Here is a 115,343-nt window from a genome sequence, read left to right as displayed (position 1 = left end):
CATTGGCTAATACGTCATCTGCCCCACTCGCTCGCTCCACAGCAACATTGCTTGGAAATATGGCTGGCTCAATTAAGACTAATTGCTTCAACGCCATAGTTTTCATAGATCGAGCGCTAGCACCAATATTCCCGGGATGACTTGTTTGGCAAAGAATGATAGAAATAGGTTGGTTCACTTTGTTAATCTGCTTTATAAAAACACTTATCATAGCAAGGTAGTCAGTGTTTGAGTATAATGCCGCCAAACTAAGATTAAGGCCCCAATCATGCATCCAATTGTAAATATTGCCATTAAGGCAGCCCGTTCAGCGGGTAAAATGATCTTACGAGCACAAGATACAGCTGAAAGCTTAACTGTGATTGAAAAAGGTCATCACGATTATGCTTCACAAGTCGACAAGGCAGCTGAAGAAATTATCATCGATACCATTAAACGTGCTTATCCCCAACATACTATTTTGGGCGAAGAGTATGGTCTTATTGAAGGCAGTGATGAAGAAACACAATGGATCATCGATCCTTTAGATGGCACGACCAATTTTTTGCATGGATTCCCGCAATTTTGCGTTTCTATCGGCGTCAAACAACTCGATAAAATTCAACATGGGGTTGTTTACGATCCTATTCGCGATGAGCTTTTTAGCGCGACACGTGGCCAAGGCGTACAAATGAATGGTCGTCGATTACGTGTCAGCAATTTGGAGAAAATTGATTCAGCTCTGGTCGGTACGGGTTTTCCTTTTCGCGAATTCAGTAATCTTGATCAATATCTGACTTTCTTTAAAGCATTAATTCCTCATTGTGCAGGTATCCGCCGCGCAGGCGCAGCAGCACTTGATCTGGCTTATGTTGCAGCAGGACGCCTCGATGGTTTTTGGGAATTTGGTTTAAAACCATGGGATGTTGCAGCAGGATCACTTTTTATTCAAGAAGCTGGCGGTTGGGTTACCACCATTGAAGGTAATCCTGAATTTCTCAATGCGAAGAGTATTTTGGCTGCTCCACCTAAAATTCATCAACAAATGCTCGAACTTTACCGCCAACATTTTAATCCCTAATCAGCAAAACTACGCATCTGGACAAATAGATGCGTAGCCTACCAACTTATGGTTAGAATTCTTGCAATTAATATTGTTTGCAGAGTATTCTCATGCGTTTTGAATGTCATACTCTGTTTTTTCAAATAGTAAAGTAAAAATTGATAACGGTATGACAGCGATTTCTTAGGCTGGTTTAATAGAAAATTAAGTACGTTTGAGTAAAACTTGCTTTCAGTTTTCTTTATTCGATCAATTTGATCCAGAATATTTTGAAGCCCACTTACCTATCATGGTTCGAATCTATTTTACGCTAAGCGAGTGATAATTATTTATGCTTACATGCAACCAAAAACATGATTGGACAAAAATTCTATCTGAGGAACCTTTATATAAGGAAATACATGAAAATAGTGAAACCTATGATTCACAGACAATAGATAGATTAAAAAAAGAACTTTCAACTGCGCAAAAAAAAATCAAAAGAGATAATGATAGTTTAAAATTTTCAATCATCGCGGGGAAGAATAAAGGTCTATTTTCTCTTTATCACGGCACAATTGATCAAGGTAATTATGGTCGCGTCAAACTTGCTAGAGATTTAGAAAATAATGAATTATATTTAATGAAACATCAATTTCGTGGCAAATTAACTAAATTCAAAGCGGAATGTAAATTCTCAAAATGGGCTGGGATACTAGAGGATAGGCAATATATTGATCCTAAACATAACTATCTTTTCATTAAAATTGTTGAAGGTGTGACATTAGCTCGCTTCAAAGAGTTGGCACTAATCCATCCTTTGACTTCTATGGAAGAAATCAAATTGGCTCTAAGTTTTTTAAAAGCCCTTGAACATTTATTTGGAAGCAACATAAAACACAATGATCTGCATCATAGAAATATCATGATTGATCCAACACAAATGAAGGTTACTTTTATTGATTATGGAGAAGCTGAGGAGCTAGGTGAAGAGTCTGCAGCGAGAAATGAAGATATAGTAGAAGCCTGTAAAGCAATTACAAGTTTGTTTTCGGAATCTCCATTACATAAAATATTCAAAAAATTGAAACATGATTGCAAATTAGAAGATGCTATTGATGCTATCAAAGACTTAAGAAAGGATTTAACACGAAGAGCTTCAATTGATCATCCTTAATAAAATACATGTTCTCTAGAACCATTGTATTTTGATAATATTTATTATAAATGGCATGAACACCAAGAAATTTGCTCTTGGCATTCGTTGCCGTAAACAAGTCCACCACTAAGAAGCAAGCTGAACAGCAAATCTCGACATTCTCTAATAAACTAGTGATCCTGACAAATAGATGCGTAGCTTACCAACTCATGTTAGAATTCTTGCAATTTATACTATTGGCAGAGTATTACCATGAGTCTCCAAGGCACTTCCGATTTTATTTCCCAATTACTCCAAGGCAATGAAGAACAACGCTCGCAACTTCTAGGACAAACGAATCAATTAAGTGCATTTGTAAAGCTTCTTCAAGAATTAACGACCGGCCAATACTCACTAAGCCATGAAGAAGCTCAAATAGAGCTTGAACAATTTCCTGGTATTCACGAATTACTCAGCCATCCACAGAATCTTAAGCAAGTTGCCTTGGGATTTAGTCAGTTAAATATGTATTTCTATCAAGCAAATGATTCTAAAATCAGTAAAGAAGAGATACATTACAATATCGATCTTTTAAGAATCTGCAATGTCATTCTCTGTTTCTTAAATAGTAAAGTAAAAATAGATGACGATATTGCAGCCATTCTTAAACTTGGTTTAATAGAAAATTATGTACGTTTGGGAAAAACTTGTTTCCAGTTTTCTTCAATTGAGTTAGATCCAGAATACTTTGAAGCACATCTTGCTTTTAATGATGCGAAGCTATATTACGATCAAGCACTGAGTATCTATCAGGAATGCAACCCCGTTTTTACAGATTTTTATAGCAAATCTTCTACTGATCCATTGATGAGTAAAGCACAGGTGCATTTTAGAAAATATGCATTACGCTTTATCCAAAGTAAAATGCAAGCAAATGAAGGTTCATGTCTCATCGCTAATAGAAAGCGCGAATTCGAAGAATTTCAAGTACATTTTAAAGAATTACATCAAACCATCAATTTTGCTATAGCAAAAATGTCTTTCTATACAACACCTGAGAAAAGTGCCAAAGAACTTACTACTCAATTCATGACACCCTTTTTACATTTATCTCAAATTTCTGCCGCAGGACAAAAACGTCCTGACAATTCCGTTGAAATCTTTGTTAAATCACTTTATCAAACAATTGTTCAATATAACGCAACTTTTGGCATCGCTGATTGCAAGCCCATAGAGCCTAAAGCCCTTTCCGTTGATTTTTTAATTGAAAGAGCTCAAAGATTTATTTCACAAACAGAAAATATAGCGCCTCAACATTTTACTATTTTATTCTCTGATGATATACAGCACGCCATTACGGCTTATCATCAGGAAGATTCACAACTTCAGTTAGGCATGGTCACCATGATGCGATATTGGTTTCGTTACATTCTGGATTGTCGAGGGGTATCACAAACTGCTTATGATACATTGGCATTGGAATCACTCTATCAAATCCGCATGAGTCTTTTTAATGTTTTAGAAAAAAAATACGCTGCAAGCTATATTGAAACCGCAACAATGAATCTTGAAAATTATCAAAATGCTTGCACCATCGCGAAAAGTTCAACAGAAGATATTGTCAAATGGATTGAAGGTCCTCAAAAACCTAAAAAGAAAAAGGTTGCCAAAAAAATGGCCGCAACTACCACACCAAACCATCATCAGCGTCAAGATAATTCACAAGCCACAACTTCTTCGCAAGCAACAGTAACGATTGACAAAGCTTCTGAGAGTGACAATTGTTCACAAACCAAACCAGTATTGCCCGTTAAAAAAACAAAAGAAATCACAAAGGTTGTTACAAATGATAGCAAAGTGCAAATCAGTACCCCTGAATTAAAAAAGACCAAGGCTGTCACTCAACCAAGTAAAAGTGAAAATAAATCACACAACGGCCCTATCAAACCTACAAAAAAAGAGAGAACTGCTACAACCGTTAAAAGCGCAAGTAAACCTCAACCCAAACCTTTACCCCCAAAAACGACCGATAAACCCGTTGTTAAAAGTAAAGGGCAATCTAATTCATTACCTACTACCCAAAAAGCTCAACCACTTAATACTAAAGAAAACAAAGTATTGACAGCAACTGTTTCATCTTCATCACCCGTAAAAAGTCAAACTGCTGAGCTACCTAAAAAAGTGACTATTCTCATCAATACCGCTCGCGAAAAACCACCGACTAGCTACGCCGCAGCTGTTACTTCCTCTGAATCAAGTACCAAAGTTTCACCATCCCCTAGTACTACTGGCTTTTCTTCTTCGCCAAAAACCGTGACTGTATCAGCAGAAATACCGAAAAAAGTTACTGTTCTCAAAAATCCTGCACGTGAAAAGATATCGTCCAACTCTGCTTATGTTGCTTCTTCGTCAAAACCCGTGACTGTACCTGTCACTTTAGATACTTCTAACGATATCAAAGCGCTAACTTGCGCTATAGATTCGTTAACCATACATAAAGAACTCGAACCACTTATTGATAGTCGGATAGGATATTACTTAAAAAGTATCCCGCCCAAAGTGGGGCACGCTATGTCTCTGATAAAAGCCAAAAATAAAAATGTTTTCATTTATGGTGGTTATATTAGAGATACGCTGAATGGCAAACGCTGGCATGATGTAGATTTAGTCTCTGACTGCGATGAGCAAACCTTGCTCACACTTTTTCCATGGGCAACAAAAAATCCTTTGATTACAGACTATCCTGTTTATACGATTGGTCATAAAACGACTATTACTTTAGTCAAGCAATGCGATTTGAAAATTTTTTCAAAAAGTCGCTTCCTCGCCACAGACGCATTATTTGCCGATATTACCGGACAAATATGGGATCCAATGAATGTTTTTCATTTATTACATGCACCTATATTAATGGCAATGCCAGGCATTAATATAATAGAATCGTTCAAGGAAGATCCCAGTCGATTATTAAAAACCATACGTACATCGACTCATTTACAACGCAATTGGGAACGAAAGATTTATGATGCTATCACCACGACATCATCACAATTAAAAAAATTGCCTTTTAGCAAATTCTTATTTCAATTTTCTGAACTCTTTCTAAGAGACAGTGCAGTTTTGCATTTATATATCTGTTATCATACTGGGATAATTCCTGAAATTGCTTTACCGCTGGGTTCAGACTGGCAAAAATATTTTAGCGATCAATCATTCTCATTTAACTTTATGAAGCTATGTTTGGCGCAAATTGATCATTATCCGCTCAAAAAAATCTCTCATCAAAACCGTCTGTATTTATTAGCTATTTTTTTACTGCCTGCTTTAGAAAAGAATCGTTTGTTGGAATATGCTGGAGATTGGGTTTATACCAATCAAGCGATTGATGAATCAGTCACTACCTTGCTGGAACAATATTTTTCTCTCTATGAAGGCGAAATGGATGCCGATGCACAAAGGGCAAATTTTCATCAATTAAAATCCATTTTGACGCAAGGACTCTGGCCATGTTTCTTAGCAAATCGAATGAGAACGCTAGAAAGTTTACAAGCTTTTTATTATCAGCCTCCTCCTAATGCTTTTTATGCCCCAATTCAAACTCCCTCTTCGTATGCAGTGCACGATGGATATGCTACCTATGCACCTTATTATGCAATACAAGCTACTCCTTCTTTAATTCCTAATACACAACCTTGTTATGAACCACCTGTGTATGGTTGTACGCCTAAATAAATAAAGCGAGACACTATTTTAGTGTCTCATCTTTTTGCAGGATGTTTGCAGGACACTCAAAACTTTACCTTACGAATTGCATAATGCCGCAGGAGACCATAATGCCGCAGGAGACAGCCAAATTCCTCAGTTCGCTCATCATTCAACTTTGATGACCCAACTTTAATATGATTTTTAAATAAAAATAGCTTTTATGTGGTTAATAAACAGATAATTTCATCTTTTAATAATAAAAGACAAAATGAAATCTATTTTATTAAGATTTACTTGATAATTTACGATGCTATTATGCTGTCGCTAAATAAACCGACTGCGATAACCTAATACCTTTTGTCGTGGTTGAAGGGTAATGATGACAATATTTGACTAATGCATTCATCTTACCTATAGCGTAAGAAAATCCATTTTGTAAATGATTAAGCATATTGAGCCAAGTTTGAGGATTGAGATATAATCGAGTGAGAATGGGGGCAATTTTTTCTGGAACGGCACCACGTTTGCCTTCTCTTATTACACGAGATGTTGTATCAATCAATTCAAGATAATCACTTAAATGAAAGTCAATTTTTGCTTTACTACTTTTCCCTCCATTGGCAAAGGCCATTAAATCAGCAGGCTGTTTTGTTTCATCACACTGTTTTTCAAGAGATTTATCAAATTCCTTATTTTCCAACTCCATTGACAGCTTTTTTATTCGCTCTTGAATCGAAGTGAAATCTGACGTTTCTGGGGTCTGCGCTATTTTTGCTCTGACAGGATTTAAATCAACATAGACCATAGCACTTAAAACAGCACCTTCATCTAATAAAGCTTGTGATTTAAAGCGGCCTTCCCAAAAACGTCCTTTTTTAGCATCTTCTTTATTAGCATGGCGTGCGATGGGCTCATTCAAGCATCTCATAAACCAGCTGATATCTCCTAATCTTTGTCGCCACAACGCTAATTTATGTTCTGCTTCTTTTGCGGAATACATACTTAGTAATTGTGCATCTTGACGATAAATTTGTGACCAGCGAGCATGAACTTCATCGTCACCCCAGTGATTTATAGCTGAGCTATCGACATATAACACGAGATGGTAATGATTACTCATCACTGCATAAGCACAAATCTTAATCGCAAAAACGCTAGCTAAATATTTTATTCTAGACACTATCCATGATTTGCGATGTGAATAATCACGACCTGTTTCAAAATCTAATCCGCATAGAAAAGAACGCCGGACACAACGAGCCATACAATGATAGTAAGATGTTGAGCTCAAATCGATTTGAGATGAACGTGCTCTCGTCATTTACAACCTCAATTACTGCGATATGCATAATATACAGATTAAATGCACACTTTTCAAATCAATTTTTGGATGTCCTTTGATCTACTCTTTAAGTTATATTGTGAAAAGAATTTACTGCATAAATATCCCCGAAGAAAATTAATACAGTCATATAGGTGATCTATGTCTGAACAAACAATCGTTCGCGCCATTAAGAAAGTATGGAAAAGCCAACCTACCATTGAAGGGGCAGGAGTACATCTGAAACGCGTCTTTGGCTTTCAAGAATTACCATTATTAGATCCCTTTTTATTACTGGATGATTTTCGCTCAGAAAACCCTCGTGATTATAAAGCAGGCTTTCCTTGGCATCCCCACCGCGGAATCGAAACTATTACTTATGTTTTAGATGGAGATGTAGAACATGGAGATAGTTTAGGAAATCGTGGAATGATTAGCGCAGGTGATATTCAATGGATGACAGCAGGTAGCGGCATCATCCATCAAGAAATGCCACAAGGCAATCGCAAAGGTGAAATGCTTGGCTTTCAACTTTGGGCAAACTTACCTGCAAAATCAAAAATGATGGCGCCTCGATATCAAGAAATAAAACGTAACGATATTCCAGTACTCACAACCCCTGATGGAATTAAAATTCGTATCGTGTGTGGCACAGTGGATAGTATTTCAGGACCTGTCAAAGATGTGATGTCTGAACCAGAATTCTTAGATGTGGAAATTCCAGCTGGGAAAGCTTTTACCCATTCTATTGATGCTTCTCATACTGTTTTTGCTTATGTGATTGATGGACGTGGCTATTTTGATCCAAAACGATCACCATTTTCGCATGAAGCTTATGGCGATAATTACTTTGATATGGAGCCTCCTTGCGCTTGTGAAAATGGCACTCTTGTTTTGTATGGTCCTGGAGCCAAAGTAAATATAATAACTGATACCGAATCAGTTCGATTTTTACTCATTTCAGGTAAACCACTTCAGGAGCCTATCGCTTGGTATGGTCCTATCGTGATGAATTCACAAGAAGAACTCAAAAATGCCTTTCAAGAGCTTCAAGCAGGTACTTTTATCAAAGGTGAATAACTATATTTATTTGAGTGTCCTTTTATTTCAAAAGGACACTCATTTTTAGCAAGCCCAGCAGAAGATAATTAGAATATAGCTGGTGTCAGGATATCTTTAAGATTCTGGATGTCCTTAATACAGTTTTGGCTGTCCTTTTGAGTGTCCTTCATTCTTTTGGATGTCCTTCATTTTATTTTTTTGAGTTAGCACCTTTTATAACCTTTTGTTATAAAAGGTGTGCCCTCTTGATTGCTACATTTTGCTTCTCAATTTCTCAACTTCCTTTTTTCTCAAATCTAACGCAACATCGTAGCCACCATTTTTCTTGTAAACATGATGGTTAGAACCGACCGCACTGTTGATTTTCTTACAAGCTGCGATTGCTTGAGCACTGTTACTAAAGACTAAATGACAATAATTTTTACCATTTTGAACTTTAAAACTATCCGTTTTAAGAAAATCTACTAATTTATCAGTATAGGTTTTGCTTGGATTTTGAATAGGTTGATGAATTTTTGCATTGTGTTGTTTTAATTTTGCATCCGCAGCAGCTAAATATTCAAACCCTAGGAAATTAAGATTATTTTCTTTACAAGTAGCCGCCATCTGTTCAACATTATACTTTTTATCGTCAAACAAAACGACTTGAGAAGGTTTTAAGTTTTTAGCGTTTAATAATTGTAATAGCGCTTGTCCTTTATGGCCATTACTTGTATACAGGATGCCATTTTCATACAGACATCGTGGGTCCTTCTGAAGAGGAGAGCGGTCACCATTGCTTTCTACAGGATTAAACTCAATAAGTTCATCTTTTATTGGGGACCCTTTTAAATTAACACCAGCACTATTTAATAAAAGCTCACCGATTCTTTGATTGCCTTTAAATATAGGTGGCCGTGCCGTTACCGCAATAACGGTAACCCCTCTTTTTCTGAGTGCATTAATGACTTGCAAAATTTCTTTTTCTACAATTTTTTTATTGGGGCCTGCAGTAGTAATCGTATCATCAATATCAAAGCAAACCATTGACCCTGGCTTCAGGGATGACAACTGTGACAATGATTCTCTAATCGAGTTGATTGTTCGTAATTGATTGTTAATTACAACATTTACATTTGCTGGGATAACATTTGGCTGAGGATTATTATTCACCTGATTAGGCAAAGGATTTTTTAAAATTTGTTCTTTTTGAATTTTTAATAAATCTTGTACTGAATTTCTCGCTAAACAGCTATGGGTATGGTTACGCAAAGGAAGTGGAGCTTTATTAGTCCCCTTGCGGCCAACTGTTACTAAACCTGCGGGAAATTGTGCTGGGTTATTCAAATATTGTAAAAGATCATCAACTTTAACGCGCCTTACTGCTTGAACTTCTCTTTCACAACGTTTTAATTTTGGATTGCCACCATTTCGCTTTTTTCCGCCAATATAACGCTTTTCTTTAAAATCTTGTGCAAAATGATCATTATTGGGATCAAAAGTTTCATCTGAGTTTATAATATAAAATCTCGAAGATTTTGCATCGATATATTTTGTTTTATTTACATTTTCTAAATGTTTTTGATCAATGGGATGTGCTAATTTAGAATTTCCTAAAATATCAAGACTTTCTTCCCTTAATTCTCTTAGATAGCCATCATGAATGGATTGGTCGGTCGAGTCTATTAAGCCACCAAAAGTTGAAAGCACTTCTTTTCCTCCATGTATTTCAACGCCAAAATAGGCCCAAACATCGCCATTTTTGTCACGTACTAAAGGTAAACCATGGGCCGCTCTAATGTTAGAATTAATCATCTCATCTATTCCTTTCACATTTATTAAAATTTATGAAATGCATTTTAGTAAATGTAAGGAAAATCGATAATGTAACAAAATTACAGGTTTTGCTTATCCATTGTCATTCATCAACCATATGCCCTCTTTTATCTGACATATGTTTTAACAAGCTCTGAATTTCTTGAAATTCTCTTAAGAAAGACTTCATTAATACAATGTGTGGAAGGTGATGCAAAAGTGAAATGTATCATTTTGAAGACTTTAAAATGATACAAGCGAGTGATTCGAAGATGAGAAGAATTTAACTATGATTTCTTATGCTCTTTTTTATAAACTACCGCAGCTTGAATAAATGCTTTCCATAATTTTTCCTCTTGCGGTGTTAGAACATACTCAGGATGCCAAATAACACCAATAAAAAAGCTTTTATTCTGCGCTTCTATGGCTTCTATGACACCATCAGGAGCTCTTGCAGTCACCACATATCTTGAGGCTAACTCATTAATCCCTGAACGATGATTGCTGTTAACACCAAATTGCTTGCTTTGTACCACTTTATAAAGCAAAGAATTGGGTTCAACTTTAATCGTATGTTGGATTTTTTCACGATTATCATGACGATGTTCCATTTTCGTCTGGCCGGATGCTTTCAAATTATGCAGCGTACCGCCTAATGCCACATTCATATTCTGCATCCCCGCGCAAATCCCAAGCACCGGCATATCACGACGATAAGCTTCTTGAATCAGTTTAAATTCAATGGCTTCTCGAGGATAGCGTTTAGGATCTACTGTCGCGTTTTGATTTTTTTTATGAGCCGACGGAGGTGAATCTAAATCCCCTCCCGGTAAAACAATAGCATCTAGTCTATTAAGGTAATCATCTGCAACTGTCACATCGTGACCGATAAAAACAGGAACGCCTCCCATTTTTGCAATCACCGCACTGTAATTTTTACGCATGGCATACCAGGGGTATTGCGAATATCCCCCTTTGCCGCCATCATTTAAGAGGATCCCGATTAAAGGTTTTTCAGAAGCATCTTGGGCGTAGGCTGTTTGGCCTACCGTTATCAACACACAACTAATAACAATAGACCAAATCAAACGAAACATAGCTACCTCTTAAGGCATATCATCAACAATTTTCTTGCTAGACGATGCCAAATCAGCACGGCTCAATCCCATTGTTAATGCTAAAGCACCTGCCACAAATATCGAGGAATAAGTTCCCACAATAATACCGATGATTAAGGCTAACGAGAAACCGCGTAATGATTCACCACCCAAGAAATATAAAGCAACCACCACAATCAAGGTTAAGGTGGATGTCATAATCGTTCGGGATAAGGTTTGGTTAATCGAAAGATTCATAATCTCAGTGGGGGTTCCTTTGCGAACCTTGCGGAAATTCTCTCGAACCCTATCATAAATAACAATCGTGTCATTCAGTGAGTAACCGATGACTGCCAAAATGGCCGCTAGTACCGCCAAGTCAAAATCAATTTGAAAATAGGAAAAGATCCCTAAAATTAAAATAGGATCGTGCATTAATGCAACAGCCGCACTGATACCAAAACGATATTCAAAACGCACTGCGATATATAACATCATCGCAAATAGCGAAACGACAACCGCTAACGTACCTTGTTCAGCTAAGTTTTCACCGACTTCAGAACCAACAAACTCAACACGTCGCAGCTCTACTTTATCTTGATGGGCTTTTAAAGCCTCAAGCACTAATTTCCCTAATTGCTGCTCTGAAACATCTTTACGATTAGATATTTTGACTAAAATATCGCGAGCACTACCATATTGCGTCACTTTAGCGCCATGAAGTCCTGCTTTTTCAAGCTGCTCTCGCACATCTTCAAAATTTACAGGATTCTCATAACGTAACTCAAGTTGTGTTCCCCCGGTAAAATCCAAACCGAAGTTCAAACCTTTCACGAATAACAACCCAAGGGAAACGACCATCACAATGCTTGATAAAAGCGCTGTCCATTTACGAATGCCCATAAAGTCGAAATTGGTTTCGCGATGAAAAAATTCCATGCTAAATCCCTATTGGCAAATGTTTAACTGAACGACGACCATAAGCTAAATTCACCATCGCTCTGGTACAGGTCACTGCTGTGATCATTGAAGTCACAATACCGATACTAGTGGTTACAGCAAAACCTTTAATTGGCCCCGTTCCAATACAAAATAGGATGATCACCACGATTAAGGTTGTTAAGTTAGAATCGATAATGGTTGCTAAGGCGCGATCAAAGCCGCTATGAATGGCAGCTTGAACCGACATGCCATGCCGCAATTCTTCACGAATTCTTTCAAAAATAAGCACATTCGCATCAACTGCCATACCGACGGTTAACACGATACCTGCCATACCAGGTAATGTGAGCGTAGCTCCCATTACCGATAAGATAGCAACCAGCAACACTACGTTAATGAGCAATGCTAAATTCGCGATAATCCCGAAAATGCTGTAATAAAGCATCATGCCGATGACAACTAAACCCAGTCCTACTTCGATAGACAAGATCCCTAAACGAATATTCTCTTGACCCAGACTTGGACCGACGGTTCGTTCTTCAACAATTTGGATGCTAGCAGGCAGTGCACCAGCTCGTAATAACAACGATAAATCCTGCGCTTCAGGTAGCGTAAAACCCGTTATTTGGAATTGACTGCCTAAAGCACTTTGAATTGTTGCAATACTAATCAATGTTTCCAGTGTTTTATTTTTCTTAACCATCTGGCCATCGACATTTTCTTGCTCGGTTTTCGTTTCAATGTAAACAACCGCTAACAAATTACCCACGTTTTCAATGGTTGTCTTTCTAAAGAGGGGGAGTCCTGCGCCACCAACCCGTACAAGAACGGCAGGCCTTCCTGAACGATCATCGGCGCCAACGGAAGCACCCGTTATTGAATCACCCGTTAGAATAACGCGTTTTTTCAACAGTTGAGGATGACCATTTCTATCGTAATACCACTTCGTACCAGGAGGTGCTTGTCGCCCAGGAACCGCTTTTGCACTTTCTTCTTTTGCATGCAAATGAAATTCTAATGTGGCGGTTTTACCTAAGATATCTTTTGCACGAGCTGTATCTTGAATACCAGGTAGCTCAACAACAATATGATTTGCACCTTGACGCTGTACAACCGCTTCCGCAACGCCTAATTCGTTGACACGATTTCGTAGCGTTGATAGCGTTTGCTCAAGCGTATAGTTGCGAATATTTTGCAGTTCGGCGGGTTTTAACTGACAAGTAATCTGCATTTTGCCATCTTGGGTTTGTGGCAAGAAATCAAAATCTCCGAATCTTTTTTGTAGATGCGTTAACGCTTTGTTTAGCATTTCACGATCATCAAAATACAAATTAATGGCTTCTTTGCCTGATGGTGCTATTTGTCGATAACGAATTTTCTCGTCACGAAGATCGGTGCGTATATCACCAATAAAACCTTCCATTCGCCTGGTAATGGCTGAATCCACATCCACTTCCATCAAGAAGTGAACACCACCTCGCAAATCTAAACCCAGTTTCATAGGCTTAGCACCCAATGCTTCCAACCAAGCTGGTGTTTTCGGAGCAAGATTTAAGGCAACAATATAATTGTCACCTAATTCGTCATAGATAATATCTTTTGCCTTGATCTGTTGCGGTGTGTCCTTAAATCGAATCAATAAACTTTCATTTTCTTGCTTAATTGATTTGAACGGGATCTCAGCTTCAGCCAATGCTTTCTCAATTTGTTCTTTAGTGGCTTTTGTGATGGTACGACCCGTACTTGGTAATACCTGTACCGCCGGATCTTCACCGAAAAGATTAGGCGCAGAATAAATGAGTCCAACTGTCAATATGGCTAACAACAGCCAATATTTCCAAGCAGGATATTTATTAAGCATAATAGTGTCCTCTTTCCTTAGATACTCTTGATCGTTCCTTTGGGTAATGACGCTGATACGGCTTGCTTTTGTACTTTCATTTCAACGCCATCAGCAATTGCAATCACTAAAAATTGCTCCGTAATGCGTGTTACTTTACCCAGAATACCACCGTTTACGATGACTTCATCATCTTTTGCAATATTTGATACCAAAGCCTGATGTTCTTTAGCTCGCTTACTTTGTGGACGGATCAGCATAAAATAAAATATGAGTAAGAATCCACCTAACATTAAGATGTTACCCATCACACCAGGGCCTTGGGCACTTGCAGCTGCATCGGCATAACAAAGAGATGAGGTTGAGACTAATAATAAAGTTAATAGCGCGTTACGCATGGATTCACCCAAAATAATTAATAAGACTAACAAAAATTTCTTGGAAATAAGAAACTTATCTGGTTTTGCAATCTACCGTTTTAGACGCAATGACGCAACTCGCCTCCGCTAAAGCTACGGCGGAGCAGGCTCGCCTCTATGCTAAAGCTCCCGTCTTCGCTAAAGCTTCGCCGGGCAAGACGTAGGACAGCCATACAAACAAGACAAATGACAGTCATGGCAAAAGCGCCTCGCCGGGCAAGATGCAGGATAGCCATACAAACAAGACACAGGACAGCCATGCAAAAGCGCTTTGTTATCCGAGATTCCTTTGCTATAATCGCGTCTCTTTTGGGCCGGAGTGGTGGAACTGGTAGACGCGCCAGACTCAAAATCTGGTGATGGCAACATCGTGAGAGTTCAAGTCTCTCCTCCGGCACCAACTCAATCTCATAGTCGCAAGCTACCTCTTTTTTGTTCTGGAGCAGCATTCGCCCAAGAAACAAAATAGTCGGTATCTTTAGCAATCGCCTTAAATACCCCTTTGTTAAAATCTCCCCAACCAATATCGTATTTTTTGATCATTTGCTTAATTAAGTTACTCAATGATCCGCTAATATCGGCAGGATTAAAAGTAGCTACCTCATCTTCATGTTTTGTTTGACGATTTTTCCATAAACGTGTTAATTGCTTTGCTTGTATATTCAAACAAAAAGCAACGAATAATTTACGACCATCGCTAAGCGAAGGTTTACTATAAAAAAATCGATGGCTACGGCTTATGGCTAATTGGGACAAAATGTTTTGAAACTCAGTCAAAGGATGTTTTTTTAAGATCCTCTCTGGCTCAAGCAAACACTCTTTTACCCCCCATTCCTCCATTTTTTGTGACATCATTTCATGAAAGTTGTCAGGGAGATTATGCTTTTTAACAAAGTAGGTATAAAGCGTGCGTTCAAATGAGTGAATATAATTGAGCAAAGCATCATTGACTGCCATTGCACGTAATGTTTGTAAAACCTGGGTAGCTGGTTTGCGACGATATAAACTCCATTTATCGACAAGTTGCATACACTGCTCACGTTGACTTTCAGAACCCGCAGTAGAAAGTATCTTATCTGCAAAATCTAGCGAATGTTCAATAATAGGACCATTCAGGCCTTTCATGATGGTACGATGTTGATGTCTTGCGACTTCTCTTAATAATTCGTCAAGTTGTTCCTTGTGCTTCTTGTCACCAAACGTTCTTATAAATAAAGATAATTTGATTAGTTGTTGCTCTTTATCGATAAGGCTAGGCTGGTTATTCTTGGTGGCTATTAATTCAGCCATTGAGTTTTTGCTTGTTCGGCTAGAGACTTCAAATTTCTCTAATAGGGGATAAAGATTTTTATTAATCTCTGATAAACAGGAGGCACACCACCTATTAACAACCTCTTTTATTTCAGATCCTTGCGAAGAAGATGCTTGCACGAGCCCCGTCAGTAGCTTTGCATGATTAAACCAATCTACTCTGGCATATTGCGCTTGATGAGGGTCTGACTTCATCATCAGCCATTCAATTTTATTTTTTATGCTGACAAGCATTCGTTGCTTTGTCGTAGAAGATAAATATTGTACAAAAGCACTTTGATAGGATATCTGTGCCTCTTTAAATAGCGGGAAATAAGTCAATTCCTCATGGGCATTTAAAGCCAAAATTAACCGATCAGCCATCTCTTGTGCCATTCTAGGATAATCTTGGCGCGTAGCCTGATATTTCATTAACCGATTGAAATCGGTTCTTTGCAAAGCCCTCGAGCTATATTCACCTTTTAGAATCTGATAACAAGCAGTGAGTGCTTTAAATAATGCGTCGTCAGCAGGCAAATAATCTTTTAACGTATTTATCTTCACTTTCAAATATTCTTTAGCATTCTTATTTAGTATTTTGCTATACATTTGCAAATCATCTATATCAAAAGCAATCAAGTGCAACCTATCAAAACTCATATTAGATACAAATGTTCTCAGCTTTGTCATGCAAAGTGGTGTCTGTTCAGATATTTCTTCAATTTCATATTTAAAAGGGTGCGGCAGATTGGATTTCGCTATCATCTCAGTTAATAAGTCTTGCTGCCTTTTTAGTTCAGACAAGTCACTTTTAGCTAACTTATCATCAATCAGTCGTTGATTAATAAATAATTCACTATAAGACTCTTTAACTATGGCTAATATCTGATTAAATAATTGTTGCTGATACACAGCAATTTGTTGATGCAAACGCCCATGCTCTGTTGTTGCTAATGCTTGCATCCCAAGCAATTCTGCATAAAAATTCTCTAACTGAGTCAGACCATCAATAAAAAGATTATTTTTAAAGCAATGGATAAGACGCTGTGCTCTTTGAAACAAATCACATTTTTTGCGAAATAATGGCCAGTCATCTTGTAAGTTAAATGCAGGATCACGGTAGTAAGCATTAATTAGCTGAATCATTTCATCGCTTAAGTTTTCTGAAAAAAGATCAAGACGGTTCATTATAAGTTCCCTCACCTTGAACATATTTTCTTCTCCATAAAATTCAGTTAAGCTCATCTCGTCATTAGGAATTTGTTTATTATCACAGTGATATTTGCCATCAAGCGTTGAGCGCTCAATAAATGAAATACCGGAAAATCTTTGAGGCTTACTGATAAATTCAGCCAGCCATTTCAAACGAATATTATGCCGCAATGATTTATTTTCTTCTGGTAAATAGAATTCAACAAAATATTGCGCATGCCCCTCCCATCTTTTATTTTGCTCTAATATAGACAAATGTTCTGTTAACATTTCTCCAAGCAATCGCTTACCATTAGGTAAAGTAAACATTTTCAAAGGTAAATCAGCTGCCCCCAGTTCTTGCGCCATTTTGGAAATATAGGCTTCAGTTAGGCTAGAATTGTTTAATTGCAATAAATGCTTAATTCTTAATAAACGATATGCTTCTTTATTTTCCAGAGTTCCTATTTTTTCAACGATATTGAAAAAATCAGGCGAACACAGTTGTTCCCAATTCGACTCTTGAACAAGTTCGGTCATTTTTTGTGCAAGCCAACGATAGATTTTATATGAAAAACGTGGATTCTGTAAAAGCTCACCATAAAATTCGCTTTCTTCTAATATTTGCTTAAATTGATTATCCGATAAATGTTTATAAAAACATTTACCAAAATAAGCTGCAGTCAATTTTGGAATATTAAACTGCAATATCCAATCACCGAGATGATCTTGAGCAATAGCTTTTTCATTAACAATTTTCACCAATTTATCAACAAGAACAGGATATTGTTTAATCTTCGCAATAAATTTTTCTTCTGCTTCATTATTGATGATGTCAGCATTCAAATTTTCTTGCTCAACCATCCAAGAAAAACGTTTCTCGCAATATTGAATAATAAACGTATCATCAGGAAATTCGCCCAAGTTAAACAGCAAATCAGCATAATGCAGATTGTCACCCAAGTACTTATTGACATAATGTCGAGCTTGCTTTTTTAATAACCCTATTCTTCCAGAATCATCTTTTTCTTGCTGTAAATCTTTTATATAACGATTATAGTTTTGCAATTTGAATTGCGTCGAACCAATTTCTTGGACAGCGTGAGTTGTTAGATCTTTTTCTTGATGTCTTGCAACAGAAAGTAAGTTATTCAAAAATATAAATTTCTCATCCATATTATTACCACGATGGGCTTGCCATGTTCTTGCAGCATTACTAGCAAAACGCTCAAGAAAATGAAAACAATCATCATTACCATTATCTCCTGTAACAAAAACATACTCTCGTGCTATCTTTTGCATTAATTGATTGAAGGCGACTTGAGAACTCTGTTCTGGCAGCAAACACTTTATTTGCTCAAAGAAAACATGGTCTTCATCAGCATTTTTAGGCAACTGCTCTTTTGTAATAATCCCTACAATTAACTTGGTTGCACGTTGCTGTTCAGCGTTCCAATATTTTTCAGTAAATCGCAAAAATGAGGTGACATGATCTTCATTGATGCTTCTAAATAATTCACCGTTATTCGCAGGCAATAAGAAACGAAAACGACTGACAAGATGCATTGGGGAAGATATCTTCTGTAAACGCTGCAAATCAGATTGACTACCATAACGATTAATAAACTGTTCAATATTATTCATTAGATTAGCCGGCATTAAAAAAGATTTGTGTTCAATGCTATCTAAAAGCAATGCTTCAAAATCCTCCATCATGTACTCTGCAATTTTAGTCGCCTTCTCGTTAATCGCCCGCTGTGCTCGATTTAATTCGTTTAACCAGTCGTCTTTAAATGCCATATTTTTATTGAACTTTAAAAATGGCACCCATCCTAAAAATCGCCATAATATTGAAGAGCCCATTAAATGTTGAACGCGTCTTTTCTCATTTTCAATATATTCTGTAATTTCAAGCGCATCTAAAAAGGCAGCCGATTGTCCAATATGTAACAAATTAAGCGCTTTATTTTGCGCTCTGCCTTCACTAATCGATTTTTCAAAATTAGCAACATGTCGATAAGTTTCATTGATAAGCGTAACTGTTTCGCAAGAATCTCCTAGCCATCGATTTCTCATCCAACCTGCCAAACCATTGAGTGATTGACTCGTGCGAAAAAACCAATACCTTAGCCAGTTTCCAGGAATGTAAGAATTATTTTCTGGTATATAAGATAACAAAATGCTTGGGATAATAGCGCCAGATTTTACCGTCACAGGAATAATGTTTCGTTTATCACTATCGGTAACCCATTTAGAATTAAACCAAATTTCCTTTTCTTTAGCATAGGTTGAACGCAATAGTAGTTGGTGCAGCTCTTGAAAACATTTAAAACTACTACCCAGCCCAAGTGACTCAACTGATACTGAGACAATATCAGCAAGACTCTCTAAAGTTGCTTTATCATCAAATTGAAATACAGATTGCGCAATCTCTCTCTTTAAAACAAATAAAGCATCATCAAGTCTTAAATTTCCATATTGTGCAGCTCCTCTAATGCGCCAAATAGCGGAAGCTTCAATCTGTTGTAGATAACGATTTATAATTGCACGATTTCCTTCGAGTTGCTTTTTTATCTGCTTATCAATGGCTAGTGCATTTGTCGTGGGTAAAGATTTGTAAACATGATCCAGTAATGCTTTAAAATTATTAATCTCTCTTTTGATTTTTATTAAATTTTCAGTGGAAGAATGAACAAAAACGCCTTGCGATTGCCACCCTAACCGTAGTTGCTTCAAACGCTCAGCTCTTTTTCCAATATGAGAAAACAGCTCTTGCAGCATCAGTTGCCGTTTTTTATTATCTCTTTTATCAAATAGTGCAGCTTGTTCTATTAACCATGTTTTAGGCTTCTGTTTATCATCCAATAGTTGCCTATTCAGTATTTGTTCCAGTAATTTTTCTCGTTCCCCTTTATCAGCAATATCTAATTTTTTGGCGATTGTTCTTAACTGCTCGTAGAGCCTGTTTCCATCCGCATGATCTTGCTCTGTTGCTTTACGGTTTAACTGCCACCAAGACGTTCCGGGCTTTAATTTGCCGTCTTCATTTTTATCATCCAAAAAATCTTGTATTTCTTTTTGTTTATTTTCAGCTGCTCGCAAATGTTCTAGCGCATCAAGATAGTGTTTTTTCCTGGTTGATAAATCTTTCATCACGGTTTTAGCAATATCAAATTTTTTATTCCCTTTTTCCCAACGTTGTTTTGCAACATCCATCGCCTGATTGAATTCTTGTTGACTATTATAGGCTTTTTGATAAAAATCACTTGCACCAGTAGGATGTTCTAACAAATGATTTACAACTTCAAGATCATGGTTAACTATTTCAAAATAGTTATGACTTTTTCCTTCATTATCCGTAAATGACCCTAATATTTGTTCGATTCTTTTTTCAATAATTTGCTTTTTATCTTCAGCGAATGGCGTTAATTTTTCCATAGTAGTTCCTCATGAAGCATGATTCCTCCATGAAGTATTATGGTGTTCCATTTTTAGCTAGATTTATCACCTGTTTGGTGATAGGTTAGTAAAAGTATAGAAGTAACCGGGATATTTTGTACTGTATCTTTAGTCAAAGTATTAAATAGACCATGATTTTATAGAGCAAATGCACATGTTAACATTCGAACACACATTAACAAATCTTAAAGATTTACTCGTGGGATATACGCACGAAAATGTCAAAGCACAAAAATTATATAATGATTTTTTTCTTGAGAATCAGTTTTTAGATAGTAAGGAAATTGGCAATCGATTTTCGCAGGCAAATGAAGTAACAACTCTCAGTGCACAACTAAATCATTTTCGTCTGTTGCTCATTGGTAAATTTATGGTTATCAAAACCGCTCTGGAAGGTATTTTAACAAAAGCAAATGGAATTGATCTAAACGAATTTAACCAGCTCATTAGTGACACTGAATTAGTTGATTCACTTCAAAAATTAAGCAAACAACGTGTTAAATATGCTAAAAAGCTTGAGCATGCAACTAAGTCAACTAAAAGCCTATTTGAAGGCATGCATGATGCCATATTCGATGTTGTATCAAAACAAGAAAAGCAGAAACAGGAAAGGCTATTCCTCTTTAGCTATTTTGAATATAACCTGATAGCACAAAATGCTATAGATGAACTTAAGGAATTACCTTCTCTTATTTCACAACTTCAAACTGCAATAATCACCGCCAGAGATGAGGGGCTAGAAACACTTAAAACGAGTCGTGATGGCAATGCACAGTGGGAAGAAGATATTGACGTTAGCAATATAGAAGATTTATCTCAAAAATTGCAATCTGCGCGATTAGCCGTAGTACAACCACCAGAAGAAGAGGAAGAACTTGATTGGAGTGACGATGATGAACCAGAAGCTCGTCCAAGTATAAGTGGTAGTTCCTCACCCGCTATTTTACATAAACATTCATCCATCGACCAAAGCGCAGCCACTAATAAATCTGATGTGACAACTCAGTCAACGGATGCTCCTAAAAAGAAGCCTACCTAGAGAGCCGACTCCTATTCAAGTGCCTCAAAAATACTCATTTTGAATTCAGCCATGGCGCAGGCATTTCGAGCAGCACAGTTTACATGAGGGTAAATGAGCAGCGTAGAAATTCCTGCAATGCAGGATCAATGCAAAAGAACATTTTGAGGGGATCTATTAAAGTTGCCAGACTTGAATGCCCGCATGCAGCAAATCATCTTTATTTAAAATGGATTTAACATCCATCAATAACCGATTTGCATTAAATTTATCTAAAAAATCGTCAACGGAAAGTGTTTTATAATATTGATGTCCTACACAGACGACTAAGGCATCTAAATCTACCATATCATCCCAATTCATCAGTTCAATATCGTATTCTTTTTGCGCCTCATCTTTATCAGCAATGGGATCGTGAACTAAAATCTCAACACCAAAGGAATGCAATTCATTGATGACCTCAATGACTTTAGAATTACGCAGATCACGGCAGTTTTCTTTAAAGGTTAATCCTAAAATACCGACTCTTGCTTCTTTTACACGACTTCCCAGTTGAATTAACTGCTTAACTGTTTGATCAGCAATATACTTACCCATGCTATCGTTAATTCGTCGCCCAGCAAGTATTACTTCTGGACGATAGCCTAATTGTTTTGCCTTATAGGTCAAATAATAGGGATCGACACCAATACAATGCCCACCAACCAATCCAGGTTGAAATGGCATAAAATTCCATTTCGTTTTGGCAGCATTGATGACATCCATGGTATTGATCTGCATCCGTTCACAAATCATCGCTAATTCATTCATCAAAGCGATATTTAAATCGCGCTGTGTGTTTTCAATTACCTTAGCAGCCTCAGCTACTTTAATTTCAGGCGCACGATAGACATCCGCTTCAATCACTGAACTATAGACTTCACTAATCGTATCTAAGGTTGCAGGATCTAATGCTGAAACAACCTTGGTAACCTTACTAAAAGTATGAATCTTATCACCCGGATTAATCCGTTCAGGTGAATATCCTACAGAGAAATCAAGCCCAGCCTTTAATTTTGAAGCATGCTCTAATAAAGGAATGCATACTTCTTGAGTCGCTCCCGGATAAACCGTTGATTCAAAGACCACAATATCATTGCGTTTGAGCTGTGAACCCACTAATTCACAGGCTTTTTGTAAATGGCTTAAATCGGGTTTATGGGCACCATCGGAAGGCGTCGGAACGGTCACAATGTAAAAATCACAATGTTGTAAAAGTAACGGATCGTAAGTCAATGATAACTGGGCTTGTGAAAGCAATAACGAGCTCACTTCTTCATTAACATCCATGCCACGATTCAGTTCATTGATCCGCTTTGGGTTAATGTCATAACCAACAACTGGTGTCTTTAGACCAAAGGCAACGGCTACTGGTAATCCGACATAGCCTAACCCTATCACGGCTATTTTGCGTTGATGATGTGACAAAGTGCCTCCCTGGCGATCTTATTAAAATGCATTCACCCATAATTTATTATTACACGATTTTCTGCTATTATCGCGAAGAAAGTAAACAAGCTTATAGAGACGCCATGAAAAGCAATCAAACCAACATAGAAAATGATTTTCCTAATGCCACCTTCCTAAGACGCTTAGGTGCTCTGGTCTATGATGGCTTTATTGTCTTTTCTTTTTTAATTTTAGTCACAGCCCTTGCGCTGGCTATGAATCATGGCGACTCATTACAACCCCATCGTAATCTATTCTTAGCTTACTTATTTATCAGCACCGGTTTATTTGTCAGTTGGTTCTGGAAAAAAGCAGGGCAAACCTTAGGTATGCTTGCTTGGAAAATGAAAGTGGTTGATGAACACCTCCAACTGTTGACGTGGAAAAAAGCTTTTATCCGCTTTTGTATTGCCACACTCTGTCTTGTCCCCGCTGGGATTGGTTTACTTTGGTGTTTGTTTGATAAAGAAAAACGCGCACTGCATGATAAATTTTGCAAGACGCGTGTCATTAGGCTTCCTACTAAGAAAAAATCACCTTAAAGCTTTGCCTTTTTACCTGCTTGTTGATTAGGCTTGTCTTCGATAGGACGGATTTCCCTTTGCAGCTCTTTTGCTTTTTCGAATATATTTAGGTTAGTTTGCATTTGCCGTGTTTTCTGCTCCCCGACGGAAGTTTCAATCTGTTTAATGTATTGATCACACATTTGGGCTAAAGCAGATTTGAATGTGGTTTTTTCTGTGAGAGTATCCCGTAAATTGACAAGATAGCCATAGGTTGCTTCAGCTTTTTGCTCTGCTGTCAGACTCTCTCCCTGTATTTTTTTAAATGCTCGATCAAGATCAGAAACTTGCTCGGCACGTTGTTTACCTGCGCCAGTAAATATTCCTCCAACATCTTTTGCACGTGCCCTAGCCCATCCTGTTGCCCCTGCATCTTTACCATTACGTAATTTGCCATATTCTGCCGTTATATCTTTAGCAAGCAAATTACTCATTAATTCTCCTATATTACCTAAACCCTTAGGAGACACATTTGGCGCTTTAGAAGTAAATTCAGCAAGCACTTTTCTAGCTTCAGCATCTAGTCCTTTCTGCTTCGCTAATTGCGAAGTCAGTGCTTGCATCACATCAGCTAGTTGTGGTCTCTGATTGGGGTTATTATTTAACATTCCTTCATAAATTTTGGGTGACAGCTGTAAATCGTCTTTTAACATGACACCTAATGCATAAACATCGGATGCTTTCGAATATTCCCTCCATCGCCCTAATTGACCATTTACTTGCCTAAGTTCTGCGATGTCAATTTCTGGCGCAATATAGCCTGGTGTTCCATAGCGAGAAGTCGTAATAATGGATTGTTGTCCAGGCTTTAATAGGCTAGAAAGCCCAAAATCAATTGCACCCACTGTAATCATATTACCATTGACATTCGATATGAAATTTTCTGGTTTAATATCACTATGGATAATGCCCATCTTATGCAATTCATCTATCGATCTGCATGCCTTAAGCGCAATAATTAATTTTTGGGTTTCGTTAAATTTATGCGTTCTTTGCTGTGCGTTAGGATCAATATAGAGTTCTTTAAACAGTTCATTGCCTTTTTTTAGCTGCATTACCGTATAAAGTTTCTCTGTTGTTGGCTTGTTTTTAAACATTTTCTGATATTGCAAAGTGCGCCCAGCCTCTCCCTTAACAAAATCAAGCATCTTACCTATTTTTGTTTCAGCATCGTTATCTCCTCTTATTCCTCGCCCCTCAACTTTAACTGCAAAATTATCACCATTACGTGCTTGCACTACTTTGACTTTACCAAAGGCGCCCTCACCCAATTTGGCGTGTTTAGCCTCTTCAAAGCACTGCCTACTTGCCATCGCATAAATTTCGTTGCCTACTTTAATGAATGAATGGCTATTAGGATCACGCTTATCTTTTTTCATTTTGGTTTGATCTAAATGCGGGTTTCTTGAAAAATCTTGCGCAAAGTAGGCTTCTGCTTCTCGCCACTGTGCTTCACTGATTTTTAGCATCCCTTCCCCAGGAGGTTGTACTTGAGGTTGTACTTGAGGCTGCATTTGCGCTTGCATTTGAAGCTGATTTTCTTGGTAAATTAAATTAGCAACTTTTTGCTCTAAACCATATTTGCTTGTGACTTTTCCCATAAAGTTTGGATTGGGATTTTGTTGATTTCTAATTGCAGCAATTTGCTGTTCTTTCTCTAAGGGTTGTCCACCACTACTAAACATTTGTCCTGGATATTGTTCAATTATTCTAATTATCTCTTCGACATTTTTTGCATTATTAATTTGCTGATGTAAAGGTAAGAAAAACATTTGATGACTATCCATCAAATTCGCTATGTTTGGAGCAGGTATCACGACTCTAAAATGACCCGGGTTATTATTGATAGGCAATAATTGCGCTCCCAAAGAGAGGCTAAATCCGTCCTTCATTTCCGTTGCTTGTTGGTAATTCATTTCATCAGAGCAAAGCCAATCTTCTTGCCCCCGAACATTATACCAGTGCGTATTAGTGACATCTTGTAATATCTGCCGGTGCCCTTCATTAAATGCCATAAACTGCCCCACAAATGAAATAGATATTTCATTATTGGTGTGACTGTTAAACAAAGGAACAAGTTCAGATTATCGCGGCATTACACGAATATTTATAAATCACGACGGGATTTAATAACGAAGGTTTTATCAGTTAATTTCATTAATCTTTGTAATTCATTTTTTACCTTTACTAAAGGTACTTGTGTTCCCCTTGCATTAGGCGCCAAAGTTCTTTCTACTTGAATACCAAAAAAACTGTCTTTTGTCGCATAATAGCGAAGATACACACCTCAACGGCAGCTTGTCCGCTATAACCTAGGATTAAGCCCAAGGAATGAATAGTATACTCTTTGGTTTTTTGAAAATGCTCTTCATAAAATTCTGGCGTGACAAGCAAATCTTTGTGCATTTTACTTTAATATTTTTCATCAATACTTCAGCGGTAAGTCCAAAACACAGCATTGAGAAGGTATATTTAAAGTAAACGAATGATTAGCAGTTTGCGTATTTGCCTGTGCAACCACACCCAACATCAAGCTGGCCAAACCCAAGATTGAAATAAACTTGCTCATGATTTTGAATCACTTATTACCCTTTAGCTATACAGAAATATGACTAGCAATAAGTCATTAAGTTCAAACTTCATTTTTATGACGTTATTAGAACAACACCAGACAATTGAATGCCCTATTTAGGATTCTCATAGCAATGACAAAAATTGTTCTAATTTCGTGTGATTTTCTTACGAATGGTGCAATCCAGAGGTATTAATAACAGTTACCTATATTACTTTTTATATATAATAGTTCCCTATAAATATTAATATTAAAAAATTCATTTTGGGGACAATCATGAGTTTAGAATTTTACACAGCATTACAAGCAAACAAATTAGATAGTTCGGAGTTTATTTTACTCCTCATGGGATACGCTCAAGAGGTAGAAGGAGTCAATAGTGATGAATTATCATCCATACTAAATCAAGCATTCAAATCTTATGTCTGTTTAAATTATCAAGAAGCTAAAGAAATTTTAATCTCATTCTTGATAAGTAAAAAAAATAAAGTGGATCCTAAAATATTAGAAACTGCTATAAGTCGAAAAGCTTCGTTAAATGACTCGCCAAATGATAATCATAATCGTCGATTTTTTGAAACCCTATTGGCAAAAGTAATTAAAAAAAATACGAAGTCGTATGATAGTATTAATAAAATGCTCGACACAATGAAAGCTTCTTCAAAATATACAAAGGAAAATTTGGAGAAACTTCCTAAAGCCCGAAACTATGAAGAAGCCATGAACATATTACGTTACATTCACAGCTTTGAAGCTACTAATAGTACTCAGTCGATGAAAGAAGAAATTAAAGATAAATTAACATCTCAGGCCATGTATTCAAAAATGGTGTATACCGCGCAAAAAAGTGAACCTGCCGAATCTCGCAACCGTGGCATCATGAAGTCTACAACACCCAATTTTTATGATTTTTTATACAAAAAAAATAAAAAAATGCGGCATCCAGATGCGACGTATTATAATGCAAAAGGACAAGAAGATTTCATGGACATGGAGGAAAGTGAAGGTGAAAATGAGGTTGATTATTTTAAAAACCATTCAGAAATTCCATTTGTTGAATCGCTTTCAGGTACAACATGTTCATTAGTCGGTATATTATTGCTCTATTTAGATGAACATAAAAATGAGCCAACGGAACTTTTAAATGAGGATATCAACAATATTATAAAGTTATTTATGGCATATCTTATCGAACCGGGCTTTCACAGCCTTGGGGAAGTAACTGCTATTTTGGAAGCTGATTTTGTGAAAGAACAGTTAAATCGTTACGGCGTAAAAATAGATTTATCCTTTTCAGAAAAGGATAAAATGGAAATGTTAGAACCCGCTATTTTGTATACTAAAACTTCATGTATTAAAAAAACGATGCACCATGAATTAGAGGAAAATGTCCAAAGACATCGTATGGGGAAATAAACCATTCATATGGAAGCCCAATGATTCTTGGGCTCTCATAGTGATGTTTTTAGGCTGTTCTTTTTAGCAGATAAAGACCTCCACCCAAAAAGAGTAAGGTAGGCAAACTAGCCCCTAAGATGGGAGGTAATGAATAGACTAACGTCAGAGGGCCAAAAAGCTGGTTAATAGTGAAAAAAACAAACCCTATCATCACTCCCACCAGCATACGAAGTCCCATGGTTGCTGAACGCAAAGGGCCAAAAATAAAGGGAATGGCTAAAAACATCATGACTACCGTCGCAAAGGGGCGCATCATTTTTTGCCAAAATGCCAGCAAGTAAGGTTTGGCATCTAGATGGTTTGCTTGCCTATAGCGAATCGTCTTCCACAAACCCGTGATAGATAATTCATCTAAATCTTTCACACCAACGATGGTAAATATTTCAGGTTTAATATTGCTATCCCAATCTTGTTTTTCAATCTGGGCTTTCATTAAATTCGCGTCACCAAATACCGTTTCTTGAATATCATGCAACACCCAATGGTGATGATCATATTCAGCCGTTTTTGCGAAGCTGGCTTTTTGGAGCTGTTGCTGTTCATTAAATTCATAACGAGTAACACCCGTTAAATGATGGCTATCTTCAATTGATTGAATATGAACAAAAGCATGCCCATCGCGCAACCAGGTTCCTTGTGTTGTTGCTAATGCTTGGCCTTGGCTTAAGGCAGTTGCTTTTTGGTGATGGGCGATATTATCGGTAATCGGCGCCACCCACTCACCCAACATCCAAACAAACAATACCAAGACTAAGGCTAATTTCATCACAGCCCAGATAATATCGCCAATACTCCAACCCACTGATCGCATCACAATCAATTCGCTGCGAGAAGCCAATAGCCCCAAACCTAATAAAGTACCAACCAATGCCGACATGGGGAATGCTTGGGCAATTTGTGCAGGTAAGGATAATAAAATATAAGAAATAGCGCTTTGCGTTGTGTAATCACCGGTTCCTACATGGCGCATTTCATTGACAAATGAAAAGACAAATTCCAAACCCACAAATAAGAGAATCGCAAGCAAAATAGTGACGATTAAGGTTTTAGCAAGGTACCAAGATATTTTATTCATCTTTTAATAATCCATTGATACCACTGATTCATGCGTCCCGAGGCTTTACCTAACAAAAACAGCGCTAATAGAAAAAGTATTCCATGTACCCACCACAACCCAATCTCAGGTGCCAACTTGCCCCCTGCAATCCAACGTTTACTGATGGTGAGTAAATTGTAATAAATAATACAAAAGATCACGGCGGTGAATAGTTGACCAAAGCGCCCTTGTCGTGGTCGAACCCGACTGAGGGGCACAGCCAATAATGCTAATAAAGGAGCGGATAAAGGCACTGCCAAACGCCATTGCAATTCAGCCATGTTACTCGGAGATGGATTCTCCCATAACATGGTCGTTGGCATGGTTCGATGAAAAAATAACCCAGGGGTTAAAGTGCTCCCTTCTAAAAGACGTTCATACTCATCAAAGGCTAAAACACTATAATCTGTTTCACCTGGTGTACCATGGTAACGCCGCCCATTCTGTAGCTTAAAATAGGTACGCCCATTATTCTCATTGACAACCACTTTACCGACATCTGCTGTTAATAAACTCCAGGTTTCGTGGGCCGATAAATCGCCTTTAGGTTGTTCTGCAATAAAAACTTGCTTCATCTGTGAACGATCAGAATTGATATCGGTCACATAAAAAACCAATTTATCTTTCTGAAAGGCATGAAATCGTCCAGGCGTCACCGTTTGCATTAGCAATAATGGCCCTTCTTCGTGTAAAAGCTGCTCACGCTGAAATGCAATTTTAGGTCCGAAATAACACGTTAAAGTGCCTGACAGTAACATGACAATCACCCCTAACAAGAGACTCACCGTGAGTAGGCGTTGCCAACCAATACCACAAGCCAGCATAACGGGAATTTCATTGTCGGCAAAAAAGCGGCTATAGCAAAGCAATATGGCTAAAAAGAGCCCTACAGGCAAAAGAAAGGCAAGCAGATCCGGAATTTGAAAAAGAATCACTTGAAATAATACGCTGGGCGCAATATTACCAGCCGCAGCTTGAGCAATTAGCCTAACAAATTTATTACTAATTGCGATGAGCAAGATAATCGCTATCACCGCTATAAAGGTAATGGCAATTTCTCGTAATAAATAACGCCTTAACAGCATCGTATTTTTGGCACCATCATATTTAGTTAATTAAGTTATAATGTGACCACAGATGGCCTACCCGTTTGGGTACATTATACGCTAAGCAGCTTATAGATAGTGACACTATTCAGCCTCTTTCAAAGTTTCATTTTGGACATTGATATAGATACATCCAAATCACTCCAAAATATCGTAAAATTACCCATAGCGGATCTATACATATGTTAGAATGTTAACTATCTCACCTTTGAGGATTCAACATGGATTTTAATGTCAAATCAGCTCACCCAGAAAAACAGCGCGCTGATTGTATCATTGTTGCTGTCAGTGAGCCCCGTCGCTTAAGCAGAGCTGCTGACATCATTAACCAAGCCAGTAAAGGCTATTTGACGTCACTATTAAAACGCGGTGAGCTTGAAGGCAAATTTGGTCGGTTCCTCTTGTTACAAAATATACCTGGCATCACGGCTGGACGTATTTTATTAGTAGGACAAGGCAAAGAAACTATGACCGAATCTGCTTTTCGTGATCTGGTAGCTCGCGTTGCCCTTTATTTAAACGATATTCCCGTCAGCGATGTGCTTTCATTCTTAACAGAAGTCGAGGTTAAAGATCGAGATATCGGCTGGAAAATTCAACAAAGCATTCTGGCATTGCGCGCAAGCCAATATCGCTTCGATGATTTTAAAAGCAGCAAAAGTAAAAAAATATTTTCATTGAAGCAAATGACCTTTCACGTTGCGCATAAGAAAGAAGCGCTACTTGGCGAAAAGGCTTGTGAACAAGGTATTGCCATTGCAAATGGGATTAAACTCACCAAAGATCTGGCAAATGTCCCTGCTAATGTCTGCAATCCTTCTTATCTTGCAAAGCAAGCAAAGGATTTTGCAAAACAGCACGGTAAAGACATAGTAAGCTGTGCTATTTTAGAAGAAAAAGAAATGAAAGCATTAGGTATGGGATTACTGCTGAGTGTCACGCAAGGCAGCACAACACCTGCCAAATTAATTACCCTCGAATATCGCGGTGCTAAAAAATCGGTTAAACCGATTGTGCTAGTGGGTAAAGGGATCACTTTTGACACTGGTGGTAATTCGATTAAAGTTCCACCCCATATGGTCGGCATGAAATATGATATGTGTGGTGCAGCCACCGTTTTTGGTGTGATGCAAGCGGCGATTGAACTGGAATTACCGCTTAACCTCATTGGTGTTATCCCATCTTGTGAAAATATGCCTGGCGCTAATTCAACTCGCCCTGAAGATATTGTCACAAGCATGTCAGGTTTAACCGTCGAAATTCTTAATACCGATGCTGAAGGACGCCTGATTTTAGCGGATGCATTAACCTATAGTGAGCGTTTTCAACCCGCAGCAGTCATTGATATTGCCACACTGACCGGTGCCTGCCAGTTAGCATTAGGCCCTTATGCCAGCGGTTTAATGAGCAACAACGATGAATTAGCCAAATCCCTCTTGCAAGCTGGCCAGCAATCGGGTGACAGAGCATGGCAACTGCCACTTTGGGATGAATATCATGAAGCCTTAAAATCAGAATTTGCTGATATCTCTAATGTTCCTTTTAGCGATATTGGGGCTCGAACAGTTGTCGCAGGCTGTTTTTTAGCAAAATTTACCCAAAAATATCCTTGGGCACACTTAGATGTCGCTAATACCGCAACGAATGCTGGTAGCAAACGAGGCGCCACCGGACGCCCCGTTACTTTATTGATGCAATACTTATTGGACATATTATGACGATTGACAAAACTTACCATCCCTTAGAAATAGAAAAACGTTGGTATCATCATTGGAATCAAACAGGTTATTTTAAACCAAGCGAAGGCACGCAAGCTTATTGTATTATGTTACCCCCTCCCAATGTGACGGGGACATTACATATGGGCCATGCATTCCAAGATACCATCATGGATGCACTCATTCGTTATCATCGCATGCTAGGCTATAAAACGCTTTGGCAAGGTGGTACTGATCACGCAGGGATCGCAACTCAAATGGTGGTTGAACGGCAGTTAAATGCTCAGGGTATCAACAAGCATGATATTGGGCGCGAGGCATTTATCCAAAAAGTATGGGAATGGAAAGATCATTCTGGCAATACGATTTGTAAACAAATGCATCGTTTAGGTGCTTCGGTTGATTGGTCGCGTGAACGATTCACGATGGACCAAGGTTTATCCGATGCTGTTAAAGAAGTGTTCGTTCGTCTCTATGATGAAAAACTGATTTACCGTGGACAACGTCTGGTGAATTGGGATCCGAAATTACATACAGCCGTTTCTGATTTAGAAGTGATTTCTCAAGAAGAAGCAGGTAATTTATGGCATATTCGTTATCCTATCGAAAATAGTAACCAACATCTGATTGTCGCAACGACACGCCCTGAAACGTTATTGGGTGACGTTGCCGTTGCTGTTCACCCTGATGATGAACGTTATCAGTCGTTAATTGGCAAAAAAGTTAAATTACCATTAACCGATCGCTTAATCCCTATTATTGCAGATAGTTTTGTTGACCCCGAATTTGGTACCGGTTGCGTTAAAATCACACCTGCGCATGATTTCAATGACTATGAAGTCGGTAAGCGTCATCAATTGCCTATGATTAATATCTTCACTGAAGATGCCATCATCAATACCAATGCTCCCGAACGTTTCCAAAATTTACCTCGTTTTACAGCAAGAGAAAGAATTGTCGCAGAATTAGAGCAAGCGAATTTATTTGAAAAAGTAGAGCCCCATACCCTCAAAGTGCCTCGTAGCGAACGAACAGGGGAAATCATTGAACCTTATTTAACCGATCAATGGTTTGTCGATGCTAAAACATTAGCGGTCGATGCCATTAAAGTCGTTAAAGAAGGTAAAATTGAATTTGTTCCTGAGAATTGGACCAAAACGTATTACGAGTGGATGGAAAATATTCAAGACTGGTGTATTAGTCGCCAGATCTGGTGGGGACATCGGATCCCTGCCTGGTATGACGCTAACAATAATGTTTATGTTGCCCGCTCAGAAGCGGAAGTACGGCAAAAATATGGTTTAAGCGCTGACTTACCTCTGATGCAAGACAATGACGTACTCGATACTTGGTTCTCTTCAGCTTTATGGCCTTTCTCTACCTTGGGCTGGCCTCATGAAACGCCTGAACTCAAATCATTTTACCCTACCAGTGTCCTGGTAACCGGTTTTGATATTTTGTTTTTCTGGGTCGCTCGCATGATTATGATGGGCTTAAAATTTAGAAAAGAAGTTCCTTTCAAAAAAGTGTTCATTCACGGCCTCATTCAGGATTCTGAAGGGCAAAAAATGTCAAAATCAAAAGGGAACATTATTGATCCCATTGATTTGATTGATGGTATTGATCTTGAAAAATTAGTCGCTAAACGTACCTATGGCCTAATGCAACCTGGTATGGCGAAGAAAATTGAACAAACCACACGTAAACACTTCCCTGAAGGTATTCCAAGCTATGGTACCGATGCCTTACGCTTTACTTTTTGTGCCATTGCGACAACCGGTCGGCATATCCGTTTTGATTTAGGCCGTATTGAAGGTTACCGCAATTTCTGCAACAAATTGTGGAATGCCGCACGTTATGTGCAAATGAACGTGGAAGGCAAAGAACTTGGCAAACACGCGATCGATCGAGAATTCACGCTTTGCGACCAATGGATTTGGTCAATTTGGCAGCAAACCAAACAAACCATTAAACAACATTTTGATGATTACCGTTTTGATTTATTGAGCCAAACGCTTTATGAATTTACCTGGAATCAATATTGTGACTGGTATTTAGAATTATCTAAACCAACTTTAACCAAAGAAGGGGTTGACGAGAAGCTCCAAAGAGGAACTCGTTATACCTTAGTCGCTATTTTAGAAGAATTATTGCGCACTATTCATCCTATCATGCCATTTATCACTGAAGAGATCTGGCAAAAGATGAATCACTTTATTAATCCATCACATCAAGCGGATTCAGGACAAAGCATTATGCTACAACCTTACCCCTTATTTGATGCGAGCAAAGTCAATCATTCCGCCGAGGTTGCGATGCAAGGGATCCAAGCCATGATTCTGGGTGTGCGCAATATTCGCGGCGAAATGAATATCAGTCCAGCAAAACAATTGCCTTTATTATGTCGTGGTGGGGATGCCTCTGGCTTGCGCAAGATTGCGACAGATAACCTGACAACCGTGCAATCACTGTGCAAAGTAGAGAATCTTTCTTGGTTAGAGGCTAATGCCACTGTACCAAGTTCAGCGACTGCTTTAGTCAATGATTTGGAACTCTTTATCCCACTTGCTGGTTTTATTGATAAAGAAGCAGAAGCAAAACGTTTGAATAAAGAAATGGAAAAGCTTCACAAGGAAATTACGGATATTCAAAAACGTTTACAAAATGAAAATTACGTTAAAAAAGCGCCTGCTGACGTGGTGGCTAAAGAACGTGAAAAATTACAAGTAGCTGAAAAAAGCTTAGAAAAATTCCAGGATAACCTGGCAAAAATCCAAGCTTTATAAGCTTTTCAACAAGGTGGTAATCCTCATTACCATCTTGTTCAACATTCAAGGCTTATAATACTCGAACTCTTGGCTGCGAAACGCTGAGATCAAGTCCTCGTTGTAAGGCAAATTTTGTCAAAAAGGCTTGCTGAGTCTGCAAATTCATGCTTTCAAAAGCAACTTTCATGGTTGGTTTAATACCTCCCGCTAAATGTTGGACAATCTTTAACGAAAATTGATTAAGGATATTCACCAGCTCTTCTTTCGTATTCACATACGCTAAAAATTGCTGAGCATCGCTTGAAGCAAATAAAGCCGCAAAATCCGATTTTACGCTAGCTATGTTATGGCGAGCTGCTGAAAAAGCAGGCAGCAGTGCTCTACGTAATTCGGCTTGGCGTGCTTCTTCTTGACGGCGTAACTCTGCTTGATGCGCGGCCTCTTCTGCTTGACGACGTAATTCTGCTTGGCGAGCTTCTTCCTGCCGACGTAATTCTGCTTGACGAGCCAATTCTTGTTGACGCGCAGCTTCTGCCTGACGCGCAGCTTCTGCCTGACGCGCAGCTTCTGCCTGACGCGCAGCTTCTGCCTGACGCGCAGCTTCTGCCTGACGTGCAGCTTCTGCCTGACGTGCAGCTTCTGCTCGTTGCGATTCTTGCTGGATTTCGTTCCATCTTTCTCTTATTTGCTCAATCGGCGCATCCAACAGACGCATGATTGTATAATCCGATCGTTGATTATTAATGGCATGCTGAATCACTTGTTCACGGATGGTTTCTTCTTCTTGTGATGGTTTGTGTTCATGCTCAGATGTCTCTATCGTAGCGACCACGGATATGGGTTCATTAAGGGGCACAGTATCTGTTTTAGCATTCGCCATTAATTTAGCGGCATTTTGTCTTGCTTTTTGTTTGATGATGGCTTCACTTGCAGTCATTAATGTATCAAGCTCGCTCATATTCAAGTCAACTAAAGCAAGCTCAATCAATTGCTGCCGTAACATTTCAACATCTCGCCCTTCGATATCCGCTATTTCAGCACCTGTTGCAATATCTTCAATATCATCTTCAACTTCATGCGGATGAGATGCAATTTTTCCGCCTAATTCAACAATGCGTTTTTCAATTTGCTCATTAATGGGTTCATAAAAAGCATTCCAAGGATCTCGCGCAAAATGCAAGAACAAATGTCCATAATTATCAAATTTCATGTATTCACGGTATTTAACGGGATCTTTCAATTTTTGAGCAAAGCGCATTTCACCAAAATTTTCAATGCAGTTTCGCAATGCCGATTCAAGATCTCTAGTGGTATAACATTGTATTTGTTTTAAGAGTTGTTTTTCCTCTTTTTCTAGTGCATCAAAGTCACCGCACATAACGGCAACATAATTATCCAGTGCTTCTTTTAATTGTTCCAATGTTTTTAGATCCATTTTTTCAATGGCACCAAATAGCGTATTTTTACCAGGTTGGCTTGCAATCATCTGCTCACGGAATATCGTTTGTACATCAAGCGCATCTAGTTTTCTTTCATTCGCATCTTGTTGCAGTGTTAACATAGCAAACTGTGTTAGGCGTTGAGAGACACCAGAGGAACAAGAAGGTTTATCGCCTTCTCGATCATCATATTCTTCTTGAACTTGCATTCTTCGAGTAACGCCGTCAGCACCTTTAACATCGCGTGTCACCCAACGTTTTTGGTCCCAGTTATGCGATCTGCCTAAACCTGCCAATATTTGAATGAATAATCTTTTAGCATCTTCACGACTATAAGCTTCTGATAATGGAAAAATATCACCATTGAGCGCTAGCCAAATACTACGTAAGGTCTTCTTTTCATAATTGTTAATATCCGCTGTCCCTTGTCGACTATAATAATCTCGAGTGACATACCGTGCATTAGGAGACATCCATAAATTGGGCGCACAAAATAAATAGCGATAAGCGGTATGAACAGGATGTTGATAATAGGCTTGTAACTCTGCAGCAGTATAATGACCTGCGTATTCTAAGGGTAATATTTTACTGCCCACGCAAGCTGGGGCTTTATGATATTCAGCAATCAAAAATTGCTTTATTTGCGCATCAACGCCTTCCTGACTTTTATCATAAGTATCATTCAGCAGTTCAATCATCGAGCGCTGCTCATGATTTAATCCGCTCATCGAATTTTCGCTATCGGTTCTAAAACCAATACGCACTTGTGCGCTATCTTTGGTAACTAATTGCTGTAATGCCTTCCAATCAATAGCTGGGCCGTGTGCTGACATGGGTAACTCCGGTGTTCATATATAATTACCCAGCATGCTAACTATGTTCGAATGATAAACAAAGCGTCTTCAAGATAAAAGTGGTGGATGGCCAGATAGATAACCTTCAGCAGTCATTTCGTGTAAATAACAATATGTAAATAAAGTGGTAATACTTTACCGCATTACCACCCTACCTGTTTTGTTATGCTCCTCTTAAACCCGAAATTTGGGTTCAACATTCAGTGCAAGCCCTCTTTGCAAGGCAAATTTGGTCAAAAATGATGCTTGTGTTGCCGTATTCATGCTTTGAAATGCATTGACCATTTGCGACTTAATGCCATTACCCAATTGCTGGGCAATTTTAGGAGTGAATTGATTCATCAGTTCAACCAAGTCTTTTTTAGCGCTGACATAGGTCAAAAATTGCTTGGCATCCGCTGATGTAAAGTTGACAGCGACTTCAGCATTGATCTCTGCATTTTTTATTTGTTCAGAAGTCTTCTGTTGAGTAAATGCCGTTAAAAGTACCTGTTGCTGTTCCTGTGCTACACGTTCAGCTTCTTGCTGTTGTAAGCGTTCAGCTGCCGCTAAACGTGCTTGTTCCTCTTCTTGTTGACGTCGCAAAACCGCTCGTAATTGTTCTTCTCGACGAAGTGTGGCAGCTTGTTGGCGTGCCTCTTCCTGCAAACGTAATTCTGCTTGACGAGCCTGTTCTGCCACCCGCGCTTCTTCTTGTAGACGTAATTCTGCTTGGCGAGCTTGTTCTGCCAGGCGAGCTTCTTCTTGTCGACGTAATTCTGCTTGGCGTTGTGCTTCTAAACGACGTCGCTCTTCTAAACGTCGTTCTTCTTCTAATCGAAGTTGCTCTAAGCGACGTTGTTCTTCTAAGCGGCGTTGTTCTTCTAAGCGACGTTGTTCTTCTAAGCGGCGTTGTTCTTCTAAGCGACGTTGTTCTTCTAAGCGGCGTTGTTCTTCTAAACGAACTTCCTCAGCACGAGCTTCTTGCTGACGCTGCAATTGTGCTAATCTTTGCGCTTCTTGTTGCTGTTGTAATTCTGCTTGCTCTCGCTGCATTTGTTGCCAAAGCTCTCTGACTTGGGCAATCGGCGCATCTAAAAGATGCATAATTTGTTCTTCTGATTGATGAATTTCAATGGCATATTGTACTGCTTGGTCTCGCACGGTTTCTGAATCATCAATAACAGGTACTGGCATGACAGGCGTTGGTTGAACATTCGCCACCACAGGCGTTGTGGGCTGAGATGTTTGCACTTGGCCATTCAAATTTAACTTTGCTTTATGATGTTTAGCTTGTTGCTTAATATAGCTTTCATCTGCCGTCATCAGAACATTGAATTCCATCATATCTTGATCAACAATGGCAAGCTCAATCAATTTCTGGCGTAATTCTTCAATATCATGTCCATCAAGATCGATATCATCCGTTGTCACAACCGGTTTATCAGAAGGCTTTGCGCCTAAACCTAACTCTGTTTTATGTATTTTTGCTTGTTGCTTGATATAAGCATCATCAGCAGTCATCAATTCATTTGCTTCAAACTCATCATTTGCCGCAAAAGCGAGATCAATTAATTTATAACGTAACGCGACAAGATCTTGTCCATCAATGTCAGCATCAATATCATCGGAACTATCTGATTTTGCTTTAAGAGAACCACCTAATTCAACAATTCTTTTGTCAATCTGTTCAACAAGTGCATCATAATATACTTCCCATGGATCTTGGGCAAAACGTAGAAATAGATGTCCATAATTATCGAATTTTTCTGTTTGACGAAATTTTACTGGGTCTTTTAATTTTTGCGTAAAACGAATTTCACCAAAATTTTCAATACAGGTTCTTATTGCTGCTTCAAGATCTTTAGTGGTATAGCATTGAATTTGTTTTAACAGAGCTTTTTCTTCTTTCTCAAGATTTTCAAAATCACCACAAACGATTAATACATAATTATTTAACGCATCCTTCAATTGTTGTAAGGTGTTTAGCTCCATTTTTTCAATGGCACCAAAAATCGTATTTTTTCCTGGTTGGTCAGCAATCATTAATTCACGAAAAATTGCTTGGGTCATAATCGCATCTAATTTTCTTTCATTAGGATTTTGCAGAAGTGCTAGCATCGCAAATTGCGTTATTCGTTGAGCAACCCCAGAACCACAAGAAGGATTATCACCATCTAAATCATCATATTCTTCTTGAACCTGTTTCTTTCGCGTACTACCATCTTTGTCCTTCACCTTTTTTTCCACCCAGCGGGTTTTATCCCAATTATGTGCTCTTCCTAATCCAGCCAGTGTTTGGATAAATAGCTTTTTGGCATCTTCTCGACTGTAAGCTTCTGCCAAAGGAAAAATATCACCATTCAAGGCTAACCACATACTGCGAATGGTTTGTCGTTCTAATGGATTAATTGCAGCAGCATAGCCACCATACACGTTATTAACATACGGAGCATGGTTTGACATCCATAAATTAGGAGAACAAAATAAATAACGGTAAGCGGTATGAACAGGATGTTGGTAATAAGCTCTCAGTTCTTGTTGGGTATAAGGTCCTTTATAATTTAAAGGTAATCGTTTGCCTTCTGCTATCGCGGGGGATTTATTATATTCTTCAATCAGAAATTGTTTGATTTGTGGATCAGCACCCGCCTGTAAATCATATGCAGCATACGTGTCATTCAACAGATCAATGATCGAAGCTTGAGCCTCGTTTAAGCCACGCATCGCATTTTCACGATTTTGCGCATTAACACCGATATTTTCTTCGTGTGCTGCTTTAGTAACCTGTCTTTTTAATAAATCCCAATTTGGACCTTGTGCTGACATAATGTTAACCCCGTTCTGTAAAATAGATATTTAGTAATGTTAGTCGACATACTATTTTGTTTTGTGCCAGGAGCAACGCTATTCAAGATAAGATCGCAGAAAATACCGATAAAAAACTAAAAAAATTAAAATAATTCGAACATTTTATGTCAGACGTTTTACCGTCTACTTCCCGCGGCTTGACCGCGGGGAATCCATGGATGCTGCGGGCAAACCGCAATAGAGCTTTAGTTTATTTTAGGTTATAGCAAGTAGCATTCTGGTTTCATGGCGATCTCTCAGAAAATAATTCATGCAGCGAGAAAGTGACGTTCGATCACCAATAAAAAAGCCGACATTTCTGCCGGCCAGGGGGGGGAAGGCTTTTATTAAGAAAAGTTTTTTTTCAGTGTTAGTGCTTTTTGCTCAGCAAATTTTTTCAGAAAAGCTTGGCGGGTTAGTGCATTCATTTGTTGAAAAGCGTTTAAGCTTTTTTGTTGAATTCCTCTAACAAGTTGTAATGCTATGTCTGTTGTAAATTGGTTTATTAGCGCAATTAAATTTTTATCTTGTCGAATGATAGCTAAAAACTGTATAGCAACATCTGAAGTAAATAAAGCAGCAATGTCAGCGTTGATCTTATTAGTATCGTTTGCGATTGAACCATTATTCTTTTTATGATCATCAGCACGACCATATGTCATTAGAAGAGAAGATGGTGTTGTCATTAATTCAGGTTCAAGGCTGATTTCGTGTGTTTTAGGCGGTGTTATTCTTTGTGGCTGAAGTCTAGCCCATACCTTTTTCACCTCATCGATTGAAGCATAATGCATTAGAACAGCTAATTTGGGATTGCCGTTATAAAGTGCTGTTTCAAGCACTTGGCTTCGCCAGTTTTCCTGCTGTTGTTGCGTTGATAAATTCAACATACTGAAATTTTCTAAGGTTGACCACGCCATACTTTGCGGTTCTTGGACGCTGCGAAGAATGCTTTCTGCTTCGGTTTCAAGTTGACGCTGCAATAGTGTTTCTTGAGGTACCTTATATCCCGTCATGTTTTCAAAGCATTCAGTCCCATACCAAATCCATTCATGATATTGCCACAGGGCTGCCTTAACTTGTTGAAGCTTTTGTTCACCCAATGTTTGCTGTATCAGTAATGGTATTTCTTCATACGTACCTAAGCAATTTGCAATCGTTTGCAGCGTGTTATCTTTGATTTTAGCGTCTTGAAAAATGAATTGCTCAAGACGGTTAAATGATAACCCCAAATCGATTGTTTGTTTTGGACCGAATTGCATTGTCTCTCTCATCACCTAGTAAGTTTGTTACCAAAATACTATGTCAGGAATAACCCTGATGTCGCTTTATTCACGATAAGTTCAAGACAAAACAAGATAAGCTGTCTGAAGAACAAATTGTTTGAATATTTTTATTCGAACATTAAGATTCACGCAATAAAAAAGCCGGTACAGTGACCGGCATTATAATCAAGCTGCTTTCAAAATTAACTAGCTTTTGGTCGATTCTGGAAAATTGACTCTCTTTGCGAAAGTTTGGTAAGTAATTCAAGCAAAGTTGGTATGTTCACAGTCAAGACTCGGGCGAGCCACATAGGATTCTTGTCAATTTCTATCTTTTGAATCACACCGAGTATTTGGCATGAATTCATCGTGTTAAACACATTAAGTGCTTCTTGATTATTAACCACTCTTGCCAAGAATTTTCGGCCTATCTCTGACTGAAAAGCTGCAACGGCAAGAGGATTAATTCCGAGCCTCTCATAAGTTGCATCAAGCAAAATCCGCCTTTCTTTAAACTCTTCTTTAGTATTAGAGGGACCGTCAATACGCTTTAAATCCAAATTTCTTTCATCATCATTTAATAATTGTTGAAGAGCTTGAATTTCTGCATATTGTACGTCTCTTATTTTAGGCAAGTATCTCCTCCAGAAACTCTGAACAATCCCTTGTCTGTTAGTTGCTTTCGATGCTAATCTAAAATTAATCATGTCTTTTGCGTTGAGCCGAGATAAAATTTCCTCACCCCATATCTCATCATGAATTGCCGTTGTATCCGGTAATGCACCTTGTTTCATATTAACCCCCATAAAAAGAAATAATACTAACTATTTTTTTACGGTTGGTTAATACCATTCTTGATTGCTCATCGGGTTGTTATTCATATTTATCTGAGGAAGGCAAAGTAGTTCGAATCATTTAAAAATTACATTCGAAATCATAAGCATAAAAAAGCCGGTCCTATAACCGGCTTTTGATATTTTAAGAGGTAGGCTCAGGATCGGCTCTTAACTCTTTTGGAATTTTTAAATCCCAGATCCAACCGAATTGATGGAATATCATCAATAACCATTTTCCTAAATCTATTTGGTACCAACGGTGTCCAAAAAATGGCATTTGCATAAAACGATGATGATTGTTATGCCAGCCTTCGCCAAATGAAACCAAAGCGATCAAAAAGTGATTGGTGCTCGTATCCTGTGTTTTGGTGTAATCACGCGTACCAAAACGATGGCAAATGGAATTAATACTCCATGTCACATGACATGCAAGGCACAGTCTTAATAAACCAGCCCAAACAAAACCAACCCATCCGCCCAATAATGCCGGAATAATTAATCCTAAATTGCTATAGAGCAGATAGTATTTAGAAACGTGTTTTACTTCGGGATCTTCTAGCAACCATTTACCAAAACGACGGTAGTTGGGTTTATAGTCATGGAAAATCCACCCACAATGAGAATGCCAAAAACCTTCACGTGGCGAATGGGGATCACCGGGTTTATCAGCATAACGATGATGTTGAATATGTAAGCTTGCCCATGCTGCTGGACCACCCTGCATGGCAAAGCTACCACAAATTAATATCGCACGTTTCAGCCATGGCTTTGCCTGATAAGATCGATGCGTCACCAAGCGATGATAGCCAATGGTAATACCCAAAGCTGATAATGAATAAAATAACACTGCAAGCCCAATATCGGCTCCCGTGACAAGACCTTGATGCCAAGTCCACCAAGCCGCAGGAATGGAAAGCGGTGTAATAAACACTAAAAAGAAGGCATACGAATAACTAAGGTATTGATGCCGCTGTCTAAAAAAAACTATTACGCTTTTTGGGATCATTTTTACTCGCCCTTAAGATTGGGCCTGCATCATACCATAAAATGACGTAAAATAAGTCTTATGCCATTAAACCCGATACTAAAACGCCTACTTACTAAAGCCTATCTCCATGGCTTTGCTAATCTTCATCAATTCTCAACCGAAGAGATACGCCAATACTTGCAGCACCCTAAGCTAAAAGTCACCATGGCGGCTTTCCAGGATTATCAAACGCATCATGGATTAACGCTTCGCTGCTATACGCCTGCATCTTTAGCAGGTGACGATCATCCCTGCCCTGTTGTTATTTATCTTTCTGCCACTGCTTTTGTTTTAGATCGCTTAGATGCTTGCAACGATTATTGTAGTTTACTTGCTAACAACTTAAATATGAAAGTGATCAATATTGCGCATCGTTTAGCACCTGAACATAAATTTCCTCGTTTTTTATTTGATTGTACTGAGAGCATTGAATGGATCTATCAACATGCCAGCACACTCAACATTGACCCAGAAAAAATAGCAATATGGGGAGAAAGTTCTGGGGGTAGCATTGCCGCTTCTAGCACCCATGTTTTACGCGATGCCAAATTGCCTATCATTAAACATCAAACGCTTTTTTATCCCATGGTCGATTTAGTCAATCCTTTTCGTTCAAAAGCGCTTTACAGCAATGGCTTCATGCTAGATAAATCTTTTGTTGAATGGCTTGATAAACGCGGATTTCACCCCGAACAAGATCGCTCCTGTCCCCTTGCCTCTCCTTTGTTATCTACCCATTTTGGGGATTTACCCCCTGCGACACTGATTAGCGCACAATATGATCCTTTACGGGATGAAGGCGAAGCTTATGCTAAAAAATTACGTGACGCGGGAGTCGCTGTCACTACCCAACGATTTAAGGGGATGATTCATGGATTTATGCGATTTTATCCGAAGGTAGCAGCAACACAAGACGCTTTGGATTTCGCTTGTGTTGCTTTAAAAAAGCATTTTGAAGAGAAAGTCTCTCAGGGTTTAGAAACGGTGGGTGGTGGCACTAAACCCGTTGAAGGAGGCTCAACGGTTGGTACCGAAGGTTGGGCAGGGGCTGATGGTGCAGCCTCAGGTTTCGTCCCTTCTGCTGGTGCTTGAGTTGAAGTGACGTTGGCGGTGATACTATGAATCGCAATCCCCGCTTTAGATTCACCTAGCGTGACTCGCACCACATCTAAACTCATGTTCACTTGCTGCTGCACTAACTGGGTCGCACTTTTATATGTGACCATAACAGGAACCTGTACTTCCCACTTGTAGACACCTTCTTCATTAACCCCTTCTTTACTCACAAAAGGCTCACTGGTAGGCACTGCTGACACAAAAAGCTTTTTAGATTTTACTAACTCTAAGTTTTTAGAGTCTTCCAAAGCTTTCAGGTAAGAGTCATAACCTGCTGCCGTAAATAGCGGTCGGATTTTTTTCAAAACATACTGGTAATTTAGATAGTCGTAATTGCAGATCTCCAGCACACTTTCGGTACTCCAACTTAATATCTCATTAGGAGCAAGCATGGCTTGAGAAATGGGTAAGTCTTGAAATTTGCCAACCTGTTTAATCGTATTCACATCTTTTTCGAGTTGATCTAAACGTTCTACGACCTTTTTAAGGGTTCTATCCATTTCACGAATATCTGGTGGAGCATCAGGCGGGGTAACTGCCTGCACGCAGGGGATCCCCATAACACAAGCCATTCCAAGCAATGTGACCAATTTACGCATACCAAACCTCAATCGTGATAAATCTTAATCTAGTGTTCGGCAATCACGGTGGTTTTCTGTAATGCACCGACCATTTCCTCAAGCACATCTGTATTTGTTAACAGCTTTTTCCATTCATTTAGCATCGCAAGATTATTTTGCTGCCAGGGATGAAATCTAGGTAAATAATAAGCGAAATAAGGTCGAAACAATTTTCGTAAAAATCCGGGTTTGCCCCAACAAAGATGCCAAAGATTTTTCCAAAATGACCATTTGAAGAGTAATTTGTCTTTGATGATCAAATGAAAAAAGTTAGCGATTAAAATGCTACCTAGCATTTGGGTAACAAGCCACATCCCGGCAATTCGTTTGAAATAACCGCCCCCAATTTGCTGATAAAGATCATAAACAACGGCTTTATGTTCAATTTCTTCAATCGCATGCCAGCGCCAAAGTGCGGCAACAGAAGGTGTTGCATTGGCCAACCATTCTGGTTCTCGCAACAACAAGTCTGAAATAATCGCCGTTAAATGCTCTGCTGCCAAGGTTAAAGATAAATGCATTTTGGGGCTTAATTTACGGGATAACCACTTAAAATTACGCACATTGGCTGTTTGTAATTTTTTCGTATCGTAACCTTGATGCTTAAGGATCTGATTAAAACGAATAAACTCACTACCGTGCGCCGATTCTTGGCCAATAAAGCCGGCTAATTGTGTCTTTAACGATGCTGAAACCGGATGGTTTTTATAAGGCAATACACTGGTAATGGCTAAGCGTTCAAAGGCTGGCGCCAAAATCGCTATCGCATTGAGCATATGGGTTTTAACAGGACAATTATCGTTCCAATAGCGAGGAAGCTCTTTTTCAATTAAAAAGCGTAGGCGTCTTGTTACAATTTCGTCATCCATGACTTATATTCTTCTCATTTTGTCCTTAGGCGTTGTTGCCTGCGCCCTCCTCACAACCGTCATGTATTATTGATACATTCCTGTTGTTCGAGAGCTTGGCGCCTAGCCTAAGAACAAACTGATTCGAATATATTTTTTCATTTTGTCCTTAGGCATTTCCCAGAGATACAAAATACGAAAGCAGCTTTCTTCTAGGCTAGGCGGCAAGCTCATTTTTAACAGGAGTGTATGAATAATACATGACTGTTAAAAATGAGTGCAGCCAACAACGCATAGGAGAAAACTGCGAACGTATTTATACTTCGCGGGTCTCTTTAAATTCTATATCAGGCCACCGCTCTTTTGTCATCATTAAATTGACATTGGTTGGTGCTAAAAACGTTAAAGCGTCGGCGCTATCGAGTGCCAATTGTCCACTCAGTTTTGTTTTGAAGTCAGATAACTTTTTGTCATCTTTACAATATACCCAACGAGCGGTGACAACTTTGACAGAATCGTAGACACATTCAACGTTGTATTCATGTGCTAGGCGATGAGCCACAACATCAAACTGTAATTCCCCCACCGCTCCCACAATAATTTGATTGGTATCTAAGGGACGAAACACCTGCGTTGCGCCTTCTTCTGATAATTGCACCAGTCCTTTTTGTAATGCTTTCATCTTCAAAGGATCACGAGGTCGTACGGCTTTAAATAATTCTGGCGCAAAATTAGGAACACCCAGAAACTTTAATTTCTCGCCTTGACTAAAAGCATCGCCAATTTGAATGGTGCCGTAATTATGTAGACCAATAATATCGCCAGGCCAAGCTTCTTCAACATGTTCACGCTCCCCCGCCATAAAGGTCAGTGCATTAGAAACTTGAACACTACGACCTAAGCGCACATGGTGTATTTTCATGCCTTTTTGATAACGTCCTGAACAAACTCGCAAAAAAGCAATGCGATCACGATGTTGTGGATCCATGTTTGCTTGGATCTTAAAAACAAATCCACTAAAGTTGTTTTCAGTTGGATTCACTAAACGGCTTTCGGCTTCACGCGATTGTGGCGCTGGTGCAAAATCGGCTAAAGCATTTAAAATTTCATTCACACCAAAATTATTGATAGCGGAACCAAAATAGACCGGAGTGAGTTTCCCTTGTAAGAAAGCCTCATGATCATAAGGGTGAGATGCACCTTTGACCAATTCTAATTGCTCTCGAAATTCATCGATAATCATGCCGCATTTCTCATCGAGCAATGGGTTATCAAGTCCTTGAATCACCTCAGGCTCTTGAATAACCGATCCTTTACCCGGTTCAAACAGCAAGACACAATCTTTTTGTAAGTGATAAACCCCTTTAAATAATTTACCCATCCCAATAGGCCAGGTAATAGGGGCACAACGAATATTCAGCACTTTCTCAATTTCATCTAACAGCTCAATGCCATCACGACTGTCACGATCGAGCTTATTAATAAAAGTCAGGATAGGGGTATCTCGCAAACGACAAATTTCCATTAATTTAACCGTTCTTGATTCAACCCCCTTCACTGCATCGATCACCATTAAGGCAGAATCGACTGCGGTTAGCGTACGATAAGTATCTTCTGAGAAGTCTTCGTGACCTGGGGTATCCAGCAAATTAATAATCGCATCACGAAATGGAAATTGCATGACAGAGGTGGTCACCGAGATCCCACGTTGCTGTTCTAATGCCATCCAGTCGGAAGTTGCATGACGAGCCGCTTTGCGCCCTTTTACAGTACCAGCTAACTTAATTGCACCTCCGAATAATAGGAGTTTTTCGGTTAGCGTTGTTTTACCTGCGTCAGGGTGAGAAATAATTGCAAAGGTGCGGCGTCGAGCGATTTCATTTTCTAAGCTAGACATCTATCCCTCTTTTGCCGTAAAAAGTTAGTTAAACACATATTTAGTTTGAATCTAGGCGAGGCGCCAAATGAATGTTCCCCAGGAGTGTACAAACAGTACAGACGGGAGGGGATCCTTCGTGCTAGCAACAAAGCATAGGCTCAAAATGGAAAGAGTATACTTGTTTAACTACATTATCGCACCCAGATCGGTTAAAGTGTCGCATCCATAAATTCGATAGCGAGACTGGAGAGCTAGATGTCCCAAGCAAATGCAACCCCACACGAAAAATCCGATCATCACAGTTTACAGGTGGTTCCATTGCTCATCTGCCTTGGTTTAGGGCTGGCTGGATGGTTTTGCCCTCATCCCAGCGCTCTCACCGATCAAGCATGGCATTTAGTCGTTATTTTCGTCGTCACCGTATTCGGCCTCATCATTAAACCTCTTCCCATGGGCGCAGTTGCAATCATTGCTATAACTGTTGGCATTCTGACTAAAGTCATTACGATGCAACAAGCTTTTAATTCATTTAGTAGCGATGTGGTATGGCTTGTTGTTTTCGCCCTTTTTATCGCGAAAGGTTTTAATGTCACGGGGCTCGGTCGACGTATTGCTTATTTTTTCACTGCGTTGCTTGGCAAAAAGACTCTGGGTTTAAGTTATGGCCTCATGGCAACGGATTTAATCCTGGCACCCGCTATTCCCAGTGTGACAGGACGTTCTGCAGGTATTGTTTATCCCATTTTACAAGGGATTGCTAACTCCTATAAAAGTTTCCCGAATACTGACTCTGCTCGTAAAATTGGTGCCTTCTTAACCGCAACGGCTTTCCAAGTCACCGTTATTACCTCATCGATGTTCATGACAGCAATGGCTGCTAATCCTATTTTAACCAGCCTCAGCAAAGATCAAGATATTTCCGTGAGCTGGGGAGAATGGGCCCTCGCCGCTTGTGTACCCGGTATTCTCAGTTTGGCCATTATTCCTTGGTTTATTTACAAAATTTATCCACCCGAAATCAAAGAAACCCCTTTTGCGCAAGATAATGCGCGTGCTGAATTAAAAGCGATGGGTAAAATGCATCGCAACGAATGGATCATGGGTTTGGCTGCCATTGTCTTATTGGTTTTGTGGATTTTTGGTAAACAACTTGGCGTAGCACCGGTTGTTGCTGCCATGGTCGGTTTAATTCTATTGCTTGTCACCGGCGTACTTGAATGGAAATCGCTGGTAAAAATTGATACCGCGTGGGAAACCTTTGTTTGGTTCTGCGTTTTAATTATGCTCGCCAATCTCCTAAAAGATTACGGTGTGCTCAGTTGGTTCACGAGCAGTGTGCAAGGCCACTTTGCCGGATTAGATTGGAAAATTGCTTTTCCCCTTCTAGCACTGATTTATTTTTATACGCATTACTTTTTCGCTAGCTCCACAGCGCATGTGACCTCCATGTATCCTGCATTTTTGGGATTATCAATTGCTATTGGCACCCCTCCGATGTTGGCTGCTTTTGTTATGATTTATTTCAGCAATTTATTTGGCGGATTAACTCATTACAGCTTAGCGCCCGCACCACTACTTTATGGTGTAGGTTATGTCGATATTAAAACATGGTGGAAAATAGGCTTTTTAACCAGTGTGATTAATATTCTTATCTGGTGTACTGTGGGTGCAGCTTGGTGGAAATTCTTGGGCTTCTGGTAAACCATAATCAAAATAAATGGATGATTGCTAGGCAACAGCCCTGCCAATCGTTCAGAAACGAATACGATGTGTGCAATTCGAATTAAGGTAAATGATATGACAACATTACAATTAAACATTCCTGACGATGCAATGACAGAACTGTCCATTGTGGCTGAGCAGCTTAAGCTCTCCCCTGAACAATGCATTTTGCTTGCATTAAATCACTTTATTCAAACTGAAACGGTCGGCAATGCCATCGAAGGTCAATCACGTGTTGGTGATGGTGTAGAATTAGTAGACTTTCCTGAACTCAAAGAAGAAGTCGGGATCGAAATTCAATTTCACCCTATCGCGATGGAAGAATTAGAAACACTTGAAGAAGAAGCACAAGTTCATGTGCTAGGCGAGCTGATTGAGCGCATTTCTGCCGAAGAAGACGAGTTAACCGATACTTTAGATTTAGTCTTAAAAGACGATCCAGAAAATCAACTCGTACTCTCAGGCTTTAGCTTTGGTGAAGTTGTTTACACCATCGGTGAAACAGTCGTTATTTATCATATTGCCTTCACTGAAGAAGAAGACTTCGATGAAGAAGACGAAGATGAAGACGATGAAATGGAAATCGAAGAAGACGAAGAAGCTACCCGTCAATAAAAGCACTTTGCATCAACTGCCAAGCCTGTTGCTTGGCAGTTTTTTCTTCAAGTAATGCGGTTAACGAAGGCAGCGTAATTCTCTTATCTCCCCTTGCGAATGCTAATGAAGCACCCTTTTCCATTCGTTCAAAACAAAATTGCGTTTCAGGTTGCGGCCAATTGAGCGCAGCTAACATTCTTGTTAATAATTGTTGCTTTTGTGGTGATAATTGAGCAAAAGTTGTTATCCCCTGTTCATCTATCATCACCCTAAAGTGAGAATGCGGTAAGGCCGAGGAACGCTTTTCCCATTGCGTGATCCCAAGCATTGCCAAGTATTCATTTTGCAACCTCGTATCACCCATGATTGTCTTTTCCTTTGCGATTTCGTCGCCATACCCCAACACGTCGCTTGATGGATAAAACCGGCCCAGACAAGACATAAAGCGCAAATGCAGAAAGTAAAACAAAAGGCGGATCGATTGAAACAAAGACAATAATTAATAACACGGCTAATACCGCCACAAAGGGGACATGCCCTTTCAGATCTAATTCTTTGAAGCTGTAATAACCAATATTACTCACCATTAATGCCCCTGTAATTAAGGTGACAATGGCGCAAATCACCCATAGTTGATGACCTGGGACCCCATAATCATGGGCAACCCAAATCATGCCTGCCACAAGACCGGCCGCAGAAGGGCAAGGAAGTCCTTGAAAGTATTTTTTGTCTTGCACATCAAGACGGGAATTAAAGCGAGCTAAACGCAAAGCCGTTGCTGCTGCAAAGAAGAAAGCAACCAACCAGCCTGGTTTTCCTAAACTCGAGAGTCCCCAGCTATAAGCCACCAGAGAGGGGGCGATACCAAAAGAAACCACATCGGCAAGACTATCGTATTCTGCGCCAAAAGCACTCTGCGTGTTTGTTAGTCTAGCAACTCTTCCATCAAGACCATCCATGATCATCGCGATAAAGATCGCTATCGCTGCGTATTCAAAATCACCTCGCATCGCAGCAACAATCGCATAGAAACCTGCAAATAAGCCACTGGTCGTAAACAAGTTAGGTAACAAATAAATCCCTTTGTTTCGATGAGGTTCAGTACCTTCATTCGGCGTATTGCTTGAAATCATAATGGCTTTTCTTTACCTATCTGTGTGTATACATGAGCCAAACCATTGTCAGAGAATTAGCTTAAATTATGCTATAATATGGAATGACCAACCAAAACACCCATTTTATGGCTAAAGACAAAAAAACCAAAATCGTCATTGAAGGGATCACCGAAGAAGGGACAATATTTCGCCCCAGCGACTGGGCTGAACGGGTGAGCGGTCACTTGTCTACCGTTAAGAACCAACGCTTACATTACTCTCCTTTACTCAAACCTTCCTTTAAAGACGGCAAGCGTTGCTTAATTATCGATATGGAGTTACAAACCCTCCATCCTGCTCTATATCAACACATCCTGGATTTTGCCAAACATAATAAATTGAGGATCTGTTCCGATGAAAATAGTGGAGAGAAACATGAAAAATAAATTCATTTGGGCTTTATCCACATTATTCTTACTGAATACGAGTTACAGTTTTGCACAAGCTTACCGCTGGACCGATGAGAATGGCCAAACGGTTTATTCACAAGAGCCTCCTCCTGATAAAGCAGCAACAGAGATTAAAGCCCCCCCACCCCCTGCTAGTACCGTCGCGCAAGAAAAAGCAGCCGTCCAAAAGTTAATTGATAAAGAACAAACGGCAGAGCAAAAAGAAGCAGAGCTCAAAAAAGCACAAGCCATGAAAGAGCTAACTGCGCAAGAGAAGCAAACCAATTGCGACAAAGCAAAAGAACAATTAAGTAATTTACAATTGAAAACCCGCATTAAAATGATTGGGGCAGATGGCCAAGTCACGATGTTAACCCCTGCGCAAAAAGCCCAAGAGATTGCTAAGACACAAGAAATGATTAAGTCGTTTTGTACGCAGTGAAATCCCCCTGCAAGCTTCGCTTGCTGCCCCCTTTAACAAAGTGGGCAAATGATTCGCTTCGGTCTCTCCCTTTGATTAAAAGGGAGAAGCGCGTAGCGCAGAGGGATTTTTATCTTGATGACTTAAGCCCGTCTCCAAGTCGTGCCACCCGATGCATCTTCTAACACAACCCCCATTTCAGTCAGGGTTTTGCGAATTTCATCGGCTCTGGCCCAATTTTTGGTTTGACGAGCTTGTTCACGCTCGACAATTAAGGCTTCAATTTCGCCGGCATCATCTTGCTTACCTTGTAAATAAGCATCGGGCTCACTCGCTAATAAACCTAAAATATTCCCCAGCGATTTCAGTGCACTGGCGAAAAGAACCAGATTTTCATCATTTTGCTCACGCGCTGTATTAGTGGCATGGGCTAAATCAAATAAAACGGCAATCGCTTCTGGAGTATTAAAATCATCATTCATTGCAGCGAAGAACCGATGATAATAGGATGCAATTGCAGGCACTTTATCATCCACACTAATCAGAGCAATACCTCTTAGCGCCGTATAAAGTCGCTCTAAGGCATTTTTAGCTTGATCGAGTTGATCTTTAGAATAATTGACCGGGCTTCGATAATGACTTGCGGTTAAAAAGTAGCGAATGACTTCAGAATTATATTGTGCCAACACTTCTCGGATCGTAAAGAAATTGTTCAATGATTTTGACATTTTTTCTTTATCGACTTGCACAAAACCCACATGCATCCAGGTATTGACAAATTTTTGACCGGTTGCACATTCCGATTGCGCTCTTTCATTTTCATGATGGGGGAAAATTAAATCAGAACCACCACCATGAATGTCAAAGGACGGGCCTAAACAATCTACCGACATGGCCGAGCACTCAATATGCCAACCAGGACGTCCTTCCCCATAAGGCGATGTCCAGTGCGGTTCTTCTTTTTTCGCTTTTTTCCACAAGACAAAATCTAAGGCTGAACGTTTTGCTTCATTAATTTCAACGCGAGCACCCACTTGCAGTTGTTCCAGATCTTTATGAGATAATTGGCCATATTGCTGATATTTTTCAACTGAGAAATAGACATCACCATTATTCGCCACATAAGCAAAACCTTTTTGTTCTAAGGTTTTAACCATGTCAATAATGTGCTGCATATATTCGGTCGCACGAGGTTCTAAATCGGGCGATAATGCATTCAATGATTTGGCGTCTTCATTCATTGCCGCAATAAAGCGCGCCGTTAGATCTTGGATAGATTCTTTATTCTCAATAGCTCGCTTAATGATTTTATCGTCAATATCGGTAATGTTACGCACATATTTGACTTTCCAACCACTGGCTCTTAAAAAACGGACAATGGTATCAAAAGCAACAAATACCCTCGCATGACCAATATGACAGTAATCATACACGGTGATCCCACAAACATAGAGTGAGATTTCACCAGGTTTTAACGGCGTAAACGCTTCCTTTTGCTGCGTAAAGCTATTGTAGATTTGTAGCATCTTTGCTTATCCTTTGATTTGTTGCTTTGCAATGGCAACCCGTTTTAATAATGCATCCTTGCCCATCAATGGGAATATTTTCACAAGTTCTGGACCATAACAACGCCCCGTGACAGCTGATCGCAGCGGTAAAAATAAGGCTTTACCTTTAATATTTAACGCTTCCGACAAGCGTTTAACAATCGCTTGATAATCATCCCCTTCGCTTTCTATCGCTTGGCTTAAATGATCCAGTAACTCTTTATTCGCTTGCGTTAAATGAGATAGCGCTTCTTCGTCCCATACTGGAGAATCGGTAAGGATTTGCGTCGCCCAATCTTTTACATCCGAAGGCAAAATACAATTTGGCTTAAAGGTATTCACAAAAAGATCTTTTTTATCGCCAACGACATTGGCAACTAAAGGTGAAACCCATTCCCAAAATTCGCCATCACTGGATTTCATGATAGCTTCTTTTTGCCAGTGATTTAATTGTGCCAAATCAAAGCGTGCCGGTGAACGGCCAATATTTTTGGCTGAAAAATGATCGCCCAATTCATTCAATGACAGTAACTTTTCATGTTCAAAATGATGCCCCAATCGTGATAAATAATTATTGATAGCAATGGGGAAATAACCTTGTTCACGTAAGCTTTCAATCGATTGTGAGCCATTGCGTTTTGAGAGTGGTTTACCATCAAAACCTAAGATAAGCGGCATATGTCCATAAAGTGGCGCGGGTAGTTTTAAAGCATTTAAGATTAATAATTGTCTTGGCGTATTGGTTAAATGATCTTCACCTCGCATCACATGTGACACTTGCATTAAAGAATCATCAACGGCATTACAGAACATAAATGATGCCGAACCATCTGCTTTTTTAATGATAAAATCGCCGATATCATTGGCGGCAAAATGCTTAGGGCCTTGAATGAAATCATCAAATTCAATCGTTTCATTATCCGGTATTAAAAATCGTAGAGCTGGTTTTAATCCCTTTGCGATTTTTGCTTCACGTTCAGCTTCAGTCAAATGACGGCAAGTACCACTGTAGCGCGGTGGCATGCCAGCAGCTAACTGGGATTTACGTGCAATCGCTAATTCTACTTCTGAACAATAGCACCAATAGGCTTTTTTCTCATCGAGCAGCTTTTGATAATATTGCTCATACACTTCATGGCGTTGTGATTGATAATAAGGCCCTTGTGTGCCACTGGCCGCTGGACCTTCTTGCCAAGTTAACCCTAGCCAACGCAAATCATGCATCAGTTTTTCGGTAAATTCCTGCTCAGAGCGTGCCATATCCGTATCTTCGATCCGCAGCAGGAAAACACCTGGCTGAGGACTATGGGCAGTATGCGCCTTGGCTAGCAACACGTTAAACAGTGCTGTCCGTAAGTTACCAAAATGCATCAATCCAGTAGGACTGGGACTAAAACGCGATTTAAAAGGAAGGCTGGTCATGATTAAACTCTTATTTAGCTATACAACTATTTGGTGATTGTGCTAGTCGTTACATGCGCTACATGATACCCTATCGGCTCAATTTTGATACTGATTGTGAGACAAATAGTAATGATAGTATTACATACCAACTACGGCCCGATCACCTTAGAACTGGATGCCGAAAAAGCCCCTAAAACGGTTGAGAACTTCCTCGAATATGTTAACCAAGGTTTTTACGATAATACCATTTTCCACCGGGTTATCGACGGCTTTATGATTCAAGGCGGTGGTTTTGAAGCGGGTATGGTCGATAAAAAAACCCTTAAACCTATCCAAAACGAAGCTAAAACAGGCCTTCGCAATCAAGTTGGCACCATCGCAATGGCACGCACCAGCGATCCTCACTCTGCCACAGCACAATTCTTCATTAACGTTGCTGACAATGGCTTCTTAGATCATCGCGCACCCACTGTAGATGGTTGGGGATATTGTGCATTTGGTCGTGTCACAGAAGGCATGGACATTGTGCAAAAAATTGCCAAAGCAAAAACAACCCGTCGTATGGGACATGATGATGTCCCCGTTGATGATGTGATCATTGAAAAGGTTGAAGTGCTTGCTAACGCCTAACACCACCCTTTTTATTTCTGATCTCCATCTAAGTGCAGCTAACCCCGCGTTAGTTGCACTATTTATGGATTTTTTACAAGGCCCTGCTAAAGGGGTTAAAGCATTATATATTCTGGGTGATCTCTTTGATGTTTGGGTTGGACAAGATCTGAATACCGAATTTCATATGATGATCCAAAATGCATTAGCTACGCTGGTTAAAAGCGGAACAGCCGTTTATTTTATGCATGGTAACCGCGATTTTTTAATGCAAAATGCTTATCTCAAAGCTGCGGGTATTCAACGTTTAGCCGATCCATCGTTGATCAATCTACATGGCACACCCACCCTGCTCATGCACGGTGATACCCTTTGCACGCAAGATAAAGCGTATCAGCGTTTTCGTCGTATCGCGCAAAATCCACTTACCCGGTTTATCTTTTTACGGCTTCCGCGAAAAACGCGTGATAATATTAGCAAAAAATTACGAGCGAAGAGTAAGCAATACCAAAAAAACCAATCACTCTCCATTTTGGATGTGACCGAAGAAGCCGTGACGAAAGCATTTAAACGACACGATGTCACACAACTTATCCATGGCCATGTTCACAGGCCTAATATTCACGATCATCATGCACGCAAACGGCTGGTTCTGGGAGATTGGCATGATCATGCTAGCCTGATTATCAGTACGCCAACGCAGAATATGCTCGCCACTTATGAACCACAACAAGGTATTCAAATCATAACCAGTTATGATTTGCCTTCTGTAAGCTGATACAAAAGTGCCATTTCGTTTTCTGAAAACCCTGCTTGCTTTCGTGCGTCAACCCGAAAAGGTCGTCTTAGATAAGTAGGCGCATGCTTTTGCAACAAGGATTCGAAGGTTTTTAAAGGATCAAGATTGCGTTGTTCGCATAAATAATGATACCAACGATTGCCAACGCTGACATGGCCAAGTTCATCTTGAAAAATAATTTGTAAAATTTCATAAGCGACGGTATCACCAGCCGCTTTTAAACGTGCAGCAATATCAGGCGTGACATCCAAGCCTCTGGCCTCTAACAAACGCGGTACTAACGCCATGCGTACCATGACGTCATAACCGGTTTTCTCAACCATTTCCCATAAACCGCCATGCGCAGGAAAATCGCCATAAGAATAACCCAGTTGTGTTAAATACTGTTCAAGCAAATGATAGTGATAAGCCTCTTCGACAGCGACTTTAAGCCAATCATGATAATAATCGATTGGCATATTGCGAAAACGATAAAGCGCATCTAAAGCGATGTTAATGGCATTGTATTCAATATGTAAAATAGCATGAATGAGAGCCGCTTTACCTAATGGTGTCTGAGGGCTACGTCTGCTGACTAATTTTGGATCGACTAATTCAACACAAGCAGGTAATCCTGCCTTGATTAAGCTTGTAACCGGCGTTTCATGTCCTGTAATCCGTGGATTTTCTAAAAAAGACTGGTATAACGTTCTTGTCCCTTTCATTTTGGTCAAGGGGCAAGGACTCATCATGAGTTGATAAATCTGAGTAAAAAAAGCGTTTATTGCCATCGATTTCACAGTATTTTGCTAAATTTCAAAGTCGAAATGCGATTTTACCTGTATTTTTAGGGACAGTACAATCATTCGTGTACTCGCACCCAACAAGACGGAACTATTTTTAGATTTTATCTGTCTTTTTTAGTAAAGACATTGAATAAAGGGAATATTATGCAACCAACACCATATGAAATTGATGAAGTAGGTAATGCTTTTGTCACAATAGGTTCTTCAGAATATACTTCCCCTCAAACCGACTTTTTATTAAATTTTTTACAGCGTTATGCTCAAGATTTACATGAATCGGAATTAACCAAAATTTTTCATGACAAAATTGAAATTTCAGATGCCCTGAAAACTCTGAATGTTTTTGCGAATCACTACCAAAACGAAAGTGAAATCATTGCAGAGTTTCAGGACGAAATTGAAGAGCTTATTATTACGATTAATGAAATAGACGATAAAATTTCAGTTTAATCGTATTTAAATGCTCATTTTTTAGTAAAGGCCAACTCATCTTTATCAACGACAATGTTAATGGTATCCCCAGGAACAAACTCCCCTTTTAATAATGCCTCTGATAATGGATTTTCAAGCAGCTGACGTAAAGCTCGCGTTAATGGTCTTGCTCCATAAACCGGATCAAAACCTGCCTGTGCTATCTTATCCAGCGCCTCTTGTGAAGCCTCTAATTGCAAACCTTGCTCTTGTAAGCGTTTTTGCAAATAGCTCATTTGAATATTGGCAATTTGGCGAATATTTTCTTTATCTAACGCATGAAAGACCACGCTTTCATCAATTCGATTAATAAATTCCGGCCTAAAATAATCACCCAACATAGTCATGACAGCTGATTTCATTTCAGCATAAGCACTGCCTGTCATGGCTTGGATTTTTTCTGCACCAATATTAGAAGTCATTACAATCACGCAATTTTTAAAGTCGACGGTACGACCTTGACTGTCGGTTAAGCGGCCTTCATCTAATACTTGGAGTAAAATATTAAAAACATCATGATGCGCCTTTTCAATTTCATCTAACAAAATGATGCTATAGGGGCGACGGCGTACCGCTTCGGTTAAATACCCGCCTTCTTCATAACCCACATAGCCAGGAGGCGCTCCCACTAACCTTGAAACCGTATGCTTTTCCATAAATTCTGACATATCAATGCGCACCATGGCATTCGATGTATCAAATAAAAATTCTGCTAGCGCCTTACAAAGTGCCGTTTTTCCTACCCCGGTTGGCCCTAAAAATAAGAAAGAACCGACCGGTTTGTTGGGATCGGCTAAACCTGCACGGGAACGTCTAATGGCATTGGCAACCACACTTAAAGCTTCTTTTTGGCCAACGACTTTTTTAGCCAACACTTCTTCCATTTTGATTAGCTTTTCTTTTTCGCCTTCTAACATTTTGCTAACAGGAATACCGGTCCATTTGGCAACGACCTCTGCAATTTCTTCTTCACCCACGCGATTACGCAACAATACATTCTCTTTATTTTCCGCTTCAGAAGCAGATGCTAATTTTTTCTCGAGCTCTGGTATTCGTCCATATTGCAACTCTGACATCCGGGCTAAATCGCCAGCACGTCTTGCTGCATCAAAGGCCGTTTTCGCACGTTCTAGCTCTTCTTTAACATGCTGGGCACCATGAAGGGCCGATTTCTCTGCTTTCCATTCTTCTTCTAAATCGGCATACTCCGCTTCATTTTTGTGTATTTCTTTTTCCAGTTTTTCTAATCTTGCTTTGGAAGCTGGATCCTTTTCTTTACGTAAGGCTTCGCGTTCAATTTTATATTGAATGAGTTTTCGTTCTAATTTATCAAGAGGTTCAGGTTTAGAATCAATGGCCATTCGCAAACGACTGGCTGCCTCATCAATGAGGTCGATCGCTTTATCTGGCAACATTCTGTCAGTGATATAACGATGAGACAAATTGGCAGCAGCCACAATCGCGGGATCGGTAATTTCAACCCCATGATGAATTTCATAGCGTTCTTTTAGACCACGTAAAATTGCAATGGTATCTTCAACATTCGGTTCATTCACCAATACTTTTTGAAAACGTCGTTCTAAAGCGGCATCTTTTTCAATAAATTTTCGATATTCATCTAAGGTGGTTGCTCCCACACAATGGAGCTCACCTCGTGCTAAGGCAGGTTTTAACATATTCCCTGCATCCATTGCCCCTTCCGCTTTACCCGCCCCCACCATGGTATGAATTTCATCAATAAATAAAATGATCTCACCTTCTTGTTTGGCAAGATCTTTCAAGACGGCTTTTAAGCGTTCTTCAAATTCACCACGAAATTTAGCACCTGCAATAAGTGCTCCTAAATCTAAAGATAAAACGCGTTTACCTTTTAAGCCTTCTGGTACTTCATGATTGACAATACGTTGCGCGAGTCCTTCAGCAATAGCTGTTTTACCCACACCAGGCTCGCCGATAAGCACGGGATTATTTTTCGTGCGACGTTGTAGAACCTGAATAGTACGGCGAATTTCTTCATCACGGCCAATCACCGGATCGAGTTTGCCTTGCTCAGCTCTTGCAGTTAAATCTATCGTATATTTTTCTAAGGCTTGGCGTTGATCTTCAGCGTTTTCATCTTGCACACTTTCGCCGCCACGTATCGTTTGAATCGCTTGCTCTAATTTTGCTTTAGTGACATTCGCTTCTTTTAAGGCTTTAGCAGCTGGATCTTGCTCATCATCGAGCAGTGCCAGCAAAAATAACTCACTGGAAATGAATTTATCTTTGCGATCTTGCGCTAATTTATCAGTCAAATTTAAAATGCGGTTCAGACTATCTGAAATGCGGATCTCGCCCGTGGTTTTGCCTAAATGCGGCAACTCTTCTAAGTTATGGTTTAATCTTGAGCGTAATTTTAATAAATCAGCACCAATTTGTTTTAGCAAAGGCCGAATCGTTGAGCCTTCTTGATCAATCATGCTCAATAAAACATGAACTGGCTCAATGACAGAATGCTGGCGCCCTAGTGCTAACGATTGCGCTTTACCAAGGGCCTCTTGGAATTTACTGGTAAACTTTTCAATACTCATCCACTTTCCTTTTTTAAACCATTTATTATCAATCGGCTTTTTCTAATATGGGGATAAGGTTAGCATTTTTAAAGTCCTATACTCTTCCACTTTGAATTTATACTGTGTTGGCTGCATTTATTCACCGAAGTCCATGCACTATGTGTGCGTTCCTGGAGCTTCATTCATTTACCGCCTTATCTAAATTCAAATTGGTTCGAGTATATAGATCTACAGTTGTATACTTTAGTCAGTCTATTAATTTTCTATCCAGATGAGAGTTGCCATCCGCCCCGTCTCTCCCTCTTTGCGAAAAGAATAAAAGCGATCGATTTCCGTGTAGGTACAGTGACCCGCACCATAAATGTCATTGACGCCCATTGTTTGTAGACGGATGCGGGCTAAATGATAAATATCGGCTAGATACTTTCCTGGTATGTTGGTTTCTTTAAAAGCATACGTTGCTTCAGGATGCTTACTGACAAACTGCTGCTTCACTTCCATGCCAACTTCAAATGCTTGGGGACCAATGGCAGGCCCCATCCATGCCAAAATCTTTCCTTTTGCGTGGTTTGCGATACTATTAACTGCGTTTTCTATAATACCCGCCAAAATCCCACGCCAGCCACAGTGAATAGCACCGACCACGGTGCCCTCAGAATCACACAATAATAAAGGTAAACAATCAGCGGTTAATACCGCACAAGGTAATTGGGTGAAAGTGGTGATAACACCATCAGCATCGATGGGATGTTCTGCACTATGATAATTCGCTTCAATGACTCTATCACTGTGTGTTTGCGTTAACCAAACCGGTTCATGCTGAAGGTGAAGCCTTTGTTGCAATGCTTGTCGATGTTGCGCAACTTTGCGTGGATCGTCGTTCACATGGGTTGCTAAATTGCCCCATTCCCTTGTCGTGGTAATAGCTCTTATCCAAGTTGGAGCAGGCCAGATTGGTAAAATTCCATTCATCGATTATTACCTTATTATTTAGAGTACTTACAATCATTCAGGTTAGGTGAACATAATTTAAAAAAGCGTTTCATCGGATAATTACAGCTGTTATTATCCTTAAAGACCCGCTTCTGCTATAATATTAGAAATAGTCTAGTTATTAAGGTCTTGATTATATGGCAAAAAAAGCTTCACTTGCTGCAACAAATCCCTACCTTCAAAATCCAAAAAAACGTGCTCAAATGGTGCGTACTTCTGTTATTACCTCAACTAAAATTGAAGGTGTTGATTTCTCTAAAAGACGTTCTCCAAAATTACCTCTTAATGGTTAATTTTAAGTGTTCTTTTAACTATTGATTCGAATATCTTTCTCATTGGTTCATAATTCTTTCCCACACCTTGCTGAACAGCATTAAAATACTCTAATTTCTTCTTGCCTTGGATCCCACCAAAATCTAATGGTGGCAATCCAGCTTGTACAGCCATGATTGTTGCTAATAATCGCCCCATTCTACCATTCCCTTCTCTAAAAGGATGAATTAGGATGAATTCGTTATGCACAATTGCTAATGCTTCAGTAATTTTGTCATGATCTTGAAAATTGCACGGCGTATATTTTTTTAGTTCTGATTTTTCAAATTGATTCATTAAAGAAGGAATTAAACGAGCCGCGGCAAAAGGAAAACCCTTTTTACTCATATTAACCTGTCGATATGAGCCTGCCCAATTATATAAATTACCTAACCAGGCCTTATGTAGCTTACACAGCTCTAAAGAAGTAAAAGAATAACTTTGGCTATAATTCTCGAAAGAATCATCTGTAACTTTAATCAAAGCTTGATACTCAAGCGCATCCATTTCACGTTTACGCTTGACTGAAACTAAATTCTTTAATACTCGTCCACTTGAACCTGGTTCAGTTTCACCTTCATCTGTACCCTGTGTGTCGTAACGATCTTTTTTCAATTTCTTCTCCGATTATGCTGCTATATAACCTTCATCCGACCTTCGGCCACCTTCTCCCAATATTGGGAGAAGGAAAGCAGCATTTCTTGCCTTATTTCTTTGTAAAACACTTTAACAAATTTGCAAAATCTTCAGGTAAGGGTGCTTCCCAAGTCAGTTTTTCGCCTCGTACCGGATGTTGCAAACTTAAGCGCCAAGCATGCAGTGCCTGTCGTTTAAAGGCCAATAATTGTTGCTGTAATTCTGGGGTTGATTGTGGTGGTAATTTGTAGCGCCAGCCATACACCGTATCACCCACTAAAGGTAGCCCTTGGTGCGCAAAATGAACGCGAATTTGATGGGTACGACCCGTTTCTAATTTAACTTCTAGTAAGGTGAAACCACGATAGCGCATTTTACAACGATAATGTGTGCGCGCAGGCTTTCCTCCATTAACGACAGCCATTTTCGTGCGATAGTGTGGATGGCGTCCAATAGGCGCGTCAATCGTTCCACCGGCAATCAGTTCTTCAGCCACCACCGCTAAATACTCTCTTTCAATCTCTCGTCTTTGCATGGCTGCAACCAAGGCCGTGTGGGCAGCTAATGTTTTTGCAACCACCATTAATCCGGTAGTTTCTTTATCTAAACGATGCACAATGCCAGCACGCGGCAAATGATTCAGTGATGGAGCATGGTATAAAAGCGCATTTAATAGCGTTCCTTGACGATTCCCAGCAGCAGGATGCACAACAAGACCTGCCGGTTTATTCACCACTAAAATATCATCATCTTCGTAAACAATATTCAAGGGAATCGATTCAGGGGAATCATTTTGTGCTGGATACAACTCGGTTTTAAGCGCCAGCATTTCTCCGCCTTGAACCTTCGCTTTAGGCTCACTTACCACTTTACCATTGAGACTGACTTTAGATTGCTTCACCCATTCTGCTAACCGTGAACGAGAATGTTCTGGGAAACATTTGGCTAAAACCACATCTAAACGTAGCCCTCGATAATCTTCTGGAACAGAGGTGGTTAAATCAATTAGTTCATTATCTGGCATGTAAACGACCTCTGTGGTAGACAAAAATTGCAACCGTAGTCACGCTACGATAGACTCGCCTGGGCAAAGCACTCTATATGAGTGCGCCCTATTATTTATAAAAATTAAGTTAATCAACAAAAATTTGCAGTTGAGCCATTATGAAAAAGTCATCGTTATTACTGATAGCATCTCTCCTGCTGGTAGGCTGCCATTCTACCTCGAAAGATGAAAAATATAATAATATGTCGCCCAATGATATTTACATGCAGGGCGTCAAAAATGTCGAGCGTAAAAATTATACGCAGGCCATTGAAGATTTCGAAGCATTAGAGTCACGTTATCCTTTCGGTGATTATGCAGATAAAGCTCAGCTTGGCGCTGTTTATAGCTACTATTTAAATGAAGACTATCCTTCTGCTCTACCTGCAGTAGAACGGTTTATTCGCATGTACCCAAGACATCCTAACGTGGATTACGCCTATTACATGAAAGGTGTTATTCACTTCTCCGAAGCAATGGGTTTCTTCAGCCGCTATCTGCCAATGGAACGTGAAGATCGTGACCCAACACCTGCGAAAAAAGCATTAGGTGTGTTCACGCTATTAACACAGCAATACCCCAATAGTCCTTATGCCAATGATGCAAAACAACGCATTATTTATTTACGCAATTTAGTTGCGCAAAATGAACTCGTTGCTGCGCGTTTCTACTTAGAAAAAGGAGCCTATGTCGCGGCGGTAAACCGAGCAAGCTATGTCATTACCAATTTTGATGGTTCGCCTAGCTTAGCCGAAGCATTAAGCATTATGGTTGAAGCTTATCGTGAATTAGGAATGACCGATTTAGCCAATGACTCTTATCGCGTTTTAATGCTTAACTACCCTGACTCTCCTTTTGCTCAAGAGGTATCTTAAGAACATGCGGACTAGTCAGCTCCTACTTGCGACTTTAAAAGAAACGCCTGCAGATGCAGAACTTGCCAGTCATCAATTAATGTTACGTGCCGGAATGATCCGCAAGCTATCCGCAGGCTTATATTCTTGGTTACCACTGGGAATGCGCGTATTGCAAAAAGTGACTGACGTTGTTCGTCAAGAAATGAACCGCGTTGGCGCCCAAGAAGTCTTGATGCCTGCTATGCAACCCGCAGAACTTTGGCAAGAAACAGGGCGCTGGACACAATTTGGCCCACAGCTTTTGACGATGAAAGACAGACACAATAGAGAGTACTGCTACGGTCCAACGCATGAAGAAGTGATTACAGATTTAATGCGTTATGAATTGCGTAGTTATAAACAATTACCGAGCTGTTTTTATCAAATTCAAACGAAATTCCGCGATGAGATCCGCCCACGCTTTGGCGTGATGCGCGCACGTGAATTCATTATGAAAGACGCTTATTCCTTTCATATTGATAAAGCTTCGTTGCAAGAAACCTATGATGCGATGTACGGCGCTTATAGCAAAATCTTTTCACGTTTAGGCTTGTCATTTCGTGCGGTCTTAGCCGATACCGGCGCTATTGGTGGAAGCCAATCGCATGAATTCCATGTATTAGCGGATTCAGGTGAAGATGCTATCGCTTACTCTCCAGAAAGTGGTTATGCCGCGAATGTGGAACTTGCAACCTCTTTAATCCCCGAGATCAAAAGAGCAGCGCCTAAAGAAACACTATCGATAAAAGAAACGCCTAATATTCGTTCAGTTGCTGATCAAGCCGCGCATATGGGCTTAAAAACCGAACAAATTTTAAAAACCTTATTAGTTAAAGGTGAAGAAGTTCCGGTTGTTGCGTTACTACTGCGCGGGGATCATGAATTAAATGCGGTTAAAGCAGAAAAATTACCGGAAGTTGCCAGTCCATTAACCTTGGTTGATGAAAATACCTTACTAGCCACAGCGCACTGCCAAGCAGGATTTGTTGGGCCTAAAGATCTCAATATTCCTATTATTGCTGATCATCATGTGTTGAATATGAGTGATTTTTCTTGTGGTGCCAACCAAAACGATAAACACTTTGTGGGTGTTAACTGGGAACGCGATCTCCCCATACCAAGCCGTGTTGCTGATCTTCGTAAAGTCACGGCGGGTGATCCTAGCCCTGACGGCAAGGGTACCTTGGAAATGTGCCGCGGTATTGAAGTTGGGCATATTTTCCAATTAGGCAATAAATATAGTACCGCTATGAAAGCTACCGTCTTGAATGAACAAGGACGCCAGCAAGTCATGGAAATGGGCTGCTATGGAATTGGTGTCTCACGCATCGTTGCTGCGGCGATTGAACAAAACCATGATGATGCCGGTATTATTTGGCCAGATATTATGGCGCCTTTTCATATCGTGATTATTCCAATGCAATACGATAAATCGCAACGGGTGCGCGATGCAGCTTTAAAACTCTATCAAGAACTGCAAAATGCAGGTTTTGAAGTATTATTAGATGATCGCAATGAACGTCCTGGCGTCATGTTTGCAGAAAGCGAACTCATCGGGATCCCCCATCGTTTAGTATTAGGGGAACGCGGTATAGATGCAGGAACGATTGAATATAAAAATCGTCGAACCGGTGAAGTGGAGCATTTGCCGTTTGAAGATATTGTGAAGATTATTCAAGAAAGAGTTAAAGTCTAAGAAAGAAAAATCCCCCGCTCGCTTCCGTCTTCGCTATGCTACGCCGGACAAGCGCGAGCGGGGGATTTTTATCTTAAAAACTACGCTACCGCAGTGGTATCTTCGATAGCATCAAATGTTAAATGAGCACGACGGTTAGCAGCATGCGCTTGTGTTGTTGTGCCTTTGTCAGCGAGGTTTTGCGCACCATGGCTTTCAATGGTGATACGATCTGCAGCAACACCTTTGCTAATTAAGTATTCTGCAACCGCTTCAGCGCGACGCATACCTAATGCCATGTTGTATTTAGCTGGGCCACGAACGTCGGTGTTGCCATCGATATGCAATTTACGATCAGAATTTTCAAGTAAGTGTGCAGCAACTTCATCTAATTCTACTTTAGCAACATCTAATAAATCTGCTTTATCGAAAGCAAAATAGTAAGTACTGCTTTTCATTACAGCCAAATTCTTTTCTTTTTCAACAACGGTAGCAACGGGTTTAATGCAGCCCGTGTTGCAGCAGGCGCCCATTAAACTTGAGAGTACAACGATGGTCGCAGCTTGAATCAATTTTCTTGCTTGCATTATTATTTTTCCTATACAAAGTCAATATAAAGCGAGGTGCGCAGAAAATACCGTTATTTAGGTCAGAAAGCAACCACCCATACAAAGAATATTTAGCGTCTTATGCTAAAGCCAGTATGTTCTTCCCAAGGAATATCGCTACTTTCCATTTTGACGACGTGAGCGCTAGGCGGCCCTTGATGTAACCAAGTCATTAATTGCTCCAGTGCTTCGTTATCTCCGCAAATAACACACTCAACATCACCATTGTTTAGGTTACGTACCCAACCTTTAACTCCACATTTTTCAGCTTGTTCTAAGGTGCCCTGGCGAAAATAAACACCTTGTACTCGCCCAGAGATCACACAGCGGCGACAACTTTTCATCATCTCTCCTGTTATTCTTTTATCAAATATCAAATTTTGAATATTGACTAGCATATCATCTGCATTCAAACAAGATATACCACTCGCTTGGGATTTAAAAATATCGCCTCTTCAAGTATGAGTGGTATATACTTTTTCATTTTTCGAGAGTTTAGCATGAGTGCTCCAAGCCCCTACGTTTTAATTATTTACTATAGCCGTCATGGTGCGACTGCCAAAATGGCTGATTTAATTGCGCGTGGTGTTGAAAGTGTAACGGGTGTTGAAGCAAAAATTCGCACGGTACCTGCAGTATCGACCGTTTGTGAAGCCACCGCACCGAGTGTCCCTAATGAAGGCGCGCCTTATGCCACTTTAGAAGATTTGGAACATTGTAGTGGCCTCATTATGGGTAGCCCTACCCGCTTTGGTAACATGGCAGCCCCCTTAAAATATTTTCTGGATGCGACGCTGCAATTATGGCTTTCAGGTAAATTAATTGGGATCCCAGCTGGGGTGTTTACTTCAACCTCTTCATTACACGGCGGCCAAGAATCGACCCTTTTGAGCATGATGCTCCCTCTTTTACATCATGGTGCACTCATTGTTGGCGTACCTTACAGCGAAAGTAGTTTATTTGAAACGCAAACGGGGGGAACACCTTATGGCCCAAGCCATGTGGCCGGTACGCATAATGATATCCCCATTGATGAACATGAAAAAGCGCTTTGCAAAGCACTGGGTAAACGAGTTGCCACCATTGCTTTGCAGTTAAAAACCCCCCTTAAATAAAGATTATCACATTGTCTTTTTAGCGCGCTGTTTCTCGACTTCTGTATTAGGTAATACGGGTTCTTTTGCTTTAAAGCGAGTTTGAGGCTGCTTTGTTCGCGTGACGTTAGCATTTTTTTTGGTTGTTGTTGTTGGTTTTGCTTTTTCTATTTCTGTCACGGTCGCTTTTTGGGTTACTGATGGAGTAGGACAGGGACTAGGAGTAGGGCTAGGACTGGGGTTAGGTTTGGATTTATCGGGTGCAATAATGCCAACTTTTTGCCCGACAAATTTTGACCCCTTTGCCAACATCGAGAGGGGGGTAAAAATCGTTTTTGCTACGGCTAAACCATCATTAATAGAACTGACCGCTTCGGTTATCTCCTGCGCTAAGGGTTGTTGCCCTTCTTCTGCGTTAATTTCTAAGTTTTTACCTAATTTCTCTAAAGTGTTTTTTAGCTCGGCTAAGGTGTTTCCTAATTCTTTAGAAAGTGGCATTTCGCCTTTTTTCTCATCAAATTTTAAATTGTCATCTAAACTTTTAGCCGTGTCTTTGAATTGCGTTAATGCTTCTTCTACGGTTTCAACTAAGGGCTTTTTACCTTTTTTAATCGCTAAATTTTTCTGTAATGCTTTAGCCACATCTTTAAATTCGGTTAACATCGCTTGAACCGTTTCGGAAAGAGGCTTTTTACCTTTTTTGACATCAACTTCTAAGTTTGCTTCTAAGGTTTTTGCTGTATTGGTTAATTCAATTAAGATGTTATTGAAATTTTCGAATGTTTTTTCTTTTTCAAATGATTTCGCTGATTCTTTAACAGTTTGAATAGTTTCTCTTAATTCAACGATTGTACCTTTTGCTTCATCTACAATGCTTTTAAAGTAAAAAAATACTTCAGCAATCACTGATGAAAATAGCCCTATACCGCTTGATGCAACCAGTATTGCCATGAGCGAAAGCCCCGTTAATGTTGAGAGCCCAATGATTGCAGCGCTTGTTGCCAACAAACCATAACGAAAAGCAGGTTTTTGCCATTGTTCCATTAAGAATTGCATATATATCCTCAAATAAGTAAAGCAATATACTCTTCACACTCAAATTTTAGGCTTTGTTAACTTCGCCCTCGCCTAAAAATCGATTGTTATGAGTATACATGTAAGGATTTATAATATAACAAAAAATGAGCGATATACCGCTGGTACTTGAAATGCCCTTCCAAAAACACAGTTTAGTTAATTAAATTATTAAAGAAACATTTGGCTTGTCCGGCGTAGTCCGGCGAAGCATTCGCGTAGACGGAAGATGGGCGCAGTCAACAACGCCAGAGGCTCATTCACACCAATGTTAAAATCAAGTGAATGAGTTTCTGGCTAGGCGACAAGCCCTCGAGCAGAAGGAGTGTATGCGTAATACATGACTGATGTGAGATGGGCGCAGTCAACAACGCCAGAGGCTCATTCACGCCGATTTTAAAAAAGTGGGCCTTTCGGCCCACACAAGGGGGATTCGTTTATTGAGGATTCAATATTATTTGGCTGAAACTCGTGGTTTACGTGGTTCGGGCCCTAAGATGGGACCACCGGTAACAACGGGTTTTGTAGGTACAACTGGCGTTTGCACTTTTGGCTTTTTCTTCGTGTTCACGAAATGGTTGAACGCAGCATGTAAACCTTGGGTTAAGGTATGAGCGGATTTTTGTTTTGGTTTCTTGGTTTTTGCAGCAGTTGGTTCAGTTTGGGTGACGCCTTTATTTCTACCCATAAATTGACTAAATGCATTCATCAATGTACCGCCAATTCCTGGATTGGATTCAGCTGTAGGTGTGGTAGAAGCCGTTTTGGGCGTCTTCGGTTTAGCCGGTTTGGTAGGTTCGGGATTAGCGCTTGGAGGCGTAAGCGTTTGTGCTGCCGAAGCCTTTTCAATGCCCATATTAAACATTTGACTTAATGCACCTTTGGCAAAATGTGCCATCTGGCCAATAAAAGGAGAAATGCTGGGTGCTATTACTTTGCAAACATTCGCTAATGCTTCGATAGCCATGCTTATGAGAAAGCCAATAAAACTGGAAGCAGCGTTTTTCATGCGATCTTTGTCTTCGCTAGTGGCAGCTTGTGTTAAACCTTGAAAAGCCGACATCATACCTTGCAGATTAACAGGGTTGTCTGTACCAGCTTCTGGCTGTTGCTGGGCTTGCTGTTGTTTAGGTAAATTTTTAACGCCAAAATCCTTTTTTAACATTTTTCTGACATGCTCATTAAATGCTAATAATTGTGCGAGACTTAATTCATTATTTTGACGTAATTGTCTCAGATATTGATTAAAATTGCGTAACGCTTCATTCTTTTTCTCATCAACATATTTTTGGTTAGTTTTTGCTCGTTGATTGTCTTCAGATAATTTTTTCGCTTCTTTCATGACTTCGTTAGTCAAGGTGTAAGATTGCAATAAGGTTTGTGCGAGTTCTTGGCAGTAAGCTTTGAGTGCTTGGTCCGTTGATTTGCTATCTGCACCTTCGATTTTTGCACGTAAGCCATTGACGGTTCTTGTTAGTACATCAAGCATTAAAGGAGAAATGTTTCCTGGAATTGCGTTCATTTGTGCAACAAATGCAGTAATTTGTTGTGCAGTTTCTGTCAATCCTTTTGCCGTTGCTAAACCCGCAATCTCTCTTAGATTTTGTAAAACTTGTTGCATAATCATTCCCAGTTACATTTTTAATTCACAGAGGAAAGAGTAAATAAACTAACTTTTTTTTTATAGTTAAGAACGACGAAAGACAAAAAAAATGGGCCGAGTGGCCCATTTTTTCGTGTAGTTGAACGCTTATTACACTCTAGCAGCAAGACGTGTTGAGCGACGTGGAGCTGGTGCAACAGTTGCAGCAGGCTTCTTAGTAGCAGCAGCTTTCTTAGCAGCGGTGAACGCTGGGGTAACCGCTTTCTTAGGAGCAGGTTTCGTAGCAGCTTTAGCAGCAACAGCTTTCTTAGCAGCCGCTTTAGGAGCAACTTTCTTAGCGTCAGCTTTAGGAGCAACTTTCTTAGCGTCAGCTTTAGGAGCAACTTTCTTAGCGTCAGCTTTAGGAGCGTCTTTCTTAGCTTCGTCAGCTTTAGGAGCGTCTTTCTTAGCTTCTTCAGCTTTTTCTTCAGAGCTGAACCAGCCTTTTACTGAATTAACAGCTGAGCTGAAAGCATTTTTGATGCCAGCAAACATGCCTTCATCAGCTTTCGCATCCGCTTTGTTATCAGCAGTTTTGTCAGCGGTGTTTTCAGCTTTTTTAGCATTTTGCGCAGCAATACGTGCTGAACGACGTGGGCCTTCTGGCTTTTTGTCTTCAGTGTTTGTAACTTCTGCAGTAGGTGCTGTGAAGTAGTTATAAACCGCTTGAGCGCCTAAAAATGCAGCATAAACGCCGGCAACTGCAGCTGTTGACAATAACGCAATTCCTGCAACGTGAGGAACGGTTAATACAGCAGCTTTAGAAAAATAAACGCCCGCTGCAGTTAAGGCTGCGACGCTAACGCCGCCTACGGTGTATTCATTAACGTATTTCATAGTAGTACTACCTCTTGTGGAAAAATTCTGTATCAAAGTTTATTTGTTAACTTAACTAAACAAAGTCCGGCGATTATATTTTGAAACTAAACTAAGATCAACCCCAAAGGTAGCTGTAAACAGACGAACGGCTAACTTATATATTGATATGCACACAAATGCAAAATACATCTATTTAAAGAAGGTGATTAAAGTGCTAACACTTCTTTTACGAAAGGAATGGTTAAACGGCGCTTTGCCACTAAAGAAGCTTGATCAAGACTTGCCAGCATTTCATAAAGTTCTGGCATGGTTCGTACACAACGACGTATTAAAAAGAGTCCTACTTCACGCGGCAACTCAAGTCCTCGTTGCTTAGCTCGTAATTGCAGGGCTGCCAACAATTGTTCATCATCTAATGGATGTAATTGATAGGTAATTCCCCAGGTCAAACGAGATTGCAAATCGGCTAGTTTTATCGGTAACAACTTTGGCGCCACATCCGCCGCCATCAACAAGCGATGTGAAGCGGCTCGCACACGATTAAAAAGATAAAATAAAGCTTCTTCCCATTTAGGATCGCCACTTTTAGCATCGACATCATCAATACAGATAAGATCAATACGCTCCAAATCATCTAACATTTTAATATGAGCTGAAGGAGCGGCAAGTGATAAATAAAAAGCCGTTCGATTAAAGCGGTTCGCATAATGACAAGCACCTTGTAATAAATGCGTTCGCCCTACTCCCTGGCGCCCCCATAAATAGATAAAGGGCTCACCGATCCCTCTTGCTATCTGTTTGACTGAATTGAGTGCTTGCTCATTATCTCCCGGATAATAAGTTTCGAGGGTGCAATCATCTCTTAATGTTAAACCTAATGCTAACTGTTGTGCGCTTGCGAGATCTTTTTCAACCACTCAGCTGCCCCCCTGCCGCGATCAATTCACGTACAAGAACAACCAACATGGCTGTAATAGGCAGCGCTAAAATCACACCAACCAATCCTAACAACTGCCCACCGGCTAAAACGGCAAAAATAACCACAACAGGATGTAATCCTAGTTTGTCACCGATTAAAATCGGCGTTAAAACCATGCCTTCTAAAAGATGACCAATACCAAAAACAACCAACACCCCAATAATAGGTAACAAAGTATCAAATTGCAGGTAGGCAACGATTAAAGCAGCACCTAACCCAACGATACTTCCAAGGTAGGGCACAATGCTCAATATTCCTGCCCCCATACCTAATAATAAAGAGAAATTAACACCAATCAGTGCTAAACCAACCCCGTACAAGACACCTAAACAAACCATTACCGTTAATTGACCGCGTACAAAAGTCGCTAAAACGCTATCACACTGCTTTGCTAAACGGACAATCGTGGGAGCCAGCTTTTTAGGTAAAATACTCTGACAAGATTTTAAAATCTGGCGCCAATCTCGCAATAAGTAAAAGGAGGCAACCAATACTATTAGTATATTCATCGCAATATGTATCATTGCAAGGCTTGATTGGAACAAGGTTTTCCAGAGCCATTTAGCAACTTGCGTTGCCTGTGTAGCATGCGATTTCACGGCATCTTTGAGTGCATTTAAACTAATATCTTCGGGTTTAATGCCCAAACTTTCTAATTGTGGAATCAAAGATTGTTGTACCACATCAATCATTTCTGGAAGATTGGCCATTAATGCAACAATCTGATGCTGTAATGCAGGAACCAAAAATAGCAACACAACCAGCACAATAGCTATGACGATAAGAAAAACACCAACAACGGTTACCGTTCGCGGAATTTTATATTTGCCATTACTCAGCTTCTCGACCAAAGGATCGGTTAAATAAGCTAAAAATGCAGCAACTAAAAATGGCATTAATACGGGCGATAAAGAATAGGTTAGCCAACCAATGATTAACAGGCACAATAAAGTGATTAAACCAAAAATTGCCTGTTGAATCGTCATCGTAAATCCCTAGCCCTTTTAAGGCGTCCAACGAACAATTAAATCAACTTCTGAGGTTACTTCATCCTGCATTCTTGGAAAATGACGTTCAAATTGTAACGCTTGCAAGAAAGCTTCTCTGCCATTACCGTCACGTGGTGTAATTTCAAAAACCGCTAATAAACCATCAATTCGTCGAATATTAACCGCATTGGCTGGAGCAAGATTCATAAGATATTTTTCAACATTAGTATAATCATTCCCATTTTGCACATTATCGACACCAATGAAAAAAGGCTTATCTGAGGTTGCAGAAAAAGAGTTGCTCTTCTGACCAAATCTCCCCATCAAATAATGGCTGGTACTTGCGATGCCTTGCATCAACACTTCTTCTTGAGTTTGGCCAGTTACGCTCCAGCTAGGCGTTTCTGTCGCCGTTAGCATTTGCCAATTAGCAACCCATGGTTTGCCATCTACAGCAGCTGGATTATGAATTAGTTTTGCAACTAAAATAATCTGTGCATCATAACGCTTGGAAGCCTGTTGCAGTGTTGTGGAAAATTGTCCCCAAACATCCGTTACAGACACATTCGAAACATCTTCTAAATCCATCAGTGGTAATAGCAACGGCAACCCTTTTTCTGATGCCCATTTTTCCAATTGCGATTGCAAAGTAGGATCCGTCTCTGCTCCCACTAAACGACGCTCTTGATTACTTTCCTCCACTGCCAACCATAAAATGACATTAGGGCGACGCTGTCCCCACATCGCACGTCCTGATTGGTTCATTAATCGATTGATTAAATCAGCGCTAAAACGCACATTTAATTCATTACCTTGATAGGCATATTGTTCAACATAATCGGTGATGCGCTCCTGCGCTCGTTTTACTTTTTCATCTCGTTCAAACCCCGATTCGCCACTCACTTTTTCTAATACTTGTATAAGCCCTTGTTTAAACAGTGCTTGACGTTCACTTTCGCCTTGTGACTGACAGGATAATGTCGTTTCATACAAGGGAGTGACAGCAGCCTTTGCACTCATGCTAAAGCCAACCAATAACAAAACCATTATTAGCCCAAGGGAGCGATTAGCCATGGCGGTATTTTCTTCCTTACGATCGATGAACCTTCGCATTGTAGCAGAGTTGAACAACCTAGCGATATGTATCGGTTATTGCTTCCGATATTTGTCTTACCTAAGGTAAAATGAGCCCCTTTTCACGCATACGAGTCAAGCCATGTCTGAAGGATTAACCTATGAAGCCGCTGGGGTCAGTATCGACGCCGGAAATAAGTTAGTAGATAAATTAAAATCTATTGTTAAAACAACACACCGCCCGGGCGTTCTTGGTGCGCTAGGAGGTTTCGGGGGATGCTTTGATCTTTCCCAACTGAAAGCTTATCGACAACCTGTCCTAGTTTCTTCAACCGACGGCGTGGGTACTAAATTACGACTCGCTATTGATATGAAACGTCACAATACGATTGGGATCGATCTGGTCGCCATGTGCGTGAATGATTTAGTCGTGATGGGCGCTGAACCTTTATTTTTCCTTGACTACTTTGCAACCGGTAAACTAGATGTTGATGTTGCAGCGAGTGTCATCGAAGGAATTGCCAAAGGCTGCCAAATGGCTAAAGCCGCTTTGATCGGTGGTGAAACCGCTGAAATGCCAGGTATGTATGCAACTGACGATTATGACTTAGCAGGATTCACGGTTGGGATTGTCGAAAAAGATGCCGTGATTGATGGCAGCACCATTAACCCTGGTGATGTGCTCATTGCCTTAGCGTCCAGTGGCCCTCATTCGAATGGCTATTCATTGATTCGCCATATTATCAACCATCATCAAGCCAATATTTCAGAACCTTTTGGCAATACAACCCTTGCCGATGCGCTGTTAACGCCCACACGTATTTATGTACAATCCTTATTAGCATTAGCAAAAGAAGGCTTGCTCAAAGGGGCTGCGCATATCACAGGCGGTGGCTTTATCGATAATATTCCTCGAATTTTACCCAAACACTGTGCTGCTTGGATTGATTGCCAATCTTGGGAATTGCCTCCCATTTTTCAATGGTTGCAAAAAATGGGCAATCTCAGTGCATTTGAATTACGTCGCACCTTTAATTGCGGTGTTGGCATGGTGATTTGCGTTGACGCTACTCAAGTTGAATCTTCACTTGCTCTATTGCGTGAGCATAATGAAACCGCCTGGGTATTAGGCGAAGTGAAACAACGCGCAGAACATGAGGTGTTATTTTCAGATGAAACCTAATCCGTGTCCCGTTGTTGTATTAATTGGTGGTAATGGCAGTAATTTGCAGGCACTCATTGATTCTCAGCAACATAATTCGCACTATCAGATTGTGGGTGTCATTAGCCATCGTGAAAATGCTTTTGGCCTGACACGTGCAGAACAAGCCGGCATTCCCACTTTAACGGTTGATCATCAACATTTTAGCTCTCGTGATGAATTTGAAGCGGCTTTACAACAAGCCATTTCTAGTTTTTCACCTAAGATTGTGGCGCTCGCAGGCTTCATGAGGATTTTATCCCCCTCTTTTATTACGGATTGCTGTGCACCGATTCTCAATATTCATCCCTCTCTTTTACCCCACTATAAAGGCTTGAATACGCACGAACGCGTCATTGCTGCTAAAGAAACACAAACTGGCGTGAGCATCCATTTTGTCACAGACGAGTTAGATGGAGGACCCATTGTTGCGCAAGTACGAGTCTCTATCCTTGAAAATGACACGATAGATTCACTCAAAGCACGAGTCTTCAAAGCCGAACACTGGTTATATCCTCAAGTGATTTCTTGGTTTGCACAAAATCGCTTAAAAAATGAAAAAAATGTTGTTACATTAGACGGAGAGCGGTTAGACCCGCAGGGCATGCAGTTATCTTTACCTTCTGCTCAAGGAATAGTAAGTTGAGAAACAAAATGTCACAGCTCAATTTCATATTTTTTAGCACATTAATCGCAATCCTTATTTGGATGGCAAGTCCAAGCGTTAAAGGTTTTGTTAACAACGATGTTCACAGTACACTTCCACTGGTTGAGTACGAAGCTCGATACACCGTCAATTGGCGCGGCTTATATGCTGGAGAATCCATTCATAAATTACACCGACGTTCTGACGGTCAATATCACTTCGAAACGCGCACCGCTCCCCAGTTAGCTTTTTTACCTTACAATTATCGAGAAAGTAGTGATTTCACTTATCAAGAGGGTAAAATTAAACCTCATAATTACTACTACAATATTCAAGAAGGGACAAAACGCAAATCAGGGAATGTCTCTTTTAATTGGCAACAAAATACGCTGTACAACAAAGAACTCTCCGAACCCTGGGAAACGACGATTCCAGAAGATGTGCAAGATAAACTCACTCATACCCTCTCATTACGCCAAGCTTTAAAAATGGGACAAGCCATCCCCACCTTTACGGTTGCTGAAGAAGATAAATTGAAAGATTACTCTTTTACCATATTGGGACATGAACGCTTAAATACCAAAATTGGTGTGATGGATACCGTTAAGGTTGAGCATATTTCTCGTCGTGGAAATCGTACAACTTTATGGCTCGCTAAATCTTTGGATTACACACCTGTTAAGATGATGCAAAAACGTCAAGGAAAAGTGGTTGCAGGAGGTGAAATTTTATCTTTTGTCCCTCAACTTCACCAAGAAGGCACTCAAGGGTAAACATCACCATCGATTAAGGGAATAATCATGCGTGAACTACAGACAACGGAATTATTATTCATCCACGGTGGTGATGGTTATAGTAACTGGGATGTGCTTGGCTTCACTAGCGGCGGAGCCGCTTTAGCGGGTCTGCTCGGTTATTATATGTCCTATAACATTTTCTCTCTTGCAGAAGGTTTATTATTCCTTAGTGCAAGCGTGATTCCTACGACAACTGCAACTTGGCTTATTTTAGGTTCAATAGAATTATTTCACTCTTTCTACGGCAATGAATCGGTTTCAAGTCAACCACTCACCTAGTGTAAGAAAGGATATTTTATGAAAAAACTACTTCCTATTTTAAGCTCTTTAATCAGTATTGGTTTAACGCCCTCGGTATTTGCGCATCAATCCTGCGGCCTTTATGCTTGTAACAAACAAGCAGGACATCCTTACCTTGGATTAACCGGGTTTTATGTTAAACCTTCTGAAACGGGTGTTGGCCAAGTTTCCGATAGTTGGCAATATGCAATTAACGGTTCAACCGCTTTTAGCAAACCTTTTAATCCATCGCATGATGTCGAAGGTGAAATTATTCTAGGTTATAATTTGCCTTGCTCGGCTGACAACATTGAAGCTCGTTATTTTCATTTAGATAATCATACCCATGCTTTGAATGAACCTACCGATGCAACTTCGTTTGGTAGTGTTTTCTTCAATCTTTCTGTTCCTGGCCCCACTTTTGTGAGTGATGCCAACTTGGTTTATAAGCTTGATCAAGTTGATTTAAAATTTGGCCGAACCTACCGTGAAGGTTCTGGCAAATTCTCATTTAAACCAACCGTGGGTTTACGTTATGCCAAACTCGACCATCAGCTTTTATTCTTAATCGGCAAAGTAAAAAGCCATTTTAGTGGTTTTGGCCCTATCTTTGGTGTTGATAGTAGCTACAATCTTTGGAAATGCTTTAATTTTGTCGGTAATTTTGAATATTCACCAATCGTGGGTAAAATTAATTCCGGATCGCAGTTACGTTTTAGCACAAATGAAATTTTCACTTCTCCTAAACTCGATCGCATTGTGCATAATGTAAAAGGTAATCTCGGTCTTAATTACCGTTATACTTTTTGCAATGAATCGACTGCAACGATTGAAGGCGGTTATCAAGTAGGGGAATATATTAATGCGATGGATCTTATTCTAGCGCAATCAGGAGCGCTTGGCGCAGGTCAAAAAATCAATGACATTGCAACCAATAGCTTCTCCTATCGTGGTCCTTACGTCAATGTGACAGTTGCGCTTTAAGGCTGCTTGAGTAGACATGATACATCATGTCTACTCATTTCTTTGATTAGGTAATGGGTAACGTAACGCCTTTTTGCCCTTGATACTTCCCGCCACGATCTAAATAAGATGTTTCACACACTTCATCTGATTCTAAGAAGAGCATTTGCGCAACACCTTCGTTTGCGTAAATTTTAGCAGGCAATGGCGTCGTATTTGAAAATTCCAAGGTCACATGCCCTTCCCATTCGGGTTCTAAGGGGGTGACATTCACAATTATCCCACAGCGAGCATAGGTCGATTTACCTAAGCAGATGGTTAATATATTGCGGGGAATACGAAAATATTCCACGGTGCGCGCTAAAGCAAAAGAATTGGGCGGAATAATACAAGTATCGCCAACCACATCAACAAAGCTGTTTTCATCAAAATTTTTCGGATCAACAATGGTTGAATGGATATTGGTGAAAATTTTAAATTCATTAGCACAACGCACATCATAACCGTAACTGGATGTGCCATAAGAAACAATTTTTTGACCCGCAACATAGCGTACTTGGCCCGCAACAAATGGCTCAATCATGCCATGTTCCATCGCCATTTTTTTGATCCATTTATCGGATTTAATCGGCATTGTTTTTATCCTTTAATGATTTTATATAATTTCGAGTGTTGCAGCAGTGTAATCAACTTCTCGCAAAGCTAATTTAGCAGCCACTTCATAAGCCATTGTCCAATAAGGTTTAGCCGTTTCACTATCAGGTGCTGCAACCACAATGGGCATACCACTATCACCTTGCATTCGCACTTGTTTTACCAGGGGTAGCTTTGCTAACAACGGTACATTGAAGGCTTGCGCCATGTTTTGTGCTCCGCCCTCACCAAAGATAGCCTCATGATGATGACATTTTTCACATTCATGCCAACTCATATTTTCGACTATCCCTAAGACAGGCACTTCCACTTTTTCAAACATACGGTAAGCTTTTTTTGCATCTAATAAGGCAATATCTTGCGGCGTTGTCACGACCACCGCGCCGCTGATAGGAATTTTTTGTGCCATCGTCAATTGAATATCGCCAGTACCGGGGGGTAAATCGATAATCAGATAATCACATTCTTGCCATGCGGTTTCATTCAACAGTTGCTGTAAAGCGCTGCTCACCATCGGGCCACGCCAAATCATGGCATTTTCTTCATCTACCAAATAACCCATTGAAATGGATTGAATACCAAAGCTATCGACGGGGATAAGCTTTTTATCTCGGGTGAGCGCTTTATTATCTTGTTTACCTAACATACGTGGCTGGCTGGGGCCATAGATATCCGCATCCAATAAGGCAACTTTAGCGCCCAAGCCATGAAGTGCAGCAGCAAGGTTAACCGCAACCGTAGACTTACCTACCCCGCCTTTACCTGATGCGACCGCAATAATATTTTTGATAACTGACTTTTGCTTGATTCCTTTTTGTGCGCGATGACGACGAATTTTCCAATTGACCTGTAAAGATAAGGGATGATCAGGCCAGTGACGGGCCAGTAATGCGCTAATTGACTGTTTTAATTCAGAAATTCGTGGCCCGACGGGGTAAGGGTAAAGCAGCTTCAAGTTAATGCTGCTCTCTTGAATCGCAATCTCTTGGATGATTTTCGCGTTAACCAAATCATTGCCTAAGTAAGGGTCGACGACCGTCCCCAAAACAGCAGTTACTTGTGAAGGCAAAGGCGCAATCATTTCAGTCTATCCTCATCTTTCTACGGCCTGAATAACGAGCGATAGTTTACCATGAAAGTGTGCATAAGGCCCGGCAAAAAGGTATACTTTTGCGCCTATATATTCACTCGTTAAGGAAAGCAATCCAATGCCTAACACCCCTAACCGCCAGATCTTGGTCACCAGTGCATTACCCTATGCTAACGGCCCCTTGCATCTTGGCCATATGGTTGAGTATATCCAAAGTGATATCTGGGTGAGATGGCAGCTTTTAATGGGGAATCAGTGCATTCATATTTGTGGCTCCGATGCGCATGGCACCCCGATTATGCTACAAGCAGAAAAATTAGGTATCACACCCGAAAATTTGGTTAGTCAGATTCACGCTGAACATAAAGCCGATTTTGCTGCATTTCATGTTGCTTTCAATAATTTTTATACCACGCATTCCCCTGAAAATCAGGAACTTTCAGCAAAGGTTTATCAGCGCTTAAAAGCAAGAGGGGATATCACCACCAAAGAAGTGACACAAGCCTACGATCCAGTGAAAAATATGTTCCTGCCCGATCGTTATGTCAAAGGCGAATGCCCTAAATGCGGCGCAAAAGATCAATATGGCGATAGTTGTGAAGTCTGTGGCGCAACCTATAGCCCTACCGAGTTAAAGAACCCAATTTCTGTCGTATCGGGAGCCAAACCAGAAGAACGCTCAAGCGAACATTATTTTTTCAAATTAGAAAACTATACTGAACTGTTACAGCAGTGGACCCAACAAGAACATTTTCAACCCCAAATTGCCAATAAGCTGCAAGAATGGTTTGAAGCAGGTTTAAGACAATGGGATATCTCACGTGATGGACCCTATTTTGGTTTTCCCATTCCTGAAACCACCAATAAATATTTTTATGTGTGGATGGATGCCCCCATTGGCTACATGGCTAGTTTTAAAAACTGGTGCGAAAAGCAACCTAACGTTAAATTCGATGATTTTTGGGCAAAAAATAGTCCTCATGATTTATATCATTTTATCGGCAAAGATATTGTGTATTTTCATGCGCTTTTTTGGCCTGCGATGCTTGCCGGTAGCGATTTTAGAACCCCAACGGCTATTTTTGCGCATGGCTTTTTAACGATTAATGGCCAAAAAATGTCAAAATCTCGTGGTACCTTTATTACCGCAAGAAGTTATCTTGATCATCTGCATCCTGAATATTTACGTTATTATTTTGCCGCAAAACTTGGCGATGGCATTGATGATATCGATTTAAATTTAAACGATTTCACCCAACGGGTAAATTCTGATTTAGTCGGTAAATTTGTCAATATTGCAAGTCGCTGCGCTGGGTTCATTAGCAAACATTTTGATGGAAAATTAGCGAATACCTTGGACGACAATACCTTATTCCAACGTTTTAGTGAAGCAGGAGAAAGTATTCAAGAAGCCTTCCTTGCAAGACACTATCATCGCGCCATTCGTGAAATCATGGGATTAGCCGATTTAGCAAATCAATATGTTGATAGCCAAAAACCTTGGGAATTAGCTAAAAACCAAGAGACGCTTGCCAAAGTACAACCAGTTTGTACTATGGGGTTAAATTGCTTTCGCTTATTAAGTCTTTACTTAAAACCGGTTTTACCGCAATTAGTTGCGAATGTAGAGTCTTTCTTCAATATTGCCCCCCTCACATGGGACGATCGAAAAACCCCTTTACTGGCACACACAATTAACCCCTATCAACCATTAATTCAACGTATCGATCCAAAACAGATTGACCAGATGTTAGAGAAAGGAAAAGTAAGCATGAGCTCAACAGAACCTACCCAGCCAGCCGATCTGGCAGCAACTGATAGCAAAGCAAGCAATCTTGATCCTATCGCTGCTGAAATTACTTATGATGATTTTGCAAAAATTGATTTACGAATCGCTAAAATTGCGCATGCCGAACACGTTGAAGGCGCTGAAAAATTATTAAAACTCACCTTAGATATTGGCACAGAAAATCGCCAAGTCTTTGCTGGCATTAAATCAGCCTATCAACCCGAAGATCTCATCGGCAAGCTAACGGTCATGGTCGCTAATTTAGCGCCAAGACAAATGCGCTTTGGCCTCTCGCAAGGCATGGTTTTAGCTGCAGGTCCTGGTGGCAAAGATTTATGGATTTTAGAACCCCATACCGGTGCACAACCTGGCATGCGAGTTAAGTAATGTCTGACAAAACCTACCACATTGCCGTCATTGATGAAGCAACGTGTATTGGTTGCACAAAATGTTTAGCGGTTTGCCCCGTCGATGCTATCGTTGGGGCAACACAACAATTACATACCGTGCTAAGTGACTATTGTATTGGCTGCAATTTATGTTTGCCGCCTTGCCCTGTGCAATGTATCCGTTTAGAAACGCTTGAGATGAGCGCAGAAGATCGTCTCAATCAAGCTAAAGCAGCAAAAAAACAACATCAAGTCAGAAAAACTCGGCTTGAACAACAAGAGGCACAAAAGAGAGCTGCAGATTTACAAGCATCAAACCAAGCTAAAGATATATTAGCAGCGACGCTTGCACGCGCTAAAGCCAAAAAGCAGGAGTTTTCCTGGTGAATAAGCAAAAATGTGAAGCTATTTTTAAACGCTTTGCAAAGGTTGACCCAACCCCAACAACAGAACTTAATTATCAAAGTGATTTTGAGTTACTGATTGCGGTTATTTTATCAGCCCAGGCAACCGATGTGAGTGTCAATAAAGCAACTGGCCCTCTATTCGCCAAAGCCAATACCCCCGAGAAAATACTTAAACTAGGTGAAGAAGGCTTAAAAAAATATATTAAAACCATTGGGCTTTACAATGCCAAGGCGCAAAATATTATTAAAACTTGCCAGATCTTAATTGATAAACATCATTCAAAAATACCGCAAACACGAGAAGCTCTTGAAGCATTGCCTGGGGTTGGCCGAAAAACCGCCAATGTGATTTTAAATACCGCTTTTGGTCATCATACGATTGCTATCGATACGCATATTTTTCGCGTAGCCAATCGTATTGGATTAGCAAAGGGGAAAACGCCTCTTGAAGTAGAGAAACAACTCCTTAAAACAATTCCACTTGCTTATCATCAACATGCCCATCATTGGTTGATTCTGCATGGCCGCTATATTTGTGTCGCTCGAAAACCTAAATGTGGCGAATGTCTTATTAATGATTTATGTGAATACCCAGAAAAGAATTTATAACCATGGAAAATAATGATCCCAGTAGTTTAAGAAAAGTGTATTTTGATGCTTGGCAAAAAGAGCAAGAAAAATTACCCTTATCTCCCTTGGAAGCGATGATCGTTGATGTCATTCAACGACACCCCGAATATCACCCTATTTTTGATGATCCTAAGAATTTCCATTCATTGCAAGATGAAAAATTTCAACTGGATCATAATCCTTTCTTCCATCTCGCTTTACATGTGACGGTGTTAGAACAAATCTCTGCGAATCGTCCTGGTGGTATTCGTAAGCTTTATCAGCAACTATTGAAAAAGATTGGTGATAGAACAGAAACTGAGCATAAAATCATGGCCTGCTTAGCAAATGTGTTGAAATACAGTTTCGAAAGAGATGAAGCGGCCAATGAACAACTCTATTTAAAAGCGATTCGGCGGTTGTTGTAGGTATTGCCCTCTAATTATTGCTCCCCTCACCCGTCACACTTCGTGTGTCGACCTCTCCCTAAGGGAGAGGTTAAAAATGAGAATAGGAAGAAACATGCAACGTATTTTAATTGTCGGTTGTGGTTATGTAGGGAAAATGCTGGCTACTCAGTATTTACAAAGCGGTGCCTCGGTTTATGCCTTACAACGCCACTCTGTCAATCTCCCAGGCATTCATAATCTACTGGGTGATGTAACAAAAATCTCTTTAAGAGATCTCGCCCCCTTTGATCGCATATTTTATTTAGTCTCTGCTGATAATGCGAGCAACGAGGCTTATCAGCATGCTTATGTAGCAGGGGTTTCGCATTTACTGAAACAAGTTCCTACCCATCCTGGCACTCGCATGCTCTATATCTCAAGTACTGCTGTTTATGGTCAAAATCAAGGAGAGTGGGTTGATGAGAATACCATCACGAAACCACTGCATTTTAGTGGGCAATGTTTATTAGAAGGTGAACAAAAGGTACAAGAGAGTGGACTTGATCATGTGATTGTTCGCTTTGCCGGGATCTATGGACCTCATCGTACACAGCTTTTAGATAAAATTTGCCAAGGCCATGCTACATTAACACCCATTCCTTGTTATACCAATCGGATTCATGTTAACGATTGTGTGGGATCTTTATATTATCTAGCGAACCATCCTGCCTGTCCTTCTCTCATCTTAGGGGTTGATAGCACCCCAACCCTTTATAATGACATGCTGCTCTGGCTAGCTAAACAATTCAATGCTCCGACTCCCATCATGGGTTCTGACATCCCCTCTCGTTTACAAAATAGTAATAAGCGTTGTTCTAATCAACGATTACTCGGATTAGGCTATCCATTACAATTTCCAAGCTACCAAGAAGGATATCAATTGACTTCTATTTTCTAGTGTTGCATCTGTGAATATGCGATTTTTTCTTTGTAGATATTTGTAATTACACGATACTCTGCAACTTATTTTTATTAAATTTGTCACACATACATAGAATAACCAGTTCATGGGTAATATATTGTATGTCAAGCGAAGGACCTTCACACAAACCTGCCGCGTACTCTTTTGCACAGCAAACTGATAACAGTTGCCATAATATACCATATATTAATTTAGCTATTTTGCAGCAATTACGCTCCACGTCATTAGAAAACCATAAAGATCTCGATCTTGACAAAGATGCTCATTGGTATAATAAGCGACAATGGTTAGCCCAAACTTTTTTATGGACAAAAGAATGGGAACTTGCAATGAAACGGGCAATAGATACGCCATTTGGTGAATACCAAAAAGCTATGTTAAAAGAGGGAATTATCAGTGGGCATGTGTATGATAAAAATGGTAATGCCTATAACAATACGTACAATCCAATCGAAAACTATGCTCGCACACAAATGGTCCCATTTAATTTTACTGATGCTAGTACTTTACCCGTTGACATGGGGTTTAAACATGTTGACAGTGCTTTTACAACGCTGCCTCTTTTTTGGCATGAAGGCAAAGCGATTGCCTATGATCCAGACCAACAAGATTATAATCAATTGACAGAAGTTAATTCTCAAGAAGATATCGATAATGGTAACTGGGATATTGCTTTAGGCATTGTTCCTGAGAGTACGATGGTTCGTGAAAACGCAACTGTCGTTAATGAGGCACCTTCAACTCACTCTTCTTGGCAACGTACTTTCGGTGAATATGTTGAATCAATCAAAGACACTTCTGAAAGTATTGCTAGGCAATTTGTGAGTAGCCCACTCTACAGCAGTAGCCCCTCTTTCCAAACAGATTTAGGCCCTTATTTTCCCACATCCAAGCAGCATTACCGCTTCTATCGATTATCGCCGTCGCAAAAGGCATACTTTAGTTTACCAACGCATACGAATCTTTTTTACACGACAGATTCACGATTAGGTTATGAGATAGGTTTTAAATATCGGTATTTGCCAGCTGAATCTGAACAGCATTCGTATTATCAATCTAGTTTGTTACAGTTGATGTTATTATGTATGGGTATTGATAATCAGAATAAGCCAATTGATCATGATCATCCCCTATTTGAGGCGCATATAGCACTGAAAACCGAAATGAAACGCTCACCCCATAATCCATGGGCACTGCCATCCTTTGAAAAAGAAAATTTACTGGAATATCAAATTGCCAAAATGATTCAAGCCGATCCGTTACTAAAAGAAAAAATGAAGGAAACGGCTCATATATTTTTTCCTAGCTGGCAATATTATCAAGATCTTAAGCAATGTTATGACAGTCCTGACGTGGCAACACGCAAGCCCTTAAAAGATAAGATGGATTGGCTTCTAGGTGAAGATCTTTACTTAGCCTATGTGTATGTAATGAATGCACGTTTCTTGTGGGCAGCAGCGACTTCTCGAGAAGCTTTTAATGCCGTTTTAGATTTAGATCCCGCTCTTGCCCGTATACTACAACTCCCCTTTGCTCCGGGACCCAATTCACTTATTCGAAATGCGCAACGAAAAGGCGCCAACGGTTTTTCATTCTTAGATGTTTGGCAACAAATCCAAGGTAACTTGGTTGTTAATCCCGAAATCCCTAAAGAACTTGCTTCATTTTCAGGGCACGGCATCGTGATCAGTTTGTATAATGATTTGTATGAGCAACAAAGAGAACGTGTGCACAACGAAGACGTCATGAAGTGCTTAGGCTTTTCTGTCATCGATTCTTATTATGGCGAACAATTAAATCCTATGTATCGCCAACATAAAGAAACTTCTCAAGAAAAATGCGATCTTGAAAAATTGACCGAGGTAAAGACAACTCAAAGACGCCATCGCTTACGTTAATTACGATATTTTAAGTAATCTTTTACACTTATTTTCCATCACTTGTGCGCCTGAAATTTGGCGTCGCTGAGAATGCGCACCACCTCGCAATTTATGATAGGTATGCAACATTTCTAAAGGATGGTTATGTGCGCCAATGGATAGCCCACCGTTTACTTCAAAACATAATTTAGAATCTTTAATATCACGAAGGCGTTTTTTCAATGGGGTTTTTTCTGCATCATCGCGAGCTTCTTGTATCCCTTTTCTTAATAACTGCTTTTGTTGGGACCGATGATTTTTCAATCGATAATGAATGGTTGCTCTTTCTCGAATAACCAGATCATCTTTAGCAATCACACAATCTTTCACTTCTTCGGGAAGCGATTTATAAGCACTTAAAGCATCCATTCTGCCAAAGGTTAACCATAAAGTCAGATCCAAAGCAGGGCGCATAATAAACTCAGCTAGTGACGGGAAAATCCAATTAACGGTAAATAATCCAACCCCCAATAAGGCCGCATTAGCAATAGTCAAAAAAGCTAAACTCATTAATCCCACAAACACGGCAGCTATTGCCCCCGTCCCTGTTTTCCCCAAAATGCTGATCATCACTTCGTCTGCAAGGGTTGAAAAAGAACGATTATTAAATAAACGAGGTGCGCAATTATTGATTGCTTCTTTACTTGGATTAGGGGTTGTTTGTTTTAATTTGGCGAGTTCATCAGCGAATATTTTTGCTGCAGCCATCGTCATGATAGCCCCCCCTAAAGAATGTCCCTTCAAAAGGATATTTTTTAAAGGTGCACCTTTGCCACGATAATGATCAACAATCGAAACCACATCTTCAATCCAATCCTTTTCTGAGGAAGGTTTACCGCGACTATTGCTCACGTTTCTAAAATTCATACCAACAACAACCACATTTTTATTGGCATACTTATTCGTTAATTCTTGTAATTCAGAATCATGAATTTCAGCGCAATCCCCATTACCAAAGGCATGGATAATGATTTTCGTATCAGCATTGATATTAAAATTTTTATCAGGATATTGATATATCCTCAGATCACCAACGGTTTTCTTCTTATTGGCATGCGAATGAGGGGGCCGTATAGAAGCATGAATAATTTGTGACGGCATGATGATTTGTGAAATGGTATGGCCAATTAAGTTACGTAGAATCATAAAGCTATCCAACTATTTTGTGGTAAAATTACCTGATTCTAACATAGCTTTACTAGCAGCCGTATAAGACAATTGCTGAGAAACGCAAAATTATTCGAACTGTTTGCTAAAAAATAACGGATGCAATAATGCTATCGCTGTAACTCCCCGTCATTACATTTTGTAATGCAGGAATTCTTCCATAGACAGTATAGTTGGTGACAGTTGGGCTTATCATCAGTAAATAACTATCTGAAACAGTCTGTGTTCCCCCTGAACCATCCCCCCAAATGAGCGTTCTAGCAGCATCTGTATATAAGTTATAATTTAATTGATTTGCACCACTTTGCATTTTTCGTGTTGCATAGCTGCCACTACCCGTAGAAAGCTGCATCTCATATCCCACCAGCAAACCCAAAACCAGTGCACTACAAGTCACTGACATACTTCCTGTCGAATTATTGGGCGAAGCAGAAAGCGGGTTATAGCTACCAAAGCTAACGCCTGAAGCACCAATCGTACAATTACAACCTAGTCCAAGACACGTAGCCCCTCCTATTTTGGGTAACAGTAGAATCATTAAGACAACTATTTTTAGTGCCGAACCATATTGCATATCAGTGTTCCTAGCTGAATCATCGGATTACCACGCTCTAAAGCAACAGATGAAAAACGACATTGATGCTCATGCCAATAAACGGTGCCTGAAATAGCTTCTAAACATTCTTTTGAGCTAATTTGCACTGCCCCTTCATATCCAACCAAATATTCACCGCCTTGATCTAAAATAAGCATCGCCCCTGGCGGTGGCACTTTGCGATTTGAAGTCATTAAATTGAAATCAATGGTATATATTCTTGAAATAGGGAATTTGAGGTAGGCCCCACTGCGATAATATGGATAAACATCGGCTTTAGTCTGTTCAATATCCACATCCAGCGGAAGTTCTACAGGATTAATGCTAATCATATTTTCATCATAAGGTAATGCTTGAGGAATGAAGGCAACACCTCGACTATCGGTTCGATTAATCAGTTGATTACTTTTATAGATGGGAATATCAGCAATATGATCAAGATCAACCACAATAAATCCGTTATCAATCCGCCTGGTAAAAAACGTATTGCCTACATAACGAACAATGCTACCACTGGCATCTAATTCTACATTTTGTGTTCCTTCAATCTGGGAAAACATCCCTTGATAAAGTCCATATTCTGTTTGTAATGCCAAATCAAATTCAAGAATTGAATTGACACCGGTTGATCCAAAGAAACGATAACCATATCCAGGATCGGTGGGCAAATTTTTACTAAAACTAAAGGAGGCACCATTTCTGAATCCGTCATTTTCGTAATTAAGTGACGCGGTATAATCGCTACTAGGTGAATAAACCAAACCTACAAAATAACTATTATTCTTGATTTCACCTCCCTGATGTATAAAATTCGTTACCATAAATATATTATGATAAATTGTTTTATTATAACTTGCCGTCAGTAAATAAATGTTCGGATCAGAACGACCAATTCTACTGGTATAGCTTATTCCTGTTGTCCCTAATATTGAATTATAACTGGCAATCGATTGTATCAAGGTAGAGGGCGATAAAGCATCTTCTTGCAATCCAATTTGTCTAAAATCTTTCGTTGTAGCGATTATTTGACAACCCACATTATAAGTTCTAGCATTTCTGCCTAAACCCGCCAATAATAGTGCACCTGGTGTTCCATGGAATAAACTACCTGCCACTGAAAAATCCAGTTGCATCCAATGATTCAGTAAATAACTATTATTAATTCCAATGGTTTGTTGATCGGCAAATAATTCGCCGTGCCATCCTGTTGTCCAGTGATCAGATATTCCTTTCTGGAAAGTGCCTACCATGAAAGCATCACTATAATCATTGCTATTCACACCAAAATTGTTCCTAACCAAACCGGCTTCATATGAAAAGCTCATAAGGCCTGGGCGCAAAAGCTGCGTACTGACGTAATAAGGTATAGTTGCCACCGTTTCTCTGCCTAAAATATCTTTGGTTTGCACAACAATATTTCCAGCGCCCGTCACAATCGGTAGGCCATCAATTTCAAAAGCGCCTGGCGTCAATTGTTGACTATTTTGCAGCTGGTTATCGAGGTAGAAGTTGACGGTGGATGGGATAATCGCTTGCCCTTTAAATCCAGGTAAGGGAAAAGGAATAAATCGGGGTTGTGTCGCAAAATTGGTTGCATATTGAATACCGGCAAAATGCACAAGCCCCGTCCAGATAGTTGTGCCACTAGTTGAATCTCCCACACGCCAAACCGTCATATTTTCTGGTTTGTCCAACGTCCAGGTTGTATTGAGTCTAACAATGGAAGATTGATCATCCGATATTTCCGTTATAAAATTGGTATTACCAACGCCTAATGGATTAAAAAAAACAAAATCCGTCATCCCCAAAAATGCATTAACATTTTCAATTTGTTCATGCTGTAAACTCAGATCATAATTAACATACACTCCGGGTAATTCTGGGCGTAATCGGGTGGGATTCAAAGGATTTAAATCAATGGTTTGTGACGGCCTTAATGATGACGGGACCAAAATATTTAACGTTAACTCATTGGCATCATAAAGAAAAAGCGTGTTTTTCATTTCTGAAAGTGAATAATAGGTTTTTTCCTTATATATTTTAGTTTGACTATAAGGCTCAGGAACATTACAAGCCTTTAAAGAAGAATCTGTAACCCATATTTTGTTCTCACGATCTTTGAGTAGCTGTACGATACTGGTTGTATTGGTCCCATTACAATAAAGCTCGACTAAAAGCTCTGAGGTGGCAACTTCATTATTTGCCCATAATTCCCCCAAGGGTATCGCCAGAATGATGAATAGGCTAAAATTTCTTAGCATCATTTACATTTTATTATATTAACTGCAAACTCAATGCTTTATTTTTTAACACCTCTTTGGGAAGTTCCATTTTAAATTGATGACTTGCGCCAGGGAGTATATAAGCAAATAAACCACTTTGTTCGAACACTATTGTATCTTCATTATCGACGAATGAAAGGGACGTTACTAATATATGGTTGTCACCTTTATTCGCAATTTCTACCAGCGATTTATTGCCTGCTTCCTTGAATGACCAGCTATAGATAGGCTGGCTGGCTGTATTATTAACAAATATGGGCAATAACATTTGTAAGGTGATTTTTAAATTCCTATTTTCTACTTTTTTTACTGATTGTATTGGTAAAATTTCGCGAATAATTAAGCGATAGCATCGTTCTTTTGATATAACGGGGTTATTTAATAAAGATATTCTAACAAGTTGTGTTTGATTGGGTGCGATTGTAAATAAATGAGGGGTTATCAATAAATCTTCCGTTGAGGAATATTTATCTACACCCTTTTTATCTTGTTGCCAATTTTTTGCATCAATCTGCAAAGCGATCGGATTGTCATCTTCATTGGTTATTTCTAGAGCTTCAATCGAATGGCCAGGATAGAAATTCAAATTAACCGGATTCAAATTCACAAGGGCAGCTTCTATTTTTGGGGAAAGAGTACTACACACCAATAATAGTAATGCTAACTTACGCTTTATCATTAGAATATCCCAAATAGGGCATTCTAATCATAATTTTTTTAAGCTATACAAACAGCTCAACAAAAAATGCTCATTATTTCTTAAAAAGTAGCGGTAATGGTAATCGTGTCGCTATAAGAGCCGGGGGGAACATATTGCGCGGAGGGGATCCTACCATAGACAGTTAGCGTCTGAGCACCACCATTTCCAGTACCCGAGACGGTATCGGTACCGATGGTATCTCCCCAATTGATAGTTCGACCACTGTTTTGATACAGACCATACCCTAAGGTATTCGCCCCATTTGCCATTAGGCGATTAGTTACCGTACCACCGGCTGTTGTACCAGCATTCAAGCCCACATTATATCCTGAGCCATTGGTACAGGTAATTGTAATATCCGTGGTTGAGTCTGTCGGTGCACTCAAAGGATTATAGGCACCAAAAGCTAAGGTATTCGCAGAGATTGAGCAATTAGCTGCCACAGTGGCGGTAACATTAAAGGTGGTGGTGTTGGTTGCTGCATGGCAGCATGATGATATCATAGCAAAAAAAGCTAAGCAGCTCTTGTTTTTTAATGATTGCTTCACTGCAACATCCCTATTGCTACTGATCATATCTGTCATTTTATTATAAGTAATATTTCAAAATCGTAAAGAAATATCAGAATTTATGATTATTCGCCATACTAATGGCCGGGGGATATGGAACGCTCAGCTTTGACTTTAGATTGATCATTCTTTGTATTTAGCACAGCCTCTGCCATCTCGTTCAAATGATTATTTTGTATATGACTAATCGTCATGGTGTCATTGAATGGAAGATTCGTTTTTTGACAATAAGCTTTCATTATTTCTTTATTCAAGGCCCCATCATTTTCTATTCGAGAAATGAGAGATTTGCACACTTTTGCCAATGCAGAAGGAAGTTTATTTTTTTCATTTTTAATCATTTCATCCATATAACGTAACGCACAATAAAGTTCAAGATGGCGTTTCCCTTTTTCTTCACTGGAAGCAGTGTTAGCACTATCAACCAGTTTCTGCAGCGCATCAATCTGTTGCGTTCTCGCAGGATTTTCTTTTAAAATTCCACTATTTTGCTCTGTATTGCGAGCAAAATAGGAGAGTAAACCTCTCTTAGTCAGGGAGGCATTACGTTCATGATTATACATTTCTCTAATCATAGGTTGAGATTCCAAGGAGCTAACGGCTAATCCTATTGGCGGTTTTTTTGGCAATTCAGCTGATTGAGCTAATGGTGTGTGATTGAGATTAGCTGAAACTTTATCTAAAAGTTCTTTTACTTCTATAGAATTAGCATACCCTTTGTCGTTGACTAAAGAAATGACTTTTTCAATACCAGCAACCATTTGATCAATTTCTTTTGGAGGTCTGGATAATATTTCAATACGACGAAGTAAAGTCTTAATACCTTCCTCTGGCGTGTCATATTTTTCTATCGCTTTATCTACGTAATTTTCTATAAATTCGTTATCGCAAATCAATCGTGCTGTGATAGCCGTTTGCAAATATTGATTCTTCGCTTCATAATCATGGATAGCATCTGAATTCAATAACGATTTTATGATATCAACACGATCCCATTTTATTGCATGATTTAATATATTATGGATTTCAGATAAAGACATATTGTCTAATCTTTCTTGTGTAAATTTTTGATTTGTAACAATAGAAAATTTTACTCCTTCAGCTCTTTTCATGAACTGCTGAATATCGTTATCATTGATAAGATCATTTCTCATTTTATCCGGTATTCCCTCCCATAAATGAAGGAGCCTATTGGCATTACCCATGGTTTTCAATTCTGTTCTTGTTTTTGCCATCCCCCCTCTAATAATGCATTCTTTAATCAATTTTAACAAAAATTGCTGTGTTTGCGGTGTGCTAGCCATATGCGCAGCAATAATAATTTCATTCACATTGGCATCGCGAATATGCTTTGTTAAATTTTTATACGATTTTTCATAGGTTTTATCAGAAGCATTGACTATCTTTCTGATATTTTGCTCATCCCCTTTACCATTTTGTAATAAAACCAACATGCCTTCTATAGTCGCTTTAGGATTGGCAAAAGCACAATTACCATGTTCTTGGCTTTTTGAAGGAAGAGAAGCAATAGGACTAGCGAGATCAACGACCCGATTTAATGTTTCGTGAAGATCTTCTATGGTGGATTTACTATTGTTAAATGCCCTGATAATTTTTCTGATTGTTTCAGCATCAATGGGACCATTTAGTTTATATATTTTAGTGCCTGCATGTTCATCAAGCAGACCATAACCACGATTGCAATAAATTAAATACTCTCCTTGTATTGCAACTCCAACGGCATGGGGTGGGTCATTACAACCTGATGTCATATAGGTTAATTCACCTTTTTTACATCTATCGTAAAATGTTTTACTAGAACCGGCTTTGCCGTAATGACGAGTAAAAAAAGTCATTGCTTCAGTTACTTTTTGAAAATGTGCAATTTCTTGAGACTTTGAACTATCAGAACCATGAATCTGAATATAGTCACGAAGATATTTAGTTAACCATTGCACTGACGGCCTAGGTGCTGAACCTGAAATACTGATATTATAAGTATCATTACCAATGGGTACCGCTAGTTTATCGTTCCCGCTTTCACTAAAGCCTAAAGTAACACCATCAAAACCTAACACGATAGCCGTTCTTCTAAACAAAGACAAGGCATTGGCAAATGAACTTGAATCATTGACATTATGTGTGTCAAAAATATCATAATTTACATTTTGAGCAGTAACACTGACATCACCCCATTCAGCAAACAAACGCTTATTTAATTCAGGATTGTCTTTAAGTTGATTTTTAATTTCTTCATTTTTTCTTATATGCCAATACATGTAAAAATAGATTAGTTGCATAAGCCTATGATATTTAATTGGATTTTCATCTTCTTTAAAATGTTTTTCGTGTATTTTATTTAAGATTTCTTTAAATAACTTAGCATCATCTTTAAATAAATGTTCTAAGAATGTTTTGCTATCAAGGATTCTCAGATTAAAAAAATTAGCTTGATCTTTTTCTATAAGATTCAATATATGAGCGGCTTTCTTGTCTAGACGACGATTCGTCTTGGCTTCATTTGTTTCTACGATCCCTCTTACTATCTTCCTTTTCGCCAATAGCCATGACATGCTTCTTTCCTCATCATTTTTCATAATAAGTTCAATCTAATTTTTTGCGATTGGTTGATGTCTCAGTTGGTGTTCTAGGTTTTTTTCCATTTTTTATGTATTGAACTATGCCGACAAGTGTCTCTCCTGCAACTTGTTTCAAATGCTCTCCTTGAATATTCTTAATATTGTTATCGGGAAGAGGCGTAATTCTAGCTTGACCACAACGGTAAGCATATTCTTCCTTAATTTCTTTCATTATTGTAGGATCCTTTTCCATTCGTGATATGAGTAAGTTGCAGACTTTTTCCATCGCGGAAGGTAGCTTATTATTTTCACGCTTTATATCTTCAATCATATATCGTAGGGTACAATATAATTGAAAATTATGTTGTCCACGAACGTAGGAACTCGCAGCTGCCGTTTCGTTAACCATTGATTGAAGGACAGTAATCTGCCGCTGTCTCACTGGATTTTCTATATTTTGCTGTGCATTCCGACGTATCGAAGGCAATATATCTCTCTTAGCAAAAACAGTATTTCGTTCAATATTATACATTTCCTTGATACGGGGTATTGATTGTGCAGTACCCTCTGCGGTGTTTGATGGCTTATTTTCTTGATTTATCAGTTTTAAAACAATACCTATGAGTCTTTCTACATTATCCGATTTGCCATGTTCATTAGCACGCACTAATGACATAAGTTTATCAACCTCAGCAACTCGATCATTATCACGCACCCAGTTTATGTCTATTTTATTAAGTAGATTAAGAATCCCTCGCTCTGAATCAATTTTATTAACATAATCTTCTATAAATTCTTTGCCGCAAATCAATCGTGCAGTAATAATATTGTTTCCTGGATTAACGGTTACTGCTTCGAGATCAGAATTCAATAACGATTTTAACATATCAATACGATTCCATTTTATCGCATACTCAAAAACTTTATCGGTATCGATATTATTAAATCTTGCCATTGCTGCGATATTATCAGTTTGATTAGTCAGAACATGAAATTTAACATTTTCTTCATCGCTCAAATGCCCAATGAATAACTCTGTTTCTTTATCCTTCGCCAGTTCATTTTTCATTTTATCAGGTAAACCATCCCATAATTTGAGCAATCTCTCTTCATTATCTTTTGTTTTTACTTCTGTTCTTGTATTGGCTAAACTGCCTCTAAAAAGACATTCTTTAATTAACTTAAATAAAATTTGTTCTGCCTCAGGTGTATTAGGAGCATTTGCCGCTGCAATAAGCTCATCTACATTTGTATCGCGAATATGTTTGGTGAAGTCTTTATAAGATTTCTCATAGGCTTTATCTGGCGAATTTACTATTCTTTTTATATTTTCTTCGTCACCTCCATTATTCTGCAACAATACCAACATTGCTCGCGTAGCCGCTTTGGGATTAGCAAAAGCACAGTTACCATGTTCTTGACCTTTAGAAGGAAGTGAAACAATAGGATTATTGAGTTCGACAACATTATTTAATACATTATGAAGATCTTGAATGGTTGAATTTGAAGTGTAAAATGCTCCATTTATTTTTCTAATCGTTTCAAGATCAAGCTGTTTTTTTAATTTATATATTTTGGTGCCTTGATTAACATCGAGCAAACCGTGCCCACGATTGCAATAGATTAAATAATCACCCTGTATTGCAATTCCAACTGCATGAGGTGGTGTATTACAACCTGATGTCATATAGGTTAGTTCGCCTTTTTTATATCTATCGTAAAATGCTTGGCTAGAACCATATTGATTGTGATGATTTGTAAAAAATTTCGTTGCTTCTGCTATTTTTAAAAAAGATGACACGTCTTCATCTTGAGCGTGCTTGCGAATATATTCATCAAGATATCTATTTAACCATTTTACGGAGCCTTTGGGTGACGAGCCAGAAATACCCATTTTATAAGTATTATCACCAATAGTAACAGCCATTTTATCTTCTTTTTTATTATCTTTAACACCTAAGGTGACATTATCAAAGCCTAAAACAATCGCCGTTCTTTTGAACAACGAAAGCGTACTGGCGAGAGAATTTTCATTTTCAGACATGGGCATGTTATGAGAGTCAAACAAATCATAAATAACTTCACCGGGTAAAATTTGTCCAGTTTGTGCAAACTCGGCAAACAAATGTTTATTGAGTTCCCAATCGTCTTTTATCTGATTTTTTACATCTTCATGTTTAGAGATATAACCCTCTATAAAAGCTAAAAGCATAAACATTGATGATTGATATTTTTTTGAAGAACCATCTTCTTTAAAATGTTTTTTATGTGTTTCATCTAAAACTTTTTTTAATGACTCAGCATTATTTTTAAACAAATGCTCTATCACTTCTTTATTTCTCAACACTCTCCAAAGATTAATTTTAATAAATCGATCATTTTTAATAATTTCTATTATCTGATGAACTTTTTGGTCTAAACGCTTATCTTTTTCGCTGCTATCTTTTTCTGTTTTTTTTATAGTCCTTCTTCTCGCTATCTCTGGCATATGCCACTCCTTATCACACCATAGCCTTTATCTATGGGCACGGTGATTTTCCCGTGTTATTAGAGTGACTGTTTATAAAGGAAAAAGTTCACTTTTCAATGAAATCGTGCATATTCAGGGAAGCAATAGGATTACCACTCCTTTTTCAGTAGCGACTTCAAAAGTGCAAAGTTTTTGGCACCGAGAGCCTCTTCAACTTCTTGTTCTAATTCTTGAAGTGCCTTAAAAGCTGCCTTCTTTAAGGCTTCACCTTCGGGTGTGAAAACCACCTGCTTATCGCGACTATTATCAGGGATAGCTTCAAGCGCCAATAAACCTTTATCAATTAACTGGGAGATCAGTTTATGTACCGCTTGGCGAGACACATTTAAACGACGAGCAATTTCAGAAATAGTTAAGGATTCTCCTCGTAAGGTAGCCAAAATACGGGATTGTGCATCGGTTAATTCTTGATAAGGTGTTAGATTTCGTTTTTCTTGTAAGCGCTGCTCCAATAACCATAATTTCTCCTGAAGTAAGCCTTTTAAATTACTTACTAAAAAATCCTTTTTGTCAACAATGGTTGACATAATTACCTCCCAACTCCATAATGTCATCGTAGGTTGACAATTTATCATAATTTAAAAAAAAGGGGGAGTTAAAAATGCTATTAATCACAGGTGGCAATGGCCGTTTAGGTAGGCAATTAATTGAACAATTAAATCAATTACATTTGCAGAAACAATTTATTGTCAGTGTTCGTGATATGAATAAAGCACAAACATTGATTGCTGCCAACAATCAAGTTCGATGTATTGATTTTAATGATACCCACTCTCTAGAAAAAGGCTTGAAAGACATTCAAACTTTATTCTTTATTTCAGTTGATGGCCCACTACCAGCGAGAATGCAACAACAACAGAATGTGATTGAAGCGGCAACTCGCATGGGCGTTAAGCATATTGTGTATACCAGTTTTATTGATATCGCAGAAGATTCACCGTTTGCATTGAGTAAAGCGCATGCCAAAACAGAATATTTATTAAAGCAAAGCGGGATAACCTATACCCTATTACGCAATAATTTATATGCCGATCTGGTTCCTTTATTAGCCAAATTGACCGATGGAAATTTCACCCTACCTGCTCATAATGGCAAAGTCGCTTTTATCTCAAGAGAAGATATTGCATCCTTTGCGGTAAAAGTGTTGCTCGAACCGAATAAGCACCAAAATAAAACGTATGAATTAACTGGCTCCCAAGCTTATACCTATTTTGAGGTTGCGACCCTTTTATCTAAAAAATTCTCAAAGGAGGTTAATTATCGACCAGGCACTTCGGCTGATTACATCCAACAGTTGCAAAAAATCGGTTTACCGGTTTCATTAGCATCAGCAATGTCAGGTATGTACGAGGCGGTAAAAGAGGAACATTTAGGTTATGCTAGAATATCACCTGATTTCGAAAAGGTGATGGGAAAACCAGCCAAGTCACTACAAGATTGGCTAATGATATAATTTTATCACAACACGCCGATTTTTTGCTCTTCCTTCTGCTGTTTTATTAGGCGCAATGGGCATTCTATCGGCGTAGCCTTTTAAGGTAAAAAGCTCGGGTTTAATGCCTGCAAACACTAAATAATCTTTCACTGCCCACATGCGTTTATTGGCCATATGCATGTTACTGATGTAATCCCCTTTGCGATCGGAATGCCCTGTGACATCAATGCGGCGAATTTTGCCATCAGCCAAAATGTATTCTTTAATTTCATTGAGTTGCGCTTCAGCATCGCGGGATAATATGGTACTGCCACTCTCAAAATAAATTTCCGTTTCTTTCAATTCGGCAAAAGAATCTGGCACCATATTATCGATACATTTAAGATAGGTTTTATACGCTTTTTGAAATCCTACGGCACTTAGCATAATTTTATCATCACCGGTACATTGTTTTTCAAAAGCGGCATCTTGCGGTTTCATCACAAAGGCAGCAGATTGCCCATTACGTAATGCAGCTAATAATTGATAGACCGTATTTTTTTTAAGTGTAACGGGTTCGGTTCCCACCGTGAGAGGAACTTCTACTAACAAAACCGGATCCGTGTCGCACTTCCATTCTTGAGGATAAACGACAATTTGTGCACTACCTTTATGTTGACGTCCTAAAATCGATTCTAAAGCAAATTGCTGTTTACCACCGTTGGTTTGATTGAAAATGGCTTTGCCATAGCCAGGAATAGAATGCGTGAGGGTACATTCAATTTTATTTGTGATAGTCTGCCAGCGGGAATTCGCGCTGTTAGCTTCAAACTCTTCCGCCTTTAGCCCAAGGACTAGGCTAAAGAGAAGAGTTGGCGCTACAATAGCCACAAACTTGGGAGATGGCATAAGGCCCACTATCCTTATCTATCAAAATTCGAGTACCGCATTTAACATCGACCAAAGGCTATGACACTTTATGCAATCGATAGAGATTATTTATCCAGATGACTGGCATTGCCATCTGCGAGATGGAGCCGCACTAAGTACTACGGTGCCCGATATCGCAACACAATTTAGACGAGCCATTGTGATGCCCAATCTCGTTCCTGCGGTAACCACCGTTGAAATGGCAAGTGATTATTGCCAAAGGATTATGGAAGAGGTACCCAGTCATAATCCCTTTACCCCCCTAATGGTACTTTATTTAACCGACGAGACCCCGGTTCAAACCATTCAAGCTGCGAAAAAATCTGGCATTATTTTTGGCTGTAAATTATATCCTGCCGGCGTTACAACGCATTCACATGCCGGTGTGACTTCACTTGAAAAATGTCATGCTGTTTTTGAAGCCATGGCTGAATTAGGGCTGCCTTTATTAATTCATGGTGAAGTGAATGATCCAGCGGTTGATATCTTTGACCGAGAGCGCGTCTTTATTGAAAGCCATTTGCTTCATCTTGTCGAACGTTATCCAACGCTCAAAATCGTATTAGAGCATATTACTACCCAGGATGCGGTTGAATTTGTTACGCAAGCGCCAGCGAATGTTGCAGCAACCATTACCCCTCATCATTTATTATTAAATAGAAATGATATGCTGGTTGGCGGTATTAAACCTCATCATTTTTGTTTACCGATTTTAAAACGAAAGCTTCATCAACAAGCTTTACTGCAAGCCGCTACCAGCGGCAACCCAAAATTCTTCTTAGGGACCGATAGCGCGCCTCATGCGCAATCGAAAAAGGAAGCAGCATGCGGTTGTGCCGGTATTTACAGCGCCTATTCTGCCATTGAGCTTTATGCAACCGCCTTTGAACAAGCCAATGCTTTAGATAAACTAGAAAATTTTGCCAGTCGTTTTGGCCCTGCTTTTTATGGCTTGCCAATTAATACCGATAAAATTACCCTAACAAAATCCACCTGGGTTATGCCAAATGATTTACCTTTTGGTGAAGAAAAGCTTATCCCCTTTTTAGCCGGAGAAACATTAACGTGGAAAGCGATTCGATAAATCACCTTATTAAAAAGCGTTTTCGAGGTTTTTTACCCGTTGTCATTGATGTGGAAACCGGTGGCTTAGAACCTAAAAAAGATGCTTTGCTTGAATTAGCTGCTATTACTATTGAAATGAATGAGCAAGGATTCGTTTTCCCCGCAGAAGAATTTCATTACCATATTTTGCCATTTGAAAATGCGAATTTAGATCCAAAATCCCTCGCCTTTAATAAAATCGATCCCCTCTATCCGTTGCGTTTTGCGATTGACGAAAAAGACGCCATGAAAGATCTTTGTATAAAAATTACCCAGGCTTGTAAAAAGAATGAATGCCAACGAGCTGTACTAGTCGGCCATAATGCATGGTTTGATCAACATTTTTTAAATGCTGCGATGGCACGCAGCCATATGGTAAAAAATCCCTTTCATCGCTTTACCAGTTTTGATACAGCGACTTTAGGTGGCCTTGCGTTTGGTCAAACGGTGCTTTCCAAAGCCTTAGGCGCTGCCAATATCCCCTATGACAGTGAAGAGGCCCATTCCGCTTTATACGATGCACAGCGCACCGCAGAATTGTTTTGCCATATCGTCAACCAATGGAAAATCACTACAGAGCCAGAGCAAGCTCCGTTCCCTGACGTATAGCACGGGTAGCATCTAGTTCTAAAGCCAATTCAGCGCCTCCCACTAATGAAACAGGCACTTTACCTTGTAATGGTTCGTAAAGTGTCTTGAGGGGCAACTGGCCTGCACAAATCACAACATGATCAACCGCTAGCACTTGTGTTTTACCATCAACAACAATATGTAAGCCCTCATCATCAATTTTTTGGTACTCAACGCCCGCAAACATCCGAACTTTTTTCCGTTTTAATTCTGTGCGGTGGATCCAGCCTGTGGTTTTGCCTAGACGGGCACCCAATTTTTCATTTTTTCGCTGTAATAAATAAATTTCACGTTTAGAAGGAATATCAATCGGTTGAATATTAGCAACCCCACCTCTCACCGCATTGTTGGGATCGATTCCCCAATACGCTAGGAAATCTTTAATTTCAATGCTGGGATGATTAGCATCGGCATGCGATAAAAACTCCGCCACATCGAAACCAATGCCGCCTGCACCAATGATAGCGACTTTATCACCCACCACCACTTTGCCTTGAAGGACATCGATGTAAGTAACGGCTTTAGGATGGCTACTACCTGGGATCTGCAGCATGCGCGGTGTAATACCCGTTGCCAGTACCACATGATCAAAAGCGCCATCTAATAACATGGAGGCATCTACTGCTGTGTTCAATTGAAGATTGACCCCCGCTTTAGGGAGTTGATGACTGAAATAGCGCAGAGTTTCAAAAAATTCCTGTTTGCCCGGAATGCGTTTTGCCAAATTAAATTGTCCGCCAATTTCACTTTGTTGATCAAACAAAGTCACTTGATGTCCACGTTTCGCTGCTTGCAAACTACAAGCCATTCCAGCAGGCCCTGCACCTACTACCGCAATTTTTTTCGTTTTTTTAGTGGGCGTTGCGACTAATTCTGTTTCATAGGCTGCAAAAGGATTCACCATACAGGTTGCACGTTTTTTCTGAAAAACATAATCCAGGCAGGCTTGATTACAAGCAATACAGGTATTGATAGCGTCAATCTCATTTTCTTGTGTTTTTCTCACAAAATTAGGATCAGCCAAAAAGGGACGTGCCATCGAGATTAAATCAGCATCATTACGTGCCAACACGGTTTCTGCATCATAAGGGTTATTGATACGATTACTGGTCATTAATGGTAAATTCACCGCTTGGCGCAATTGGTGCGTCACCCAAGTGAAGGCTGCCCGAGGCACTTTGGCTGCAATGGTTGGGATCCTAACCTCATGCCAGCCAATCCCGGTATTGATAATGGTGGCTCCAGCCGCTTCGATAGCTTGTGCTAAAGCCGCTGTTTCTTCAGGCAAATTTCCATCAGGAATTAAATCTAACATCGATAAACGATAAATAATGATAAATTTTTCACCCACTGCTTCGCGGGTTTTTTTCACGATTTCTTCGGCAAAACGCATACGGTTGGTGAAACTCCCGCCCCATTCATCTTTGCGATGATTGGTGTGAGTGACTAAAAATTCGTTAATTAAATAGCCTTCTGAGCCCATGATTTCAACACCATCATACCCTGCTTCTTTGGCAAGCACGGCACAATTTACATAATCATCAATGGTTTTTTGCACGCCTTTGCCACTTAATGCCCAGGGCGTAAATTTATTGATAGGTGCTCTAATTCTAGAGGGGCCAACGGCTAATGGATGATAACCATAACGACCAGCATGCAGAATTTGCATGGCGATTTTCCCGCCACTTTCATGGACAGCGCTGGTAATTAATTGGTGATCGTTAACTTGGCTTTTTGAGCTCAAACGCGCAGCAAATGGCGCAACCCAACCCGCACGATTTGGCGCAATACCACCTGTGACTATTAATGCGACATTGCCTCGTGCTCGAGTGGCATAAAACTCTGCCATTTTAGCGAAACCGTCTTTGGCTTCTTCAAGGCCGGTATGCATGGAACCCATCACAACTCGATTCTTGAGTTGGGTGAATCCTAAATCTAATGGTGCTAACAAATGCGCAAATGTGCTTTGTACCATAACATCCCTTTACAAAAATCCCTTTGACAGCAAGATATTGATAGAATCAGCCGATCTAATTTGCTGCGAAGACTATAGTCACAGCAGATGGCTCTTCAGCTAGGCGGCAAGTGATCTCGCCATCCGAGTGTACAAGTCGTACATGAGGATGGCGAGGAACGAAAACAACACCGCTGAAGAATCAGTCTGTGAAGACTATAGTCACAGCAGATGGCTCTTCAGCTAGGCGGCAAGTGATTTCGCCATCCGAGTGTACAAGTCGTACATGAGGATGGCGAGGAACGAAGCCAACAACGCTGAAGAGTCAGCCTGCGAAGACTAAAGTTGTTCGGCGTTAGCAGCGAGATACGTCGCAACTCCATCAGAAGTCGCTCTCATACCTTGGTCGCCTTTCTTCCAACCGGCTGGGCAAACTTCACCATGATTTTCATGATATTGGATGGCATCAAATATGCGTAAAATTTCATCCATATTGCGGCCAATCGGTAAATCATTAACGATTTGTGAACGCACGATACCATTTTTATCAATGATAAATGCAGCGCGGAAAGCAACGCCCACTTCAGGGTGCTCTACACCATAAGCTTGGCAAATGCGGTGATTAACGTCTGCTGCCATTGCATAAGCTACTTTTTCAATACCACCATCTTTAATCGCGGTATTACGCCATGCATGGTGAGAAAATTGTGAATCGATAGAGACAGCAACCACTTCAATATTGCGTGCTTTGAATTCATTCATGCGCTTATCTAAAGCAATTAATTCAGAAGGGCAAACAAAGGTAAAATCGAGGGGATAGAAAAAGACTAAACCGTATTTATCTTTGCAAGCTTCAGAAAATTTATATTTACTCGTAATTTCGCCGTTACCGAGTACGGCTGCGCAGGTAAAATCAGGGGCTTTACGACCAACTAAAACGCTCATTTATTTCTCCTTCAAAACATATCATGACTTAAACTAATTTGCTGTCATCCTAACATGCCCCTTTAGAGATTACCATTTGAGAACAATTCTTATTTGCCTATGCGATGCCTATATAAGATAGTCGGTTACCGTCGCGATTTGCTGCCTATACAAGTAATTGCTACTTTTTCGTCACGAATTAGTTAAATATAAAACTTAATATTATTGAGTTTTAAAACAAACTATTTAAAACTTAATGTTCGAATGATATAGTTGTCAGGATTTTCACTGGGGTGAGCAATTTTTATGAAAGCGAAAGCAATAATTAACATTATAACGGGAAAAGGGACTGAACAAGACATTTTAAACCAATTGAAAAAAGCACTTGCTAAAACAAACCTACCTTCCCACCTATCGCATAATAAACTGACTCCTTTAATTGCTGCTGCAATGAGGGGTTACACCCATATATTGCGTTATTTGATTGAAGAAAAAAAACTTAACCCCGTCCATACCCAAGATGACGCTGTCCTTTTGCTAAAAGAATGTTTAAGCCAGAGGCAGGTAGATTCGGCACGCTACTTAATTAATTTGCTGAAAAATTTGGATAATCTCCATCTAAACAAAATATTGAGAGCCGCGGTTGTTCATAAACAACTCCCTATTGTTAATGTGTTGTTGGATACATGGCCACAACTTATCAATTATAATACCGTGATACTTTTAGAACAGGCCCTCGTATCTAAAGTAGATGAGATCACCATCACTTTACTGCAACGAGGTGCTCATCAAATGGTATTTATACCTAGCGCTCAAGGGATCTGCTTTTATTCCCTCGTATTAGATGACGCCAATGAGAAAGTTCTTCGAGCCCTACTTGAATTGAATGTCAGCCCTGTTCGATCGCTTCTTACAACTTCCAATTTACCCCCTTTACTTGCACTATCCTTCAGCTCAGAATCCGCTACAAAACAACGCTTATGCGCCTCTCTTTTATTAGAAGCCGGAGCTGGTGTCAATATTTCTTGGGTGCCAGATGAAATACTCGCACTATATGGTTTATCTCGCTCTAATCCATCATTAGAAACTTTTCTGATCGTGGGTGAACAACAAGCCGATGGTACTTGGAAAAAAAGATCAATCTATAAAATGGCAGAACTCGAAAAGGCGCTTTGCGATCCACATTGGCGATTTAAAATAGCGCAGCTTAAACAAGCCGCTGTAGAAATGAACGTTCCAGAGCTCATCAGTTTATTTGCAACACTTCCAGATGTTGCAGCACTAACTGAGGCAGCACCATTACCTCAAATAATCAGTCCCAATATCCGTTCTTCTTCGGTAACTCCTTTAGAAAGTGCGCTTTATCAAACATGGGGTGTTTATTCAACTAATAAAAAACGATTAATGCAGATACTTGAAAACAAGGCTACAGAAAAAAATATTGTAAAAGATTTTTTTAAATCCTGTAGTGCTTTAATCAATTTTTTGCATCACGATATTGCGAATAGGATTACATTAGATAAAAACTACACCATACTCTCTGCCTTAAGAGAAGATATAACATTCATCGAATCTTCTCTTTTCTCACTTATCAAATCTGATGATGATGATGATGAAAATTACATTACCTCGCATAGTTTTATCATGACCAACCTTTTTAATGATCAACTTAATTCAATGCTTCATCTTCATAAAGCATTATTGAGCAAACCGCAATATACTGCTTTGTATATCCATTTAATGCAAATCAATGCAAAAGCGTCTACACTCATTGCCATGGATTATTTAAAACTTAACCGATCCCACCTGACATTGCATTACGCAATTCATGCAATAAAACAACTTGATAAATGTTTAGCCATTGATATTCAAAGAGGCCGCTCATCTGTTGAATATGATGTGAAACTAGTTAATGATGTCAGACACAAAACATTGTTCATACTGATTGCAGCTTATATTAAACAAGGCTGCATTCAAGACGCGCTCAAATGCTTGCAAGAAGCGACAAATAATTACTATCATATGCCAGACTATATCGCCGATATGCACCCTATCATCTTAAATAGTCTACACGAATTAGTTTCGCTACCAGATAGCATTGCCTTGTTAAATCAATTTATCACCTATCAAACACAATCGATTAGTGTTGACCTGTCCCCAATTACTTTCAGCAAATATCAACAATTGATTACCTTGCGTGACCAATACGAACAATATGAAATTGAACTATTTTCAGCTATTATTTCCATAAAAATGCGTCCATTTGGCAAAGTCATTTTAGATAGAGAAAGAGAATCATTACGTTGCATTTTAAGCGACTCATTGCTTGAACGTGTTGATTTGCAAGTGCTAAATCAATACGACAATCCACAACTGATAACCTATGATGCTCATTCGCATGAAATTCATTTTATGAAAGCTTTTTTACTTTCTAATCAGCGTGACAAGCAACTCAGACAACTTATTGCCAGCCTTTCTCCCAAAGAGAGTAAAGCAGCACCCAGCACGCAAGCAGCTGACACTGAAATGCTTTGCAAAAAGTTATCTGAAGTGACGATTGAACTAAAAAAACCTAAAATTAAAACGCGCCCCCCTCAATCTTCACAAGCTCATTCTGAGAGTGAGCCCATTCAAAAACCTAAAACCAAATATTATGGTTTTAAACCGTTAGATGGTTATTCCCCACCCATTGCGGTAGTGAGTGATTATATTCCTGAAAAAACGCTTTTTATCACCATTCCCAATAATGATCCGACTTTTTTACCTTTTTTAAATTTAGCTTATGATCAAAAATTAGATACTTATCATGAGATCCGCAGCATTGCTGAAAAAGGACATAACCAACAAGGGGCAAAGCTTGGAAGCCGTTGGCAAAAAATGCCCAATCAAGCACCGATTAAAATAGATATTGCCAGAATAAAGGTACTGGGCGCCGAGGGTAAAGGAAAATTACGCGCAACAGGCAGTGTCCAACAGGAGATCCGCACTAAAGCCAATAAACTGCGAAAGCTCTATGTGATAGACCAGGTGACGGATAAGAAAGCAGAGAAACGTCAGAAGAAATTTTAAGCAATACACATGATCATGCGTTTGCAATCAGGGGGAATCATGATTCCCCCTGATAATCCTATTTAAAAGTTCCAGGGCCAGAATTCATAGTTCTGATAATCATATTGATAAACCGCTTGGCCAACCATGGTTGCCACCAACGTTGTTGTAATGACAGGAGCACCAAGATAAAGCGCGGAAAGCCCAAGGGCTGCGCCAGCTATCACGCCAGAAGCCGTTGCTTCACGATGTGCATCGGCTTGCATCCTTTTCCACATTTCGGGTGAAAAATTATTGCCGTTGCACCAATTAGCGCCTGACACTTGTCGAATTTCATTGGTTGATAATTGACGTATCATGGGTAATCCCCTTCTAACAATTAAGTAAGCAAATAAACATTATTTGCTTACTCTCATGTTAAAGCGGACAAACGGCAGGTCAATCACCAAACATCTTTTTAGTTAATTGACTGTCTTTAAACTTCTGCGGCAACCGCTTCCATGTTATCGGCTAATACGCCAGCGGCAGCGAGTTGCGTTTGCAATTCACCCTTTTCAAATAATTCCGTTACGATATCGCAACCACCTAACAATTCACCATTTAAATATAACTGTGGAAAAGTAGGCCAATTCGCATAAATTGGGAGGGTTTGACGAATATCAAGATTCTCAAGAATATTAACGTAAGCAAATTTTGCCTTACAAATTTTTAAAATATGTACAACCTGACCAGAAAAGCCACATTGTGGAAATTGCGGCGTGCCCTTCATGTACAACAATAATGCGTGATTTTCGATCTGCTGCTTGATGCGTTCTAATGTATCCATTGCTCTACTCTGCTAATAAGGTTATGTACTCAAACCAATTTGAAAAGTGGCAAGAGCATAAAGGACAGCATTGTAGAATATTTAGGCTAGCTTGATAAACCCTTGCCATGAGCTATTTTGCTCCATAGACTGTGTTTCTGATAAAAATCAGACGTTTAAATTAAAGTCAGTGATTTAAATATAAACAAGGAACCTGAAGCATGGCAATAACACTCCCTCCCCTTCCGTATGAAATGGATGCATTAGCACCCCATATTTCCCGTGAAACATTGGAATATCATTATGGTAAGCACCATAAAGCCTATGTCGATAATTTAAATAATTTGATCCCTAACACAGAATTTGCAAACAAGTCTTTAGAAGAAATTATTAAGACCTCCAATGGTGGGATTTTTAACAACGCTGCGCAAGTCTGGAACCATACATTTTATTGGCATTGTTTATCCCCTAATGGTGGTGGTGAACCAAAAGGCAAATTAGCAGAAGCCATTAACCAAAAATTTGGTTCCTTTGATGCATTTAAAGAATTATTCACCAAAACAGCAATCACCACTTTTGGTTCAGGCTGGGCATGGCTTGTTAAAAATAAAGACGGTTCTTTAGATCTGGTTAGCACATCCAATGCACAAACCCCCATGACATCCGACCAAAAAGCGTTATTAACGTGTGATGTGTGGGAGCACGCTTATTATATTGATTACCGTAATGCAAGACCTAAATATGTTGAACATTTCTGGAATTTAGTCAATTGGGATTTTGTTGCAGAACAATTTGCCTAATCGATTAAGAAGAGGCCAGTTCATGGCCTCTTCTGTCTTATCTATTTTTCACGTTCATCGATGGTGTTGTTATACTAGGTTGAGGTTTAGGTTTTTCTTCTTTTTCAATCTCGGGCATCTGGTTAAAGGTCATCGCTTGAGCTCTTTTGGTTTCTGGCTCACTCATTAACTTTAACTCATCTTTTACTAAAAGCTCGCGTTGATTGATGTGATACATGAGTTCCGTTGCTTTTGGGTCAAAGAGTATTTTCTCACTCAATTCTTCATATTGACTTAAGAATTGCCCCCAGGCTTCTTGGGTTAATGGTAAAGTGCCAACTTCTTTTTTATATTCAATTAATACTTTTGACATCTTATCATCAGGATTTTTATTGATGAACTGTTCGATTTTAGCTTGAGCCTCATTTTTCCATTCTGCTTGCAGTTTATCAACTTTGCTAATCAATTCTTTAGCTTCAGGATCAGAAACTGAACCTAATCCCTCTTTAAATTTTTTCCATGAATTGGAGTCGACAGGCAAACCACGATGCTGCTCAATATATTTTGAAATCGCATGAGACATTTCCTGAGGACCAACCATCATAGAAGCAACAACTTCATTTTTGGTATCCAGTATTTCTTTTTTAAGTGGCGTTACTTTTGCCGGATCCGTCTCATTTTTAAGCTTTTGCTCTAAATCTTCAATTCTCTGAAAAATGGCTCCCGTTTTTTTTATAAATTCAATGGTTTGGGTATCACTTAATTGATGCTCAGCAATCATTCCTTGAAATTTTCTCCATTCCTGCCTTGAAGCCGGATATTTACCCTCGTTATTGTTCAAAAATGTATGCAATGCTTCATTATATTTTTGATAAGCTTCACCACCTTGCATTAATTCTGCAATAGATAGTGAATATTTCAAATGAATCTCATCAATGGTCAACAAACTGCCTTTTGCAGATAATTCATTTAATTGCACACCCAGCAATTTATCTTTAGGCGTCAGTAATGTATTATTTGCCATTTGTGAATGTTTACGATTATACCAATCAACAACCATTAGCATTTCTTTTTCATTAGTTGGAAAACGTTTTTCTTGCGTCACGGTCACTTTGCCTGAAGCGTCTTTAGTCACATTAGCAAAATGTTCTGTTCTTGCAAACGTGGTGATTGCTTTTGCCAAATTACTTGTGGGATATTCGTCAACGAATTTCCTGATTTCTAATGCGCTATTATAAGATTCATAATTTTTTCTTTGATTTACCTGTGGATCAAATCCTGTTTCTTTTGCAAGAAAATCAGCTGAAACCTGTGCCAATGTCGTGTTCTTATTTTTTGCATAATAGGCAGAAATTTTATTCACACTTTTATTAAATATTGTTTGTATTTTAGCCTCATTTTTTTCAGGTTCTTTTTGTAATTTTTTCAATTTTGCTTGATCTCTTTTCAAGTTCCTGATGACCCTCTCTTGTTTTCGCGAAAAGATTTTTCTATCTAAATAGCTTATCACTCTGAAGGCCAGCTTCTTGAAAAGTGGAAAGCGATTAGCTCTTTTTTGATTCTTCGCATCTTGATGATAACGATAATTTTGAATAAAGCTCTTGACCATACTTGACTTCGATGTTTGTGTTACATGAGGCTGCTCACTTCGTTCTTTTCCTTTTAACCGAGAAGGACGTAATGTCGGTTCTTCTACAACCCCACTCTCTACCTTGGGTAAATTCACTTGCGCATCTTGCGTTGCTTTAACTTGTTTTATTTCTTCAACCACACCCGTTTTTTCTTTGCGATGCTTTGTAGCATCAATAAATGTTGCAATAAAATCATCATTGTTATTATTTAACATTGAATTAAGTAAAATCACAGAAGCACCAGTTTGTATTTTGTCTCCTAAACTACCTTTATGACTATCGTATGCTTCACCAACACTATCACCATGAAACTCAGGATGAAATTGGGTCATCATAATAGGTGCACCATATTTTTCTTGAGCTGCTTTGACAACGCCGTTATAAGTAGCAACCACTTCCAGCTGAGCTCCTTGTGATACATTATCACCAATATTTTGTATTGCTTGGTGATGAACTGACATACCTTTTACCGTTTCTTGTAATAAGCTAGGCATAATCCCATGCGTTCCTGGCAAAGCTTTAATAGGAGGGGCCGATTTAAAGTTTCCTTTATCATCCAATCGTTGAATCATATCACCACCGTGATATACATTGAGAATTTGGCAACCACGACAAATACCCATCATCGGATTACCACGTGCTTGTTGATCACGAATTAAAGCAAATTCGATAACACTTCTCATATAATCACTTTCTGGCTCAGCACGCGGATCAGGAGGTTGCCCATAAAGCTCAGAAGGGATATCTGCCCCACCAGGAATCAACATGCTATCGAGGTATTCGCTATAGAGTCGAGAGCGGTCAATAATTTTCTGTGTTTCTTGATGTGCTTGCGGATTTTTATCAGCAGCTTCAAGAATTGCCATTGCTCGACTTTTGTCAGGTGCTTTGCCTTCGCTTCTTTTCTTTTCATATTTATTAAGAGACTGTTTTACTTCACTATCTAGATTTTTGAGATCCACTTCGTTATCTGATAAATAACTTATTCTAACAGGTACTGCGCCTTGTTTTCTTAATTGTTCATAAACTTTAAAAGCGGAATGACCCGGCTTATGAGGTTGCCATAAGATACCTACTACCGGCTTTGGTGGTTGAGATTCTTCTTTCGTTGCGTTTTTGAAAAATTCTTTATCTTTAGGTAAAACACAATCTTTCAGTATCGTTGCTTCCCAGATAACACCTTGATCTTCTGCCGCAATAAAGACACTGTCAGTCACAGAAGTACCTCTAAATTTTACCTCTTGACCAAACTTTGCCTTATAGAAATCGACATTTTTCATATTACAATTACTAAATAGCACATTTTCTTCAATATTGGCGCGCATCATCAAGGTACTTTCAAAACGACAATTTTCAAATGAGGTTTGTTTAATATTGCAATTTTCGAAAATTGCATTTTTAAAGCTAGTATTATTAAAACGACAGTTTTCAAAATGTGATCCAGAAAAATTACATTCTTCCAATTTACAATCGTTAAACGTTATTCCCGAATAGTCCACATTTTTTAACAATTCTCGTCCATGAGAAACCACTTTCCCCGCTCCAGAGGGATGATCTATAGTAAGACCTACAATAGCAAAATCAATATTACTTAAAATAGGAGAATACCCATTGTCTTCTAAGAGCTTGCTCAAAGAAGCCATGGGTTGATCTTTGGGAACTTGGGCAATGAGTGCTTCAAATGCCTCTTGGGTAATCATTTGTTTAGGACCTGGTACCACAATCATTTCCTCGCTATTTTCTCTAGTTGTGAGACCTTCTATGCAGCAAAAAAGTTCCTGGCGACGCCCGTGTGGCTACACTACCCAAAATGACCTATAGCGAAACTGGCTTAGAATTGATTTAAAAAAAGCTTATATTATTAAGACGACTTATTCACAAAATTGCTGTCATGGGTGGTATTACAAATGGCAAAATCTAAAAAAGTACGATTTGCTGACGAAACGAGCCCTGAAACACTATTTAATGATAATTTCAATCGGGCAGTACAATATGCAAACAATCTAAGCGATCCAGAATTTAACCGGGTATTTAATGAATTAAGCCATACCGACAAATATCCAGATTCAGGTGAAATACCCAAAATAGGCGATGCTTTTGCTATTGCCTATCCTTATCTTTCTCCTGGCAGTAAGGCTGATAATAGAAATCAGTTGGTCATTGATACGATTAGCGAATATACTCAATTATCAAATAAAGCTGAAAGCGTTAGTTATGCCGGAGATGTTATTCAGTTAATCAATCATTTAAGAACATGGCACGATAAGATTGTTGACATGCTTAGCAAATATGATACCGGTCCTGATTTTGATAAAGATATTCTTGATCATTTCATCAATTCTTACAATGTGTCCCTTAACCTATTTGAGATAGCTGCCAAAAAATCTAATCAACCTGACCTTGTCAACATGATTAAGCAGTTTGAAAAAATTAGAGATCAAACCTTAGAAAAAAAACCGATAGCAAAAATAGAACTTAAAGATACCACGACCACAGAATCCGAAGCAAAAGCAAAAAAATCAAGAACTTCCAAAGTAAAAGCTGCAAGTATTGCCGCGAAGAAATCTTTGAACAGTAAAGTCAAAAAAATAAATAAGAAATTAGCTGACAACACCAAGAAATTAAATAAGAAATTAGCTGACAACACTCGAAAATTAAACAAAAAATTAGCTGACAATACCAAAAAATTAAACAAACAACTAGCAGACAACACCAAAAAACTTAATGAACAGTTAACCAAAACTTCGAAAAAAGTAAATAAAAAAATAACCAAGACTGCAAAAAAAGTAAGCAGAAAATTTACGCGCAACAAAAGGCCAATCGTCACACAGCAACCATTACCAGAAGTGCATCAATTTTCAACAAACCATGCTTCAGCATTTGCTCCTTTAACTTTTGGGGTTACAGATTTAGAATTTGCTAGAAAAAATAAAGAACCTCTGGTTGAGTCAAGAGGATTAAGATTGCAAGAACTGGGCAATATAATAACAGACCAAATAATAAAACATGAAAACAATTTAAATGAAAAAGATAGCGTTCTTATTAAAGCTCTTTATAATGAACTCAACAAAATCGATGCAGAAAAATTCCCCTATGATGAGCAAGGCAATAATAAACATACGCGCATGGTGCATGCCATCGTTAAAATGTATCATGAAGCAAAAAATACCAATTGTGATGTCGCGACCAATACCGTTAAAGCTATCTTAACCGCATTAAAAATACCTGTGCCTATTACCTTAAACGATATCTTAAATAGTAATATTAAAGCACTGTACAACGATAAACGTACGCAAGCCGAGCCTATAAAATTAGCGATGTATGGCATCGCTAAAAATGCGGCTAAGATAATGAACCAAAAAAACAACATACGACAACAACAGATCAATAATATTCAAATTTTGTTTAACGAATTAAAGGCAGGGTCCACTCCACCAGCGCAAGACAAGGCAATGATTGCCTATGCCTATTTAAGCAAGGTTATCAATGATATAAAAGGAGAAAAGAATAAATTCGATTCAGGCATGGAAAAAATATGTACTGAGCTTAAAAATAACATTACCCAACAATTTCCAGATATAGAAAAAAGCACACAGCATAAATCTGAGCAATATATTGAAGCTGCCAATGCCCTAATTAAGAAAGCAACACCTGTAGAACCAAAAAGGTCATCCAAAAAACTTTGATAAAAAGAATTCTCCTCCTCTTCCGGTACAACCAAGTACCGTTGTCCCTTTTTACAGCATTTTATGAACTATAGATGTTATATAAAGTTGCTGGAGGGGGTGAATTATGCCCGGTCCTTTAATTGAAAAAATGCAAGAAATTGTCGATCATAATATAAAAGATAACATTTTAATCAGTCCTGCCCAAGCAGGGGAACGGGTTCGTTTTTTCTCCAAAAATAGTGGTCCTAAAATAGCCCGTATTGCCGAGCTCTCAGGCGAAGCTAATCAATTCATCCACGATGCCAATCGCCTTTTTACCAATGGTACCTTAAGCCCCCCTTATTCGGTTGCAAATGTGCAAAACGTCTATGATCTTTTTGCCAGACTAAATAAAGATTTGCAAGGCGATCCCAATGGAACAGCTGCCCAAAAAGCACAACATCAAGAATGGAATGCTTTTTGGGCCAAACAACTTAAAGATTATCCCGCTTTAAAAGATGATTTAGCCACCGTGCAACAAGAGATTTTGGCTGCTTATCGTTTTAAAACCTTAAGCCTTAGCACTTTTAAACCCTTTGGCGCGCAAAGCACTCAACAAGATGAAGCACGAATACAAGATTTCTTGCAAGAGATCAACAAAAAAGCACGAGCAGGCCTAACGCCTGATGCTACCGTCGCTGAGATCACTGCCAAATTAAATCAAAAATTTTCGGGCGATCTTGAGATCCTGATGGGGCGTTTAACGGCTGAATTAAATAAAGAGTTTAATGCAAGTAATATATCCAAAGTATTTTCAGATATTCTCAAAGATAAATCTTTTGTTTTTTTAGGTGCATCTGCTCAAAATAAAGTATTTGAAGCGCTGGCAAAAAATCAAACATTGATTGCAAAGCTGCCACTGATTCTTGAGAGTGACAACGCATGTAAAACATTTATCCAGGCGTTTCCAGACAGCGCTAAGCGTAAGCAATTATTAAGCAGTTCTTTAGCGTCAGTCAAAGAAGGAAAGCAATATCCACAATCTTTCCTTAGCAAATTGATGAGTAGTGAAAACACTTCACAAAAACAACATATCACTTTACTCGAAAAACTCTTTGCACAGGAAAAAGAAAATGAAATGCTACAAGCCAATGCATTAGTTATCAAACCATTAACCGATATGATAGATACCAAACAACCCAATGCCGTGAATTCCAAGCAAGCACTTGATGAATCCAGTAATCTGCCCTGGATCGCGGCAGCACCATCAGGTGCGGCAGAAGCTGCCACTCGTCCACGTGCGCATCATGTGGTACTCAATCAATTTGAAAAAGAAAAATTGGTCGCTAAAATAGCTGAAGATAATAAGAAAGCAGAGGTAGTCAATATGGCAGCTCCCCCTCCTCCTAAAACCCCTGATGCAGCTCAACTATCAGCGCCACGAAATAAATAAAATGTTGTCTATAAAATTTCACGGTGATTCACAAATAAAAAGTGTGTAAAAGCACTATATACTTACTTTCTCTCATAAAAACCTTCACTTTCATTTGATGTTCTATCACTAAACTCTCTTTGATGGTTATAAAATATAAAAAATAAGGCAAACCTACGGAAGTGTTATGACGGTACGTGGTATTTCTGATTGGTCCGGACATGATAACAATATAGATGAGAGTGATTTCTTTCTAGGTGTTGACAAATATGCTGGACTCTATAGTTCGGCAATGGCTCGATATAATGCTTATTTGTTCGCAAAAGGCAAATATGAAGAATATCAAAAACTCGTCTCAGAAGGAAAAACACCTGAAGGTGAGCCACCCCTCCTCCCAAAAGCAGTAAAGCCACCTGCATTGCAATTATCGCCTAAAGGACTTGCATTGACATCTTATCTTTATGCTCAAAGGGATAAATCTGAAGCACAACCCCTTATCGCTGACTCTGTTGATAGCCTAAAACATATTTCAAAACTCATGGACAATGCGCCAGTAGGAAGCAGTGTTACAGTCATATTTCAACCCACTCAAGCAGAAAATGCAAAGCATCCTGGTCTATGGCGCATGTTTTTTAGTCCTGTTCATAAAACCGTTGTAAAATTTGACCGCACGCCAGAGGGTATAAGACTCATACACATGGATGGAACAAATAATTCACTCTATACGTCATTGACGGCAGACGTAGTTTCAGATGCGCTTACTGAAAAGGCCGAACAAGAAGGTAAAACACCAACCAATGTGACGGCTTACTTTAGTGTCGCCAAAGATTTAGCTGCCCCCAATAAAGGGCTAGAAGCACAAAGTCGACAAAAATCTGAATTTGAATGCGGTATTTTTGCAACAAAGGACGCTCGTGAAATGAATCGCGAATCTGATTTTGATCAGAAATATCTACGTGAGGCAAAAAAAGGTGGCGATTCATTCAATCCAAATTTAGTTACTTATACCTATGAAGTTCCCACTAAGTATATGAAAAGCTTACAATCAACAACAGCTTATAAAGCACTGATAGAAAAGCTTGGTAGTACCATTGTTACTCGAAAAGGTCGTACCTTAAAGCAAACCTTTGAAAAACACTCGGATACTTATGCGAATCATTTCGGTGAAAAGTACAATGCTCAAGTTAGAAATTTTTTAAAGGACAAAAATCCTGAGGAAATACAGACCGCAGTTGAACAATATAATGCAAGTAATCTAACCTTGGAACGACTTGTAAGCGTTTATGGCCCCAAACAATCCCCTGCCCAAACACTAACAACAAATGACTCGGAAGCTTCAAAAGCAGCCGTTGTTGATGAAAAAAAATCACTCCCTACCAACCCTGTCGTTCCTGTGAAATTTCGCAAAAAAGTATCATTTTCTGGGAATAATAAGGTTAAAACATAT

Annotated in this window: 92 protein-coding genes, 1 tRNA gene and 1 pseudogene (2 of these 94 only partly in view); 41 read left to right on the top strand and 53 right to left on the bottom strand. The window is 39.4% G+C overall.

Annotated features, from left to right (window positions below):
* Positions 1 to 211, bottom strand: partial view of an RNA methyltransferase gene (locus tag HT99x_RS06270; RefSeq protein WP_235528511.1) — the beginning only. The gene continues 572 nt to the left of window position 1, outside the view; the window shows 211 of its 783 coding nt (coding positions 1-211); it begins with the start codon at positions 209 to 211; its stop codon lies beyond the left edge, outside the window.
* A 57-nt stretch (positions 212 to 268) separates the two neighbouring features.
* On the opposite strand from HT99x_RS06270, the gene HT99x_RS06265 reads away from it, so the two are divergent.
* From HT99x_RS06265 to HT99x_RS06255, 3 genes are all read left to right on the top strand, one after another.
* Complete coding sequence (locus tag HT99x_RS06265; protein WP_075067630.1) at positions 269 to 1,060, top strand: inositol monophosphatase family protein; 792 nt, start codon at positions 269 to 271, stop codon at positions 1,058 to 1,060.
* 313 nt (positions 1,061 to 1,373) lie between these two features.
* On the top strand, positions 1,374 to 2,198 hold the full coding sequence (locus tag HT99x_RS06260) for a protein kinase domain-containing protein (RefSeq protein ID WP_075067631.1): 825 nt from the start codon (positions 1,374 to 1,376) through the stop codon (positions 2,196 to 2,198).
* A gap of 234 nt (positions 2,199 to 2,432) precedes the next feature.
* A complete protein-coding gene (locus HT99x_RS06255) occupies positions 2,433 to 5,891 on the top strand; it encodes a hypothetical protein (RefSeq protein WP_075067632.1) in 3,459 nt (1,152 codons plus the stop codon).
* A gap of 286 nt (positions 5,892 to 6,177) precedes the next feature.
* Here the strand turns inward: HT99x_RS06255 and HT99x_RS06250 are convergent, their stop codons facing one another.
* Positions 6,178 to 7,185, bottom strand: a complete 1,008-nt coding sequence (locus tag HT99x_RS06250; RefSeq protein ID WP_259565768.1) for a hypothetical protein — start codon at positions 7,183 to 7,185, stop codon at positions 6,178 to 6,180.
* A 162-nt stretch (positions 7,186 to 7,347) separates the two neighbouring features.
* On the opposite strand from HT99x_RS06250, the gene HT99x_RS06245 reads away from it, so the two are divergent.
* Entirely contained in the window at positions 7,348 to 8,265 is a 918-nt protein-coding gene (locus HT99x_RS06245; protein ID WP_075066251.1) for a pirin family protein, read from the top strand.
* A gap of 234 nt (positions 8,266 to 8,499) precedes the next feature.
* On the opposite strand, the gene HT99x_RS06240 is transcribed toward HT99x_RS06245, so the two are convergent.
* The 5 genes from HT99x_RS06240 to yajC all read right to left on the bottom strand — a co-directional run bounded on the left by HT99x_RS06240 (position 8,500) and on the right by yajC (position 14,318).
* Positions 8,500 to 10,059, bottom strand: a complete 1,560-nt coding sequence (locus tag HT99x_RS06240; protein WP_139016595.1) for a DUF2608 domain-containing protein — start codon at positions 10,057 to 10,059, stop codon at positions 8,500 to 8,502.
* A 269-nt stretch (positions 10,060 to 10,328) separates the two neighbouring features.
* Positions 10,329 to 11,138, bottom strand: a complete 810-nt coding sequence (locus tag HT99x_RS06235; protein ID WP_083482859.1) for a gamma-glutamyl-gamma-aminobutyrate hydrolase family protein — start codon at positions 11,136 to 11,138, stop codon at positions 10,329 to 10,331.
* 9 nt (positions 11,139 to 11,147) lie between these two features.
* Positions 11,148 to 12,077: a protein translocase subunit SecF gene (gene secF / locus HT99x_RS06230; protein ID WP_075066249.1), complete on the bottom strand. Its 930-nt coding sequence runs from the start codon at positions 12,075 to 12,077 to the stop codon at positions 11,148 to 11,150.
* 1 nt (position 12,078) lies between these two features.
* Positions 12,079 to 13,941 carry a protein translocase subunit SecD gene (gene secD / locus HT99x_RS06225; protein WP_075066248.1) on the bottom strand — a complete coding sequence of 621 codons (1,863 nt, stop codon included), beginning with the start codon at positions 13,939 to 13,941 and terminating at the stop codon, positions 12,079 to 12,081.
* Positions 13,942 to 13,958: 17 nt separating this feature from the next.
* Positions 13,959 to 14,318, bottom strand: a complete 360-nt coding sequence (gene yajC, locus HT99x_RS06220; protein ID WP_075066247.1) for a preprotein translocase subunit YajC — start codon at positions 14,316 to 14,318, stop codon at positions 13,959 to 13,961.
* 334 nt (positions 14,319 to 14,652) lie between these two features.
* Between yajC and HT99x_RS06215 the strand changes: the two genes are divergently transcribed.
* Positions 14,653 to 14,739 (top strand) — tRNA-Leu (locus tag HT99x_RS06215).
* An 8-nt stretch (positions 14,740 to 14,747) separates the two neighbouring features.
* On the opposite strand, the gene HT99x_RS06210 is transcribed toward HT99x_RS06215, so the two are convergent.
* A complete protein-coding gene (locus HT99x_RS06210; RefSeq protein WP_075066246.1) occupies positions 14,748 to 20,258 on the bottom strand; it encodes a hypothetical protein in 5,511 nt (1,836 codons plus the stop codon).
* A 175-nt stretch (positions 20,259 to 20,433) separates the two neighbouring features.
* Here HT99x_RS06210 and HT99x_RS06205 point away from each other — a divergent pair, with 175 nt between their 5' ends.
* Entirely contained in the window at positions 20,434 to 21,318 is an 885-nt protein-coding gene (locus HT99x_RS06205; RefSeq protein ID WP_075066245.1) for a hypothetical protein, read from the top strand.
* A gap of 156 nt (positions 21,319 to 21,474) precedes the next feature.
* Here the strand turns inward: HT99x_RS06205 and HT99x_RS06200 are convergent, their stop codons facing one another.
* Positions 21,475 to 22,764, bottom strand: coding sequence for a nucleotide sugar dehydrogenase (locus tag HT99x_RS06200; RefSeq protein WP_075066244.1), 1,290 nt, complete (start codon positions 22,762 to 22,764; stop codon positions 21,475 to 21,477).
* 104 nt (positions 22,765 to 22,868) lie between these two features.
* Between HT99x_RS06200 and HT99x_RS06195 the strand changes: the two genes are divergently transcribed.
* Positions 22,869 to 23,327: an RDD family protein gene (locus HT99x_RS06195; RefSeq protein WP_075066259.1), complete on the top strand. Its 459-nt coding sequence runs from the start codon at positions 22,869 to 22,871 to the stop codon at positions 23,325 to 23,327.
* On the opposite strand, the gene HT99x_RS06190 is transcribed toward HT99x_RS06195, so the two are convergent.
* Positions 23,324 to 25,363, bottom strand: a complete 2,040-nt coding sequence (locus HT99x_RS06190) for a protein kinase domain-containing protein (RefSeq protein WP_075066243.1) — start codon at positions 25,361 to 25,363, stop codon at positions 23,324 to 23,326. The genes HT99x_RS06195 and HT99x_RS06190 overlap by 4 nt on opposite strands.
* 833 nt (positions 25,364 to 26,196) lie before the next feature.
* Between HT99x_RS06190 and HT99x_RS06185 the strand changes: the two genes are divergently transcribed.
* Entirely contained in the window at positions 26,197 to 27,336 is a 1,140-nt protein-coding gene (locus HT99x_RS06185) for a hypothetical protein (RefSeq protein ID WP_075066242.1), read from the top strand.
* 49 nt (positions 27,337 to 27,385) lie between these two features.
* Here the strand turns inward: HT99x_RS06185 and lptG are convergent, their stop codons facing one another.
* Together lptG and lptF are read right to left on the bottom strand one after the other, a co-directional pair.
* Positions 27,386 to 28,453, bottom strand: coding sequence for an LPS export ABC transporter permease LptG (gene lptG / locus HT99x_RS06180; protein ID WP_075066241.1), 1,068 nt, complete (start codon positions 28,451 to 28,453; stop codon positions 27,386 to 27,388).
* Positions 28,450 to 29,559, bottom strand: coding sequence for an LPS export ABC transporter permease LptF (gene lptF / locus HT99x_RS06175; RefSeq protein ID WP_075066240.1), 1,110 nt, complete (start codon positions 29,557 to 29,559; stop codon positions 28,450 to 28,452). The genes lptG and lptF overlap by 4 nt, the downstream gene beginning before the upstream one ends.
* A 242-nt stretch (positions 29,560 to 29,801) precedes the next feature.
* Between lptF and HT99x_RS06170 the strand changes: the two genes are divergently transcribed.
* Positions 29,802 to 31,298, top strand: a complete 1,497-nt coding sequence (locus HT99x_RS06170) for a leucyl aminopeptidase (protein WP_075066239.1) — start codon at positions 29,802 to 29,804, stop codon at positions 31,296 to 31,298.
* Positions 31,299 to 31,300: 2 nt separating this feature from the next.
* The gene (locus HT99x_RS06165) at positions 31,301 to 34,084 is read left to right on the top strand and encodes a valine--tRNA ligase (protein WP_075066258.1); all 2,784 of its coding nucleotides are present in this window, start codon (positions 31,301 to 31,303) and stop codon (positions 34,082 to 34,084) included.
* 52 nt (positions 34,085 to 34,136) lie between these two features.
* Here HT99x_RS06165 and HT99x_RS06160 read toward each other — a convergent pair whose 3' ends face one another.
* The 5 genes from HT99x_RS06160 to HT99x_RS06140 form a co-directional block, all read right to left on the bottom strand.
* Positions 34,137 to 36,338: a hypothetical protein gene (locus HT99x_RS06160; protein WP_075066238.1), complete on the bottom strand. Its 2,202-nt coding sequence runs from the start codon at positions 36,336 to 36,338 to the stop codon at positions 34,137 to 34,139.
* A gap of 195 nt (positions 36,339 to 36,533) precedes the next feature.
* Positions 36,534 to 39,167: a hypothetical protein gene (locus tag HT99x_RS06155; protein WP_075066237.1), complete on the bottom strand. Its 2,634-nt coding sequence runs from the start codon at positions 39,165 to 39,167 to the stop codon at positions 36,534 to 36,536.
* 368 nt (positions 39,168 to 39,535) lie between these two features.
* Positions 39,536 to 40,447 carry a hypothetical protein gene (locus tag HT99x_RS06150; RefSeq protein ID WP_075066236.1) on the bottom strand — a complete coding sequence of 304 codons (912 nt, stop codon included), beginning with the start codon at positions 40,445 to 40,447 and terminating at the stop codon, positions 39,536 to 39,538.
* 206 nt (positions 40,448 to 40,653) lie between these two features.
* Positions 40,654 to 41,244: a hypothetical protein gene (locus HT99x_RS06145; RefSeq protein ID WP_075066235.1), complete on the bottom strand. Its 591-nt coding sequence runs from the start codon at positions 41,242 to 41,244 to the stop codon at positions 40,654 to 40,656.
* 184 nt (positions 41,245 to 41,428) lie between these two features.
* Positions 41,429 to 42,292 (bottom strand): fatty acid desaturase, encoded by an 864-nt coding sequence (locus HT99x_RS06140; protein WP_075066234.1) that lies wholly within the window; start codon positions 42,290 to 42,292, stop codon positions 41,429 to 41,431.
* A 60-nt stretch (positions 42,293 to 42,352) separates the two neighbouring features.
* Here HT99x_RS06140 and HT99x_RS06135 point away from each other — a divergent pair.
* A pseudogene (locus HT99x_RS06135) lies at positions 42,353 to 43,183 on the top strand (alpha/beta hydrolase); the annotation flags it as partial.
* A 98-nt stretch (positions 43,184 to 43,281) separates the two neighbouring features.
* Here HT99x_RS06135 and HT99x_RS06130 read toward each other — a convergent pair.
* From HT99x_RS06130 to HT99x_RS06120, 3 genes are all read right to left on the bottom strand, one after another.
* Entirely contained in the window at positions 43,282 to 44,028 is a 747-nt protein-coding gene (locus HT99x_RS06130) for a DotI/IcmL family type IV secretion protein (protein ID WP_075066232.1), read from the bottom strand.
* 29 nt (positions 44,029 to 44,057) lie between these two features.
* Complete coding sequence (locus HT99x_RS06125) at positions 44,058 to 44,918, bottom strand: metal-dependent hydrolase (protein ID WP_075066231.1); 861 nt, start codon at positions 44,916 to 44,918, stop codon at positions 44,058 to 44,060.
* A gap of 295 nt (positions 44,919 to 45,213) precedes the next feature.
* Positions 45,214 to 46,794, bottom strand: a complete 1,581-nt coding sequence (locus HT99x_RS06120) for a peptide chain release factor 3 (RefSeq protein ID WP_075066230.1) — start codon at positions 46,792 to 46,794, stop codon at positions 45,214 to 45,216.
* A 237-nt stretch (positions 46,795 to 47,031) separates the two neighbouring features.
* Here HT99x_RS06120 and HT99x_RS06115 point away from each other — a divergent pair, with 237 nt between their 5' ends.
* Positions 47,032 to 48,477: a DASS family sodium-coupled anion symporter gene (locus HT99x_RS06115; RefSeq protein WP_075066229.1), complete on the top strand. Its 1,446-nt coding sequence runs from the start codon at positions 47,032 to 47,034 to the stop codon at positions 48,475 to 48,477.
* A 96-nt stretch (positions 48,478 to 48,573) separates the two neighbouring features.
* A complete protein-coding gene (locus HT99x_RS06110) occupies positions 48,574 to 49,113 on the top strand; it encodes a hypothetical protein (protein WP_075066228.1) in 540 nt (179 codons plus the stop codon).
* On the opposite strand, the gene HT99x_RS06105 is transcribed toward HT99x_RS06110, so the two are convergent.
* Both HT99x_RS06105 and pssA read right to left on the bottom strand, forming a co-directional pair.
* Positions 49,100 to 49,459 carry a DNA polymerase III subunit psi gene (locus HT99x_RS06105; RefSeq protein WP_075066227.1) on the bottom strand — a complete coding sequence of 120 codons (360 nt, stop codon included), beginning with the start codon at positions 49,457 to 49,459 and terminating at the stop codon, positions 49,100 to 49,102. The two genes, HT99x_RS06110 and HT99x_RS06105, sit on opposite strands and share 14 nt — an antisense overlap.
* Positions 49,452 to 50,228: a CDP-diacylglycerol--serine O-phosphatidyltransferase gene (pssA, locus tag HT99x_RS06100; protein ID WP_075066226.1), complete on the bottom strand. Its 777-nt coding sequence runs from the start codon at positions 50,226 to 50,228 to the stop codon at positions 49,452 to 49,454. Before pssA ends, HT99x_RS06105 begins: the two co-directional genes overlap by 8 nt.
* Before the next feature lie 83 nt (positions 50,229 to 50,311).
* Between pssA and HT99x_RS06095 the strand changes: the two genes are divergently transcribed.
* Both HT99x_RS06095 and HT99x_RS06090 read left to right on the top strand, forming a co-directional pair.
* Positions 50,312 to 50,635 (top strand): DUF3579 domain-containing protein, encoded by a 324-nt coding sequence (locus HT99x_RS06095; protein ID WP_235528435.1) that lies wholly within the window; start codon positions 50,312 to 50,314, stop codon positions 50,633 to 50,635.
* Positions 50,625 to 51,080, top strand: a complete 456-nt coding sequence (locus tag HT99x_RS06090; RefSeq protein WP_075066224.1) for a DUF4124 domain-containing protein — start codon at positions 50,625 to 50,627, stop codon at positions 51,078 to 51,080. Before HT99x_RS06095 ends, HT99x_RS06090 begins: the two co-directional genes overlap by 11 nt.
* Before the next feature lie 122 nt (positions 51,081 to 51,202).
* On the opposite strand, the gene cysS is transcribed toward HT99x_RS06090, so the two are convergent.
* Both cysS and gltX read right to left on the bottom strand, forming a co-directional pair.
* Positions 51,203 to 52,585: a cysteine--tRNA ligase gene (gene cysS, locus HT99x_RS06085; RefSeq protein ID WP_075066223.1), complete on the bottom strand. Its 1,383-nt coding sequence runs from the start codon at positions 52,583 to 52,585 to the stop codon at positions 51,203 to 51,205.
* Positions 52,586 to 52,591: 6 nt separating this feature from the next.
* A complete protein-coding gene (gene gltX, locus HT99x_RS06080) occupies positions 52,592 to 54,028 on the bottom strand; it encodes a glutamate--tRNA ligase (protein WP_075066222.1) in 1,437 nt (478 codons plus the stop codon).
* A 111-nt stretch (positions 54,029 to 54,139) separates the two neighbouring features.
* Here gltX and HT99x_RS06075 point away from each other — a divergent pair, with 111 nt between their 5' ends.
* Together HT99x_RS06075 and HT99x_RS06070 are read left to right on the top strand one after the other, a co-directional pair.
* Positions 54,140 to 54,640 (top strand): peptidylprolyl isomerase, encoded by a 501-nt coding sequence (locus tag HT99x_RS06075; RefSeq protein ID WP_075066221.1) that lies wholly within the window; start codon positions 54,140 to 54,142, stop codon positions 54,638 to 54,640.
* Entirely contained in the window at positions 54,627 to 55,397 is a 771-nt protein-coding gene (locus tag HT99x_RS06070; RefSeq protein ID WP_075066220.1) for a UDP-2,3-diacylglucosamine diphosphatase, read from the top strand. Before HT99x_RS06075 ends, HT99x_RS06070 begins: the two co-directional genes overlap by 14 nt.
* On the opposite strand, the gene HT99x_RS06065 is transcribed toward HT99x_RS06070, so the two are convergent.
* Positions 55,373 to 56,188: a DUF455 family protein gene (locus HT99x_RS06065; RefSeq protein ID WP_075066257.1), complete on the bottom strand. Its 816-nt coding sequence runs from the start codon at positions 56,186 to 56,188 to the stop codon at positions 55,373 to 55,375. The two genes, HT99x_RS06070 and HT99x_RS06065, sit on opposite strands and share 25 nt — an antisense overlap.
* Positions 56,189 to 56,347: 159 nt before the next feature.
* Between HT99x_RS06065 and HT99x_RS06060 the strand changes: the two genes are divergently transcribed.
* The gene (locus tag HT99x_RS06060) at positions 56,348 to 56,653 is read left to right on the top strand and encodes a hypothetical protein (RefSeq protein ID WP_075066219.1); all 306 of its coding nucleotides are present in this window, start codon (positions 56,348 to 56,350) and stop codon (positions 56,651 to 56,653) included.
* A gap of 14 nt (positions 56,654 to 56,667) precedes the next feature.
* On the opposite strand, the gene clpB is transcribed toward HT99x_RS06060, so the two are convergent.
* A complete protein-coding gene (gene clpB, locus HT99x_RS06055) occupies positions 56,668 to 59,244 on the bottom strand; it encodes an ATP-dependent chaperone ClpB (protein ID WP_075066218.1) in 2,577 nt (858 codons plus the stop codon).
* 237 nt (positions 59,245 to 59,481) lie between these two features.
* Positions 59,482 to 60,198 carry a peptidoglycan editing factor PgeF gene (pgeF, locus tag HT99x_RS06050; RefSeq protein ID WP_075066217.1) on the bottom strand — a complete coding sequence of 239 codons (717 nt, stop codon included), beginning with the start codon at positions 60,196 to 60,198 and terminating at the stop codon, positions 59,482 to 59,484.
* 158 nt (positions 60,199 to 60,356) lie between these two features.
* On the opposite strand from pgeF, the gene HT99x_RS06045 reads away from it, so the two are divergent.
* Complete coding sequence (locus HT99x_RS06045; protein ID WP_158003380.1) at positions 60,357 to 60,512, top strand: hypothetical protein; 156 nt, start codon at positions 60,357 to 60,359, stop codon at positions 60,510 to 60,512.
* Here the strand turns inward: HT99x_RS06045 and HT99x_RS06040 are convergent.
* Both HT99x_RS06040 and rluD read right to left on the bottom strand, forming a co-directional pair.
* Complete coding sequence (locus HT99x_RS06040; protein WP_075066216.1) at positions 60,502 to 61,146, bottom strand: Fic family protein; 645 nt, start codon at positions 61,144 to 61,146, stop codon at positions 60,502 to 60,504. The two genes, HT99x_RS06045 and HT99x_RS06040, sit on opposite strands and share 11 nt — an antisense overlap.
* A 91-nt stretch (positions 61,147 to 61,237) precedes the next feature.
* A complete protein-coding gene (gene rluD, locus HT99x_RS06035) occupies positions 61,238 to 62,191 on the bottom strand; it encodes a 23S rRNA pseudouridine(1911/1915/1917) synthase RluD (protein WP_075066215.1) in 954 nt (317 codons plus the stop codon).
* Positions 62,192 to 62,331: 140 nt separating this feature from the next.
* Between rluD and HT99x_RS06030 the strand changes: the two genes are divergently transcribed.
* A complete protein-coding gene (locus HT99x_RS06030) occupies positions 62,332 to 63,087 on the top strand; it encodes an outer membrane protein assembly factor BamD (RefSeq protein ID WP_075066214.1) in 756 nt (251 codons plus the stop codon).
* Between the two features lie 4 nt (positions 63,088 to 63,091).
* On the top strand, positions 63,092 to 64,804 hold the full coding sequence (locus HT99x_RS06025; RefSeq protein ID WP_075066213.1) for a proline--tRNA ligase: 1,713 nt from the start codon (positions 63,092 to 63,094) through the stop codon (positions 64,802 to 64,804).
* A gap of 80 nt (positions 64,805 to 64,884) precedes the next feature.
* Here the strand turns inward: HT99x_RS06025 and HT99x_RS06020 are convergent, their stop codons facing one another.
* Both HT99x_RS06020 and HT99x_RS06015 read right to left on the bottom strand, forming a co-directional pair.
* Positions 64,885 to 65,370: an OmpA family protein gene (locus HT99x_RS06020; protein WP_075066212.1), complete on the bottom strand. Its 486-nt coding sequence runs from the start codon at positions 65,368 to 65,370 to the stop codon at positions 64,885 to 64,887.
* Positions 65,371 to 65,462: 92 nt separating this feature from the next.
* Positions 65,463 to 65,789 (bottom strand): acylphosphatase, encoded by a 327-nt coding sequence (locus HT99x_RS06015; protein WP_235528434.1) that lies wholly within the window; start codon positions 65,787 to 65,789, stop codon positions 65,463 to 65,465.
* A 102-nt stretch (positions 65,790 to 65,891) separates the two neighbouring features.
* Here HT99x_RS06015 and wrbA point away from each other — a divergent pair, with 102 nt between their 5' ends.
* A complete protein-coding gene (gene wrbA, locus HT99x_RS06010) occupies positions 65,892 to 66,506 on the top strand; it encodes an NAD(P)H:quinone oxidoreductase (RefSeq protein WP_075066211.1) in 615 nt (204 codons plus the stop codon).
* A 6-nt stretch (positions 66,507 to 66,512) separates the two neighbouring features.
* On the opposite strand, the gene HT99x_RS06005 is transcribed toward wrbA, so the two are convergent.
* The 6 genes from HT99x_RS06005 to HT99x_RS05980 all read right to left on the bottom strand — a co-directional run bounded on the left by HT99x_RS06005 (position 66,513) and on the right by HT99x_RS05980 (position 73,062).
* Positions 66,513 to 67,541 (bottom strand): hypothetical protein, encoded by a 1,029-nt coding sequence (locus tag HT99x_RS06005; RefSeq protein ID WP_075066210.1) that lies wholly within the window; start codon positions 67,539 to 67,541, stop codon positions 66,513 to 66,515.
* 472 nt (positions 67,542 to 68,013) lie between these two features.
* A complete protein-coding gene (locus HT99x_RS06000) occupies positions 68,014 to 69,180 on the bottom strand; it encodes a hypothetical protein (RefSeq protein ID WP_075066209.1) in 1,167 nt (388 codons plus the stop codon).
* A 132-nt stretch (positions 69,181 to 69,312) separates the two neighbouring features.
* A complete protein-coding gene (locus tag HT99x_RS05995) occupies positions 69,313 to 70,038 on the bottom strand; it encodes a hypothetical protein (RefSeq protein WP_200957119.1) in 726 nt (241 codons plus the stop codon).
* 188 nt (positions 70,039 to 70,226) lie between these two features.
* Positions 70,227 to 70,937 (bottom strand): DnaA regulatory inactivator Hda, encoded by a 711-nt coding sequence (gene hda / locus HT99x_RS05990; RefSeq protein WP_075066207.1) that lies wholly within the window; start codon positions 70,935 to 70,937, stop codon positions 70,227 to 70,229.
* Positions 70,930 to 71,985 carry an AI-2E family transporter gene (locus HT99x_RS05985; RefSeq protein ID WP_075066206.1) on the bottom strand — a complete coding sequence of 352 codons (1,056 nt, stop codon included), beginning with the start codon at positions 71,983 to 71,985 and terminating at the stop codon, positions 70,930 to 70,932. Before HT99x_RS05985 ends, hda begins: the two co-directional genes overlap by 8 nt.
* An 18-nt stretch (positions 71,986 to 72,003) precedes the next feature.
* Positions 72,004 to 73,062, bottom strand: coding sequence for a DUF8605 domain-containing protein (locus HT99x_RS05980; RefSeq protein WP_075066205.1), 1,059 nt, complete (start codon positions 73,060 to 73,062; stop codon positions 72,004 to 72,006).
* Positions 73,063 to 73,204: 142 nt separating this feature from the next.
* Here HT99x_RS05980 and purM point away from each other — a divergent pair, with 142 nt between their 5' ends.
* The 5 genes from purM to HT99x_RS05955 are packed head-to-tail and all read left to right on the top strand — an operon-like array spanning position 73,205 to position 76,969.
* Positions 73,205 to 74,245 carry a phosphoribosylformylglycinamidine cyclo-ligase gene (gene purM / locus HT99x_RS05975; RefSeq protein ID WP_075066204.1) on the top strand — a complete coding sequence of 347 codons (1,041 nt, stop codon included), beginning with the start codon at positions 73,205 to 73,207 and terminating at the stop codon, positions 74,243 to 74,245.
* Positions 74,235 to 74,909: a phosphoribosylglycinamide formyltransferase gene (purN, locus tag HT99x_RS05970; protein ID WP_075066203.1), complete on the top strand. Its 675-nt coding sequence runs from the start codon at positions 74,235 to 74,237 to the stop codon at positions 74,907 to 74,909. Before purM ends, purN begins: the two co-directional genes overlap by 11 nt.
* Before the next feature lie 8 nt (positions 74,910 to 74,917).
* Entirely contained in the window at positions 74,918 to 75,682 is a 765-nt protein-coding gene (locus tag HT99x_RS05965) for a DUF3108 domain-containing protein (protein WP_075066202.1), read from the top strand.
* Positions 75,683 to 75,709: 27 nt separating this feature from the next.
* Positions 75,710 to 75,985 carry a hypothetical protein gene (locus HT99x_RS05960; RefSeq protein WP_075066201.1) on the top strand — a complete coding sequence of 92 codons (276 nt, stop codon included), beginning with the start codon at positions 75,710 to 75,712 and terminating at the stop codon, positions 75,983 to 75,985.
* An 18-nt stretch (positions 75,986 to 76,003) separates the two neighbouring features.
* Positions 76,004 to 76,969: an Lpg1974 family pore-forming outer membrane protein gene (locus HT99x_RS05955; protein WP_075066200.1), complete on the top strand. Its 966-nt coding sequence runs from the start codon at positions 76,004 to 76,006 to the stop codon at positions 76,967 to 76,969.
* A gap of 46 nt (positions 76,970 to 77,015) precedes the next feature.
* On the opposite strand, the gene dcd is transcribed toward HT99x_RS05955, so the two are convergent.
* Together dcd and apbC are read right to left on the bottom strand one after the other, a co-directional pair.
* The gene (gene dcd, locus HT99x_RS05950) at positions 77,016 to 77,582 is read right to left on the bottom strand and encodes a dCTP deaminase (protein WP_075066199.1); all 567 of its coding nucleotides are present in this window, start codon (positions 77,580 to 77,582) and stop codon (positions 77,016 to 77,018) included.
* A 21-nt stretch (positions 77,583 to 77,603) separates the two neighbouring features.
* A complete protein-coding gene (gene apbC / locus HT99x_RS05945; protein ID WP_075066198.1) occupies positions 77,604 to 78,683 on the bottom strand; it encodes an iron-sulfur cluster carrier protein ApbC in 1,080 nt (359 codons plus the stop codon).
* A 127-nt stretch (positions 78,684 to 78,810) separates the two neighbouring features.
* Here apbC and metG point away from each other — a divergent pair, with 127 nt between their 5' ends.
* The 6 genes from metG to HT99x_RS05915 all read left to right on the top strand — a co-directional run bounded on the left by metG (position 78,811) and on the right by HT99x_RS05915 (position 85,155).
* The gene (metG, locus tag HT99x_RS05940) at positions 78,811 to 80,868 is read left to right on the top strand and encodes a methionine--tRNA ligase (RefSeq protein ID WP_075066197.1); all 2,058 of its coding nucleotides are present in this window, start codon (positions 78,811 to 78,813) and stop codon (positions 80,866 to 80,868) included.
* Positions 80,868 to 81,257 carry an RnfABCDGE type electron transport complex subunit B gene (locus HT99x_RS05935; protein WP_075066196.1) on the top strand — a complete coding sequence of 130 codons (390 nt, stop codon included), beginning with the start codon at positions 80,868 to 80,870 and terminating at the stop codon, positions 81,255 to 81,257. The genes metG and HT99x_RS05935 overlap by 1 nt, the downstream gene beginning before the upstream one ends.
* Positions 81,254 to 81,886 (top strand): endonuclease III, encoded by a 633-nt coding sequence (nth, locus tag HT99x_RS05930; protein WP_075066195.1) that lies wholly within the window; start codon positions 81,254 to 81,256, stop codon positions 81,884 to 81,886. The genes HT99x_RS05935 and nth overlap by 4 nt, the downstream gene beginning before the upstream one ends.
* Before the next feature lie 2 nt (positions 81,887 to 81,888).
* A complete protein-coding gene (locus HT99x_RS05925; RefSeq protein WP_075066194.1) occupies positions 81,889 to 82,314 on the top strand; it encodes a DUF1841 family protein in 426 nt (141 codons plus the stop codon).
* A gap of 94 nt (positions 82,315 to 82,408) precedes the next feature.
* The gene (locus HT99x_RS05920) at positions 82,409 to 83,233 is read left to right on the top strand and encodes a sugar nucleotide-binding protein (protein ID WP_158003379.1); all 825 of its coding nucleotides are present in this window, start codon (positions 82,409 to 82,411) and stop codon (positions 83,231 to 83,233) included.
* 125 nt (positions 83,234 to 83,358) lie between these two features.
* A complete protein-coding gene (locus HT99x_RS05915) occupies positions 83,359 to 85,155 on the top strand; it encodes a hypothetical protein (protein WP_075066192.1) in 1,797 nt (598 codons plus the stop codon).
* On the opposite strand, the gene HT99x_RS05910 is transcribed toward HT99x_RS05915, so the two are convergent.
* From HT99x_RS05910 to HT99x_RS05875, 8 genes are all read right to left on the bottom strand, one after another.
* On the bottom strand, positions 85,156 to 86,322 hold the full coding sequence (locus HT99x_RS05910) for an alpha/beta hydrolase (RefSeq protein WP_075066191.1): 1,167 nt from the start codon (positions 86,320 to 86,322) through the stop codon (positions 85,156 to 85,158).
* Between the two features lie 106 nt (positions 86,323 to 86,428).
* Positions 86,429 to 86,917 (bottom strand): spore coat protein U domain-containing protein, encoded by a 489-nt coding sequence (locus HT99x_RS05905; RefSeq protein ID WP_075066190.1) that lies wholly within the window; start codon positions 86,915 to 86,917, stop codon positions 86,429 to 86,431.
* A complete protein-coding gene (locus HT99x_RS05900) occupies positions 86,896 to 89,202 on the bottom strand; it encodes a fimbria/pilus outer membrane usher protein (protein ID WP_075066189.1) in 2,307 nt (768 codons plus the stop codon). Before HT99x_RS05900 ends, HT99x_RS05905 begins: the two co-directional genes overlap by 22 nt.
* A 10-nt stretch (positions 89,203 to 89,212) precedes the next feature.
* Positions 89,213 to 89,899 (bottom strand): fimbrial biogenesis chaperone, encoded by a 687-nt coding sequence (locus HT99x_RS05895; RefSeq protein WP_075066188.1) that lies wholly within the window; start codon positions 89,897 to 89,899, stop codon positions 89,213 to 89,215.
* Between the two features lie 80 nt (positions 89,900 to 89,979).
* Complete coding sequence (locus tag HT99x_RS05890) at positions 89,980 to 90,468, bottom strand: spore coat protein U domain-containing protein (protein ID WP_075066187.1); 489 nt, start codon at positions 90,466 to 90,468, stop codon at positions 89,980 to 89,982.
* Between the two features lie 98 nt (positions 90,469 to 90,566).
* The gene (locus HT99x_RS05885) at positions 90,567 to 93,062 is read right to left on the bottom strand and encodes a hypothetical protein (RefSeq protein WP_075066186.1); all 2,496 of its coding nucleotides are present in this window, start codon (positions 93,060 to 93,062) and stop codon (positions 90,567 to 90,569) included.
* Positions 93,063 to 93,093: 31 nt separating this feature from the next.
* Positions 93,094 to 95,556, bottom strand: coding sequence for a hypothetical protein (locus HT99x_RS05880; RefSeq protein ID WP_075066185.1), 2,463 nt, complete (start codon positions 95,554 to 95,556; stop codon positions 93,094 to 93,096).
* A gap of 131 nt (positions 95,557 to 95,687) precedes the next feature.
* Positions 95,688 to 96,125, bottom strand: coding sequence for a MarR family transcriptional regulator (locus tag HT99x_RS05875; RefSeq protein ID WP_075066184.1), 438 nt, complete (start codon positions 96,123 to 96,125; stop codon positions 95,688 to 95,690).
* Positions 96,126 to 96,199: 74 nt separating this feature from the next.
* Between HT99x_RS05875 and HT99x_RS05870 the strand changes: the two genes are divergently transcribed.
* The gene (locus HT99x_RS05870; RefSeq protein ID WP_075066183.1) at positions 96,200 to 97,051 is read left to right on the top strand and encodes an NmrA family NAD(P)-binding protein; all 852 of its coding nucleotides are present in this window, start codon (positions 96,200 to 96,202) and stop codon (positions 97,049 to 97,051) included.
* Here HT99x_RS05870 and HT99x_RS05865 read toward each other — a convergent pair.
* A complete protein-coding gene (locus tag HT99x_RS05865) occupies positions 97,040 to 97,921 on the bottom strand; it encodes an OmpA family protein (RefSeq protein ID WP_075066182.1) in 882 nt (293 codons plus the stop codon). The two genes, HT99x_RS05870 and HT99x_RS05865, sit on opposite strands and share 12 nt — an antisense overlap.
* A gap of 70 nt (positions 97,922 to 97,991) precedes the next feature.
* Here HT99x_RS05865 and pyrC point away from each other — a divergent pair, with 70 nt between their 5' ends.
* Entirely contained in the window at positions 97,992 to 99,026 is a 1,035-nt protein-coding gene (gene pyrC / locus HT99x_RS05860) for a dihydroorotase (RefSeq protein ID WP_075066181.1), read from the top strand.
* Positions 99,008 to 99,655 (top strand): ribonuclease T, encoded by a 648-nt coding sequence (rnt, locus tag HT99x_RS05855; protein ID WP_162254384.1) that lies wholly within the window; start codon positions 99,008 to 99,010, stop codon positions 99,653 to 99,655. Before pyrC ends, rnt begins: the two co-directional genes overlap by 19 nt.
* Here the strand turns inward: rnt and HT99x_RS05850 are convergent.
* Both HT99x_RS05850 and HT99x_RS05845 read right to left on the bottom strand, forming a co-directional pair.
* Entirely contained in the window at positions 99,618 to 101,651 is a 2,034-nt protein-coding gene (locus HT99x_RS05850) for an oxidoreductase (protein WP_075066180.1), read from the bottom strand. The genes rnt and HT99x_RS05850 overlap by 38 nt on opposite strands.
* A 318-nt stretch (positions 101,652 to 101,969) precedes the next feature.
* Positions 101,970 to 102,575 (bottom strand): redoxin domain-containing protein, encoded by a 606-nt coding sequence (locus tag HT99x_RS05845; protein WP_075066179.1) that lies wholly within the window; start codon positions 102,573 to 102,575, stop codon positions 101,970 to 101,972.
* Between the two features lie 285 nt (positions 102,576 to 102,860).
* Here HT99x_RS05845 and HT99x_RS05840 point away from each other — a divergent pair, with 285 nt between their 5' ends.
* The gene (locus HT99x_RS05840) at positions 102,861 to 105,623 is read left to right on the top strand and encodes an ankyrin repeat domain-containing protein (protein WP_075066178.1); all 2,763 of its coding nucleotides are present in this window, start codon (positions 102,861 to 102,863) and stop codon (positions 105,621 to 105,623) included.
* A gap of 62 nt (positions 105,624 to 105,685) precedes the next feature.
* On the opposite strand, the gene HT99x_RS05835 is transcribed toward HT99x_RS05840, so the two are convergent.
* The gene (locus HT99x_RS05835) at positions 105,686 to 105,961 is read right to left on the bottom strand and encodes a hypothetical protein (protein ID WP_075066177.1); all 276 of its coding nucleotides are present in this window, start codon (positions 105,959 to 105,961) and stop codon (positions 105,686 to 105,688) included.
* A gap of 116 nt (positions 105,962 to 106,077) precedes the next feature.
* Positions 106,078 to 106,428 carry a Grx4 family monothiol glutaredoxin gene (grxD, locus tag HT99x_RS05830; RefSeq protein WP_075066176.1) on the bottom strand — a complete coding sequence of 117 codons (351 nt, stop codon included), beginning with the start codon at positions 106,426 to 106,428 and terminating at the stop codon, positions 106,078 to 106,080.
* Positions 106,429 to 106,628: 200 nt separating this feature from the next.
* Between grxD and sodB the strand changes: the two genes are divergently transcribed.
* Positions 106,629 to 107,207 carry a superoxide dismutase [Fe] gene (gene sodB, locus HT99x_RS05825; protein ID WP_075066175.1) on the top strand — a complete coding sequence of 193 codons (579 nt, stop codon included), beginning with the start codon at positions 106,629 to 106,631 and terminating at the stop codon, positions 107,205 to 107,207.
* A gap of 37 nt (positions 107,208 to 107,244) precedes the next feature.
* On the opposite strand, the gene HT99x_RS05820 is transcribed toward sodB, so the two are convergent.
* Positions 107,245 to 110,538: a gamma-glutamyl-gamma-aminobutyrate hydrolase family protein gene (locus HT99x_RS05820; protein WP_158003378.1), complete on the bottom strand. Its 3,294-nt coding sequence runs from the start codon at positions 110,536 to 110,538 to the stop codon at positions 107,245 to 107,247.
* Between the two features lie 186 nt (positions 110,539 to 110,724).
* On the opposite strand from HT99x_RS05820, the gene HT99x_RS05815 reads away from it, so the two are divergent.
* The 3 genes from HT99x_RS05815 to HT99x_RS05805 all read left to right on the top strand — a co-directional run.
* Positions 110,725 to 112,503: a hypothetical protein gene (locus tag HT99x_RS05815; RefSeq protein ID WP_075066173.1), complete on the top strand. Its 1,779-nt coding sequence runs from the start codon at positions 110,725 to 110,727 to the stop codon at positions 112,501 to 112,503.
* Between the two features lie 106 nt (positions 112,504 to 112,609).
* Positions 112,610 to 113,917: a hypothetical protein gene (locus HT99x_RS05810; RefSeq protein WP_075066172.1), complete on the top strand. Its 1,308-nt coding sequence runs from the start codon at positions 112,610 to 112,612 to the stop codon at positions 113,915 to 113,917.
* 166 nt (positions 113,918 to 114,083) lie between these two features.
* Positions 114,084 to 115,343 carry the start of a YopJ family acetyltransferase gene (locus HT99x_RS05805; protein WP_075066171.1) on the top strand. Its footprint extends 2,181 nt past the window's final position, so 1,260 of the gene's 3,441 nt are visible here — the first part of the coding sequence; it begins with the start codon at positions 114,084 to 114,086; the stop codon falls past the right edge of the window.

The sequence above is a fragment of the Candidatus Berkiella aquae genome, from assembly GCF_001431295.2.
Lineage (GTDB): Bacteria > Pseudomonadota > Gammaproteobacteria > Berkiellales > Berkiellaceae > Berkiella > Berkiella aquae.
The sequence above is the reverse complement of the archived record's forward strand: the minus strand, read 5'-3'. Positions and strand labels throughout refer to the sequence as shown.

Excerpts from the sequence above, each read along its gene's own strand:
- HT99x_RS06205 (WP_075066245.1), top strand. The coding sequence starts at position 20,434 with ATGTTAACATTCGAACACACATTAACAAATCTTAAAGATTTACTCGTG.
- HT99x_RS06170 (WP_075066239.1), top strand. The coding sequence starts at position 29,802 with ATGGATTTTAATGTCAAATCAGCTCACCCAGAAAAACAGCGCGCTGAT.
- HT99x_RS06160 (WP_075066238.1), bottom strand. The coding sequence starts at position 36,338 with ATGTCAGCACACGGCCCAGCTATTGATTGGAAGGCATTACAGCAATTA.
- HT99x_RS05845 (WP_075066179.1), bottom strand. The coding sequence starts at position 102,575 with ATGAGCGTTTTAGTTGGTCGTAAAGCCCCTGATTTTACCTGCGCAGCC.
- HT99x_RS05870 (WP_075066183.1), top strand. The coding sequence starts at position 96,200 with ATGCTATTAATCACAGGTGGCAATGGCCGTTTAGGTAGGCAATTAATT.
- HT99x_RS05895 (WP_075066188.1), bottom strand. The coding sequence starts at position 89,899 with ATGATAAAGCGTAAGTTAGCATTACTATTATTGGTGTGTAGTACTCTT.
- HT99x_RS06110 (WP_075066228.1), top strand. The coding sequence starts at position 48,574 with ATGACAACATTACAATTAAACATTCCTGACGATGCAATGACAGAACTG.
- HT99x_RS05900 (WP_075066189.1), bottom strand. The coding sequence starts at position 89,202 with ATGATGCTAAGAAATTTTAGCCTATTCATCATTCTGGCGATACCCTTG.
- HT99x_RS06250 (WP_259565768.1), bottom strand. The coding sequence starts at position 7,185 with ATGACGAGAGCACGTTCATCTCAAATCGATTTGAGCTCAACATCTTAC.
- sodB (WP_075066175.1), top strand. The coding sequence starts at position 106,629 with ATGGCAATAACACTCCCTCCCCTTCCGTATGAAATGGATGCATTAGCA.
- purN (WP_075066203.1), top strand. The coding sequence starts at position 74,235 with ATGAAACCTAATCCGTGTCCCGTTGTTGTATTAATTGGTGGTAATGGC.
- HT99x_RS05815 (WP_075066173.1), top strand. The coding sequence starts at position 110,725 with ATGGCAAAATCTAAAAAAGTACGATTTGCTGACGAAACGAGCCCTGAA.
- HT99x_RS05920 (WP_158003379.1), top strand. The coding sequence starts at position 82,409 with ATGCAACGTATTTTAATTGTCGGTTGTGGTTATGTAGGGAAAATGCTG.
- lptF (WP_075066240.1), bottom strand. The coding sequence starts at position 29,559 with ATGCTGTTAAGGCGTTATTTATTACGAGAAATTGCCATTACCTTTATA.
- dcd (WP_075066199.1), bottom strand. The coding sequence starts at position 77,582 with ATGCCGATTAAATCCGATAAATGGATCAAAAAAATGGCGATGGAACAT.
- HT99x_RS05955 (WP_075066200.1), top strand. The coding sequence starts at position 76,004 with ATGAAAAAACTACTTCCTATTTTAAGCTCTTTAATCAGTATTGGTTTA.
- HT99x_RS05905 (WP_075066190.1), bottom strand. The coding sequence starts at position 86,917 with ATGCAATATGGTTCGGCACTAAAAATAGTTGTCTTAATGATTCTACTG.
- HT99x_RS06065 (WP_075066257.1), bottom strand. The coding sequence starts at position 56,188 with ATGGCAATAAACGCTTTTTTTACTCAGATTTATCAACTCATGATGAGT.
- pyrC (WP_075066181.1), top strand. The coding sequence starts at position 97,992 with ATGCAATCGATAGAGATTATTTATCCAGATGACTGGCATTGCCATCTG.
- pgeF (WP_075066217.1), bottom strand. The coding sequence starts at position 60,198 with ATGAATGGAATTTTACCAATCTGGCCTGCTCCAACTTGGATAAGAGCT.
- HT99x_RS06130 (WP_075066232.1), bottom strand. The coding sequence starts at position 44,028 with ATGCGTAAATTGGTCACATTGCTTGGAATGGCTTGTGTTATGGGGATC.
- HT99x_RS05810 (WP_075066172.1), top strand. The coding sequence starts at position 112,610 with ATGCCCGGTCCTTTAATTGAAAAAATGCAAGAAATTGTCGATCATAAT.
- HT99x_RS06115 (WP_075066229.1), top strand. The coding sequence starts at position 47,032 with ATGTCCCAAGCAAATGCAACCCCACACGAAAAATCCGATCATCACAGT.
- HT99x_RS05850 (WP_075066180.1), bottom strand. The coding sequence starts at position 101,651 with ATGGTACAAAGCACATTTGCGCATTTGTTAGCACCATTAGATTTAGGA.
- secF (WP_075066249.1), bottom strand. The coding sequence starts at position 12,077 with ATGGAATTTTTTCATCGCGAAACCAATTTCGACTTTATGGGCATTCGT.
- HT99x_RS05915 (WP_075066192.1), top strand. The coding sequence starts at position 83,359 with ATGTCAAGCGAAGGACCTTCACACAAACCTGCCGCGTACTCTTTTGCA.
- HT99x_RS06095 (WP_235528435.1), top strand. The coding sequence starts at position 50,312 with ATGACCAACCAAAACACCCATTTTATGGCTAAAGACAAAAAAACCAAA.
- HT99x_RS06045 (WP_158003380.1), top strand. The coding sequence starts at position 60,357 with ATGGCAAAAAAAGCTTCACTTGCTGCAACAAATCCCTACCTTCAAAAT.
- HT99x_RS06030 (WP_075066214.1), top strand. The coding sequence starts at position 62,332 with ATGAAAAAGTCATCGTTATTACTGATAGCATCTCTCCTGCTGGTAGGC.
- HT99x_RS06000 (WP_075066209.1), bottom strand. The coding sequence starts at position 69,180 with ATGCAACAAGTTTTACAAAATCTAAGAGAGATTGCGGGTTTAGCAACG.
- apbC (WP_075066198.1), bottom strand. The coding sequence starts at position 78,683 with ATGATTGCGCCTTTGCCTTCACAAGTAACTGCTGTTTTGGGGACGGTC.
- lptG (WP_075066241.1), bottom strand. The coding sequence starts at position 28,453 with ATGAATAAAATATCTTGGTACCTTGCTAAAACCTTAATCGTCACTATT.
- HT99x_RS06150 (WP_075066236.1), bottom strand. The coding sequence starts at position 40,447 with ATGCAATTCGGTCCAAAACAAACAATCGATTTGGGGTTATCATTTAAC.
- grxD (WP_075066176.1), bottom strand. The coding sequence starts at position 106,428 with ATGGATACATTAGAACGCATCAAGCAGCAGATCGAAAATCACGCATTA.
- HT99x_RS05960 (WP_075066201.1), top strand. The coding sequence starts at position 75,710 with ATGCGTGAACTACAGACAACGGAATTATTATTCATCCACGGTGGTGAT.
- HT99x_RS06265 (WP_075067630.1), top strand. The coding sequence starts at position 269 with ATGCATCCAATTGTAAATATTGCCATTAAGGCAGCCCGTTCAGCGGGT.
- HT99x_RS06015 (WP_235528434.1), bottom strand. The coding sequence starts at position 65,789 with ATGCTAGTCAATATTCAAAATTTGATATTTGATAAAAGAATAACAGGA.
- HT99x_RS06105 (WP_075066227.1), bottom strand. The coding sequence starts at position 49,459 with ATGGGTGATACGAGGTTGCAAAATGAATACTTGGCAATGCTTGGGATC.
- HT99x_RS06235 (WP_083482859.1), bottom strand. The coding sequence starts at position 11,138 with ATGTTTCGTTTGATTTGGTCTATTGTTATTAGTTGTGTGTTGATAACG.
- wrbA (WP_075066211.1), top strand. The coding sequence starts at position 65,892 with ATGAGTGCTCCAAGCCCCTACGTTTTAATTATTTACTATAGCCGTCAT.
- HT99x_RS05965 (WP_075066202.1), top strand. The coding sequence starts at position 74,918 with ATGTCACAGCTCAATTTCATATTTTTTAGCACATTAATCGCAATCCTT.
- HT99x_RS06140 (WP_075066234.1), bottom strand. The coding sequence starts at position 42,292 with ATGATCCCAAAAAGCGTAATAGTTTTTTTTAGACAGCGGCATCAATAC.
- pssA (WP_075066226.1), bottom strand. The coding sequence starts at position 50,228 with ATGATTTCAAGCAATACGCCGAATGAAGGTACTGAACCTCATCGAAAC.
- HT99x_RS06060 (WP_075066219.1), top strand. The coding sequence starts at position 56,348 with ATGCAACCAACACCATATGAAATTGATGAAGTAGGTAATGCTTTTGTC.
- HT99x_RS06125 (WP_075066231.1), bottom strand. The coding sequence starts at position 44,918 with ATGGATGACGAAATTGTAACAAGACGCCTACGCTTTTTAATTGAAAAA.
- HT99x_RS06005 (WP_075066210.1), bottom strand. The coding sequence starts at position 67,541 with ATGCAATTCTTAATGGAACAATGGCAAAAACCTGCTTTTCGTTATGGT.
- yajC (WP_075066247.1), bottom strand. The coding sequence starts at position 14,318 with ATGCGTAACGCGCTATTAACTTTATTATTAGTCTCAACCTCATCTCTT.
- HT99x_RS05985 (WP_075066206.1), bottom strand. The coding sequence starts at position 71,985 with ATGACGATTCAACAGGCAATTTTTGGTTTAATCACTTTATTGTGCCTG.
- HT99x_RS06075 (WP_075066221.1), top strand. The coding sequence starts at position 54,140 with ATGATAGTATTACATACCAACTACGGCCCGATCACCTTAGAACTGGAT.
- HT99x_RS06210 (WP_075066246.1), bottom strand. The coding sequence starts at position 20,258 with ATGGAAAAATTAACGCCATTCGCTGAAGATAAAAAGCAAATTATTGAA.
- HT99x_RS05980 (WP_075066205.1), bottom strand. The coding sequence starts at position 73,062 with ATGGCTAATCGCTCCCTTGGGCTAATAATGGTTTTGTTATTGGTTGGC.
- HT99x_RS06025 (WP_075066213.1), top strand. The coding sequence starts at position 63,092 with ATGCGGACTAGTCAGCTCCTACTTGCGACTTTAAAAGAAACGCCTGCA.
- HT99x_RS05865 (WP_075066182.1), bottom strand. The coding sequence starts at position 97,921 with ATGCCATCTCCCAAGTTTGTGGCTATTGTAGCGCCAACTCTTCTCTTT.
- HT99x_RS06190 (WP_075066243.1), bottom strand. The coding sequence starts at position 25,363 with ATGGCATTTAATGAAGGGCACCGGCAGATATTACAAGATGTCACTAAT.
- HT99x_RS06255 (WP_075067632.1), top strand. The coding sequence starts at position 2,433 with ATGAGTCTCCAAGGCACTTCCGATTTTATTTCCCAATTACTCCAAGGC.
- HT99x_RS05995 (WP_200957119.1), bottom strand. The coding sequence starts at position 70,038 with ATGAAATACGTTAATGAATACACCGTAGGCGGCGTTAGCGTCGCAGCC.
- HT99x_RS06145 (WP_075066235.1), bottom strand. The coding sequence starts at position 41,244 with ATGAAACAAGGTGCATTACCGGATACAACGGCAATTCATGATGAGATA.
- HT99x_RS06155 (WP_075066237.1), bottom strand. The coding sequence starts at position 39,167 with ATGTCAGCACAAGGTCCAAATTGGGATTTATTAAAAAGACAGGTTACT.
- secD (WP_075066248.1), bottom strand. The coding sequence starts at position 13,941 with ATGCTTAATAAATATCCTGCTTGGAAATATTGGCTGTTGTTAGCCATA.
- HT99x_RS06185 (WP_075066242.1), top strand. The coding sequence starts at position 26,197 with ATGAGTTTAGAATTTTACACAGCATTACAAGCAAACAAATTAGATAGT.
- HT99x_RS05880 (WP_075066185.1), bottom strand. The coding sequence starts at position 95,556 with ATGCCAGAGATAGCGAGAAGAAGGACTATAAAAAAAACAGAAAAAGAT.
- gltX (WP_075066222.1), bottom strand. The coding sequence starts at position 54,028 with ATGACCAGCCTTCCTTTTAAATCGCGTTTTAGTCCCAGTCCTACTGGA.
- purM (WP_075066204.1), top strand. The coding sequence starts at position 73,205 with ATGTCTGAAGGATTAACCTATGAAGCCGCTGGGGTCAGTATCGACGCC.
- HT99x_RS05910 (WP_075066191.1), bottom strand. The coding sequence starts at position 86,322 with ATGATTCTACGTAACTTAATTGGCCATACCATTTCACAAATCATCATG.
- cysS (WP_075066223.1), bottom strand. The coding sequence starts at position 52,585 with ATGCTACAAATCTACAATAGCTTTACGCAGCAAAAGGAAGCGTTTACG.
- HT99x_RS05835 (WP_075066177.1), bottom strand. The coding sequence starts at position 105,961 with ATGATACGTCAATTATCAACCAATGAAATTCGACAAGTGTCAGGCGCT.
- HT99x_RS05875 (WP_075066184.1), bottom strand. The coding sequence starts at position 96,125 with ATGTCAACCATTGTTGACAAAAAGGATTTTTTAGTAAGTAATTTAAAA.
- HT99x_RS06195 (WP_075066259.1), top strand. The coding sequence starts at position 22,869 with ATGAAAAGCAATCAAACCAACATAGAAAATGATTTTCCTAATGCCACC.
- clpB (WP_075066218.1), bottom strand. The coding sequence starts at position 59,244 with ATGAGTATTGAAAAGTTTACCAGTAAATTCCAAGAGGCCCTTGGTAAA.
- HT99x_RS06245 (WP_075066251.1), top strand. The coding sequence starts at position 7,348 with ATGTCTGAACAAACAATCGTTCGCGCCATTAAGAAAGTATGGAAAAGC.
- rluD (WP_075066215.1), bottom strand. The coding sequence starts at position 62,191 with ATGCCAGATAATGAACTAATTGATTTAACCACCTCTGTTCCAGAAGAT.
- metG (WP_075066197.1), top strand. The coding sequence starts at position 78,811 with ATGCCTAACACCCCTAACCGCCAGATCTTGGTCACCAGTGCATTACCC.
- HT99x_RS06090 (WP_075066224.1), top strand. The coding sequence starts at position 50,625 with ATGAAAAATAAATTCATTTGGGCTTTATCCACATTATTCTTACTGAAT.
- HT99x_RS06020 (WP_075066212.1), bottom strand. The coding sequence starts at position 65,370 with ATGCAAGCAAGAAAATTGATTCAAGCTGCGACCATCGTTGTACTCTCA.
- HT99x_RS05840 (WP_075066178.1), top strand. The coding sequence starts at position 102,861 with ATGAAAGCGAAAGCAATAATTAACATTATAACGGGAAAAGGGACTGAA.
- HT99x_RS06120 (WP_075066230.1), bottom strand. The coding sequence starts at position 46,794 with ATGTCTAGCTTAGAAAATGAAATCGCTCGACGCCGCACCTTTGCAATT.
- HT99x_RS05885 (WP_075066186.1), bottom strand. The coding sequence starts at position 93,062 with ATGTCATGGCTATTGGCGAAAAGGAAGATAGTAAGAGGGATCGTAGAA.
- HT99x_RS06260 (WP_075067631.1), top strand. The coding sequence starts at position 1,374 with ATGCTTACATGCAACCAAAAACATGATTGGACAAAAATTCTATCTGAG.
- HT99x_RS05935 (WP_075066196.1), top strand. The coding sequence starts at position 80,868 with ATGTCTGACAAAACCTACCACATTGCCGTCATTGATGAAGCAACGTGT.
- HT99x_RS05925 (WP_075066194.1), top strand. The coding sequence starts at position 81,889 with ATGGAAAATAATGATCCCAGTAGTTTAAGAAAAGTGTATTTTGATGCT.